The sequence below is a fragment of the Staphylococcus sp. GDX7P312P genome (assembly GCF_008385775.1).
Classification (GTDB): domain Bacteria; phylum Bacillota; class Bacilli; order Staphylococcales; family Staphylococcaceae; genus Staphylococcus; species Staphylococcus haemolyticus.
This window is the reverse complement of sequence record NZ_VUKI01000028.1, coordinates 1-91,470: the sequence shown is the minus strand read 5'-3', so window position 1 is coordinate 91,470 and position 91,470 is coordinate 1. Positions and strand designations below refer to the sequence as shown.

At 32.0% G+C, this 91,470-nt stretch carries 89 protein-coding genes and 3 pseudogenes; 57 read left to right on the top strand and 35 right to left on the bottom strand.

Annotation, left to right across the window (positions count from 1 at the left end):
• Positions 1 to 376: 376 nt before the first annotated feature.
• The 9 genes from ilvA to ilvD form a co-directional block, all read right to left on the bottom strand.
• Positions 377 to 1,645: a threonine ammonia-lyase IlvA gene (gene ilvA / locus F1592_RS09165; protein ID WP_053017509.1), complete on the bottom strand. Its 1,269-nt coding sequence runs from the start codon at positions 1,643 to 1,645 to the stop codon at positions 377 to 379.
• Between the two features lie 6 nt (positions 1,646 to 1,651).
• Entirely contained in the window at positions 1,652 to 2,227 is a 576-nt protein-coding gene (gene leuD / locus F1592_RS09160; RefSeq protein ID WP_053017507.1) for a 3-isopropylmalate dehydratase small subunit, read from the bottom strand.
• 2 nt (positions 2,228 to 2,229) lie between these two features.
• A complete protein-coding gene (gene leuC, locus F1592_RS09155; protein ID WP_149809728.1) occupies positions 2,230 to 3,600 on the bottom strand; it encodes a 3-isopropylmalate dehydratase large subunit in 1,371 nt (456 codons plus the stop codon).
• Positions 3,601 to 3,617: 17 nt separating this feature from the next.
• A complete protein-coding gene (gene leuB, locus F1592_RS09150) occupies positions 3,618 to 4,658 on the bottom strand; it encodes a 3-isopropylmalate dehydrogenase (protein ID WP_149809727.1) in 1,041 nt (346 codons plus the stop codon).
• Positions 4,658 to 6,190 (bottom strand): 2-isopropylmalate synthase, encoded by a 1,533-nt coding sequence (locus tag F1592_RS09145; protein WP_053018823.1) that lies wholly within the window; start codon positions 6,188 to 6,190, stop codon positions 4,658 to 4,660. The genes leuB and F1592_RS09145 overlap by 1 nt, the downstream gene beginning before the upstream one ends.
• A gap of 20 nt (positions 6,191 to 6,210) precedes the next feature.
• Positions 6,211 to 7,215 carry a ketol-acid reductoisomerase gene (gene ilvC, locus F1592_RS09140; protein ID WP_149809726.1) on the bottom strand — a complete coding sequence of 335 codons (1,005 nt, stop codon included), beginning with the start codon at positions 7,213 to 7,215 and terminating at the stop codon, positions 6,211 to 6,213.
• A 135-nt stretch (positions 7,216 to 7,350) separates the two neighbouring features.
• Entirely contained in the window at positions 7,351 to 7,593 is a 243-nt protein-coding gene (locus tag F1592_RS09135) for an ACT domain-containing protein (RefSeq protein WP_037538958.1), read from the bottom strand.
• Positions 7,590 to 9,323, bottom strand: coding sequence for a biosynthetic-type acetolactate synthase large subunit (ilvB, locus tag F1592_RS09130; protein WP_223197233.1), 1,734 nt, complete (start codon positions 9,321 to 9,323; stop codon positions 7,590 to 7,592). The genes F1592_RS09135 and ilvB overlap by 4 nt, the downstream gene beginning before the upstream one ends.
• Positions 9,324 to 9,383: 60 nt before the next feature.
• Entirely contained in the window at positions 9,384 to 11,072 is a 1,689-nt protein-coding gene (ilvD, locus tag F1592_RS09125) for a dihydroxy-acid dehydratase (protein ID WP_037538963.1), read from the bottom strand.
• Positions 11,073 to 11,568: 496 nt separating this feature from the next.
• Between ilvD and tsaE the strand changes: the two genes are divergently transcribed.
• From tsaE to tsaD, 4 genes are read left to right on the top strand one after another with little or no spacing between them, the layout of a single operon-like run.
• Positions 11,569 to 12,030: a tRNA (adenosine(37)-N6)-threonylcarbamoyltransferase complex ATPase subunit type 1 TsaE gene (gene tsaE / locus F1592_RS09120; protein ID WP_053017493.1), complete on the top strand. Its 462-nt coding sequence runs from the start codon at positions 11,569 to 11,571 to the stop codon at positions 12,028 to 12,030.
• The gene (gene tsaB / locus F1592_RS09115; RefSeq protein ID WP_053017491.1) at positions 12,011 to 12,676 is read left to right on the top strand and encodes a tRNA (adenosine(37)-N6)-threonylcarbamoyltransferase complex dimerization subunit type 1 TsaB; all 666 of its coding nucleotides are present in this window, start codon (positions 12,011 to 12,013) and stop codon (positions 12,674 to 12,676) included. Before tsaE ends, tsaB begins: the two co-directional genes overlap by 20 nt.
• Positions 12,649 to 13,113 (top strand): ribosomal protein S18-alanine N-acetyltransferase, encoded by a 465-nt coding sequence (rimI, locus tag F1592_RS09110; RefSeq protein WP_053017489.1) that lies wholly within the window; start codon positions 12,649 to 12,651, stop codon positions 13,111 to 13,113. Before tsaB ends, rimI begins: the two co-directional genes overlap by 28 nt.
• Positions 13,106 to 14,134 (top strand): tRNA (adenosine(37)-N6)-threonylcarbamoyltransferase complex transferase subunit TsaD, encoded by a 1,029-nt coding sequence (gene tsaD, locus F1592_RS09105; RefSeq protein WP_053017486.1) that lies wholly within the window; start codon positions 13,106 to 13,108, stop codon positions 14,132 to 14,134. The genes rimI and tsaD overlap by 8 nt, the downstream gene beginning before the upstream one ends.
• Positions 14,135 to 14,516: 382 nt before the next feature.
• Here tsaD and F1592_RS09100 read toward each other — a convergent pair whose 3' ends face one another.
• On the bottom strand, positions 14,517 to 16,460 hold the full coding sequence (locus F1592_RS09100) for an ABC-F family ATP-binding cassette domain-containing protein (protein ID WP_107609972.1): 1,944 nt from the start codon (positions 16,458 to 16,460) through the stop codon (positions 14,517 to 14,519).
• A gap of 240 nt (positions 16,461 to 16,700) precedes the next feature.
• Between F1592_RS09100 and F1592_RS09095 the strand changes: the two genes are divergently transcribed.
• From F1592_RS09095 to F1592_RS09065, 7 genes are all read left to right on the top strand, one after another.
• On the top strand, positions 16,701 to 17,339 hold the full coding sequence (locus F1592_RS09095; RefSeq protein ID WP_037538047.1) for a redox-sensing transcriptional repressor Rex: 639 nt from the start codon (positions 16,701 to 16,703) through the stop codon (positions 17,337 to 17,339).
• A 196-nt stretch (positions 17,340 to 17,535) separates the two neighbouring features.
• Positions 17,536 to 18,633: a YeeE/YedE family protein gene (locus F1592_RS09090; RefSeq protein WP_037538045.1), complete on the top strand. Its 1,098-nt coding sequence runs from the start codon at positions 17,536 to 17,538 to the stop codon at positions 18,631 to 18,633.
• 19 nt (positions 18,634 to 18,652) lie between these two features.
• Entirely contained in the window at positions 18,653 to 18,877 is a 225-nt protein-coding gene (locus F1592_RS09085) for a sulfurtransferase TusA family protein (RefSeq protein WP_037538043.1), read from the top strand.
• A 120-nt stretch (positions 18,878 to 18,997) separates the two neighbouring features.
• On the top strand, positions 18,998 to 20,242 hold the full coding sequence (locus tag F1592_RS09080; RefSeq protein ID WP_053017481.1) for an ammonium transporter: 1,245 nt from the start codon (positions 18,998 to 19,000) through the stop codon (positions 20,240 to 20,242).
• Positions 20,243 to 20,342: 100 nt separating this feature from the next.
• Entirely contained in the window at positions 20,343 to 21,302 is a 960-nt protein-coding gene (locus F1592_RS09075; protein WP_053017480.1) for a LacI family DNA-binding transcriptional regulator, read from the top strand.
• Between the two features lie 84 nt (positions 21,303 to 21,386).
• Positions 21,387 to 22,871 (top strand): sucrose-6-phosphate hydrolase, encoded by a 1,485-nt coding sequence (locus tag F1592_RS09070; protein ID WP_149809724.1) that lies wholly within the window; start codon positions 21,387 to 21,389, stop codon positions 22,869 to 22,871.
• 3 nt (positions 22,872 to 22,874) lie between these two features.
• Positions 22,875 to 23,837, top strand: coding sequence for a carbohydrate kinase family protein (locus tag F1592_RS09065; RefSeq protein ID WP_053018832.1), 963 nt, complete (start codon positions 22,875 to 22,877; stop codon positions 23,835 to 23,837).
• A 120-nt stretch (positions 23,838 to 23,957) separates the two neighbouring features.
• Here F1592_RS09065 and agrA read toward each other — a convergent pair whose 3' ends face one another.
• The 6 genes from agrA to F1592_RS09035 form a co-directional block, all read right to left on the bottom strand.
• Entirely contained in the window at positions 23,958 to 24,674 is a 717-nt protein-coding gene (agrA, locus tag F1592_RS09060; protein ID WP_037538035.1) for a quorum-sensing response regulator AgrA, read from the bottom strand.
• Positions 24,675 to 24,692: 18 nt separating this feature from the next.
• The gene (gene agrC, locus F1592_RS09055; protein ID WP_053017475.1) at positions 24,693 to 25,976 is read right to left on the bottom strand and encodes a quorum-sensing sensor histidine kinase AgrC; all 1,284 of its coding nucleotides are present in this window, start codon (positions 25,974 to 25,976) and stop codon (positions 24,693 to 24,695) included.
• A 26-nt stretch (positions 25,977 to 26,002) separates the two neighbouring features.
• Positions 26,003 to 26,143, bottom strand: coding sequence for a cyclic lactone autoinducer peptide AgrD (gene agrD, locus F1592_RS09050; protein WP_053017473.1), 141 nt, complete (start codon positions 26,141 to 26,143; stop codon positions 26,003 to 26,005).
• Between the two features lie 2 nt (positions 26,144 to 26,145).
• A complete protein-coding gene (locus F1592_RS09045) occupies positions 26,146 to 26,712 on the bottom strand; it encodes an accessory gene regulator AgrB (protein ID WP_033079903.1) in 567 nt (188 codons plus the stop codon).
• Between the two features lie 729 nt (positions 26,713 to 27,441).
• Positions 27,442 to 28,227, bottom strand: a complete 786-nt coding sequence (locus tag F1592_RS09040; protein WP_053017471.1) for a carbon-nitrogen family hydrolase — start codon at positions 28,225 to 28,227, stop codon at positions 27,442 to 27,444.
• Positions 28,228 to 28,419: 192 nt separating this feature from the next.
• Positions 28,420 to 29,043 (bottom strand): nitroreductase family protein, encoded by a 624-nt coding sequence (locus F1592_RS09035; RefSeq protein ID WP_011275306.1) that lies wholly within the window; start codon positions 29,041 to 29,043, stop codon positions 28,420 to 28,422.
• Positions 29,044 to 29,228: 185 nt separating this feature from the next.
• Between F1592_RS09035 and F1592_RS09030 the strand changes: the two genes are divergently transcribed.
• Positions 29,229 to 31,085 (top strand): SdrH family protein, encoded by a 1,857-nt coding sequence (locus F1592_RS09030; protein ID WP_149809723.1) that lies wholly within the window; start codon positions 29,229 to 29,231, stop codon positions 31,083 to 31,085.
• A 61-nt stretch (positions 31,086 to 31,146) separates the two neighbouring features.
• Here the strand turns inward: F1592_RS09030 and mroQ are convergent, their stop codons facing one another.
• Positions 31,147 to 31,887 carry an intramembrane glutamic endopeptidase MroQ gene (gene mroQ / locus F1592_RS09025; protein ID WP_053017468.1) on the bottom strand — a complete coding sequence of 247 codons (741 nt, stop codon included), beginning with the start codon at positions 31,885 to 31,887 and terminating at the stop codon, positions 31,147 to 31,149.
• Positions 31,888 to 32,062: 175 nt separating this feature from the next.
• Between mroQ and groES the strand changes: the two genes are divergently transcribed.
• Entirely contained in the window at positions 32,063 to 32,350 is a 288-nt protein-coding gene (gene groES / locus F1592_RS09020) for a co-chaperone GroES (RefSeq protein ID WP_016931053.1), read from the top strand.
• Positions 32,351 to 32,411: 61 nt separating this feature from the next.
• Positions 32,412 to 34,031 (top strand): chaperonin GroEL, encoded by a 1,620-nt coding sequence (gene groL / locus F1592_RS09015; protein ID WP_011275310.1) that lies wholly within the window; start codon positions 32,412 to 32,414, stop codon positions 34,029 to 34,031.
• Between the two features lie 358 nt (positions 34,032 to 34,389).
• On the opposite strand, the gene F1592_RS09000 is transcribed toward groL, so the two are convergent.
• The gene (locus F1592_RS09000; protein ID WP_053017466.1) at positions 34,390 to 34,815 is read right to left on the bottom strand and encodes a DUF1433 domain-containing protein; all 426 of its coding nucleotides are present in this window, start codon (positions 34,813 to 34,815) and stop codon (positions 34,390 to 34,392) included.
• A 118-nt stretch (positions 34,816 to 34,933) separates the two neighbouring features.
• Between F1592_RS09000 and F1592_RS13790 the strand changes: the two genes are divergently transcribed.
• The 3 genes and pseudogenes from F1592_RS13790 (at position 34,934) to F1592_RS08985 (ending at position 36,773) form a co-directional block, all read left to right on the top strand.
• Positions 34,934 to 35,074, top strand: coding sequence for a hypothetical protein (locus tag F1592_RS13790; protein ID WP_223197232.1), 141 nt, complete (start codon positions 34,934 to 34,936; stop codon positions 35,072 to 35,074).
• A 516-nt stretch (positions 35,075 to 35,590) separates the two neighbouring features.
• Positions 35,591 to 35,919, top strand: a pseudogene (locus F1592_RS08990) (DUF2992 family protein).
• 341 nt (positions 35,920 to 36,260) lie between these two features.
• On the top strand, positions 36,261 to 36,773 hold the full coding sequence (locus F1592_RS08985) for a ClbS/DfsB family four-helix bundle protein (RefSeq protein WP_037538026.1): 513 nt from the start codon (positions 36,261 to 36,263) through the stop codon (positions 36,771 to 36,773).
• A 398-nt stretch (positions 36,774 to 37,171) separates the two neighbouring features.
• On the opposite strand, the gene F1592_RS08980 is transcribed toward F1592_RS08985, so the two are convergent.
• Positions 37,172 to 38,458 carry an aminotransferase class I/II-fold pyridoxal phosphate-dependent enzyme gene (locus F1592_RS08980; RefSeq protein ID WP_011275324.1) on the bottom strand — a complete coding sequence of 429 codons (1,287 nt, stop codon included), beginning with the start codon at positions 38,456 to 38,458 and terminating at the stop codon, positions 37,172 to 37,174.
• Positions 38,459 to 38,651: 193 nt separating this feature from the next.
• Here F1592_RS08980 and F1592_RS13785 point away from each other — a divergent pair, with 193 nt between their 5' ends.
• From F1592_RS13785 to pmtD, 7 genes are all read left to right on the top strand, one after another.
• Positions 38,652 to 38,747, top strand: a complete 96-nt coding sequence (locus F1592_RS13785) for a Trp-rich small protein (protein ID WP_011275325.1) — start codon at positions 38,652 to 38,654, stop codon at positions 38,745 to 38,747.
• Positions 38,748 to 38,922: 175 nt separating this feature from the next.
• Positions 38,923 to 39,099: an SE1626 family protein gene (locus F1592_RS08975; RefSeq protein WP_029376652.1), complete on the top strand. Its 177-nt coding sequence runs from the start codon at positions 38,923 to 38,925 to the stop codon at positions 39,097 to 39,099.
• Positions 39,100 to 39,287: 188 nt separating this feature from the next.
• Positions 39,288 to 39,668 carry a PSM export ABC transporter transcriptional regulator PmtR gene (gene pmtR / locus F1592_RS08970; protein ID WP_011275327.1) on the top strand — a complete coding sequence of 127 codons (381 nt, stop codon included), beginning with the start codon at positions 39,288 to 39,290 and terminating at the stop codon, positions 39,666 to 39,668.
• Complete coding sequence (pmtA, locus tag F1592_RS08965) at positions 39,665 to 40,564, top strand: phenol-soluble modulin export ABC transporter ATP-binding protein PmtA (protein WP_053017465.1); 900 nt, start codon at positions 39,665 to 39,667, stop codon at positions 40,562 to 40,564. Before pmtR ends, pmtA begins: the two co-directional genes overlap by 4 nt.
• Positions 40,561 to 41,244 (top strand): phenol-soluble modulin export ABC transporter permease subunit PmtB, encoded by a 684-nt coding sequence (gene pmtB, locus F1592_RS08960; protein WP_011275329.1) that lies wholly within the window; start codon positions 40,561 to 40,563, stop codon positions 41,242 to 41,244. The genes pmtA and pmtB overlap by 4 nt, the downstream gene beginning before the upstream one ends.
• Complete coding sequence (pmtC, locus tag F1592_RS08955; RefSeq protein WP_053017463.1) at positions 41,241 to 42,113, top strand: phenol-soluble modulin export ABC transporter ATP-binding protein PmtC; 873 nt, start codon at positions 41,241 to 41,243, stop codon at positions 42,111 to 42,113. The genes pmtB and pmtC overlap by 4 nt, the downstream gene beginning before the upstream one ends.
• Positions 42,114 to 42,842: a phenol-soluble modulin export ABC transporter permease subunit PmtD gene (gene pmtD, locus F1592_RS08950; RefSeq protein WP_149809722.1), complete on the top strand. Its 729-nt coding sequence runs from the start codon at positions 42,114 to 42,116 to the stop codon at positions 42,840 to 42,842.
• A gap of 79 nt (positions 42,843 to 42,921) precedes the next feature.
• Here pmtD and F1592_RS08945 read toward each other — a convergent pair whose 3' ends face one another.
• Entirely contained in the window at positions 42,922 to 43,482 is a 561-nt protein-coding gene (locus tag F1592_RS08945) for a thioredoxin family protein (RefSeq protein WP_053017462.1), read from the bottom strand.
• Positions 43,483 to 43,693: 211 nt separating this feature from the next.
• On the opposite strand from F1592_RS08945, the gene F1592_RS08940 reads away from it, so the two are divergent.
• The 3 genes from F1592_RS08940 to F1592_RS08930 all read left to right on the top strand — a co-directional run bounded on the left by F1592_RS08940 (position 43,694) and on the right by F1592_RS08930 (position 45,660).
• The gene (locus F1592_RS08940; protein ID WP_053017461.1) at positions 43,694 to 44,179 is read left to right on the top strand and encodes a hypothetical protein; all 486 of its coding nucleotides are present in this window, start codon (positions 43,694 to 43,696) and stop codon (positions 44,177 to 44,179) included.
• Between the two features lie 84 nt (positions 44,180 to 44,263).
• Entirely contained in the window at positions 44,264 to 44,821 is a 558-nt protein-coding gene (locus tag F1592_RS08935; protein WP_149809721.1) for an HAAS signaling domain-containing protein, read from the top strand.
• On the top strand, positions 44,818 to 45,660 hold the full coding sequence (locus F1592_RS08930; protein ID WP_149809720.1) for a DUF4097 family beta strand repeat-containing protein: 843 nt from the start codon (positions 44,818 to 44,820) through the stop codon (positions 45,658 to 45,660). Before F1592_RS08935 ends, F1592_RS08930 begins: the two co-directional genes overlap by 4 nt.
• 71 nt (positions 45,661 to 45,731) lie before the next feature.
• Here the strand turns inward: F1592_RS08930 and F1592_RS08925 are convergent, their stop codons facing one another.
• Positions 45,732 to 46,772 (bottom strand): C45 family autoproteolytic acyltransferase/hydrolase, encoded by a 1,041-nt coding sequence (locus F1592_RS08925; RefSeq protein ID WP_053017459.1) that lies wholly within the window; start codon positions 46,770 to 46,772, stop codon positions 45,732 to 45,734.
• Between the two features lie 336 nt (positions 46,773 to 47,108).
• Here F1592_RS08925 and F1592_RS08920 point away from each other — a divergent pair, with 336 nt between their 5' ends.
• Positions 47,109 to 47,282, top strand: coding sequence for a hypothetical protein (locus tag F1592_RS08920; RefSeq protein WP_011275337.1), 174 nt, complete (start codon positions 47,109 to 47,111; stop codon positions 47,280 to 47,282).
• A 141-nt stretch (positions 47,283 to 47,423) separates the two neighbouring features.
• Positions 47,424 to 48,458, top strand: a complete 1,035-nt coding sequence (pglS, locus tag F1592_RS08915) for a 6-phosphogluconolactonase (protein ID WP_037538012.1) — start codon at positions 47,424 to 47,426, stop codon at positions 48,456 to 48,458.
• A gap of 53 nt (positions 48,459 to 48,511) precedes the next feature.
• On the opposite strand, the gene F1592_RS08910 is transcribed toward pglS, so the two are convergent.
• From F1592_RS08910 to F1592_RS08900, 3 genes are all read right to left on the bottom strand, one after another.
• Positions 48,512 to 49,894, bottom strand: coding sequence for an aldehyde dehydrogenase (locus F1592_RS08910; RefSeq protein WP_053017458.1), 1,383 nt, complete (start codon positions 49,892 to 49,894; stop codon positions 48,512 to 48,514).
• Positions 49,895 to 50,060: 166 nt separating this feature from the next.
• A complete protein-coding gene (locus F1592_RS08905; RefSeq protein WP_037538005.1) occupies positions 50,061 to 50,990 on the bottom strand; it encodes a manganese-dependent inorganic pyrophosphatase in 930 nt (309 codons plus the stop codon).
• Positions 50,991 to 51,040: 50 nt separating this feature from the next.
• Positions 51,041 to 51,601: a cysteine hydrolase family protein gene (locus tag F1592_RS08900; protein ID WP_053017456.1), complete on the bottom strand. Its 561-nt coding sequence runs from the start codon at positions 51,599 to 51,601 to the stop codon at positions 51,041 to 51,043.
• A 168-nt stretch (positions 51,602 to 51,769) separates the two neighbouring features.
• Between F1592_RS08900 and F1592_RS08895 the strand changes: the two genes are divergently transcribed.
• A complete protein-coding gene (locus F1592_RS08895) occupies positions 51,770 to 52,852 on the top strand; it encodes a glycosyl hydrolase family 28-related protein (RefSeq protein ID WP_107609925.1) in 1,083 nt (360 codons plus the stop codon).
• Positions 52,853 to 53,006: 154 nt separating this feature from the next.
• On the opposite strand, the gene F1592_RS08890 is transcribed toward F1592_RS08895, so the two are convergent.
• Entirely contained in the window at positions 53,007 to 53,807 is an 801-nt protein-coding gene (locus F1592_RS08890) for a prephenate dehydratase (protein ID WP_149809719.1), read from the bottom strand.
• A gap of 29 nt (positions 53,808 to 53,836) precedes the next feature.
• Positions 53,837 to 54,904, bottom strand: coding sequence for a nitric oxide synthase oxygenase (locus F1592_RS08885; protein ID WP_107609926.1), 1,068 nt, complete (start codon positions 54,902 to 54,904; stop codon positions 53,837 to 53,839).
• A 179-nt stretch (positions 54,905 to 55,083) separates the two neighbouring features.
• On the opposite strand from F1592_RS08885, the gene F1592_RS08880 reads away from it, so the two are divergent.
• The 10 genes from F1592_RS08880 (at position 55,084) to F1592_RS08835 (ending at position 66,569) form a co-directional block, all read left to right on the top strand.
• Positions 55,084 to 56,553 (top strand): nicotinate phosphoribosyltransferase, encoded by a 1,470-nt coding sequence (locus F1592_RS08880; protein ID WP_149809718.1) that lies wholly within the window; start codon positions 55,084 to 55,086, stop codon positions 56,551 to 56,553.
• A complete protein-coding gene (gene nadE, locus F1592_RS08875; protein WP_149809717.1) occupies positions 56,546 to 57,367 on the top strand; it encodes an ammonia-dependent NAD(+) synthetase in 822 nt (273 codons plus the stop codon). The genes F1592_RS08880 and nadE overlap by 8 nt, the downstream gene beginning before the upstream one ends.
• An 84-nt stretch (positions 57,368 to 57,451) precedes the next feature.
• Complete coding sequence (locus F1592_RS08870) at positions 57,452 to 58,060, top strand: DUF2179 domain-containing protein (RefSeq protein ID WP_011275347.1); 609 nt, start codon at positions 57,452 to 57,454, stop codon at positions 58,058 to 58,060.
• Positions 58,041 to 58,211: an NETI motif-containing protein gene (locus F1592_RS08865; RefSeq protein ID WP_011275348.1), complete on the top strand. Its 171-nt coding sequence runs from the start codon at positions 58,041 to 58,043 to the stop codon at positions 58,209 to 58,211. Before F1592_RS08870 ends, F1592_RS08865 begins: the two co-directional genes overlap by 20 nt.
• Positions 58,212 to 58,487: 276 nt before the next feature.
• Entirely contained in the window at positions 58,488 to 59,783 is a 1,296-nt protein-coding gene (gene purB / locus F1592_RS08860; protein WP_149809716.1) for an adenylosuccinate lyase, read from the top strand.
• Positions 59,784 to 59,877: 94 nt separating this feature from the next.
• Positions 59,878 to 60,180 (top strand): YerC/YecD family TrpR-related protein, encoded by a 303-nt coding sequence (locus tag F1592_RS08855; RefSeq protein ID WP_011275350.1) that lies wholly within the window; start codon positions 59,878 to 59,880, stop codon positions 60,178 to 60,180.
• A gap of 276 nt (positions 60,181 to 60,456) precedes the next feature.
• Positions 60,457 to 61,152, top strand: coding sequence for a heptaprenylglyceryl phosphate synthase (gene pcrB / locus F1592_RS08850; RefSeq protein WP_037537998.1), 696 nt, complete (start codon positions 60,457 to 60,459; stop codon positions 61,150 to 61,152).
• A complete protein-coding gene (gene pcrA / locus F1592_RS08845) occupies positions 61,149 to 63,344 on the top strand; it encodes a DNA helicase PcrA (RefSeq protein WP_037537997.1) in 2,196 nt (731 codons plus the stop codon). The genes pcrB and pcrA overlap by 4 nt, the downstream gene beginning before the upstream one ends.
• A 3-nt stretch (positions 63,345 to 63,347) precedes the next feature.
• Complete coding sequence (gene ligA / locus F1592_RS08840; protein ID WP_149809715.1) at positions 63,348 to 65,351, top strand: NAD-dependent DNA ligase LigA; 2,004 nt, start codon at positions 63,348 to 63,350, stop codon at positions 65,349 to 65,351.
• A 12-nt stretch (positions 65,352 to 65,363) separates the two neighbouring features.
• Positions 65,364 to 66,569 carry a CamS family sex pheromone protein gene (locus F1592_RS08835; RefSeq protein WP_053017443.1) on the top strand — a complete coding sequence of 402 codons (1,206 nt, stop codon included), beginning with the start codon at positions 65,364 to 65,366 and terminating at the stop codon, positions 66,567 to 66,569.
• 59 nt (positions 66,570 to 66,628) lie between these two features.
• Here F1592_RS08835 and putP read toward each other — a convergent pair whose 3' ends face one another.
• Positions 66,629 to 68,167, bottom strand: coding sequence for a sodium/proline symporter PutP (gene putP, locus F1592_RS08830; RefSeq protein WP_053017441.1), 1,539 nt, complete (start codon positions 68,165 to 68,167; stop codon positions 66,629 to 66,631).
• A gap of 465 nt (positions 68,168 to 68,632) precedes the next feature.
• On the opposite strand from putP, the gene gatC reads away from it, so the two are divergent.
• From gatC to dinB, 7 genes are all read left to right on the top strand, one after another.
• The gene (gene gatC, locus F1592_RS08825; RefSeq protein WP_011275356.1) at positions 68,633 to 68,935 is read left to right on the top strand and encodes an Asp-tRNA(Asn)/Glu-tRNA(Gln) amidotransferase subunit GatC; all 303 of its coding nucleotides are present in this window, start codon (positions 68,633 to 68,635) and stop codon (positions 68,933 to 68,935) included.
• Between the two features lies 1 nt (position 68,936).
• Positions 68,937 to 70,394: an Asp-tRNA(Asn)/Glu-tRNA(Gln) amidotransferase subunit GatA gene (gatA, locus tag F1592_RS08820; RefSeq protein WP_011275357.1), complete on the top strand. Its 1,458-nt coding sequence runs from the start codon at positions 68,937 to 68,939 to the stop codon at positions 70,392 to 70,394.
• 12 nt (positions 70,395 to 70,406) lie between these two features.
• Positions 70,407 to 71,834 (top strand): Asp-tRNA(Asn)/Glu-tRNA(Gln) amidotransferase subunit GatB, encoded by a 1,428-nt coding sequence (gene gatB / locus F1592_RS08815; RefSeq protein WP_053017439.1) that lies wholly within the window; start codon positions 70,407 to 70,409, stop codon positions 71,832 to 71,834.
• Positions 71,835 to 72,082: 248 nt separating this feature from the next.
• Positions 72,083 to 73,075 carry a diacylglycerol kinase gene (locus F1592_RS08810; protein ID WP_037537988.1) on the top strand — a complete coding sequence of 331 codons (993 nt, stop codon included), beginning with the start codon at positions 72,083 to 72,085 and terminating at the stop codon, positions 73,073 to 73,075.
• Positions 73,076 to 73,176: 101 nt separating this feature from the next.
• On the top strand, positions 73,177 to 74,541 hold the full coding sequence (gene rlmD / locus F1592_RS08805) for a 23S rRNA (uracil(1939)-C(5))-methyltransferase RlmD (protein WP_053017437.1): 1,365 nt from the start codon (positions 73,177 to 73,179) through the stop codon (positions 74,539 to 74,541).
• 127 nt (positions 74,542 to 74,668) lie between these two features.
• A complete protein-coding gene (locus F1592_RS08800) occupies positions 74,669 to 75,217 on the top strand; it encodes a DUF3267 domain-containing protein (RefSeq protein WP_053017435.1) in 549 nt (182 codons plus the stop codon).
• A gap of 114 nt (positions 75,218 to 75,331) precedes the next feature.
• Positions 75,332 to 76,408 carry a DNA polymerase IV gene (dinB, locus tag F1592_RS08795; protein WP_037537982.1) on the top strand — a complete coding sequence of 359 codons (1,077 nt, stop codon included), beginning with the start codon at positions 75,332 to 75,334 and terminating at the stop codon, positions 76,406 to 76,408.
• A gap of 55 nt (positions 76,409 to 76,463) precedes the next feature.
• On the opposite strand, the gene F1592_RS08790 is transcribed toward dinB, so the two are convergent.
• Together F1592_RS08790 and ftnA are read right to left on the bottom strand one after the other, a co-directional pair.
• Positions 76,464 to 77,015, bottom strand: a complete 552-nt coding sequence (locus F1592_RS08790; RefSeq protein WP_037537979.1) for a 3'-5' exonuclease — start codon at positions 77,013 to 77,015, stop codon at positions 76,464 to 76,466.
• A gap of 254 nt (positions 77,016 to 77,269) precedes the next feature.
• Positions 77,270 to 77,770: an H-type ferritin FtnA gene (ftnA, locus tag F1592_RS08785; RefSeq protein ID WP_011275365.1), complete on the bottom strand. Its 501-nt coding sequence runs from the start codon at positions 77,768 to 77,770 to the stop codon at positions 77,270 to 77,272.
• Between the two features lie 195 nt (positions 77,771 to 77,965).
• Here ftnA and murT point away from each other — a divergent pair, with 195 nt between their 5' ends.
• Both murT and gatD read left to right on the top strand, forming a co-directional pair.
• The gene (gene murT / locus F1592_RS08780) at positions 77,966 to 79,276 is read left to right on the top strand and encodes a lipid II isoglutaminyl synthase subunit MurT (protein ID WP_107609900.1); all 1,311 of its coding nucleotides are present in this window, start codon (positions 77,966 to 77,968) and stop codon (positions 79,274 to 79,276) included.
• Positions 79,277 to 79,278: 2 nt separating this feature from the next.
• Positions 79,279 to 79,995, top strand: coding sequence for a lipid II isoglutaminyl synthase subunit GatD (gene gatD, locus F1592_RS08775; RefSeq protein WP_037537973.1), 717 nt, complete (start codon positions 79,279 to 79,281; stop codon positions 79,993 to 79,995).
• A gap of 64 nt (positions 79,996 to 80,059) precedes the next feature.
• On the opposite strand, the gene F1592_RS08770 is transcribed toward gatD, so the two are convergent.
• Entirely contained in the window at positions 80,060 to 81,049 is a 990-nt protein-coding gene (locus F1592_RS08770) for an FUSC family protein (protein ID WP_053017429.1), read from the bottom strand.
• A gap of 151 nt (positions 81,050 to 81,200) precedes the next feature.
• Here F1592_RS08770 and map point away from each other — a divergent pair, with 151 nt between their 5' ends.
• Positions 81,201 to 81,953 carry a type I methionyl aminopeptidase gene (gene map, locus F1592_RS08765; protein ID WP_011275369.1) on the top strand — a complete coding sequence of 251 codons (753 nt, stop codon included), beginning with the start codon at positions 81,201 to 81,203 and terminating at the stop codon, positions 81,951 to 81,953.
• A 114-nt stretch (positions 81,954 to 82,067) separates the two neighbouring features.
• Here the strand turns inward: map and F1592_RS08760 are convergent, their stop codons facing one another.
• Both F1592_RS08760 and F1592_RS08755 read right to left on the bottom strand, forming a co-directional pair.
• Entirely contained in the window at positions 82,068 to 82,925 is an 858-nt protein-coding gene (locus tag F1592_RS08760) for an SDR family oxidoreductase (protein ID WP_149809714.1), read from the bottom strand.
• A gap of 68 nt (positions 82,926 to 82,993) precedes the next feature.
• Positions 82,994 to 84,001, bottom strand: a pseudogene (locus tag F1592_RS08755) (HoxN/HupN/NixA family nickel/cobalt transporter).
• 212 nt (positions 84,002 to 84,213) lie between these two features.
• Between F1592_RS08755 and F1592_RS08750 the strand changes: the two are divergent.
• Genes F1592_RS08750 through vraR form a run of 4 tightly spaced genes read left to right on the top strand, consistent with a single transcriptional unit; the run spans position 84,214 to position 86,988 of the window.
• A complete protein-coding gene (locus F1592_RS08750) occupies positions 84,214 to 84,600 on the top strand; it encodes a hypothetical protein (RefSeq protein ID WP_037537962.1) in 387 nt (128 codons plus the stop codon).
• A 24-nt stretch (positions 84,601 to 84,624) separates the two neighbouring features.
• Positions 84,625 to 85,326, top strand: coding sequence for a cell wall-active antibiotics response protein VraT (vraT, locus tag F1592_RS08745; RefSeq protein ID WP_011275374.1), 702 nt, complete (start codon positions 84,625 to 84,627; stop codon positions 85,324 to 85,326).
• Positions 85,323 to 86,369, top strand: coding sequence for a sensor histidine kinase VraS (gene vraS, locus F1592_RS08740; protein WP_053017422.1), 1,047 nt, complete (start codon positions 85,323 to 85,325; stop codon positions 86,367 to 86,369). Before vraT ends, vraS begins: the two co-directional genes overlap by 4 nt.
• Positions 86,359 to 86,988, top strand: a complete 630-nt coding sequence (gene vraR / locus F1592_RS08735; RefSeq protein WP_037551137.1) for a response regulator transcription factor VraR — start codon at positions 86,359 to 86,361, stop codon at positions 86,986 to 86,988. Before vraS ends, vraR begins: the two co-directional genes overlap by 11 nt.
• Positions 86,989 to 87,050: 62 nt before the next feature.
• Here vraR and F1592_RS08730 read toward each other — a convergent pair whose 3' ends face one another.
• From F1592_RS08730 to F1592_RS08720, 3 genes and pseudogenes are all read right to left on the bottom strand, one after another.
• The gene (locus tag F1592_RS08730) at positions 87,051 to 88,262 is read right to left on the bottom strand and encodes a YihY/virulence factor BrkB family protein (RefSeq protein WP_149809713.1); all 1,212 of its coding nucleotides are present in this window, start codon (positions 88,260 to 88,262) and stop codon (positions 87,051 to 87,053) included.
• Positions 88,263 to 88,462: 200 nt separating this feature from the next.
• Complete coding sequence (locus F1592_RS08725; protein WP_011275378.1) at positions 88,463 to 88,747, bottom strand: YtxH domain-containing protein; 285 nt, start codon at positions 88,745 to 88,747, stop codon at positions 88,463 to 88,465.
• 9 nt (positions 88,748 to 88,756) lie between these two features.
• Positions 88,757 to 89,218, bottom strand: a pseudogene (locus tag F1592_RS08720) (low molecular weight protein-tyrosine-phosphatase); the annotation flags it as partial.
• 141 nt (positions 89,219 to 89,359) lie between these two features.
• Between F1592_RS08720 and F1592_RS08715 the strand changes: the two are divergent.
• Genes F1592_RS08715 through F1592_RS08705 form a run of 3 tightly spaced genes read left to right on the top strand, consistent with a single transcriptional unit; the run spans position 89,360 to position 91,396 of the window.
• Positions 89,360 to 89,569 (top strand): DUF1128 domain-containing protein, encoded by a 210-nt coding sequence (locus F1592_RS08715; protein WP_080290985.1) that lies wholly within the window; start codon positions 89,360 to 89,362, stop codon positions 89,567 to 89,569.
• 13 nt (positions 89,570 to 89,582) lie between these two features.
• Positions 89,583 to 90,830, top strand: coding sequence for an aminopeptidase (locus tag F1592_RS08710; protein WP_149809712.1), 1,248 nt, complete (start codon positions 89,583 to 89,585; stop codon positions 90,828 to 90,830).
• A 32-nt stretch (positions 90,831 to 90,862) separates the two neighbouring features.
• Entirely contained in the window at positions 90,863 to 91,396 is a 534-nt protein-coding gene (locus F1592_RS08705) for an acyl-CoA thioesterase (protein WP_011275382.1), read from the top strand.
• The last annotated feature ends 74 nt before the right edge of the window (positions 91,397 to 91,470 follow it).

Sequence of the window (91,470 nt, the reverse complement as noted above, 5' to 3'; positions counted from 1 at the left end):
TTTACGTTCCGCTAGAGTAGGACGTTGCCAGGCAAATCGTTTGGATGCGATGAGCCGATATTGAGACCGAAAGGTCTCTTTTTTTATGCACAAAAATAAAACCGAAGGTTTAATAAGATATCAACAAATGAAAGTGTAATAGCTTTACGAGGAGAAAGCGTTTGAAGCCGAGGAATTGAGAAAATTGAGAAGCGATTTTAGTTGAGCTAAAAGAGCAAGTAATTTTAGAAAATGAGGAAGGATGCGAGCGCTTGACTCGAAGTAAAGTAAGTTTCTTAGCGCCGTTGGTAGCAGATTTACGTTCCGCTAGAGTAGGACGTTGCCAAGAAAATTAATGAAAAACACTCCCATATCAAGGAATGGGAGTGTTTAATATTCAAATTAAAAGTGAGTATAACATCTTATTCTCATTAATATAAATATTTGATGGATCAAAATCATGAACATTAATTTTTAGTTGGTTAAGGTCATCATGATTCTTAAGTTGAATACCGATAATGACAGTACCAGTGTTTTGAGAAGTTTTCTTTAAATATTCAAACTTAGTAATATCATCCTGAGGTCCTAATACATCGTTAACAAATTCCTTTAATGCACCAGGACGTTGAGGAAAGTTAAGAATAAAGTAATGTTTCATCTCCTCGTAAAGTAATGAACGTTCTTCAATTTCTTTCATTCGATTAATATCGTTATTACCACCACTAACTACACATACTACTGTCTTACCTTTAATCTTTTCCTTATAGTGCTCTAATGCTGAAACACTTAATGCACCTGCTGGTTCAGCAACAATGGCTTGTTTAGAGTACATATCTAAAATAGTTGAACAAACAGCACCTTCATCTACTTGAATATAATCGTCTACAAATTTCTTAGCTATATCATAAGTGATATCACCAACTCGTGCCACAGAAGCACCATCTACAAATTTGTCAATATGATCAAGTGTCACTATTTTGTTTTGGACAACAACTGATTCGTACATGCTACTAGCGCCAGAGGGTTCGACACCAATAATTTTAGTTTGTGGACTATATTGATTCATATAAGTACTAATACCTGAAATCAAACCTCCACCACCAATAGCAGCAAATAGATAATCGAACGTAATTGAATCATTACTTGATTGATTCAAAATTTCTTTTGCTAATGTTCCTTGTCCAGCTATTGTATCTACATTATTAAAAGGGTCGATAAAAGTCATGTGATTTTGTTCAGTATAAATTAAAGCTTCTTTTAAGCAATCATCAAAAGTATCGCCAGTTAATATGATTTTAACGTTTTTAGAACCAAAAAATTTAACTTGATTAACCTTTTGAAGAGGTGTGGTAACAGGCATGAAAATCACAGCTTTTAAATTTAATGCTTTAGCAGTATAAGCAACACCTTGAGCATGATTTCCAGCACTTGCGCATGTAATACCTTTTTCTTTAGCTTCACTTGTTAGAACAGAAATTGCATTATATGCACCTCTAAGTTTGAAAGAGCGAACCCATTGTAAGTCTTCTCTTTTTAAATACACATTACAGTCATATTTTTGAGAAAGATAGAGATCGAATTGTAAAGGTGTCTCTTTAACAACATCTTTTATTCTTAAGTATGCATTTTCTACATCTTTAGCATTTAAAGTTGTCTTCACAGTCATTTTATCTCAACCTTTATTCTTATTTTCATATTGTTCTATTAAATCTTCATATTCTAATGTTATGGCTATATCATCTAAACCATTAACTAATTTATGTTTCCATGTTTCATCAATTTGAAAGTTGAATGATTTATCATTAGCTGAAACAGTTTGATTTGGTAAATCAATGGTAATTTCTTTTTGAGAAGCTAAATATTTTCTTTCGTTTTCACCTAAAGTAATAGGTAACATGCCATTTTTTGTACAATTCATAAAGAATATGTCACTAAAGCTACCAGCTATAATAATATTGAATCCATAATCTTTTAAAGCCCATGCAGCATGTTCACGACTTGAACCACAACCAAAATTGTCACCAGTGATCAAAATAGTAGCACCAGAGTATTCAGGTTTATTCGGATTAAAATCTGGATTATTTGTACCATCAGGAAGGTATCTCCATTCGTCAAATGCAAATGGACCGAAACCACTTTTAGTTATTCGCTTAAGATGTACTTTGGGAATAATTTGGTCAGTATCAATATTGTCATTAAACAATGGTACAACTTTTCCTGTATAGGTTGTAATAGGTTGGATATCCATTACTAAACAACCACCTTTCTAACATCTACGAATCTTCCTTCAATAGCCGCTGCAGCAGCCATAGCAGGGGATACTAGATGCGTTCTAGCGCCTTTACCTTGTCTTCCTTCAAAGTTACGATTGCTCGTAGAGGCACAATGTATGCCTTCGGGTACTTGATCAGGATTCATACCTAAACACATTGAACAACCTGGTTCTCTCCATTGAAATCCTGCATCTTTAAATATTTTGTCCAAACCCAATGCTTCAGCTTCTTTTTTAACTGAGCGAGAGCCAGGTACAACGATTGCAGTGATTTTTGGATGAACTTGTTTACCCTTAACGATTCGACTAGCTTCTACTAAGTCTGATAATCTTGCATTGGTACAAGAGCCTAAGAACACATAACCTAAATCGATATCTTCAGCTTTTTGGCCTGGTTTTAAGCCCATATATTGATAAGCGCGTTCATCATTAATATTTTTAATTTTTGGAAAAGGTGTATTAAAACTAACACCCATTTCAGGATTTGTTCCCCATGTAACTTGAGGTTCTAAATTTGTAACATCAAGTTTGATAACTTTATCAAATTTAGCATCGGCATCAGTATATAATTGACGCCAATCATTGATAGAACGGTCAAAATTTCGAGCATATTTTCTGCCTTTGACATAAGCAAATGTCGTTTCATCTGGTTGCATCAATCCATATTTAGCACCAGCTTCAATGGCCATGTTGCAGATAGTCATTCTAGCTTCCATAGACAGAGATCTAATCGTTTCACCTGTAAATTCAATAGCGTACCCAGTACCAAAATCAACACCATATTGACTAATAAGATACAAGATAATATCTTTCGCATAGACGCCTTTTGGTAATTGACCTGTAACGTCTATCTTTAAATTTTTAGGTTTAGTTTGCCAAAGTGTTTGAGTAGCAAATACATGTTCAACTTCACTTGTCCCTATACCAAATGCGATTGCACCAAAGGCCCCATGCGTGGCAGTATGTGAATCACCACAAACGATTGTTTTTCCAGGTTGAGTGAGACCTGTTTCTGGACCTACCATGTGAACAATACCTTGTTCATCAGAACCCATATCAAATAATTGAACACCAAATTCCTTTGCATTCTTTTGAAGTGTAGTAATTTGTTTGTTCGCAATTTCATCTTTAATATTAAAAATATCTATTGTAGGAACATTATGATCTAAAGTTGCAAATGTTAAATCAGGGCGTCTCAATTTACGATTTTGAAGTCTTAAACCTTCGAAAGCTTGTGGGGAAGTCACTTCATGAATTAAGTGTAAATCAATATATAATAATTGAGGTTCACCTTCATTCCCGGTTAAAACATGTTTATTCCAAACTTTATCGAATAACGTTTGTCCCATAAAAGCATTCCCCCTTATTAATAATTCTTTTTTAATTCATTGAATATATCTGATGTAGTATAGTGCCCATTTAAATCTTTAGTTGTTTTACCATCTTTAATAAGTTGATATACAGCCTGTTCTAGTTCAGACGCCGCATCATCAAAGTTAAAACTTTCACGTAAACACATTGCTAATGAGAGTATCATACCAAATGGGTTAGCTAGATTTTGATTTGCAATGTCGGGTGCTGAACCATGTATAGGTTCATAAAGTCTTGGTCCTTCTAAACTAAAACTTGCAGAAGGTGATAAACCTAATGAACCTGGAATGGTAGAAGCTTCATCACTTAAAATATCTCCAAATAGATTTTCAGTAACAATGACATCAAAATTAGTAGGTTGGGAAATTAACTGCATGCTACAAGCATCAACTAGTAAATGATTCACTTTAACATCAGGAAATTCATGACTAATTTCATTAATAGTTTGACGCCAAAGTTTACTTGTAGCTAACACATTTTCTTTATCAACTGACGTTAATTTTTTCTTTCTTTGAGATGCTAATTCAAAAGCTACCCTTGCAATACGTTCAATTTCCTTTTTAGTATAAGTTAGTGAGTCTAGTGCACTCTGATTATCAATATGCCGTGGTTCACCAAAATATAAGCCACTAGTTAATTCTCTCACTATGATAAAATCCGTTCCTTTAACACGTGATTCTCTAATTGGAGAAAAATGACTTGTACCCTCAGTAACTTTAGTAGGTCGTATATTGGCGAACAAGCCTAGAGATTTACGTAATGCTAATAATCCTTGCTCAGGTCTATTATTAGGATCAGTCCATTGAGGACCACCTACAGCACCCAATAAAATTGCGTCAGCATTTTTACAAGCATTTAAAGTATCATCAGGAAGGGGAACACCATGCGAATCTATGGCTGCACCTCCAAAATCAAAAGACGTTAATTGATAATCAAATTTATATTTTTTACTGATTAGTTCTAATAATTCTAACGTACCACTTAAGATTTCTGGTCCTATTCCATCACCAGACAAAGCTACAATATTATAAGTCATTAGTGATTACCTTCCTTTTTGTTAATTTCACTAGCGTATTTAGCATGTGCTTCTACATATGCTTTGCAAGAGGCATATAACACATCATGATCAATACCAATACCATTAACAGGTTGACCTTCAATAGTTAATGAAACATGTACTTCTGCTTGAGCGTCGGTACCTTCAGTGACAGAATCAATACGGTAATCAATGAGTTCACTTTTATGTTTAAAAATGCGATCAACTGCATTATATATAGCCACAATTGACCCAGTTCCTATACTTGAATCTTGATAAATATTACCATTTTTATCTTTTATAACGACAACAGCACTTTGTAAACCATTGGAAACAAACTGCAATTGAAGTGTATCAACTTGATAAATTGCATTTTGCTCATGTTCAGTACCTTGGATAATCGCATGTATATCTCGATCAGTTACACTTTTCTTTTTATCAGCAATGGCTTTGAATTGTTTAAATAATTCAGCCTGATTTTGTGGTTCAATATCGTATCCTAAAGATTTTAATTTTTCAGCAAAAGCGTGTTTACCTGATAGCTTACCTAGAGGTAAATCATTTTTACTTATACCAACAAGTTGTGGCGTCATGATTTCATAAGTTTCTGGATTTTTTAAAACACCATCTTGGTGGATGCCAGACTCATGACTAAAAGCATTTTGACCGACAATGGCTTTATTTCTAGGAACGCGTATACCAGCATAACGAGATATAATATCAGAAGTATTTTTTGTTTCCGATAGTTTCAATCGTGTTTCATTGCCATAGTGATCTTTACGGACAAACAGTGCTAAAGCTAATTCTTCTATAGCAGTATTGCCTGCTCGTTCACCGATGCCATTTACTGTTCCTTCGATTCGTTTAGCACCATTTTCAATAGCAGCCAGACTATTAGCAACTGCCATTCCTAAATCATCATGACAATGTGCACTATAAGTAATGTCTTGTTTAGAGTTAATGTTCTCAATCAAGGTTTTAAAAATTCGACCATATTCATTTGGATAACTATAACCGACTGTATCTGGGATGTTAATGATTGTAGCACCACAGTCTACTGCCATCTGTACACATTTTATTAAGAAATCTGTATCAGTTCTTGTGGCATCCTCAGGTGAAAATTGAACGACATCAAAGTATTGTTTGGCATAACTGACGTGCTCTTTAATTGATTCCAAAACCTGTTGTTGAGTCATTTTGAGTTTATGAGTTAAGTGAATAGGTGAAGTTGCTATAAAAACGTGAATAACTGGTTTTACAGCATCTTTTGTAGCTTCATAAACAGCATCGATATCTGATTTTTTACAGCGAGCTAATCCACATACAGCTGTTTTAGTTAAAGTATTTGATATAGCTTGAACAGACTTAAAGCTACCAGCACTTGAAGCGGGAAAACCTGCTTCAAGTATATCCACACCCCATGTTTCTAACTGTTTGGCAATCTTTAATCGCTCATCAAATGAGAAGTTAACTCCAGGTGTTTGTTCACCGTCTCTTAATGTTGTATCAAAAATTTGAATATGGCTTTCCATCTTTAACAACCCCTTAGCTTTTATTTTTGAATACTTTTAGATTTAATAAATGGCATCATTTTTCTTAATTCACGACCAACTGCTTCAATTTCATGACCGTGTTGTTGTTCACGTAATTTATAGAATTCTTTAAAGCCATTTTCATTGTCTTTAACAAAGCTATTTGCAAAATTACCATTTTGAATATCTTTTAATACTGCTTTCATATTGTCTTTAACATCAGGAGTGATGACTCTAGGTCCTGAAACATAGTCACCATACTCTGCTGTGTTAGAAATTGAGTAACGAACGTTCTCCATACCGCCTTCATACATTAAATCAACAATTAACTTCATTTCATGTAATACTTCGAAATATGCTAATTCTTTTTGATAGCCCGCTTCAACTAAAGTTTCAAAGCCACTTTGGATTAATTTATGAATACCACCACAAAGTACTGCTTGCTCACCGAATAAATCTGTTTCAGTTTCTTCTTTAAATGTTGTTTCAATTACACCTGCACGCGTAGCTCCAATAGCTTTCGCATAACTTAATGAAATATCGCGTGCTTGACCAGTAGCATCTTGTTGTACACCAAATAATGCTGGTACAGCAGTTCCTTCAACAAAGGTACGTCTTACTAAATGACCAGGTCCTTTTGGAGCTACTAAGAAGACATCCACATCTTTAGGTGGTTTGATAACTTCAAAGTGGATATTAAAACCATGTGCAAATGCTAGGGCATTTCCAGTCTCTAAGTTAGGTTCAATTTCATTTTTATAGACATTTCCTTGGATTTCATCTGGCAATAACACCATGATGACATCTGCTTGCTTAACAGCTTCTGCAACTGGATAAACATCGAAGCCATCTTCTTTAGCTTTATCAAAAGAATGACCAGGTCGAATACCAACAATAACGTCATAACCATTGTCTTTAAGGTTTTGTGCATGCGCGTGTCCTTGTGAACCGTAACCGATAATTGCAATTTTTTTACCTTGTAATGCATCTTTCTCAACTGATTGATCGTAATAAACTTTAGTCATAATACATTCCTCCAAAAATTTAAATAACTTAATATTTAGAATATTCTTAAAATTTTAGATAAAGAAATTATCTAAATTATGTGATGTTAGTGGTTATTTATTTAATTATACTAGCGCATCAATGTACAGCTTATCTCAGTTCTGACTAATATCTTGAACTTCGAGTACACTGACTTGTTTTTTTAACTTCGCAATTAAAATTTTAAATATAGCTTCATCTTCAATATCTGCAGTAATTTGCATATCAGAGATACCTTTTTCTTTAGATGGTTTAACTGTTAATTCATTAATATTATATTGTAGTCTAACGAATGCACTTGTAATTCTGTTTAATGTGCTCACTTGATCGGTTACTTTTAAATGTAAAATTCGTTTCATTCTAACCCCTCCATTTCATGGTTCGCTTTGCCACTTGGAATCATAGGATTAACTGGTTCAGTAGGTGAGATTCTCACTTCGATTAGCGCAGGTCCACTATAATTAAATGCTGAATCAAGTGTTTTGGTTAGTTTATTTGGATGATCAACTAAGAAACCTTTAACACCATATGCTTCTGCCATCTTCATGAAGTCAGGTTGATCATTAAATACTGAATGAGAGAATCGATGGTTAAAGAATTTATCTTGCCACTGTTTAACCATACCTAATGTGCCATTATTGATTAGAACGATTTTTACATTGAGTCCGTATTCAGGAAGTAACGCTATTTCCTGATTTGTCATTTGAAAACCACCATCACCAACAAAGCAAATAACTGTTTTATCAGGTTCAGCTAATTGAGCACCGATAGCTGATGGAATACCAAAGCCCATAGTACCTAAACCACCGCTAGTAACCCATTGACCATGATGTTTGAATGGATAAAATTGAGCTGCCCACATTTGATGTTGACCAACATCAGTAGTAACTATAGCTTCACCGTTTGTTATTTTTCCGATATATTCAATAGCTTCTTGAGGTTTGCAAAATGTGTCATCAGCTTTTTTATATTTAAAAGGATGTTTGTGCTTATTCTGAATACAATGGTTAACCCAGTGTTCATGGGAAGTTTTATTTGTAAATCTTTGAGATAAAGCTTCGAGTACTTTTTTGCAGTCAGCAACTATCCCTAGGTCAGTCGAAATCACCTTGTTAATTTCTGATTCATCAATATCCACATGAACTACGGTTGCATGAGGAGCAAATTCATTAGGATTACTTGCTAATCTATCATCAAACCGACTACCTAAATTAATTAATAAATCACATTCAGTTAAAGCCATATTACTTGCATAGGAGCCATGCATACCACCCATACCTAGAAATAGTGGATTGTCATAAGGAATAGCTCCCAGACCTAAAAGTGTAGTAGCTACTGGAATTTGATGTTTGGTTACAAATTGAGTTAATAATTTATTAGATTGTGAATGATTGATGCCAGCGCCTGTTAAGATAAGTGGTTGTTTTGCATTCTCTAAATATTGAATTAATTGACTAATATCTTTATCTTTGGGATTTTCAATGACTTTATATGCCGGTAAGTCCACCTCATTTACAAGTGGTGCAGATGTTTTAAGCACACCCATATCTTTAGGAAAATCTATAACTACAGGGCCTTTGCGTCCAGAATTTGCTAAGTAAAATGCTTCATGAATAATTCTTGGAATATCATTTACATTTTTAACTTGGAAATTAGCTTTTGTAATTGGTGTAGTCATAGAAAGTAAATCTGCTTCTTGAAAAGCGTCTTTACCAATTCCTGGTGTTGCTACTTGTCCAGTGAATACAACTAAGGGGAGGGAATCACAGTACGCATCTGTTATACCGGTAATCGCATTTGTAGCGCCAGGACCACTTGTTACAACCACTACACCAGTTTTGCCAGATACTCTTGCATAACCTTCTGCAGCGTGAGTAGCACCTTGTTCATGTCTTGCTAAGATGTGTTTAATTTTACCATCATAGAAAGTGTCGTATAATGGTAAAACTGCGCCACCAGGATAACCGAATATGAAATCAACATCTTCATGTAATAATGCCTCTACTAAAAGTTCTGAACCGGATCTGAAGTTATTATTTGCGTCTAAATCACTATCTTCTTTTAGACTAGTTTGTTTTGAATAGTCCATAGCACCAGGACTTACTACGCTACTTTCCTTTTTACTTGTCATGTTGAACAACTCCTCTAGTTAGATTAGATTTTCGGGAACTTGCATAATACCACCAGTATTCGCACTAGTGACCAAGGCAGTATATCTTGCCAGATAACCTGATTTCACTTTTGCCTTAAAAGGTTGTAATGCTTCTTTACGATGATTAAGTTCTTCTTCAGTTTGATTAACATCTAAAGTTCGATTGATTAAATCAATAGTAACTTCATCGCCGTCTTTAATGAGTCCAATAGGTCCACCTGAAGCTGCTTCCGGTGAAATGTGGCCGACAGCGATACCTCTCGTTGCACCAGAGAATCTACCATCAGTTATTAATGCGACATCCTTACCTAAACCTCTACCTACAATTGAAGAAGTAGGGGCTAACATTTCAGGCATTCCTGGTCCACCTTTAGGACCTTCATATCGAATAACAACAACGTGACCTTCGCGTACGATTTTATTATCAATTGCTTCAACAGCTTCATCGTGTGAATTGAAACAAATTGCTTTACCAGTAAATGTCTTAATAGAAGGATCAACGCCACCAACTTTAATGACAGCCCCTTTAGGCGCTATATTTCCAAATAATATTGAGAGACCACCTTGCTTATCATAAGGATCATCTAGTGAATGAATGACATCAAAATTCTTAATTTCTTTACCTTCATTATTTTCACGAAGTGTTTTTCCAGTAACTGTGAGTCTATCTGGATGTAATGTTCCTTCTTTTTTCATCAATTCATTGATGATAGCTGGACAACCACCTGCTTCGTGGACATCATGCATAGAATATGAAGAACTTGGCGCAATCTTAGATAAATAAGGCGTCTTTTTAGCAATTTCATTGATACGTTCCAAATCGTAATCAATACCAGCTTCGTTAGCAATGGCTAGCGTATGTAATACCGTGTTAGTTGAACCACCCATCGCCATATCAAGTGCAAATGCATCATCGATAGCTTCTCGAGTTACGATATCAAGTGGTTTGATATCTTTTTTGATATTATCTACTAATTTAAATGCAGCTTCACGAATCATTTCTCTTCTTTGTTCGCTTACTGCTAAAGCTGTACCGTTATATGGTAGTGCCAAGCCTAAGACTTCCATTAAACAATTCATTGAGTTTGCAGTAAACATTCCCGCGCAAGAACCACAAGTAGGGCAGGCGTTTTGTTCCATATCTAAAAATGCTTCTTTGGAGAGTTTACCTTCTTTAAATGCGCCTACCGCTTCAAACATTGATGATAATGTCAAAGCTTTACCTTGCGCTGATAAACCAGCTTTCATAGGCCCACCAGAACAGAATATAGCTGGTACATTGGTTCTAACGGCAGCTAATAACATACCGGGTGTTATTTTGTCGCAATTAGGAATGTAAAATACGCCATCGAACCAGTGCGCATTAATGACGGTCTCTGCAGCATCAGCAATGATTTCTCGAGAGGGTAATGAGTAACGCATTCCAATGTGTCCCATAGCTATACCATCATCAACACCAATGGTATTAAACTCGAAAGGTATAGCGCCTGCCTCACGAATAGCTTCTTTAGCAATGTCAGCTAATTCTCTTAAATGCACATGTCCAGGTACAATATCGATATAAGAGTTACAAATTGCTACAAAAGGTTTGTTCATATCTGTAGGATTTTTTAGTGCGCCCGTGGCGTGTAAAAGACTTCGAGCAGGTGCTTGATGATCACCTTTTTTTATCATGTCACTTCTCATAAATAATTCCCCCATAAAACACAATAAGTTTAAAACATAAAAAGACGCCCCAATTTATGATTGGGACGTCTATAAGTCCCATTCAATGAGAAATAGGACTTAAACATTTAGTAACAGATAATTACTAAAGTTCCAGTCCTTGCGAGTATAATAAAATAATTAAATTGTCAGTCGGGTTATATGTTTGATTTGTCATTTTAATATACTCCTTTCTTGAATGGTTATATTAGAATAGTTAGAATTGTTTAAAAATTCGATAAACTTAATTTACTATATCATTTTTATTAAGTCAATAGCCTTTTTAAGAATTTTCTAACAACTTCATCTCATCATTCTTGTGTTGAGTATAGGGAAATTGTTTAAGGAATTTGTTATAATTAGTAAGTTAAAATTTTTATGACTTAATTTAGTTTGAGAGAATAAAATAAGTTACCATAAGTTCTGAAATGGTCATGAATAATCATTTGATTTAAAAAAATTTGAAAGAGTGGGACTAATGATAAGTATTAATAATTTGGATGAATTAAATCATTTTGCAGACGTGTTAGTTCGACACTTAGAGCCTAGTGATTTAATCCTTTTAAATGGCGACCTAGGGGCAGGTAAAACTACACTAACACAATTTATAGGTAAACATTTAGGAGTTAAGCGTAATATTAATTCACCTACCTTTAACATTATAAAATCATATAAAGGGAGTAATTTAAAATTACATCATATGGACTGTTATCGTTTGGAAGATTCAGATGAAGATCTAGGATTTGATGAATATTTTCAAGATGAAGGCATTACCATAATTGAATGGAGTCAATTTATTCAAGATTTATTACCTAAGGAACATTTAATAATCAATATAGAAACTTTAAGTGAAACAAAAAGAACTATAAAATTAGAAGCCCAAGGAACCCATTATTTAAAAGTAAAGGAGGAAGTTGAAAGTGAATTTATTAATGATTGATACATCTAATCAACCGATGTCAATCGCAATTATGCAAGATGATATCGTCTTGGCAGAAACTACGTCGGAAGATAAAAAAGATCATTCGAGTCAACTTATGCCTGGTATTCAGCACTTATTTGAAGAAGCAAAAATTGAAAAAAATGCTATTGATGGAATTGTTGTTGCTAAGGGACCAGGTTCCTATACTGGAGTTAGAATTGGCGTAACCACCGCTAAAACGTTGGCCTATGCATTAAATACTAAATTATATGGTGTATCATCTTTAGCAGCATTAGCTGCAACAGTGGAGAATGATGATCAAAAATTATTAGTTCCAATCATTGATGCGCGTCGTGAAGCGGTATACACTGGTGTTTATCAAAACGTTGATGGAAATTTAACAACTATTTTAGAAGATCAATATTTACCTATTGAAGAATTAAAAAAGCAATTAACTGATATGAACCAACCATTTCTTTATGTTGGTAGAGATGCTGATAAGTTATCCGAACACCTAGGTGGAGAAATAAAAAATAATTTACCTCATGCTCCAACTATGAAACAACTCATAACTAAAAGTGAACCGGTTCATACATTTGTTCCTAATTATATTAAACTATCAGAGGCTGAAAGAAATTGGCTAAACCAACAGAAGCAGAATTAACAATTAGAGCAATGCAAGTAGATGATGTCCCCAGAGTATTCGATATAGAACGAGATAGTTTCAATGATAGTTCGTGGACAATTGATGCATTTTATCATGAATTGAATGAAAATAACTTTGCTAAATATTTTGTGATTGTTTTTGAAAATGAAATTATCGGATATCTAGGACTATGGATGGTTATTGATCAAGCTCAAATTACAACGATAGCAATTCGTAAAGACTATAGAGGTTATGGACTGGGACAATTATTATTAAAATATGTCATGGATTATGCAAGTCATTCATGTGAAGTGATGAGTTTGGAAGTTAGGGTAGATAATGTAATTGCGCAACATGTTTATACTAATTTGGGGTTTCAATATGGAGGTAAACGTAAAAATTATTATGGAGAAGGCGAGGATGCAATGGTAATGTGGGTGAACTTAAATGAATAAAGAAACATTAATATTAGCAATAGAAACGAGTTGTGATGAAACGAGTGTAAGTGTCATTAAAAATGGAAATTCAATTTTATCTAATATTGTATTAAGTCAAATTGAGAGTCATAAGCGTTTCGGTGGTGTTGTACCTGAAGTTGCAAGTCGACATCACGTTGAAGGGATTACGACAACGATTGATGAAGCATTAACAACTGCAAATATATCAATGAATGACATTGATGCAATAGCAGTGACTCAAGGACCAGGATTAATTGGTGCATTACTTATCGGTATTAATGCAGCGAAAGCACTAGCTTTTGCATATGACAAGCCACTTATTCCTGTGCACCATATTGCTGGTCACATTTATGCTAATCATTTAGAAGAACCATTAACATTTCCATTAATTGCGCTAATTGTGTCAGGGGGCCATACTGAATTAGTATATATGAAATCTCATATGCATTTCGAAGTTATTGGTGAGACAAGAGATGATGCAGTGGGAGAGGCGTATGATAAAGTCGCTCGAACAATTGATTTACCATACCCAGGAGGGCCACAAATTGATAAATTAGCTCAATATGGTAAAGATACTTATGATTTTCCTAGAGTGTGGTTAGAAAAGGAAAGTTATGATTTTAGTTTTAGTGGATTGAAAAGTTCTGTTATAAATAAACTGCATAATTTGCGACAAAAGAATGAAGAAGTTGTAAAAGAAGATGTAGCAACTAGTTTTCAAAATAGTGTTGTAGACGTGTTAAGTACTAAAGCGATTAATGCATGTAAAGCCTATAAAGTTAACAGACTTATTGTTGCTGGAGGTGTTGCTAGTAATAAAGGACTGCGACATCGTTTACAAAAATTATGTGAAGATAATCATATTCATTTATCCATTCCAAGTCCTAAATTATGTACTGATAATGCAGCAATGATTGGTGCTGCAGCATATTACTATTATCAATCAGGAATTACAGCTAAGTTAGATTTGAATGGCGAAAATAATATGGATATAGAAGAAGCTACTATAGACGTTTAAATTTATATTATTTATTTAATCGAATTAATTATTTCAATAATCATAAGGAACCTCTTTTAACGTAAGGATTAAGATCCACTGTTAATAAGAGGTTTTTTATTGAGATAAAAATAATTCAAAAGGTCAATAGGGAACATTTGTACTTATCAACATTAAGTGTATAAGTTGTGGATAAACCGTTCTTAACAATGTGGATATGAATTTAATTTTGTGTAAAAAGTTTGTAAAAGAAATTAAAATAAGTTGTGGATAAGTAGGATAACTATGTGGATAGTTGATAGTATCGTATTTTAGCTGTTTATAACTTTTGTTGAAATTTGTATAAAAAAATTAGCTAGAAAGTTCAATAATACTTTCTAGCTAATAGTAAAATGATGAGTTTTTAGATATTTTCTTGTAAATTTTCCCATTCCAACATAACCTGTTCTAACTTCTGTTCGGTTTCAAGTTTCTGATTCGCTAATAATGAGGCTTTGTCAGGATTATTGAACACGTCAGGCTGAGTGAGTTGTTCATCAATGCGTGCTATTTCATTCTCAAATGTTTCAATTTTGGCTTCACAGTTCTCAATGAGACGTTCTAATTTTCTTTGCTCACGACGTTGTTGCTTTTGAGAATCATAGGTATTTACATTTTCATTAGCTTCATTTTGATTTGAGGTATCCTCTTTACTTAAATCATTTCGTTCATTTTTAAAAGCTTCAAGTGCCGCTGCTTCTTCTGTTTTCTCGATGTAATATTGATAATCTCCCAAATACATTTGGCCACCGTCATTATTTAAGTCGAACACTTTATTTGCTAATTGATTAATAAAGTAACGATCGTGTGACACAAAAAGAATAGTTCCTTTAAAATCTTTTAGCGCTTGTTCTAACATCTCTTTAGAATCTATATCAAGATGGTTTGTTGGTTCATCAAGAATTAATACATTATCTCTTTGAAGCATTAGTAGTGCTAATTGCAAACGAGCTTTTTCTCCACCAGATAAATCATTGATGACTTTCTTTACATCATCTTGCACGAATAAGAAACGTCCCAGTATAGCACGAATATCTTTTTCATTCATTGTTGGATATTGATCCCAAACATAGTCGATAATTGTTTTATTAGATTTAAATTCAGCTTGCTTTTGATCGTAATAACCAATTTGAAGATTTGCACCAAAGGTGATTTCACCTTCTAATTGCTTTTGACGTCGAGCGATGGTCTTGATTAGAGTAGTTTTACCTACGCCATTTGGGCCAATAATAGCAATATGATCCCCCTTACTTACTTCAATATTAATAGGAGATGTTATAGGCGAGTCATAACCAATTTTCAGATTACGAATATGCATAACGTCATTACCTGTATTACGATTAAAGCCAAATTGAATGTTAGCACTTCTTGCGTCCAACATAGGTTTGTCAATACGTTCCATTTTTTCTAGTGTTTTTCGACGACTTTTTGCCATTCCACTAGTTGAAGCACGTGTTATATTTTTCTCTACAAATGTTTCTAATCGTTTAATTTCATCTTGCTGACGTTCATATTCTTGCATTCTGCTTTCGTAATATTTATCACGTTGCTCAATAAATTGTTCATAATTTCCGACGTAACGTTTAACATCGCCAAGTGCAACATCATAAATTTGAGTGACGATTTTATCTAGGAAATATCTATCGTGACTAATAATAACAATGGCACCTTTGAAATATTTTAAATAATCCTCTAACCATTTCGTCGTTTCTAAATCTAAATGGTTTGTAGGTTCGTCTAGTAGTAATAAATCTGGCTCATTCAATAGCATTTGGGCTAAGGATAATCGCGTTTTTTGACCACCACTGAAATCGTTGATTGGTTTATCGAAATCATCTTCATTGAAATTTAAACCATGTAGAACAGTTTTGATTTTACTCTCATACTGATAACCATCAAGTTGTTCGAATTGATTAGTTAAAGATTCATAGCGTTCCATATGTTGTTGATATTCTTCGGAATCGTAGTTAGATGCATGATCAGCTAGCCAGTTCGTTTCTTCTCTAATTAGAAGTTCCATTTTTTTTAAATGTTCAAACGGTTTTGACATTTCTTCGAAGACTGAAGCAGATGAATTAAGTGTCATTTGCTGTGTTAAATAACCCATACGTAAATTTTTGATCTTTGATATATGACCGCTATCATAGTCTTCAACACCGGCAATGATTTTCATTAAAGTCGATTTACCAGCACCGTTTCTGCCTACGACACCAATTCGTTCGCCTGTTTTTACTTCGAAATTCACACGCGTAAAAATATCTTCGCCATCAAATGATTTCGAAATATCGTTTAATTGCAAGAGTATCATTCAGGTTTCACCTTTCTATTTATAAGTTTATTACTCGAAATTAGATTGTATATTACTCTATATTTTACCGTATTACTTAGTTTCTTGAAACTAAGTTATTTATTTTTAAAATATGTTAAGGTATAATATTCCAGTATTCATAATAGGACATAACGACATTTTTAAATTTAAAACGTATAGCACTCAAAATAGTTTGGATACATAGATTATAAAATTCAAACATAAAGGGGGGCATTTTAAATGGCTCATAATAAATCTAAAATTCCACGGGCAACTTTGAAGCGATTACCTTTATATTACAGATTCGTTAACACACTCAAGTCTAAAGGCATTGATAGGGTTAATTCTAAGGCTATTAGTGAGGCACTTAATATTGAATCAGCAACTATCCGAAGAGATTTCTCCTACTTTGGAGAATTAGGCAAAAAAGGTTACGGTTACAATATAGATAGTCTATTAGAATTCTTTAAAACAGCACTAAGTGATAGTGATAATATACACATAGCTTTAGTAGGTGTTGGTAATTTAGGTCGAGCACTTTTGACATATAACTTTTCAATTCATGATGAAATGACAATAACTGAGGCTTTTGATATAGATGAACAGATTGTCGGAACAGAGATTGGTGATGTATCTGTGCATCATATGAACGATTTAAAAAAAGTACTCAATGCTCAAAAAATCAATGTTGTAATATTAACTACACCAGAAGAAGCGGCACAACGCGTTGCAAATCAATTAGTTGAAGCTGATATTCAGGGTATACTAAATTTCACACCAGCTAGAATAGAAGTACCTAATACCGTACAAGTGCATCATATTGACTTGGGCATAGAATTGCAATCATTGCTATTCTTTATGAAAAACTATTCTAATTAAATTTTCATATTTATATTCTTGCATCCTTCTATAAGAGGGATGTTTTTTAATTTGCGTTTAATATTCATTAATTTCATTTAGTATTGAAAACAGCAAATTATTAAATATCAAAAGCGTTTAATTTTAAGATGTTGCCAAATTTAGTACAATTGATTATAATACCTTAGTAAAATAATCGGGAAAGGATGGATTGATAGTGATATGGATGATTATTAGTGGTCTTATAGTAGGTATATTATTAGGGTTTGTGATGCAACGTACACGCTTCTGTTTGGCTGGCGGCTTCAGAGATATGTACGTTCAAAAAAATAATAAAATGTTTTATGCCTTATTAGTTGCTATTACAGTCCAAAGTATTGGACTACTTATATTAACCGGATTAAATGTTATATCTATACCAGATAGTACATTTCCAGTTATAGGTACAATTATTGGTGCTTTTATATTTGGAATCGGTATTGTATTAGCAGGAGGATGTGCTACAGGTACATGGTATCGAGCTGGTGAAGGTTTGATTGGCAGTTGGGTAGCGCTCGTACTATATGCTGTAACTGCCGCTATTACTAAAACTGGTATTTTACTTCCAGTAATGACATGGATTAATAAACCTACAAACATTAATGCAAATATGTCTCAGACTACCGGTATTCCTATGTGGGTGTTTACGTTAGTATTAACGATTATAACTATCATTTTTGTAACTAAAACATTACGTAAACCAAAACCCAAATTTGCAGTTCCAAAGCTTAAACAAAAGTATAGTGGCTTGAGACACTATTTATTTGAAAAACGATACCATCCATTTGTAGCTGGTATTGCAGTAGGGTTAATTGCTTTGATAGCTTGGCCAATGAGTATTTCTACTGGAAGAGATTACGGCTTAGGCATTACTACACCTTCAGCAAACTTAATTACCTTTTTAATTACTGGTGATACTAAGCTAATTGATTGGGGAGTATTATTGATTTTAGGTATATTCTTAGGTTCTTATATTGCTGCTAAAGGATCACGTGAATTTAAATGGCGATTACCTGATAAGAAGACCATTCGCAATAGTGCTATTGGTGGTATTTGTATGGGATTTGGTGCTTCAGTAGCTGGAGGATGTTCAATTGGAAATGGTTTAGTAGAAACTGCTATCATGTCTTGGAAAGGATGGATAGCACTTGGTTCTATGATTTTAGGTGTATGGTTTATGAGTTACTTTATATTTATTAGACCAATGAAAAAATTAGAAAAACAAACATCTAAGTCTCAAGCAACATCAGCGACAAAGCAAGTACAAACAACTTAATTAATTTGGAGGTAATACAATGTTATATGAATTAGGTACTGTAGGTATGGTTTGTCCATTCCCATTAATAGAAGCGCAAAAGAAAATGCAAACACTAGATAGTGGTGATGAACTTAAAATTGATTTTGATTGTACACAAGCAACAGAAGCTATTCCTAATTGGGCAGCCGAGCAAGGTTATCCAGTTACGAATTATGAACAATTAGACGATGCTTCATGGACAATTACAATTCAGAAAGCTTAAAACAAATAGGCATATAAAGTGTCTTTGTTATATTATGTAACATATTGTGTCATTTTATCTTACGTATTTTTGCTATTTCAATTTAGTATCATTATGATATTTTTAAAGGAAGTGGTAATTATGAAGATGGATGACACAATTTTTTTATTTCTTTGCACTTTACTCGTATGGATTATGACACCAGGTCTTAGCTTGTTTTACGGTGGTCTAGTTCAATCAAAGAATGTTTTGAATACAGTAATGCAAAGTATGGCAGCAATGGTTATCGTGACTTTCACATGGGTTGCATTAGGATTTTCATTAAGTTTTGGAACTGGAAATGCTTTGATAGGGAATTTTGATTTAATTGGGCTACAGCATGTTGGCTTTGCAGTTAATGATCAATTAAGTCCGCATATTCCATTTGCATTATTTATGCTATTCCAAATGATGTTTTGTACAATTGCAGTTTCAATACTTTCAGGTTCAATCGCTGAACGTATGAAATTCTTTCCATTTATTATCTTTATCTTTTTATGGGTGATTTTAATATATAGTCCAGTTGCTCATTGGGTGTGGGGCGGAGGTTGGATTCAACAACTTGGTGCGCTTGATTATGCAGGTGGTACAGTTGTACATATCACATCTGGACTCTCAGGACTAATTTTGGCTATTATGATAGGTAATGGTAAAAAAATTGAAAAAATACAGCCACATAATCTTTTAATCACTTTAATTGGCGGTATTTTAGTATGGATAGGTTGGTATGGATTTAACACAGGTAGTGCATATACTTTAAATGATGTCGCATTAACATCATTTGTAAATACGATTATTGCTGCAAGTGGTGGCGCTTTTAGCTGGTTAGTAGTTGAGTACTGTATTACTAAGAAATTAAGTTTACTTGGGTTGTTATCAGGCGTGTTGGCAGGGTTAGTCGCTATTACACCGGCAGCAGGCTACGTTAGTTATTTCAGTGCTTTTATTATTTCATTTGCAGGTGGAATCGTTTGTTATCTTGTTATTAATGTAATTAAAGTGAAGTATAAATATAATGATACACTTGATGCATTTGGTATTCATGGCGCTGGAGGAATTGTTGGTGCCATTCTTACCGGTGTTTTTCAATCACAACATGTTAATAATGATGTATCAAATGGTTTAATCTATACAGGAGATGTACACTCAGTCTTAATTCAAATACTAGCTGTTGTCGTGGTATTGTGTTATACCATTGTTTTAACATGGATTATAGGAAAAATTTTACAGAAAATAATGCCTATCGCTACTACTAAAGAAGAAGATAAAGCAGGTTTAGATCAACTTGTTCATGGTGAGAAAGCCTATTTTTATGGAGAACTAAACAAATTAAATAAGAGATATTGATAATATTATTAGGCTAACACATATTAAAAAAGTTACTTTGAGAGATTATTTCTGTGATAAAATAATCTTTAAATGAAAACTAATTTAGGTGATTAATCTAATGAAAAATATATCAGATATCGCAAAATTAGCGGGAGTATCTAAAAGCACGGTCTCCCGCTTTTTAAATGGTGGCTCAGTAAGCCCTCAAACTAAAGAAAAATTAAGTCGAATTATTGAAGAACATGATTATCAGCCGAATCAGTTTGCTCAAAGTTTAAGAGCTAAGCATACGAATCTTATTGGTGCTATCATTCCAAGGATGAATTCACATGCGGTTGATGAAACTGTGAAAGGAATTGTATCTGTATGCCATCAACATCAATATCAATTATTACTTAACTATACTGGTTTAGATATACGTGCTGAAATCGAGGCCTTGGAGACATTTTCAAGAAGTAAAGTGGATGGCATCATATTAATGGCTACTACATTGACTGATGAACACTTGGAAGTAATTGAAAAATTAAATGTACCGGTAATTCTGGTTGGACAATCCTATCCCAATTTACATAGTATAATTCATGATGATTATCAAGCAGGTTTTATAGTAGGGGAACAGATAGGGCGTAAAAAGCATAAAAATGTTGTATTCTTTGGTGTAAGTGAGGAGGACGTTGCTGTAGGAGTCAAACGTAAACAAGGTATTATTGATGGTTTGAAAAAATACGATGTTTATCCTGAAATTTATTTAACTTCTTTTAAATATGAAGAGGCAAAAAATGATGTTTCTGAGAAGTTGAAAAATGCTAGTGGTATCGATGCGTTAATTGGAGCAACAGATCCTATTGCATTAGCAATTCATAAATTTTATTCTCAACAAAACAATGCTACTAGAAATTATCAAATTTTTGGATTTGGGGGAGACCCAATGACACAACTTGTTACACCCGCTATTACGACAGTTAAATTCAATTATTTTAAAGCTGGCACATATGCCATGAACCAATTGAATGAATTAATTTTTTCTAAAAATGCAGTATCTAAAACTGTCATTCCTGTTGAAATAGAGAATTTTTAAAAATATTTAAAACTATGGAACCGATACCATAATCAATGATAAAATTGTAGTAAATTTAGATTTAAATTATTTTGGAGGAATAATATGGCTGAATGGTCAAGAGAAGAACGTTATCGTCGTATTGAAGACGTTGATAAAAAGTACTTAGAAAATCTCAAGCAACAAGTTAAAACCTCAAGATTTCGTCAAACATTTCATATTCAACCTGAAACTGGTTTGCTAAATGATCCTAATGGATTAATTTATCATAACGGCAAATATTATGTTTCACATCAATGGTTCCCATTAGGAGCAGTGCATGGATTGAAATATTGGTTTAATTATACTAGTGATGATTTAGTGACGTTTGAACCACAAGATACCTTAATTAAACCCGATACATATTATGATAGCCATGGTGTCTACAGTGGTAGTGCTTTTGAGCATAATGGAGATTTATATTACATGTATACAGGCAATCATCGTGATGAACAATGGAACCGATATGCTAGTCAGATTATCGCTAAAGTTCAAAGTAATGGAGAGATTACTAAATTTGATGCACCCGTAATTCCTTCACAACCTGAAGGGTATACAAGTCATTTTAGAGATCCTAAAGTTTTTGAATTAAATGATGAATATTATGCGATTATAGGTGCTCAAACAAACGAGGAACTTGGTTGCTGCCTTATTTATAAAACGAATGATAAGCAACTAAATCAATGGTCATATTGTGGAGAAATTGATACTAAATTAAAAAACTTTGGTTATATGTGGGAATGTCCCGATTATTTTAAATTAGATTCTAAGGATATCTTACTGTTCAGCCCTCAAGGAATAGAACCACAAGGGGATCAGTTTAGAAATATATATCAATCAGGCTATTTAATTGGGGATTTAAATTTTGATTCATTATCCTTTGATCATAGTGAATTTGTAGAACTGGATAATGGTTTTGATTTTTACGCACCCCAAACTTTTTTAGATGAAAATGGCAATCGAGTTTTAATAGGTTGGATGGGCTTACCAGAAATAAATTATCCTACTGATGAAGAAGGATGGGCACATTGTTTAACGATACCTAGAGTACTAACAATAGAGAATAATCAATTACGACAACGCCCGTTTAAAGGTCTTGAAAGATTACGTAAAAACAAAGAAACGGCATTAGGTTATGCAAATAAATTTAACCGAAAATTACATCCATATGAAGGCAAACAATATGAACTAATTATTGACGTTATTGAAAATGACGCTTCAAAAATTTATTTTGAATTACGTACCTCAAAACAAAATAACACCAAAATTATTTACAATACAAGGGAACAAAAAATTACATTAGATCGCTCAGAGAGTGGATTATTGCCTGATAATGTTCAAGATTTAACGAGAAGTACGATATTGGATTCTCCTCTAACACGTTTGCAAATATTTGTTGATACATCTAGTATTGAAATATTCTGTAATGATGGGGAACGTGTTTTAACATCAAGAATATTTCCAAATGAAAATGCTACAGGTATAGAAACTTCAACAGAGACTGGACAAGTATATTTAAAATTCACTAAATATGAACTTAAGGATGAGTAAAAAATGAGAAAATTATATGGGATAGGTGAAGCATTAATAGATTTTATTCCAAATGTTAAGAACTCTGAACTTAAAGATGTTGAACAGTTTAGTAGGCAGGTTGGAGGTGCACCAGCTAATGTTGTGAGTGTTGCTCGAAAAATGGGTGCCTCCACTGAAATGGTCACTCAATTAGGTAATGATGCATTTGGAGACATTATTGTAGAAACTTTAAAAAATATTGGTGTAGGTACTCAATTTATAAAGCGAACAGATGAAGCTAATACTGCACTAGCATTTGTGAGTTTAAAAGAAGATGGACAAAGAGATTTTTCATTTTATCGTAAACCCTCAGCTGATATGCTTTATAAAGCTGAATATCTAAATGAAATTACGATTAATCCAAACGATGTATTACATTTCTGTTCTGTTGATTTAGTTGAAAGTAATATGAAAGAAGCTCACAAAGCTATGGTAAATAAATTTAAGTCAGCAAATGCAACCATTGTTTTTGATCCTAATGTTCGTTTACCTCTTTGGCAAAATGCTGAAGCATGTAAAGAAGCAATACATGAATTTTTACCGAAAGCTAATGTGATTAAAATTTCAGATGAAGAGCTAGAATTTATAACTGGTGAAGCGGATGAAGATAAAGCTATTCAATCATTATTTGAGGGATCTGTAGAAGCGGTTATATATACTCAAGGTGCTGCAGGTGCAAGTATCATTTTAAAAGATGGGACTAAGATATACCATGAAGGATTTAAAGTAAAAGCAATTGATACAACTGGCGCAGGGGATGCATTTATAGGAGCTGCAATAAGTAGAATGCTATTGAGTGACGAATTAAATATTACTAAGTTGCTTAAAGAAGAAGGACAGGACATTCTCAAATTTAGCAATATGGTGGCCGCAAAGGTTACAACTAAATATGGTGCAATAGAGAGTATTCCTACAATTGAAGATGTTACAACTGAATTAAATTAATGATAAAAATTACCAGTAAATGATTTTAGTAGTTCATTTACTGGCTTTTTTATACGTGATATTCTCAATTATTCTTACTTCTGTAATGAAATTTATATTTAAAAAGTTTGATGGAAATAACTATATTTTTTTAACATTACGAACTGAAGCATAACAGTGCTCACCGTTTTTAAAATTGACAATACGTTCTTTTGAATCTATGGATTCAATATTATGTCTATTAACAACGAAGCTGTTGTGACATCTAAAGAACCGCTCATCAAGTTGTGCAAGTTCTTTTAAATTGCCATAAAACTCAATTTGACGATTATCTAAATGTGCGATTAATCGATGTGATTTTGTAGATGATTCGAAAAACATTACGTCATCATATTGAACATAAATTGAATTACTTCCTCGTTTCAATTCAATCGTCTCAACAGTACTTTCTTTAGATAATAATTTTAAGCGAGTGTGTGCAGTTTCTAAGCAATCAATAATTCTTGACTGTAATTGGCTTGGATCATCTTTAAAGATAAAATCCATTGCTGACACTTTGTAAACAAAGGTTAGGTACGTTAACTCACTATGACTTGTAACGAATATGATATTTCCAATAGGGTCATACTTACGAATTTCACTACCTAATTTAATACCGTTGATATCAGCCTCTAATTGAATATCAAGAAAGTAACATCCGACATCATTCATCTCTTTAGATTTTTCAATGACTTCATAAGGATCGTCTGTTGCAAGCGCAATCTCCATAGGTTTTTCTTCAATCATAATGTAATTATTAATAATTGAAACCATATTTTCGCGTTGTTTTACATCATCTTCACAAATGAATATTTTCATGATTACACATCCTTATGACTAATTGTTAATGATTTCTACTTTTTGTATAAAGTAGCCATTTTCTATTGTGGTATCTAGCAATACATTTTCAGTAGAGTCAGTAATTTCTTTCAGAGTACTTAATCCAAGACCTCTATTTTCTCCTTTAGTTGAAAAGCGCTCTTGAAATAGTTCGTGAATACGTGGCATATCTTCTTTACATTTATTCATAACAATAAACATGACGGAAGAATCTGTATTAATAAAAGCGATACGTATTAACGCATCTTCAAGCGTTTCAGATGCTTCGATTGCGTTATCAGTAATAATTCCAATGATACGACTAAGATCAATCGTGTTCATTTCTATATGTTCTACTAACTCAGGTACTTCTATGCTAATTGGAATGTTTTTTTCTTGAGCTTGTAAAATTTTAGTGGTAACTAAGCCTTTAATCGCACGTACTTTTAAATTCTCAGTTCCATTAATTTTAATAGACTTCATTTGAAGATTATCTTTCATAGGTACGATATTTTCATTAAAATATTGTCTTAATCCAGGCATATCATCTTCACGAATATATTCAGACATTGTAGTTAAGATGTTCACGTAATCATGTCTAAACTTACGCATTTCATTGTTAATTGACTCAATTTGTAACGTATATTCGTAGTATGTTTCAATCTCTTCCATGTTACGTTTATAACGAAGTTCTTTAATCATATAGTTAGATATGAAAATAATTAGAACAGTAAAGAAAAGAATAATTCCAATGAAAATTAAACCGTACATTTTTAAAGATGAATTATTTATATTAGGTATTTGAGAATAAACATACAAGATAATAAAAGATAAAACTAATACTAATGAAATGATAGTTAAATAAGTTTTATTGATGGACAAATAAGATTGCATTAGTTTTTTTAATAAAATTTGAACTGAAAAGGCCAAAACTAATGAAATAGCAAAAAATATAACTATGTATGAAAAGGAAATTATTACGTAATTTTGAGTGTGATTTTCAACTAAAACCACAAATAAAAAACCTAAAAAATTACCGAAAAACATAAGAATGGCGCTACTTAATACAGCAATCAACGAATACAGCTTAACCTTTGTATACAAGATTAAGCCACAACCAATTAATAAATATAAAATTGATATACTGCCCAAGTAAATAAATAAAAAGGCTGAAGGGATTATAACCACTAGAATGGCTAAATAATCCCTTTTAGTATAACTTATGTCTAAAATAATTTTAGCGATTAAAAATAAGAGAAACCCTTGAAAAAAAGCCAATGGAACGTTTGATAATACATCCATACTTCTCTCACACTTTCTAACATTTATTATCTATTTAAGTTAGTTAACTCTTCAGGAACTTCTGGCTCATCAAAGTACGTAGCACATGGAGTATAAGATGCTAATGTACCTACAGATTCTAATAAAAATGAGAAAAATTTAATAAACAAATCGAATAATACTGTCATAGTTAATAATCCTCCCTAGGAAAAAAGATTGGTAATAATGTAATGCTCTCAAGTGTAATTCCTAATAAAATTAATTGCTTAAACGGTTCTGGTGCTAAAAATGAAATTATTAATAAAACCATTGTTATGATGATTGATAATAACTTCTTTTTCATTTTTAAGTGACTAGGAATTGGTTGTTTCTTAGTTGCTGAAGGAGCATAGTAAATAATTAAAACAGTCCCAATTGCAACTACAGAATACATAATACCCAGATTCACTTGAAAATATACTAGCAACCAGGGTAATGCTACAAATAAAGCTAAATTTTGAACATGACATAGCAATGATGATTTTGCATGTGCCCCGTGTGCATAACGTCTAACTAAAAAATAACTAACATGTGTAAATAAAGTGTATAGAAATGTATGGAAGATAAGTGCAACACCATATGTCACAATTGTTTTTGCTAGATTGCTTACAACAACTTGTAATCCCAATCTTACTTTCAAAAATTGAATATGATCAAGATTATTTTTGCGTTGCAAATATAATGCGAATTGCTCAATCTTATTATCAATTGCTTTCAATGGTGTGCCACTCTCCTTATATCAATTATACAATTTAGTGCAATGGGTCTGGGTACTTATGCTTAACTGTTCAAAATAAATACTTAACTGTTATATTGAAATTACAAGTAATATTTTAACATATAAAATAATACAGTCATGTATAAAAAAATGCGATTTAAGAAATAATTAATTATTTATTCATAGGTTGTGTTTAAATAGACTCATATCACTTACAAGTGATAAAAACTTAATAATCTTAGTCTTTAAATTTAATAGTTATTGTTTGGTAATTGAGTTAAATAATTTTGTTTGTAGTTGCGAAATTATTGACACCTTTACCATATGTTGTAAGTGTTATTAATGGTTATGAAACCATTGCAATAGTAGTAATGTCCCATTGATCATTATTACTAAAGTGACTTCTTGTTAATATGAAGTTTCTTACTTTGTTTTCTTCGTGTAGTTAAACGAGTTCATTAATAAGCCATCCCAACTTATTAATGACTTAAGTAAAGTTACTGAAGTTTAAACTCAGTGGAAAGTGTTTAACTTAGCTATTGTAAGATATAGAAGTTAAATATTTTCAGGATGTAAGCTATCGTAAAATTTTCATAATTAATAACATCCCCAAAAGATTGAAATAACTGTAAAAACATTCCCTTAATATGAAAGTCGCGAGTTCCTCCCAAGCTCGTGACTTTTTTTGTAAAAAAAACTGTATCCATAAAATTGGATACAGATTAGTAACTATTTATATAGATTTGGTTTTAAATTTTTGAATACAGGAATATTTTCACGTTGAACATCAACTTCATTTAATTCAATATTAAATGCGATTGTGTCCTCATCCTGGCCTAATTCAGCTAATATATCACCATTTGGATTGATAATCATTGAATGACCAGCGTAATCAGTATTACCGTCATTTCCAGTTCCGTTACAAGCAATAACAAACATGTCATTTTCAATTGCACGTGCTTGAAGTAAGACTCTCCAGTGATTCAATCTAGGTGTTGGCCATTGAGCTACAAAAAAAGCTATCTGCGCACCATTACGCGCGGGATATCTTAATAACTCTGGAAATCTTAAATCATAACAAATAATTTGTGTAGCTTGAGTACCTGAAGATAGAGGAAATGGTTCTGGTACCGCTTTGCCATCTTCTAAATATGTCGGCTCATCTAGCATAGGGACTAAGTGAACTTTATCGTACTTATTTATTCTATGTCCGTTTTTAGAAACGGTAAATGCAGTATTATAAACTTTCCCATTTCTAATATTTGATACAGATCCAGCTACGATATCGACGTTATATTGTTTAGCTAAGGATTGGATAAAGGGAAAGCTTCTGCTAAGTTCTCTATCTGCTTTCTCATTTAATTCATCCAATGCATATCCGTTATTCCACATTTCAGGAAGAACAACAACCTCTGTATCTTCCTCCAACTTATTTTCGAACCAATTTTTTATTTTATTTTCATTTTTTTCTACATTGCCGTATGATACATAAAATTGAAATAATTGTATTTTCATTTAAAAATCTCCTCATCCCATGATTATCTCTAATTTACTAAAATAGAATAAGAAAATCAAAATTTGAAAGTGATGATTAAAATGCTTTATTTTTGAAAATAAATATAAAAAGGACTCAATTTCAACAAAGAAATGAATCCTAGAGAAACTGAGTCTTGAATTGTTGATCTAATCGATATCAATGAATGTAGATTATTTTTTAACTATTAATCTATTGTTAGTTGGTTGTATTTCTTTTTCACCAGCTTTTTCACGGATGTCACCAAATGGCATTTGAGCAACAAGTTTCCATGAAGCAGGGATGTCAAATTCTTGTGTAGTGATTTGATCTACTAAAGGATTGTAATGTTGTAATGAAGCGCCAATTCCTTTTGAACTTAATGCAGTCCAAATTGCAAATTGATGCATTGCGTTTGTTTGAACTGACCAATTAGCAAAGTTATCAGCATAATTTGGCATTTGTTCTTGTAAACCTTTAATAACATCTTCGTCTTCGAAATAAAGAATTGTGCCATATGCATGTTTAAATCCGTCGATACGTTGTTCAGTTGGAGTGAAATCACGGTCAGGTCCCATAACATCTTTTAATACTGTTTTAGTATTGTCCCAGAATTTGTGATGTTGGTCATTTAATAACAATACGATTCTAGTAGATTGAGAATTAAAAGCTGAAGGTGTGTATTTAATAATATGTTCTATCATATCTTCTAGTTCTTTATCACTAATTGAAATTGTTGTTTCAGTGCTATAGATAGTACGTCTATCTTCGATTTCTTGTAAAAATGGTTTTGTTTTTGATTTGCTAAATAAGCCCATGTTAAATCTCCTTTGTTTATATAAGTTATATCTCTAGTATAAATATTATACTCAAATATGTAAAATGTTTTTTAACAAAAAATGTCAAATATATTAATATTTTTTATCATTAACCTTATTTCAATGCATTATATGTAAATATTCTTTATACTGTAAGTGTTATAAAACAAGGAGGTGGAAGATTGATGAAAAAGAAAATAGCTCATACAGGTCTCATTTTAGCTATAGGCACATCTATGCTAGGGCATGAGAGCATCGTAAAAGCTGCAGAAAGTAATCAACAAGCTACGAATGTAGTTGATAGTAGTAATGTTAGTTCTGATACGGATACCCAAGAACGTCAAAATAGTAGTAATAACATCAATGAAAATCATCAATCTGATACCCAAGATTCAACTGAATTAGGAAAAAATAATAATAATCAAAATAGCGGTGAAAGCAATTCATCATCAAATAATGAGAATGATGCTAATGAAAATAGTGATAATACTGTGGATCAAAGTGACTCATCTGATAATAGTAACTTAGGCAGTAATACTGATTTAAATAATGGTGATGACACAAATAATTCTGGAGACAACGATACAAGCAATCCGGATAACGGAGAACAACCAGGAGATAATGATTCATCAAGCAATCCAGATGACGGAGAGCAACCAGGAGATAATGATTCATCAAGCAATCCAGATGACGGAGAGCAACCAGGAGACAATGATTCATCAAGCAATCCAGATGACGGAGAACACCCTGGAGATAATGATTCAGGTGATCCGGATGACGGAGAACAGCCAGGAGACAATGATTCAGGCAACCCAGATGATGGAGAACAACCAGGAGACAATGATTCAGGCAACCCAGATGACGGAGAGCAACCAGGAGACAATGATTCATCAAGCAATCCAGATGATGGAGAGCAACCAGGAGACAATGATTCAGGCAACCCAGATGACGGAGAACAACCAGGAGATAATGATTCAGGTAAACCCGACAATGGAAACAATCCAGGGAATAATGACTCAGGCGAGCAAGATGATGGAGGAAATAAGCCAGGAGACAGTGGCAATCATCAGCAACCACCTAAACATGATGGAAATTCTGGTTCAAATCAAGGTGATCATCATTCAAATTCTGGATCAAATGGATCAAATAATGGTTCGCAAAATAATTCCAATAGCAATTCAAATAATAATAGTAACTATCCAGGCAATCATTTAGGTCACTCAAGTACCAATGATACAGTAAAACCTAATAAACCCGTTTTTAATAATAATAATGGTTCAACAAACGGAAACCATTCAACTGGTTCTAATCATCACAACAACAGTGTATCTGATTCAATGATTCATCAAATTTCCCCACACAAGAATAATGGCAACTCGACATCTCATTCTAACAGAAATCAAAATCAATCAATTATGAGTGGGTCTAATACTAATCAATGGCACTATGGCGATAACTTACAACAAAATCATCGACAAAGTCATATTGAAACTTATTCAAATAATGACAATATGCGAAGTGAAGTTCCGTTTTATAGCAAGTCAATGCTATTAAATAGATTAAATAGTTTAGCAACTGGTTCATATAAATACAATCCATATATTATAAATCAGGTAAACCGGTTGGGAAATAATAATGAGTATATCTCGAATCAAGATTTTTACAGGCTTTTCCGAAAACAATCATTTAATAATGAATACTTAGATTATTTACAAAAAGGTTCTAACTATTTTAGATTTGAATATTTTAACCCTTTAAATTCGAAAAAGTATTATAAAAATTTAGATGAGCAAGTATTGGCACTTATAACAGGAGAAATCGGATCTATGCCTGAATTGAAAAAGCCAAGTGATAGAGATAAAAAAGAGGATGCAGACATACAGAGCCATGATAATGATAAAATTATAGATACCAATGAAAAAAGTAAAGAAGCGGAAAATAAAGACAAATATAAAAACATAAACATTGCTTTAATTACATCTATAATTATGATTTTCGTAGGTGTTACAGGTAGGTTTATTTATAGGAAAATTAAAAACTAAAATAGAAAACGCATCTATTATTGTCATTTAAAATGATGAGATTAATAGATGCGTTCATTTATTAAAATAGAAAATGAATTATAAAATTACTTTGTTCTTGTAAATGTTTAACTGTGTCACCAAAGAAAAATTGGACTGCCACTACAAAACCATTTTGTAACATATGAATGATAATTGGAACCGCAATACGTCTAGTTAAAACATAAGCAAGTGAGAATAACATACCCATACCAAAATATATGAAGAAAAACTTAACATCGTTATGTGCTATCGCAAATAAAATTGAACTTACTATTGAAGCGATTAAGAACGCAACAATTCGATTTCCTTTAATTTTATTATAGATTTCACCAAATATAACTTTTCTAAATATGTATTCCTCTAGAATTGGGCCAACTATTGAGATTAATAATATGAAAACTGGAAGCTGTTTTGCAATTGCCATAATTCTCTCAGTATTTGGACTTTGCTGTGGTTGTCCAACTAACCACATAGTGATTAGACTAGCTACCATTTGATAAATCATCACGACAACAAATCCTAATAAAGCCCAAGGTAAAATGTAGCGTTTAGGTTCTTTATAACCTCGCTCCAGTGCTGTTGGATTTTTTATAATACTATTTAACCAAATTATTAATAATGCTGCTATTACAAATAAAATAACTTGAGTGTATACGCCAGCTTTTGCAAGTTCCATCCCTTTTAAATCTTTAAAGAAAGGTAATTGCTGTGCAAGTAAGGGTAAGAACTGTGCTAATGCATAAATAACAATGGTAAGAAATGCTACCCAAATTCTCCTCATACTATTCCTCCAAAAAATTAATCAACATTAGTTAGTTTATCGCAAAATTGTGAGTTATACAAAATATAGATAACCCTTTCGCTTGAAAAATTGACCAAATTTGATTAATATAAAATATAGATTAGCACTCATTATATTTAAGTGCTAAAAAGGAACCTGTTAAGGAGGAACGATCATGCTTAAACCATTAGGAAATCGTGTGATTATTGAACGCAAAGAACAAGAACAAACAACAAAAAGTGGCATTGTACTTACTGACAGTGCAAAAGAAAAGTCTAACGAAGGTATAGTAGTAGCTGTTGGAACTGGACGAGTTTTAGACAATGGTGAAAAGGTTGCTCCAGAGGTTAAAGAAGGAGATCGAGTTGTATTCCAGGAATACGCTGGCTCAGAAGTTAAACGTGGAGATGAAACATACTTAATTTTAAATGTTGAAGATTTACTTGCTATAATTGAAGACTAAAATTTATAAATAATAAACAATAAGTACTATTAAACTATTTTAAACAATGGAGGTATAATCAATGGCTAAAGACCTTAAATTTTCTGAAGATGCAAGACAAGCTATGTTACGTGGTGTCGATAAATTAGCTAACGCCGTTAAAGTTACAATCGGACCTAAAGGGCGTAACGTTGTATTAGATAAAGAATATGTAGCACCATTAATTACAAATGATGGTGTCACAATTGCTAAAGAGATTGAATTAGAAGATCCTTATGAAAATATGGGAGCTAAATTAGTTCAAGAAGTTGCTAATAAAACAAACGAAATTGCTGGTGATGGTACAACAACTGCAACTGTATTAGCACAAGCAATGATTCAAGAAGGATTGAAAAATGTAACAAGTGGTGCTAACCCAGTAGGATTACGTGAGGGTATTGATAAAGCAGTAAGAGTAGCTGTTCAAGCTCTACATGATATTTCTCAAAAAGTTGAAAATAAAAATGAAATTGCACAAGTAGGTGCTATTTCTGCAGCTGATGAAGAAATCGGTAAATACATTTCTGAAGCAATGGATAAAGTAGGTAATGATGGTGTCATTACTATTGAAGAATCAAATGGACTTGATACAGAATTAGAAGTGGTTGAAGGTATGCAATTTGATAGAGGGTATCAATCACCATACATGGTTACAGATTCAGATAAAATGATTGCTGAGTTAGAAAGACCATATATTTTAGTAACAGATAAAAAAATCTCTTCATTCCAAGATATCTTACCTTTATTAGAACAAGTTGTTCAATCTAGTCGTCCAATCTTAATTGTAGCAGACGAAGTTGAAGGAGACGCTTTAACAAATATCGTATTAAACCGTATGCGTGGAACATTTACTGCAGTTGCAGTAAAAGCACCTGGATTCGGTGATAGACGTAAAGCAATGTTAGAAGACTTAGCTATTTTAACTGGAGCTACAGTTATTACAGATGATTTAGGTTTAGAATTAAAAGATGCTTCAATTGATATGTTAGGTAGTGCTAATAAAGTTGAAGTAACAAAAGATAATACTACAGTTGTCGATGGTGATGGAGATGACAATAGTATTGATGCTCGTGTGAGTCAAATTAAAGCACAAATTGAAGAAACTGATTCTGACTTTGACAGAGAGAAATTGCAAGAACGTTTAGCTAAATTAGCTGGTGGCGTTGCAGTCATTAAAGTAGGTGCTGCATCTGAAACTGAATTGAAAGAACGTAAATTACGTATTGAAGATGCCTTAAACTCTACACGTGCTGCAGTTGAAGAAGGTATTGTTGCTGGCGGTGGTACTGCATTAGTAAATATTTATAATAAAGTAGATGAAATCGAAGCTGAAGGTGACGTTGCAACAGGTGTTAATATCGTACTTAAAGCTTTATCTGCTCCTGTACGTCAAATCGCTGAAAATGCTGGGCTAGAAGGTTCAGTTATTGTTGAAAGATTAAAACATGCAGATGCAGGTGTTGGATTTAACGCTGCGACAAATGAATGGGTAAACATGCTTGAAGAAGGTATTGTAGACCCAACTAAAGTTACACGTTCAGCTTTACAACATGCGGCAAGTGTTGCTGCGATGTTCTTAACTACAGAAGCAGTAGTTGCAACTATCCCTGAACCAGATAATAATGATAATCCAGGTATGGGTGGCATGCCCGGTATGATGTAAAACGACCAATAAAGGTTGAATTAAAGGTGTTTTATAATTCTGAATGACATAATAATGACATAAAAAAACCAAAAAATACAATAGGCTTAGTTCACTTGAACGAAACCTATTAAAATAATTCTTTACTGACGTTTTCCATGAGTTGACTAAACTTATGGGAAGCGTCTTTTTTAGGCTTTGAAATATGGAAAAAGGGCTTTGACGAAAGTGTATTAAGTGCTAACGAGTTAATACAATTATTAACAAATTCAGCAGTTGGTGATGAAGAGTTAGTTAAGAAAATAAAATAAGCAACTAACTAGTACAAATGAAAATCACTAACTATTTATTCGGTTGAGTAGTTAGTGATTTTCTAATGTTAAAAACCCCAAATTAGAGGTGGGTCTGCTTCATAGTCTTTTTTATTTAAATTTTCTTTCTTAATAATATCATTAGGTGTTAATTTATCCTTAGCATTTTTTTCTTTAAAAAGTTTACCTACACCATCTGGGTCATATCCTACATCCCCAGTAAACTGGTGATCATCTGCACTTGATACATGGGCCTCAAACTCTAAGCTTTTATCATCATTAATATAACCATCAATAAAGTATCCTTTCATAGGACTCTTTTTGAAGTTGTTAATTTTCATGGTTTGATAATTTTTTAGATTATGTTTGAAGTATAAATCTATACGCTTTTCTTGTGTCATAATGAAATTCTCTTTTTTATTTTTGCTCAAAGTGTAGCCTCCTAATCCAATAAGTGACAATATCAATATAAGAATTATAATTTTTACTTTCATCGTCCACCTCTTATTTTTATAATATTAAGGAGTATTTTATTATGAAATTTTCTAATAAATTGTCATTTAAAGTTGCTGATGAGTCTTATAAAGATTTGAAAAAGGTCGTGAATATGACTTGAATGGTCAGAATTTTAAGGTCATTGAAAAACGAGACGATAAACAAAATGGTTTGAAAGCCTATGCACTTGCGTCAGTTGTCAATGGTAAAGTCGACACTAACCATTTTTATATGGGCTATGCTGGAACATATTTTTAAAGTATATGAGATTTGCTTACAAATTTACAACTTCCTTTTTATAATAACACTCCTAACCATATAATTAATAAAAAATAAAATGATTTAGATAATACCACTATAAATGAAAAGTATAATGATTATTCAGATAAAAGTGATTTTTTTAAAGGTGTACCTAATCAAATAGAGGAAAATGATGTATTTGGATTATTTAGTTAGGGCTGGCATAAATGGGTTCGAAAGATGCAGAAAAGAAGCAAAAAGAATTGGCAAGCCTAGAATAATTAAAAACTATATTCTTTGATTACTCTGTTGGAATTTTTATGATTTATTTTAAAATATATATAGAAATGTAAAAAACACAATTGGGTTGGTAGTCCCAATGCAGATAATTTATATGTCAGTAACCTTCCTCCTCAGGTCGTCTATCATTTCTGAATAAATAAGAGGAGGGATAGCATGTAGCTATCTAAATTTCACGACGGACAATTCTATGTTGGATTAGTTGAATACAAAGTAGGAAGTAAATCTAAATTCATTAAATATATCTTGGTACAGAACCAGATGATGGAGAAGTCTTTTATTTTTTAGAGAATTATCTATTAATAATGATCGATAATACAAAGACTAGTATTAGAACTAAAAGAAAAAAACGAAAAATCAATCCTAAAAGATTGAAAAGACAAGTAGCAAAAGAGCAAAAAAGCCCAAAAAATTTTACTAAAGCACAAATAGCTATAAAAGAAGAACAAGAGAAAACTAAAAAAACTATCTAAGAAAAAAATAAGGCAAATAGAGAATGGATTAAAGAAAGAAAAAGACAAATTAAGAAAAATAAAGCTAAAGAAAAACATAAAGGACATTAACTTTTAAGAGAAATAAAAGTATGAATACTATAAATCCAATGACATAATTATGACATAACAGAATAAAATAACTAAAAATAATAGAAAAATTCAAAATTGAAAACATTGATATTATAGGATTTTTACTCTCTATTTATATCTATTTTAAATGATACTTAATGCCATGTATGATGTAAGTCATACAAACTTAACTAAATTAAATAATTTAGGCGCTTTTCGAAAAATAATCACATTCGAAAAGCGTCTTTTTTAATGGGAAATCTTAATATAAATGTTTATTTAAACTGATTAAATGTGCATTACAATATATAATAAATATATAAATGCTAGGCGGTGATAAGATGCAGACTTATTCAAATAAAGATGATTTAATATTTGAAATTAGTAAGAGGGCTGAACTTTTTATTAATGAATTTAGTGATGTATCAGAATCAGATAAGGATGTATATAAAATTGGTGTCGATAGAACACCTGCACAGATGATCGCATACCAGCTTGGATGGTTGAATTTAATTCAATCGTGGGAGAATGATAATAAAAATAATATACCAGTTGTAACTCCCAGTCCTGACTATAAGTGGAATAATTTAGGAGGATTATATCAAGAATTCTATAAAACGTACTCAAACTACACATTAGAACAACTTATTAATCAGTTCAATAAGGAAGTAGATAGCATTATTGATTTAATTAAAAGTTTAGATAATGAAACATTATTTGAGAGTGGAAAAAGGCAATGGGCTTCATCAACGCCTTCCAAATGGCCAGTTTGGAAATGGATTCACATTAACACCGTAGCACCATTTAAGTCATTTAGAACTAAAATTAGAAAATGGAAGAAAACAGAAATATAAAGATAATTTAACTTTCGAAAGATGATAACAATATGAAAAACCATATTATCTAAAAATAAAAACGAGTCTAGGAATTATATCCAAGACTCGTCTTTTAATTAAGAACTATAATCCGAAAATTTATAATAAATCTAATAACCATGCTCCAAATAAGATAAATAGAATGAGTGATCCTATGAACAAATATAAATTTTTGGATACATGTCCTTTCGAAGTAAAAGCGTAAAGATACAAATAATATGACGTGGAGATTAATGTAATAATAAGTAATATTGAAAAAATAATTACCATTTAGATCACAGCTTTCGAGTTATTTTTAGTTTCGATAGAATGAATAAATCGAATATCAATACTTCTTCAATGTCATCATAATTACTCTTTTTATTTATATCAATCGTTTACTTTAAATCATCGATTGCTTTTGCGATTGATTCAAAAACATGTGGAATGTCATCTTTTTCAATGCAACTAAAAGCAATACGGATATCTGAGTCATTTAACGCTATAATACCGATTGAATATTCGTTAATTAAATGGGTACGTAGTTCTTCAGGATTTACGCCATTGACTTTGACTGCCATAAAATAACCAGAATTAAAATCATAGGCTTGCCAATGATTTTTATATTTATCGTCATAAACAACAGATTTTGTAACTTCATATCTTTCTTGTAATGTATCTATATTTTGTTGAATTTCTTTATCAAATTCATCATGATTTTCTAAAACGTATTTAATAGCACTTTGAGAAGGCATTGGTCCACTTGAAATATTACTTCTTATTAAACCTTTAACTTTCGCTTCTAACACTTCTTTAGCAACATTATTATTTAATCCAAATGTAAGGAAACCAACACGTAGCCCCCACGCAAAGAATTCTTTAGTAGCACCATCTAAACGAATTGGTAAAATATTGCTAGATTCAATTTGATTTAGTGCAGTAAAAATAGACTGACGATAAACATCTTCATAGAATAAACCATAATATGCATCGTCTACTACAGCTATCACTTTTGTTCCTTTTTCAGCTAGTGAACGAACCGCTGAAACTATAGTTGTAACTTCATCGTTGTTCGGTGTATAGCCGGTAGGATTGTTTGGATAATTTAAAATTAAAATGACTTTGTCTTGATTGAAATTTTCTAAAGTAGTAACTAAATCATTTGTTGTGTAATGTCCTTCTTGGTTAAAGATTGAATATGTCTCAATATTTGCAGAATGACGTGTTTCATAAATTAGTTTGTAGTTACCCCAATTATGTGTTGGTACTAAAACAGTATCTCCACTCTCTACAAATAAATCAGCTATTAAAGATAACCCGTGAGTTAACGCATTAGTGACAATAGGTCTAGTAATTGTCTCTTTCGATAAATCAGGGTTTTCTTTTAGCATTTTGTCTTGCCATAAATCCCTTAAAGCTTCTAATCCTTGAGGTGGGGCGTATGGAAAGACTTCATCTGGAGATAAATGATTATAGACATCAAATAAAGTATCAGCATACATTTTCCCGTTTTTATTAGTAGCCATTCCAATTGTAGCGTTATATTTAGTTTTTTTAGCATCAGCAGATTGAGATAAAATGCCTTTTGGATAATACATTGATTGACCTAGATTTGATAGCATACTTAATATTTCTGGACAATGATCAACAAGTTGATTATTTAAATTTTGTGCTAATGGGTTCATTTATTTAACCTCACTTTATTTTAGTGTTTAATAATATATTATCTTTAAATGCCTTAAAGATAAAGTGTTCCTATAAGGATTACAAAGAATTGATAATTAGGTTTATAAAAAGCGAACATTTGTTCGCTTTTTATGTTAGAATAATGTCAGGTCATCATAAGATATGACACTTTTCATTTGGAGGTGTAGTGTAATGTCGTGGCTATTAGATGGTATGGTGACATTAATTTCGGGTGGTATACTCGTTATATTTCGTGTTTGGTTAGAATCTAAGTGGAAAGATAAATAGATGACCATACACAAAAGCCCCTAACTTGCCGTCACAAGTTAGGGGTTGTGTAATGTAATTCGTGGATACAATTAAATTGTAACACATGGATTAATATTTTCAATTTTAAATGTATTTAGTAAGCAAATTTATAATTTTAATTTGTTATAATACATGTATTGAGGTGTTGATTATGATGAAACATTTAACTAAGATTTTCGTTAGTTTGGCAATTATCTTATTTGTTATTGGATATTATTTACAGGCTACAGGACACGAGAATCAAGGTGTTAAATTATTATTAGCAGCAATTATGTTTATCATATGTGCTTTTATTAATCGTAATAATGATAGAAAGAAAAACAGAAAATAACATTTTAGACTCTATATTAGCGTTTGACGTTAGATATAGAGTTTTATTTTTTAAATAGAATTGTATCTATAATGTATATACAGTTTGTAGCTTTAATACCAACAAATACAAGTATTTGCAAAATTACCTTTACAAAAGTATGTATAGTGTGTATACTATTTATATACAGTTATTAAAGGGGGACATCAATGAAAATTATATTGAAGAACACCAGTGAACAACCCATTTATGAACAAATCAAACAACAAATAAAAGAGAATATTTTAAAGGGGTATGTTGAAGCTGGTAGCCACTTACCTTCGATGCGTGAGCTTGCAAAAGATTTACAGGTGAGTTTAATTACAACTAAAAGAGCTTATGAAGATCTTGAGAAAGAGGGATTCGTAACAACTGTCCGAGGAAAAGGTACATTTGTTAAAGAACAAGATAGTTCCATATTAAAAGAAAAGCAATTCTTTGTAATTGAAAATCTTGCTCGATTAATGATTAAAGAAGCTAAAACAATAGATATGCCTCTCAAGGAATTAAAAGAAATACTAGCTTTAATTTATGAGGAGGAAGAAGAATGAATGTCATTGAAGTAAAAGATGTGTCGTTTCAAAGTAGTGCATTTTCAATAAACAATCTTTCATTCAGTATTCCTCAAGGATTTGTAACTGGATTCATTGGGGCTAATGGAGCAGGGAAAACAACGATAATTCGTATGATAATGGATATTATAGAACCTAATCATGGTCATATATCAATATTTGGTGAACCAATAGCAAATAAACCGAAATGGATAAAAAATAAAATAGGTTTTGTTTATTCAGAAGTTTATTTTAACCAACAATGGACTGCAAAAAAACTTGAAAAAATGGTTTCACCATTTTATACCGATTGGGACTCACAAGCATTTAAAAATTATTTAAAAAAATTCAATTTACCTTTCGATGAAAAAATAAAACATTTTTCTACAGGTATGAAAATGAAATTGTCTTTAGCACTAGCTTTGAGTCACCATGCTGAATTGTTTATATTAGACGAACCAACTGCGGGGTTAGACCCTATTGTTCGTAATGAAGTGTTAGAAATTTTACAAAGTGAATTACTCGACGAACATAAGACTTTATTTATTTCAACCCATATTATTTCGGATTTAGAGAAAATTGCTGACTATCTTGTACATATAAAAGATGGAGAAGTTATTATGCAAGGTTTTCGTCATCAACTTCAAGAACAATACTCAATTGTACAAGGTGATAATCAAGATTTAGACGAGGAATTAAATCGCTTGTTCCTTTATAAAGAAGTGAAGTCGACAGGTTTTGTTGGTTTTACTAAACAGGCCCAAGTGTTTAAAGAATTGTTCGGAAAAAAAGTTAATATTAAACAACCTACGATTGAAGAACTTATGATTTACATTGAAAAGTCTAAAAGTAATGACAATCAACAAGATTTTCAGCAAAGTAGGTTGATAAAATGAAGCAATTACTAATTAGAAATTTTAAATGTAGGAGTATAACGATTGCCATTTATATCTTATTACTTCTATTAAATCCGTTATATGCTTTCGTATTTTCTAAAACAGAACTTTATTTTTTATTCTATGCACCGATTGCAATCACATTAATGGCGGTTAGCATATTAGACTCTGGACACTTGTTTAGACTACATAGAAGATTAGGAGGTAAAAGTTCATATTTGTTTTACGAAAGTTTACCTGTCTCTAAAAAAGACATGCTTAATGCGAATTACATTACCTGTATCGTATTAACACTTTTTGGTGGTTTTATTATCGCTTTGTACAATTTTCAATCTTCTAATATTGATTTTGGGGATTTAAGATACTCAACTGCGATTGCTTTTATATTTGTAAACTTTTTAAGTATTCCAATTGCATTTAGTAGGAATACTGAAAAGAAACGCGAAGGGATATCATATGCACCTTATATCTTGATAATGATGTTAGTTATTCCATTTGCTATTACAATAGTTTTTACACTAATTAATGCATTCGTTTTTCATCATCATATTTCTTATAATATCTTTGGCATATATTACAATTATGGTTTATTAAGCTTAAGTATTGTTTGGATGATTTTAAATTATTTGATTCAATTAAAACGTATAATTCAGCGTGAAAATAAAGGAGGGCCTATATGAAATTAGAAAATATTACAAAAACATATGGAGATAACAATGTTTTAGATAATATCAATTTTGATTTTGGAAATAGTAAAATTGTAGGTTTAATTGGTAAAAATGGTGTTGGTAAAACAACATTAATGAAAGTCATGAATGGCAATATTATTAATTTTAAAGGAAAAGTTCAATTAAATGATAACGAGAACGTTGGCTATCTTATTGAACATCCGAAATTATATGATAATAAAACAGGATTAAATAACTTGAAATTATTTGCTCAAGTTCTAGGCAAAGGTTTCGACAAGGAATATACAGATAAAATCATAGACGCATTTGGCATGAGACCTTACATTAAGAAAAAAGTGAAAAAGTATTCAATGGGTATGAAACAAAAACTTGCGATTGCAGTTTCATTAATGAACAAACCCAAATATCTAATTCTTGATGAACCGACAAACGGTATGGATCCAGATGGCTCAATTGATGTATTAGAGACAATTCAATCATTAGTGAATGATTTAGAAATGAAAATTCTAATTTCAAGTCATAAATTGGAAGATATTGAATTGATTTGTGATAGAGCTGTCTTTCTACGTGATGGAAACTTTGTACAAGATGTCAATATGAAAGATGGTAGTGCGCAAGATCATACATCGATTAAATTTGAAGTTAGTGAATTTAATACAGCACTAGATTATTTAACAGAACATTTTAACGTGCTTCAATCACAGAAAGATAGTGGAGAAATAATGATTAAAGCACAAAAAGATTATAAACAATTACTCAAATCTTTAGCACAAAAAGATTTATATCCTAAGTATATTGAAACAAGAAAAAGTTCGCTTCGTGATACGTACTTTAATATTAATCAAAGAGGTGACAAATAAATGAGAAGTTTACAATTAGTTAAATATGATATATTGAGTTTTTGTAAAAGCTATTTAACATATATAGCACTAATTTTAATCTGGTTAGTATTAGGATTAATAACGTTCTTAATGGCACAAAATAATGATCAAGTAAATTATTCATCTATTTTATCTATGGCAAATTGGATGTTCTTATTCTTTGGCTTGTTAGTAGTGATTAAGACAATTACACGCGATTATTCACAAGGTACGATTCAACTTTATATGAATAAAGTGAAAAATAGAATTGGGTATATTATTGCTAAAACAATTTCAATTATTTTATTTTCATTCATTTTTGCATTCATCACATATATCACATTAATGTTAGTACAAGCATTTACAGACGGAAAAAATTTAGACGGAGATAAGTTCTTAACGAACATTTGGTTCTATCTTATCTTCTTACTATTCTTCGGTTTACTATTATTCTTAGTTACATTAATTGTTCAAAAACCGGCAGTAATTTTTACACTAGGTATATTCTTAGTATTTATAGTTCCATTTATTCAACCTTTTATTGGTTTAATTCCTGACTGGGGAGAAAAAATTCAAAAATCATTAAAGTATATTCCGTTTAGTTACTTAACTGAGAAATCTCAAACGGATAGTATTAAATTTTCAAATTGGCAATGGTTTATTTCTTTAGCATCAATTGTTATTTTATTCATTGCAAATATTGCTTATGCAGCTAAAAGGGATATATAATTTATGACAATAAATTGATATACAAAAAAGAGGGTAGTAAAACAAATTTTGTTTTATTACCCTCTTACTTTATATACTTTTATAGCATTAACTTACTGATTATAGAGTCATAAACTTGATTCCATAAGTCAGTATCTGATTTATATTTAGAAGTGATTTCATGATGTACTTCTTTTTCTTTATCCTCATAATTGTGTGCATCTTTAGGTGGTAGTTTTTCAGCTCTAAGTTGAGTTACAAATTCTTGAGCTTCACGAGCTCTAGGGCCCCAAACACTCACCTGTTCAAATTGATTATTCATAAAGATAAAGATTGGAATCGAGCGTGCTGTACCATTTGTTAAATATTGATCAATGAGATTTGTGTCTTCATCTCTATGGAATACGCGTACTTCTAGCTGTAGTGATTCACTTATACGCTTTAATATAGGTAAGTTCATCATAGCGTCGCCGCACCAATCTTCACTTATAACCAAGACTTTAGAATAAGAACTATCTTTAAGTTGATTGATTCTATCGTCAGACGAAGGTAGTGTGAATGCATTGTAAATTGTTAGTACATTATCTTTATTCACAGTCATGCTATCGATATATTCATCAAGTGGCTGACTATTATTAAAATATGTTTCTAAATTAGCCATAAATAAAACCTCCCCGTTAAATTTATATTATTATAACAATTTTTACTAAGAATGAATAATTATAAAACTTAAAATATATTAGTTTTATCACAATTATAAGAACGTTAAAACAACGTTACAATTCTGTAAGAAATGATTGTAGTGGTTTAGATGTTTCTCAGTAAGTGGTTATGATATATTTAAGTTAATAAGAATAGAAGTGGTGGTACGGTTGCGCATTCAAAATCGATGGATAATCTTTAGTATTTTTGCAATAATAGCTTTTATAGTGGTTACGTGTCTTACAATCTATAAAAATGAAAAAACAATTAATCTTACTGAAGTGAAGATAAATGATATTCAATTAAATGAACCATTTAATGAAAATGATTATGAGATAAATCATCACATAAAGTTGGATAGATACAAATTCTATAACGATAAAAAACATAAAGATTTAACTGTAAAAGTAAAAAATAAACACCAAACAGTAAAAGGGATCGTATTGATTAATGATCATGATGTAACAACCAACTTCGGTGTTAAAATTGGAGATAGAGTGGATCATGCAATCAATTATTTAGGTGATAATTATCGTAAAGATAAAGTAGGTAAGGGATATGATGCGTTAATTTATGTTGATAAAGAGCACCATATGAAGCTATCCATTTTATATAAGGATAATGTGGTTAAACGAATTGAATTTTTTAGTCGTTAAAAAGTGATACTTTTATAATGCACTTCAAAATAAGCTACTTTTCGATAAGATAGAGATAATTCAATTAAGAAAGTAAGTGAAATAATGGATAAGATTACCTTTTTAAATGAACTTGAATTAGAACTTGATGAATTACCAAGAGAAGAAAAAGATAAACTCATGGATGATTATGAAAATCATTTCTATGAACAAGAATCGAAAGGGAAATCAGAAAAAGATATTATATCGGATTTAAGAGAACCACATGATATAGGTAAAGAAGTTAAAGCCAAAGAAGCAATATCCTATGCTAAAGTAACCCCTAACCTACGGAATATTATTAGGGCTATAATGGCTTCACTAAGTCTTGGCGTGCTTTCTTTTTTCTTCATCATCATCCCTATTGTAATATTTATAGCGTTATTGATTGTTGTGTTTATATTCTCTGTTTTTTTAATTTCTCTTCCATTAATAATAATATCAATGAGTATCATTAAAGGGATTGTTGATTCGTTTAGCAATTTCTTATTTAGCATTTCATATGCCGGATTAGGTATCGTCTTATTTGTAGTTACCATGAAAATTACACAAAATTTATATCGACTTGTATTAAAATATTTAATTTGGTATATCCAAACGGTTAAAGGAAGAATTAAACAATGAAGAAGGCAATGATAACAGGCATAGTAATATTTGTAGGATTTTTCTTAGCAGCAACTTTAGTCTGGTTTGTGCATGATAAAGATCAATATAAAAAGCTAAAATATGATAGAGCATACAGTAATGTGAAAATGAATAATTTAAATATTGATAGCTATAATTCAGAACTCACAATTAAGCAAGGAGAACATTGTGGTGTTAAATATTATGGTGATAATGATGTTAAGGTATATCGCACAAAAGATACATTAAATATAAAAGAGCATAAATCTGATAAGAGGGGTTATAGCGTTAATACTAATCCTTTTAATCAAAGTAAATCAAAAATTGAAGTTACACTTCCAAATAAAAACATTAATAATTTAGATGTATATTCAGGATTTGGAAATGTGAATCTTGATGGCATTAACGCGAAGAAAGGTTCGATTTATCAAGACAATAAATATTTAAAAATTCAAAATTCAAAATTTGATAATCTTTCCTTCAAGAGCGATGCTGGTGGAGTAAAAATTAAAAACAGTGATATCTTTAATAGTGAATTTAAGACAGGGGTAGGTAACGTCGAAGTAAATAATTCAAAGATAAAAAAATCGTTATTTGTAAGTGAACTTGGTTATCTTAATTTCACAAACATGAATAGTGAAACAGATGTAAAAGGCTCAAGTAAGCTTGATTATATTCATTTGGACTATAAAGATGAACCTAAAAATACTTTATTAAAATTACACCCAGGTACAGGAGAGGCAAAAGTTGAAAATAAAGCTTTTAATAAAGGTAAGGTAGGAAATAGTAATAATGTAATTGAATTTTATACAGTAAAAGAAGATATCACAATAAAGTAAAATGATTGCCTACACAATAAGAGGCAATCACTTATATAAGTTGACGAACGATTTTAAAGTTCGTCGATTTTTTAATAATTTGCGAATGTTAAATCGGTATCAATTAGACCATTAAATTGTTGGATAGTTAACTCATTTCCATCTAACCAGGATTGAAAATTTATTGATGTGGGTGATTGATTTTCACCTAGTGTCATCCAAGCGGTTAAGTTTTGCGGTTCATACATTGAAGTGTGTATCGTACCTGACCAACTTTTAAATAATTTGCTATATATTTCGAATTTTGGATCATTAAATAATTTAAAAGCTGTATGTTTATCTAAGCTTTGTGAAGTTTGTGAGACAGTACGTTCTAGACGTTCACGTGATTCTTTTGTGTAATTTCGGTTTTCATGCGTTAAGATTTCGAAATGATTTGTACATACTTTATCATATCTGACATCAAAAGAACGTGGTGTAACCTCAACGATTGCGTGATTAAGCTTTCTATCCATTAAAATATAACTGAAAGAGCTTCTATGAGGGAGTTCTTTCAAGAATCTAACGGCTTCATCAACGTCTTTACAATATTCTAAAACAAGACGACCAATCATATAACATACAAAGCCATTAGCAGGGTGTTTACGATGCATAAAGTTATAGCCCATCGTCAAACCAGCTTCATTCATACCATCCATACGACCTGTTACTCTAGACGTAGGCCCAATTTGCGCTAGCCCTCCGTCATTAGGTTGGAATAATAAATATCTCCCATCGTATGTGGCAGGATGATAATCATAATTGCGCACCATAAAATCCTTACCTTGAAATACAGTACATCCACTTTCTTTTAAATCTGTGAAACGATAATGTGCAAAATTTAATATCATTTGTTTTGTAGGTAAGTTCAGTACTTCTTGCATACCCATTAACTCTTCCCATATTTCTGGCGCGTATGTTTGAAATACTTGATACGTTTCGTTAACATCTATATCAAATCGGGGCATACGTTTTTTCCATTCACGTTCACGATTTTGCAATAAGGGTGTTTGTTTTAGCCATTGTGCTGTACTGACTCCTAAATCAAAATGTGATCCTCTAAACGTCATTATATCTGATTTCACTTGTTGCATGAGAAGGCCTCCTGAAAATTCTAAATATTGTAAAATAGCATTAATTGAAAACTAATATAATTATTATTATACTGAACATAATAGCAAGAAAAATTTAAAAAACAAGGAGGGGTACTATGTTTCAAGACGCTTATTTAAAAGTATATAACAAAGTAAAAGCTTGGTGGTTGTATTAAACTAATTTACAATTGAAAATTTATGAAGTTTTTGAATTTTGAAATTTATTTTATAGTTATTATTATAAGACGAAAAAAGGTATCTATTTAACCATAACAGTAAGTATGATAATATATAATATTGTAAACATACTTATATCTATTTAGAGGTGAAACATACATGTGGGATTTAATTAAAGGTTTATTCAAATTCTTATTAAGCTTAGTAGTTATTACATCAGTAGTAGTTGGTGTAGGTGTAGTAGCATTTGCTTACATCTTCAAGAAAGACTTTGAAGATATCGAAAGAAAAACTAAAGAAATCGTTTCAGATATCGAAAGTAATAACGCGTAATAATATTAATTTAACCAGTGACTTCAGTTTTGAAGTTACTGGTTTTTTATTTCAATAAATTCAAACAATGATTAAGAATAATTGTCATAGACACCAATCTTTTAATAAAATAAAGGTAATTAGACAATAGGAGGTATTCTGATGACGACGAAGGGTTATATTGGTTCATACACAAAAAAAGAAGGTAAAGGTATTTACTTATTCGAATTAAATGAAGATAGTGGACAAATTAGTTCTGTTAATACTGGTTATGAGATTGAAGCATCTACTTATCTTGCTCAAACAGATGATTATTTATACGCAATCACTAAAGAAGGCGCACACTGCGGGGTAGCTGCTTTTAAAAAAGAAGCTTCTGGTTCGTTAACATTAATTAATAAATGCTTAGAATCTGAAGAGGGTACAGGTTGCTATATATCGGTATCATCAGACCACAATTTTTTATTTGAAGCGGTATACGGCGCCGGTATCGCTAGAATATATCAATTGAATAAAGATACAGGTGAGATCATTAAGTTAATTCAAGAATTAAATCACGACTATCCACTTGGAAGTCATGAGCGTCAAGAGCATTCACATGTCCACTATATAAATGAAACACCCGATTGCAAATATGTTGTAGCTACTGATTTAGGTACAGACAGAGTTGTAACTTATGAATTCAGTAATGAAGGTCTTAAAGAATACAAAGTTTCTAAATTTAAAGATCAAGATGGTCCAAGACATATTGCATTTCACAATAATGGTGAATATGCCTACATTGTTCATGAATTATCTAATTATGTTAGCGTAGCTAAATATAAAGATGGTCAATTTGAAGAACTAGAACGTCATTTAACTGTTCCTGAAGATTTTAATGATGACACTAAATTAGCGGCTGTTCGCTTATCGCATGATCAACAAACTTTATATATTAGTAACCGTGGTCATGATAGTATTGCGGTATTCACGATTACAGAGAATGGCGCGGGACTAAACCCTGTAGAAATCGTTAAAAGTGGGGACCAATTCCCAAGAGATTTTAATATTACTGAATCAGATGACTATCTAGTTTGTGCCCATCAAGAGGGTAATTATGAAATTACAGTTTTTAAAAGAGACACAAATACTGGTAAATTAACGCCAACAGATAATCAACAAATTGCACCTGAAGGTGTACATGTTAGTTTTATTTAAGTAAAAATACAAAGCCACGGCAGTGTAAAATGTCGTGGCTTTTTTGCAAATTTTTATAAGTTTTTAAAAAATGTTCTAATATATTTAAATTTACCTTTATAAGGCGGATACATAACACTTGAATCTAATCGCGTAGACTTAAAGATGTATGACTTGCTATGGCTAAAGGTTTGGAAAGTATATTTACCATGATATTGTCCAATGCCAGACATTCCGACACCACCAAATGGTAAATTAGGATTAGCAAGATGCATTAAAGTATCATTAATTGCACCGCCACCGAAAGATAATTCGTTTAATACACGGTGTGTAGTATTCTCATCTTCACTAAATAAATATAAACTTAACGGTTTAGCTTTACTCTGAATAATATCTACTGCCTCATTAAAATCATCATAAGTAATAATAGGTAATATAGGTCCAAAGATTTCTTCTTGCATGATTTTAGAACTTGACGTAATACCATCTAAAATAGTTGGTTCTATATAGCGTGTTGTAGCATTTGCATTACCACCGAAAATAACATGGTTTTGGTGCACGTTAAGTAATTCATTTAAGCGATTAAAGTGTTTATCATTAACTATACGACCAAAATCTGGACTTTCCTCTATGTTAGTACCGTAAAATTCTTGAATACTTTGTTTAAGTGCTTCAATCAATTCGTTTTTGACCTTCTTATTAACTAATATATAATCCGGAGCCACACATGTTTGTCCTGCATTAGTAAATTTACCGAAACTAATACGATCACTTGCAACTTTAATATTAGCGGTATCATCTACAATAACTGGAGATTTGCCGCCTAATTCAAGGGTAACAGGAACTAAATTTTTGCTTGCTGCTTCATACACGATTTGACCAACCTTGTCACTACCTGTAAAGAATATGTAGTCAAATGGCAGATTAATTAATGTTTGTGTTTCTTCTATACCACCCTCGATAACACCTATATAATCCGTAGTAAATACGTCTTCAATAATTTGACGAATGACCGTGGCAACGTGAGGTGTTAATTCAGATGGTTTTATAATAGCAGTATTTCCAGCTGCAATAGCCCCAATTAGAGGTTCAAATAGTAACTGTACAGGATAATTAAATGGACCAATGATTAATACTGTGCCATATGGTTCTTGCTTGATATAACTTTTTGCAGGAAACATAAATAGAGGTGTATCAACTTGTTTTGTTTTAGACCAATTTTTAAGTTCTTTTCTCGCAGTTTTAATACTTTTTAGTGTGATACCAATTTCTGTGGCATATGCTTCAACAGGACTTTTTCCCAAATCAGTCTTTAGAGCATCTAGTAAATCATTTTCATGATTTTTAATACTTTTACTTAGAAGTTTTAATTGATGTTTTCGAAATTTTAAATCTTTCGTTTTATGTGTTTTGAAAAAAGCTTTACTTTCTTCAAATTGTTGCTCAATGCTTGGCAATGTGTGATACCTCCTAAATAGTAAAATCTATATTAAAGAATTAAATTAAAATAAATGATGTAATTCATCATATCTATACCCTAAATATTTTTCAATAAAAAACAGTTGAATGAAAAGATTCATTCAACTGCGTATATAAAGGCGATAACTAAATTGCCAATATGTTTTATTTAGTTAGAACATCTGTGATTTGAGGTACCACTTGTTTTTTACGTGATACAACGCCTGATAAGAATGCCATGCCATCATCTAATTGAACTTTAAATGCCTCGCCGACTTTATCTTTTTCAGCACCTACTACTAAGATTTTAGAATCACTATTAATAATGTCAGTAACTACTAATACAAATAAATCATACTTTTCATTAGCACTTGTTTCTAACATTGCTTTTTCAAGATCTTCTTTACGATTTAATACTTCATCAATGTCGACAGTATTTACTTGGGCAATGCGTGTAACATAGTCGCCCATATTAAATGATTTAGCATCCATGTCTAATAATTCCTCTGCAGATTTATCAGTAGTTGATGCACCAGCTTTTAACATTTCTAAGCCATATTCATCTAAATCAACATTTGCTAAATCTTTTAAATCTTTAGCAGCATTAACATCTTCATCAGTACAAGTAGGAGATTTGAATAATAAGCTATCAGAAATAATTGCTGAAATCATCAAACCTGCGATATGCGGTTTAATTTCAAAGCCACGTTCTTTGTACATTTTGTAAAGAATAGTAGCAGTACAACCAACTGGTTCTGCGCGGTACCAAAGCGGTGAAGCAGTTTCGAAATTAGCGATTCTATGATGATCCACAACGTGTTTAATCTCTGCGTCAGAAATTGTTTCAGCACTTTGTTGGAACTCATTGTGATCGACTAAGATTACTTCTTGACCATCTAAATTATCACTTAATAATTCTGGTGCTTTAACTTCAAAATGATCTAAAGCAAATTTAGTTTCAGGATTAATATCTCCTAAACGATATGGCGTCGCTTCAGAGTTACCAGTTAATTGTTCAAAATCAGCCATGATGATAGCTGATGCTATTGCATCTGTGTCTGGATTTTGATGTCCAAAAATATAAGTTTTTGCCATTGTTATTATCCACCCTTATCATTTAATTTTTCATCTTATTTTATCATGTTTCATTTAGCTACATCTACCTCTGCGCCTAATGAGTTTACAAAATGTCCTAAAGCCCATTTATGTCCACTCTCATTGAATGAAGCAACACCATCTTTAGGAATAGTAATGTTATACCCCAAATTATAGGCCGAAACAGCAGTGTGTAAAATACAAATATCTGTACAAACACCCACAATTTCAATATCTTTTATATTTCTCTCTCTCAATAAACTATCTAGAGGTGTACCATAGAATGAATCATAACGGCGCTTATTTAAATAATGAATATTACTGTTTCCACTAATGTTATTATAAAAGGCTTTAATCTTACCATATAATTCACGTCCTGTTGTGCCCTCAATATTGTGAGGAGGGAATAATTGTGTCTCAGGATGGAACATATCGTTCTCATAATGTAAATCCATCATAAAGAAAATATCTTGGCCTTCAGACTGATATGTCTCTAAACGTTTCAGTATAAAAGATTCAATATCTTGCCCAGGTTTACCACATGTTAATCGACCATCATTTGCAATGAAGTCATAAGAATAATCTACTACTATTAGTGCTTTTCTAGTCATGATCAATCTTCCTCTCTATTAAATGTTTGAGCTATTTAAAAATTGTATAATTATATAGAAACGATTAAATTATTACCTCATTAATCATTATATATATTATAGCTAATCCCATTCTAAAATGGTATATAGCAATAAAATAGGTTTGAAAGTTTAGATAGGGGATACGTTATGTTAATAAATGCTCAAGATTATGGATTAAAAGGATGTAATAAACGCAAAGACACTAAAGCAATACAACGAGCACTGAATAAAGCAAGATATGGTGAACACACTGTACTTATACCTAGCGGTACATATTATATTTCGAAAGCACTCATTATTTATGACTCAACAACTTTATTACTAGAAGATGATACGACATTACTAAGATGTGGTAAGGATGCACTTTTAAAAAATGGCCATCGTTTTGGTTTTTATAAAGGATATCAAGGTAATAGTCATATTTATATTAAAGGTGGAACGTTTGATATGAATGGCTCTAAATATCCCTACAATAATACTGCGATGTCAATTGGACATGCCGAAGATATTCAATTAATAGGTGTAACAGTATTAAACGTAGTTGGCGGACACGCTCTAGACGCTTGTGGTATCAATGGTTTGTATATCAAGAATTGCAATTTTAAAGGTTTTAATGATTTTGATGGAGATCGTTCATTTTCTGAAGCAATTCAATTAGACATTCAAGTACCTGGTGCGTTTCCTAAATTTGGGACGACAGACGGAACCATCACTAAGAATGTAGTCATTGAGAATTGTTATTTTGGGAATTCAGATGACCATCAAATGCGTCCATGGAATAGAGCAATTGGCTCACATGCAAGCAGGTATAATAAGTTCTACGAAAATGTGCATATAAAAGATAATTGTTTTGAGGGGACTCAAGACTATGCACTAACACCCTTAAAAGCTAAAAATATGATTATTTCACGCAATAAATTCAAAAATTGTAAAGGTGGTATTCGATTTTTAGGGGTAAAAGATGGAAAAAATGCTGCTGACCCTGTTACTGGCAAAGTCATGGAATCTCAAGCTGGTGAGAATTTCAGTGTTATTGGTAATCACTTTATTGGAGAAATGAAAAAAGATGCCATTCACATTAGAAGTTATAATAATATAAAACATCAGCAAGTGTTTATCGCCGGAAATACTTTTGATAAATCATCACAAACAATACATTTAGAAGATATAGAAGATTTAACCCTAAACCAGGGTGAAGATGTTACTATTAAAAAAATTAATGTAGACTGAGTAGAGATAATGTTTTCGAACACAACCCAACAATAAATAGCCAGTAAATACGTTTTGAAGACGCATTTACTGGCTATTTATTTTCGATACATCAGTGTTAAATAAGGGCAAGACAACATTTTTAGATTTCGTCATAATGCCTTACGATATTTATCTAATGGCGATTAAATGCACCTATAATTTTAACTTCAAAATCTAAAGTCTGTAATATTGTGATAACCTTATTGAGTTTTTCATTTTTCCCAATATCGGTTTGAACAAAAAAACTGTACATACCTAACTGCGTCTTGAGAGGTCTAGACTCAATCCATGATAAGTTAATGTCAAATAATGCAAATGTGTTAAGTATACTAGCTAATAATCCAGCTTTATCATGTTTAGGTGTTATCAGTAATAGTGTACTAGAAGCAGATTCATTGTAGTGCTCGTTACTTTTTACTACTAAAAAACGAGTGACATTATGTGGATAGTCTTGTATATGTGAGTCTATCGGTTCGAAACCATATGACTCTCCGCTTCCTAATGGTGCAATAGCAGCGACATGTGTGTCAATTTTCTCTAAACTTTGAATCGTACTATCAACATAATCATATAAGAAATGATGTCGATGGATATATTGACTCGTTTGACTTATTGCAGGTGCAATGGAATAGACCTTTTCAATATCATCCAGTGAAGTACCTTTATTAGCGTATAAACCAAAGTTAATATCTAAATGGATTTCGCCATGAGCGTATATATCTTCTTGTGCAAGTGCATCCGCAACAATATTAATAGTACCTTCAATTGAGTTCTCAATAGGTACGATACCAACAGCATCACTATGACTATTAACGGCTTTAATTACTTCATAAAGATTTGATTTAGGTGAATATGTAACTTCTTCCTCAGATAAATAAGTTTTTGCAGCTAAATAAGAAAATGTTCCCTTAGGGCCTAAATAATATAAACGCATCTTTATTCGTCACCTCGTATTATCGAACACTAGTGAAATGGACATTTCATTGACTGTTTCTTTTTATAATGAAAATTAGGATCCTTGATTTCATTATTATAGCCATGATGATAATTTGAAGTTAGGGTCGGTGAAAGTGGTGGGGCTAACCACGACCATTTACCAGTGACATCACGGTTATTTGCTAGTTCCTTTTCTTCAAATAATTGAAATTGTTTTGATGCAGTTAGGTGATCAACAATAGAAACACCTTGAGATTTAAATGAATGGTATACCGCATAATTAAGTTCAACGAGTGTTCGATCTTTATTAAAAGAATTATTTTTTAGTGTACCAAATTCAAACGCTTCTGCAATACTTTCCAATAAATTATAGCGGTATGAGTCAGTGAAATTGCGTACTGCAATTTCTGTTACCATATACCATCCATTAAACGGGGCAGTTGGATAAGTAATGCCACCAATTTTCAAATCCATATTAGAAATGATTGGAACACCATACCATTTTAAATTTAAATCTTTTAATTTTGGATAATGTTCATGTTCTATTTCAACTTCTTTTATTAATTCATTGGGTAACTCATACCATTTTATAGAATCATTAGGTAATTGATAAATGAGTGGTAGTACATCGAAATCAGTACCTTTACCTTTCCAACCTAAATGCTCCGCTAATTGTGTGATTTCACGTTCAGATGGATCACCGGCATGTTCATAACCAGCATATCTAATAAGTTGATTATTATAGATACGAGGTGCTTGATTAGGTGAAAAAATCGTTATATAAGGCTTGATCTTACCATTATTCGTCGCATGTTTAAGATGATGATTGATTGTATCTATAAAATCACGCTCATTATCAACGTTCCTAGCGTCTTCCACATATAAAGAATCCCAAAATAAGCGCCCAATACAGCGATTAGAATTACGCCAAGCAAGTTTAGCACCATACGTCAACTCTTCCAAAGTATGCGTATATGTACCAGTAAGTTCAATTTCTTTCTCTATCTCTTTTATTCTTTTATCAAAAATTGATGGATTGTAATTAAGTTCACGATACATCGTTTCGATAAAACTTCTTGCTTCTTCCAATAACATATAACCACCTCGGTTCATATTATAATCTAGACAATGAATTAACTCATTCAATTACATAGATTGTCACGAATTTGTCTTATTGGTACTTATTTAAATTTTAATTGTATCAATAGGATGTGAATACGCACTTCTACTGAATTATGATAAAATGTACTAAAACATCGTTAGGAGAGATTGTGGTGTATCGTTACGAAGATGACAGTTTAATGTTACATAATGACTTATACCAAATTAACATGGCAGAGAGCTATTGGAATGATGGTATTCATGAACGAAATGCAGTATTTGATTTGTATTTTAGAAGTATGCCATTTGAGAGTGGATATGCAGTTTTTAATGGTTTAAAAAGAGTAATTCAATTTATTGAACATTTTCATTTTAGTGATTCTGATATTAAATATTTACAGTCAATAGGTTATAAAAATGATTTCTTAAACTATTTAAAAAATTTAAAGTTCACTGGTAATATTCGCTCAATGCAAGAAGGTGAATTGTGTTTTGGAAATGAACCATTACTTAGAGTGGAGGCACCATTAATTCAAGCGCAACTTATAGAAACCGTATTACTTAATATAATCAACTTCCATACATTAATTTCGACTAAAGCAAGTAGAATTCGTCAAGTAGCACCTGATGATACATTAATGGAATTTGGAACTCGCCGTGCACAAGAGTTAGATGCTGCGCTATGGGGGGCTAGAGCTGCTTATATCGGTGGTTTTGATTCTAGTAGTAATGTGCGTTCCGGTAAATTATTTGGTATACCCGTTTCTGGTACGCATGCACACGCTTTAGTTCAAACATATGGTGATGAATATAAAGCTTTTAAAATTTATGCAGAACGCCATAAAAATTGTGTGTTCTTAGTTGATACGTTCCACACGCTTAAATCAGGTGTTCCTACAGCTATTAAAGTAGCGAAAGAACTAGGGGATAAAATCAATTTCATTGGTATCCGTTTAGATTCTGGAGATATTGCTTATTTATCTAAAGAAGCACGCAGAATGTTAGATGAAGCGGGATTCAAAGATGCTAAAATCATCGCATCTAATGACTTAGATGAACAAACGATAATGAGTTTGAAATCTCAAGGAGCTAAAGTTGACTCATGGGGTGTAGGTACGAAATTAATTACTGGTTATGACCAACCAGCACTTGGTGCAGTATATAAACTAGTAGCAGTTGAAGATGACAACGGTCGATATGTTGATAGAATTAAACTGTCCAACAATGCAGAAAAAGTGACAACACCTGGTAAGAAGAAAGTGTATCGCATTATAAATACTAAAACAGGTAAAGCAGAAGGCGACTATATTACTCTAGAACATGAGAATCCTAATAATGAAAAACCTCTAAAAATGTTCCATCCAGTTCACACGTATAAAATGAAACATATCAAACACTTTGAAGCGATTGACTTGCATCATTCAATCTTTGAAAATGGGAAACTTGTTTACCAATTACCGAGTGAAAAAGAGGCACAAGAATACTCTAAAAAGGCATTATCTAAATTATGGGATGAAAATAAACGTTATTTAAATCCTCAAGAATACCCTGTAGATTTAAGTACAGCTTGTTGGGACAACAAACATAAGCGTATTTTCGAAGTTGCAGAACACGTAAAAGAGATGGAGGAAGACAATGACTAATTTACAAGATATTGTAGTCAATGAAATGAAAGTGAAGAAACATATTGATAGTGAACAAGAGTCACGTGAAATTATTCAATTTATTAAAAGCTATGTGCAATCACATTCATTTATTAAATCTTTAGTGTTAGGTATTTCTGGTGGTCAAGATTCTACTTTGACTGGTAAATTAGCTCAGCTAGCAGTTGAAGAATTACGTAATGAAGGGCGAGATTGTCAATTTATTGCTGTGAAATTACCATATGGTGTGCAGAAAGATGCAGAAGAAGTTGAAGACGCATTAAACTTTATTCATCCCGATGAAATCATTACTGTCAATATTAAACCTGCTGTTGATCAAAGTGTTAAATCTTTAAACGAGGCTGGTATTGAATTAACAGATTTTCAACGTGGTAACGAAAAAGCACGTGAACGTATGAAGGTTCAATTTTCAATCGCATCAAATCGTAGTGGTATTGTTATTGGTACGGATCATTCTGCAGAGAATATTACAGGATTTTATACTAAGTACGGTGATGGTGCTGCTGATATCGCACCTATCTTTGGTCTAAATAAAAGACAAGGAAGACAGCTACTTAAATATTTGAACGCACCAAAGCATTTATACGAAAAAGTTCCCACAGCAGATTTAGAGGATGATAAACCACAATTACCTGATGAAGAAGCTTTGGGTGTTACTTATGATCTAATTGATGACTATTTAGAAGGTAAACACATATCTAGTGAAGCCCGTGATACGATTGAAAATCACTATGTCAAAAATGCACATAAACGTGAATTAGCCTATACGCGTTATACTTGGCCTAAAAATTAAAAAAAGATTTTCTAGTGACAAAATAAAAATTCACTGATAAAATTATTTCGATTTTAGATATCCATGTAAGAAAAGGGGATTAGTATGTCAGTGATAACTTCAAATCCATGGTCAATGGTATTAGCGATATTCGTCATCAACGTTTTTTATGTTACATTTTTAACAATGCGTACAATATTAACGTTAAAAGGTTATCGTTATATGGCGGCTGCAGTAAGTTTCCTTGAAGTGTTAGTATATGTAGTTGGTCTTGGTATGGTAATGTCTAGTTTAGACCAAATTCAAAATATCTTTGCTTATGCGTTTGGTTTTTCGATTGGGATTTTAGTAGGTATGAAAATTGAAGAAAAACTCGCATTAGGTTATACAGTCGTAAATGTAACCTCATCAGAGTATGAAATTGATTTACCAAATGAGTTAAGAAATTTAGGTTATGGTGTTACACACTATGCAGCACATGGTCGCGATGGTAGTCGAATGGTAATGCAGATTTTAACGCCAAGACGTTATGAACGTAAATTAATGGAGACAGTACGAAATTTAGATGAGAAAGCGTTTATTATAGCGTATGAGCCAAGAGCGATTCACGGCGGTTTCTGGACTAAAGGCGTTCGAACTCGAAAAGTAAAAGCATACGAAGTAGAAGAAATAGAAAGTGTTGTGGAGCATGACGATGAAGTTCAAAGTAAATGAAAATGAAACAATCTCAGAATGTTTAACACGTATGCGTGAAGAAGGCTATATGCCAGTTAAACGAATTGAAAAACCTATATACACTGAAGATGAAAAAGGTAATGTAGTAGTATTAAGACAGGATATTCAATTTGTTGGTAAAAAGCTTTGATTTAATAATATAAATTAAAACTTAAATTAATTTTATTAAGAGTGAAAAGAAGCTAAAGTACAACTTCTTTTTACTCTTTTTATTATCGGATTATTGTTAGATAAGTGTATTATTTAGATAAAATCCATTATACTAAGTTTGTAAAAAAAGATTTATACATTTGATTAATTATTTGTTAAACTAAAAATGAAGTTTTAAAAACGAACTTTTCCCAATAATTTACGTTTAATGTACAGTTTTGAATTATAAATTTATACATAGAATAGGAGATTAGAAATGATTGATCGTTATTCAAGAGAAGAAATGGCAAGTATTTGGACTGATCAAAATAGATATGAAGCTTGGTTAGAGGTTGAAATCTTGGCCTGTGAAGCTTGGAGTGAATTAGGCCACATTCCTAAAGAAGATGTAAAAAAAATAAGACAGAACGCTAAAGTAGATGTGAAACGTGCTCAAGAAATCGAACAAGAAACAAGACACGATGTTGTGGCATTTACTAGACAAGTATCGGAAACGTTAGGTGACGAACGTAAATGGGTTCATTATGGCTTAACTTCTACAGATGTAGTTGATACAGCGCTAAGTTATGTTATAAAGCAGGCCAACGAAATTATTGAGAAAGATATTGAACGTTTCATAAAAGTTTTAGAAGAGAAAGCTAAAAATTATAAATACACATTGATGATGGGGCGTACACATGGTGTACATGCTGAACCGACTACATTTGGTGTTAAAATGGCATTATGGTATACAGAAATGAAACGTAATCTAAAGCGTTTCAAAGAGGTACGTAAAGAAATAGAAGTTGGTAAAATGAGTGGTGCAGTTGGTACATTTGCTAACATTCCTCCTGAAATAGAACAATATGTATGTGACCATTTAGGCATTGATACTGCACCCGTTTCTACTCAAACATTACAACGTGACCGTCATGCATACTATATCGCTACACTAGCACTAGTAGCTACATCTCTTGAAAAATTTGCGGTAGAGATACGTAATTTACAAAAAACAGAAACACGTGAAGTTGAAGAAGCATTTGCAAAAGGTCAAAAAGGGTCATCAGCTATGCCTCATAAAAGAAATCCTATTGGTTCAGAAAATATAACAGGTATTTCAAGAGTGATTCGAGGTTACATTACAACGGCTTATGAAAATGTGCCTTTATGGCACGAACGTGATATTTCTCACTCTTCAGCTGAACGTATCATGTTACCAGATGTTACAATTGCTTTAGATTATGCTTTAAATAGATTCACTAATATTGTTGATAGACTAACTGTTTTTGAAGACAACATGAGAAATAATATCGATAAAACATTTGGACTAATCTTCTCACAACGTGTATTACTAGCGTTAATTAATAAAGGCATGGTTCGTGAAGAAGCATATGATAGAGTGCAGCCTAAAGCAATGGAATCTTGGGAAACTAAAACACCATTCCGTCAATTAATAGAAAAGGATGAGTCTATCACTAATGTGCTTTCTAAAGAAGAATTAGATGAATGTTTCAACCCTGAACATCATTTAAATCAAGTTGATACAATCTTTAAACGTGTAGGTTTAGAGTAATAAGTTAACGGTTTTCAATAAAAATACTACACTTTAACTATTTAATGCGTTAAAATGAGATTATATTGAAAACGGATTATAGGGGTTGTTTGAGATGCAAATAGAGAAATTACGAGGACAAGCGTTAGATGAACTTTTTGATGCGATTCTTACACTTGAAAATAGAGAAGAATGTTATCAATTCTTTGATGATTTATGCACTGTCAATGAATTACAATCATTATCTCAAAGATTACAAGTTGCTAAGATGATTAAACAAGGGTATACTTACGCAACAATCGAAAAAGAATCTGGTGCTTCTACAGCAACAATATCGAGAGTAAAACGATCATTACAATGGGGTAATGACGCATATACAATGATATTAGAACGATTAAATATAGAAACAAAAAAATAATATTACGTTTAACATATATTTATAAATTGAAATGCTCCCTTCAAAATTGACAATAATTTGGATATTTTGATGGGAGCGTTCTGTTTTATATTGAATTTATACAGGCTAATAGTAAGTAAACAACTTTTAATTTACTTAATTTTTAACAAATAAACTTATTAGATATTAGGTCTTTCGTTCTTTAATAGACAGTATAGATTCTAATGATTCTGTTTAGAATTGGTACACTAAAAATGATATAATTTAGTGTATGTTAAAAAAAGGAGTTAAAGGATTATGTATGACATTAAAGCGTGGCAACATGTGTTTAAATTAGATCCCGCCAAAGAAATAAGTGATAATGATTTAGATGCACTATGTATGTCAGATACTGATGCTATCATGATTGGTGGCACAGATAATGTTACCGAAGATAATGTCATTCATTTGATGAGTAGAGTAAGAAGATATCCATTACCATTAGTCCTCGAAATATCTAATATTGAGAGTATTATTCCTGGTTTCGATTTTTATTTTGTACCAACAGTTCTAAATAGTCAGGATACTACATATCATAATGGAATGATGCATAAAGCTCTAAAGCAATTCGGATTCATGGTTAATTTTGATGAAGTCGTGTTAGAAGGATATTTAGTTTTAAATCCTGATAGTAAAGTAGCACAATTAACGCAATCAAATACTAATATAGATATTGAAGATGTAGAGGCATATGCGCAAATGGTTAATGAGATGTACAAACTACCGTTGATGTACTTAGAATATAGTGGTCAGTATGGCGATGTTGAAAAAGTGGAAGCCGCATCCAGATTATTAACGAATACACAATTGTTTTATGGCGGTGGCATTACATCTATAGAACAAGCCAGAGAGATGGCACAATATGCTGACACTATTGTAGTAGGTAATATTATTTATGACGATATTAAAAAGGCTATTAAAACAGTAAAAATAAAAAAGGAGTCTAATAAATGAATTCATTAGTTAATAATATGAATAAAGAGCAAAGTGAAGCGGTAAGAACTACAGAAGGTCCATTACTAATTATGGCCGGCGCTGGTTCAGGTAAAACGAGAGTATTAACACATCGTATCGCCTATTTATTAGATGAAAAAGACGTTTCTCCTTACAATATATTAGCAATTACTTTTACAAATAAAGCAGCTAAAGAAATGAAAGAACGTGTTGAACAATTAGTAGGGGAAGAAGCACAAGTGATTTGGATGTCTACATTCCACTCTATGTGCGTAAGAATATTAAGACGTGATGCAGATAGAATAGGCATTGAACGAAATTTTACTATTATTGACCCTACTGACCAAAAATCTGTCATAAAAGACGTTCTAAAAAATGAAAATATTGACAGTAAACGCTTTGAACCAAGAATGTTTATTGGGGCGATTAGCAACTTAAAAAATGAACTTAAAACACCAGAAGATGCAATTAATGAGGCTAATGACTTCCATTCGCAAATGGTAGCTACTGTTTATAGTGGATACCAACGTCAATTGACTCGAAATGAAGCACTTGATTTTGACGATTTAATTATGAAAACAATTCAGTTGTTCGAACGCATTCCAGATGCACTTGAATATTATCAAAACAAATTCCAATATATTCACGTAGACGAATATCAAGATACAAATAAAGCACAATATACATTAGTAAAGTTGTTAGCTAGTAAATTTAAAAATCTTTGTGTAGTTGGTGACTCAGATCAGTCAATTTATGGTTGGAGGGGTGCAGATATTCAAAATATCCTATCTTTTGAAGAAGATTACCCTGATGCTAAAACGATATTTTTAGAACAAAATTATCGTTCTACAAAGACCATCCTAACTGCTGCAAATGAAGTCATTAAACATAACTCTGAAAGAAAGCCTAAAGGCCTGTGGACTGCAAATACAGGTGGCGAAAAAATTAAATATTATGAAGCTATGACTGAGCGTGATGAAGCTGAGTATGTGGTTAGAGAAATAATGAAACACCGTAAAGCTGGAAAAGATTATAGTGATATGGCAATACTTTATAGAACCAATGCACAGTCACGTGTTTTAGAAGAAACATTTATGAAATCCAATCTTCCTTATACGATGGTTGGTGGCCAAAAATTCTATGACAGAAAAGAAATTAAAGACTTATTAAGTTATTTGAGAGTAGTAGCTAATAGTAATGATGAAATTAGTTTACAACGCATTATCAATGTTCCAAAACGAGGTATAGGACCTTCATCAGTTGAGAAAATTCAACGCTATGCGAATGATAACAATATAAGTATGTTTGATGCATTGGCAGAAGTAGATTTTATTGGTCTTTCAAAAAAAGTAACTCAAGAGTGCATTAAATTTTATGAACTAATTCAAAACTTAATTAAAGAACAGGAATTTTTAGAAGTAAGTGAAATTGTTGTTGAAATTTTAGATAAATCTGGGTATAGAGATATGCTTGAACGTGAACAAACACTGGAATCTCGTAGTAGACTTGAAAATATAGATGAATTTATGTCTGTGCCTAAAGATTATGAAGAGAATACACCATTAGAAGAACAATCCTTGATTAACTTTTTAACGGATTTATCACTAGTAGCAGACATTGATGAAGCTCAAATTGAAAGTGGCGTAACCCTTATGACAATGCACTCGGCGAAAGGTTTAGAATTTCCAATAGTGTTCCTCATGGGAATGGAAGAATCACTATTTCCACATATTCGTGCAATTAAGAGTGATGATGACCACGAAATGGAAGAAGAACGTCGGATTTGTTATGTAGCAATAACAAGAGCTGAAGAAGTTCTATATATTACGCACGCGACGTCTAGAATGTTATATGGACGCTCACAATCTAATATGCCTTCAAGATTTTTACGTGAAATCCCGGAAGATCTATTAGAGACACCATCTAAGCAACAGCGTCAAACGATTACCCCAAAAACATCATCCAAACAACCTAAGCGTGGATTTAGCAAACGTACAACGTCTTCTAAAAAACAAGTCTCTGCTTCTGATTGGAAAATAGGAGATAAAGTTACGCATAAATCATGGGGTGAAGGCATGGTAAGTAACGTTAATGAGAAAAATGGCTCAGTTGAATTAGATATTATATTTAAATCAGAAGGACCAAAGCGCCTGTTAGCTCAATTTGCTCCAATCGAGAAAAAGGAGGATTAATTTATGGACAATATCCAAAGTCGTGTGAATGAATTACATGATTTATTAAATCAATATGGTTATGAATATTATGTGCAAGATAATCCTTCAGTGCCAGATAGTGAATACGATAAATTATTAAGAGAATTAATAGATATAGAAGAGGCACATCCTGAATTTAAGTCACCTGATTCTCCTACTGTACGTGTAGGAGGAGAGGTGCAATCTTCTTTCGAAAAAGTCAATCATGATACACCAATGTTAAGTTTAGGTAATGCTTTCAATGAACAAGAATTACGTCGTTTTGATCAACGTATTCGTGAACAAGTCGGTAGTGTTGAATATATGTGTGAATTGAAAATTGATGGATTAGCTGTGTCCCTTAAATATGTAGAAGGTCGCTTCGTTCAAGGTTTAACTCGAGGGGATGGTACTACAGGTGAAGATATCACTGAAAATTTACGCACCATTCATGCTATTCCATTAAAGATTAATGAACCATTAAGTTTTGAAGTGCGTGGCGAAGCTTACATGCCTCGTAGTTCTTTTATAAGACTAAATGAAGAAAAAGAAAAGAATGAAGAACAACCATTCGCTAATCCACGAAACGCAGCAGCGGGATCGTTAAGGCAACTTGATCCCAAATTGGCAGCTAAACGTAAATTAAGTGTATTCTTATATAGTGTTAATGATTTCACAGATTTTGATGCAACTACTCAGAGTGGTGCGTTGGATGAATTAGATCGTTTAGGATTTAAGACAAATCATGAACGTATGCGCGTGGGTGATATTGAAGGTGTATTAGAATATATTGAGAAATGGACAAAACAGCGTGAACAATTATCCTATGATATTGATGGCATCGTTATAAAAGTGAATGACATTGAACAACAAGATGAAATGGGATACACTCAGAAATCTCCAAGATGGGCGATTGCATATAAGTTTCCTGCCGAAGAAGTGGTAACAACATTACAAGATATTGAGTTAAGTATTGGTAGAACAGGTGTTGTAACACCAACTGCGATTCTTGATCCTGTAAGAGTTGCTGGGACAACTGTATCTAGAGCATCTTTACATAATGAAGATTTAATACATGAGAGAGATATCAGAATTGGGGATAGTGTAGTAGTTAAAAAAGCTGGCGATATAATACCAGAAGTAGTGAAAAGTATTACGGAACGCCGACCTGAAGGTACATTACCATATTCAATGCCAACACATTGTCCGAGTTGTGACCATGAGTTGGTAATAATTGAAGGGGAGGTTGCATTACGTTGTATAAATCCAAAGTGTCAGGCTCAACTTGTAGAGGGACTGATTCACTTTGTATCACGTCAAGCCATGAATATTGATGGCTTAGGAACTAAAATTATACAACAACTCTATCATCACAATGTGATTAAAGATGTGGCAGACATCTTCTACCTAACTGAAGACGATTTATTACCTTTAGAGCGTATGGGTTCTAAGAAAGTTGAAAATCTACTAAAAGCGATTGAAGATGCTAAAGCCAATTCTCTAGAGCATCTATTATTTGGTTTAGGAATACGTCATCTAGGAGTTAAAGCAAGTCAAGTTCTAGCTGAAAAATACGAAACAATGGATAGACTACTTGAAGTAACAGAAGAAGAACTTATTAGTATTCATGATATTGGAGATAAGTTAGCTCAATCTGTTGTGACATATCTAGAAAATGAAGATATTAAAGCATTAATTGAAAAATTAAAATATAAAAATGTCAATATGGTTTATAATGGAATTAAAACTTCTGATATAGAAGGGCACCCTGATTTTAAAGATAAAACAATTGTTTTAACAGGTAAATTACAACAATTGACACGAAAAGAAGCAACTGCCTGGTTAGAATTACAAGGCGCAAAAGTTACAAGTAGTGTAACTAAAAAAACAGATTTAGTAATTGCTGGTGAAGATGCAGGTTCTAAATTAACTAAGGCAGAAAAGTTTGGTACTGAAATTTGGACAGAAGAGCAATTCGTGGCTAAACAAAATGAAATATCAAGTTAGAGGAGAACGGCAATGAAGCGGACCCTATTCTTAATTATAACGTCGATTGTGTTGTTAACAGCATGTGGCAATAACAATGATAATAAAAATAACCAATCTGTGAATAAACAAGAAACTAAAACTTACTCAAATAGTGTGAAAACAATAGCAACAGATAAAAACGTACAAGGTGATAATTACCGCACGATTTTGCCATTCAAAGAAAGTAAGGCCCGTGGTGTATTACAAGATAATATGGCAAATAGTTACAATGGTGACGATTTCGAAAGTGGTTTATTGACGCTAAGTAAAGATGTATTTCCAACTGATGATTACCTTTATCAAGACGGCCAATATCTAGATAAAGATACTCTTAATAGTTATTTAAATCCCAAATACTCTAAAAAAGAAATAGATAAAATGAGTGAAAAAGAGAAAGAATCCAATAAAGCGAGTGAAAATTTAGGATTAAATCCATCACACAAAGGTGAGGACGATCCAGAAAAAATCGCAGAACAATCTCCAGCTTATTTATCTAATATTCTTGAACAAGATTTTTACGATAGTGGGGATACAAAAGGAAAAAATATTAAAGGTATGACAATTGGCTTAGCCATGAATAGTGTATATTATTATCAAAAAGAGAAAGATGGAGAGACTTATAGCAAAGAACTTGATGATAAGGAAATTGAAAAACAAGGTAAACAAATGGCTTCAGAAATCTTAACAAGATTAAGAGCCAATGATGATTTAAAAGATATTCCTATTCATTTTGCGATTTATAAACAATCCGATCAAAATTCAATTACACCTGGAGAATTTATTGCTAATACTACAGTTGATGATGATCAAACTAAAATTAATAAATGGAAAAAAATTGATCAAGTTTCAGCATTATTACCATCTTCAACAGCAAAAAAATACAATGAAAATTTGAATAATAATTTTAAACAATTCAACGACAACCTACAATCTTACTTTACTAACTTCACTCAAGCAGTAGGTAAAGTTAAATTTGACGGTAAAAAACCAACACAATTAACTATAGATTTACCTATTGATTATTATAGTCAAGCCGAAACGATTGGTATTACCCAATATGTTACAGAACAAGCTAGAAAATATTTTGACAATATCGATAGCTATGAAATTCGAATTAAAGACGGTAATACACCAAGAGCTTTAATTAGTAAATCTAAAGAAGATAAAGAGCCTCAAGTTCATATTTATAATAATTAACATAAAAACTACGGATAACGCCTACAAGTTGGGTTATCCGTAGTTTTTGTTTAATATTATTATTTTTCACGAATAATAGATTTAACTTTTTCAATATCTCTTTCAACAAAGTCACCTGGATGTTGAGTCAATAAACTCACTACATATGTAACGATGACACTAACGATGAATCCTGGAATAATTTCATACATTCCGAAAATTTCATTTATACTCGCTAAAGGTTTAATCCAAGCAATCCATATAATTACCACAAGGGCACCTGCTACCATACCGCTGATAGCACCAGCTCGTGTTAGCTTTTTCCAATAAAGTGAGAATAATACTAATGGACTGAAAGAAGCTCCAAAGCCGGCCCATGCGTTACCAACTAAGTTAAGAATTGTATCATTAGGAGACCAAGCAATCGCAATTGCTACAATTGCCACAACTAATACCGACAATCTACCAACTAACACGAATTCTTTTTGATGTGTTTTCGCACGCTCTTCACCACGTATTAATTTATAAAAGTCTTCAGTTAAAGAACTTGATGTTACTAATAGTTGTGATGAGATTGTGCTCATGATAGCTGCAAGAATGGCAGCCAATAAGAACCCGCCTACTAAAGGATGAAATAGAATTTGACTCATAATGATGAATAGTGTCTCAGGATCATCCATCTTAATATGATTATCTGGAATAAATGCGATACCAGTTAATCCTACGCCTACAGCACCAAGTAAACCTACAGTCATCCAACTTATACCTAAACGGCGAGCTTTAGGTAGCATTTTATGTGACTTTATAGACATAAATCTAACGATGATATGAGGTTGTCCAAAATAACCTAGACCCCATGCAAATAATGAAACAATGCCCAGGAAAGTTGTCCCTCTAAATAAATCCATATTTGTTGGCTTCATTTCAGCAACTCGAGAAAACGTATCCCATCCATTAAGTTGTAACATTGCAACAATAGGGACCATAACCATTGCAATTAACATGATTACACCTTGGAAGAAATCAGTTATAGATACAGCTAAATATCCTCCGAAGAAAGTATAAGCGATAACGATAACTGCAACTAAAACTAATCCAAAATGATAATTTAGTCCAAAGGCACTTTCAAATAGTTTACCACCTGATACAAACCCAGAGTGCGTATATAGAGTAAAGAATATAACTATTATTAAACCAGAAATGATTTTAATAATATTTTCTTTATCATTAAGTCGATTTTTGAAGAAATCAGGAAGGGTGATTGCATCACCTGCCACTTCAGTATAAACTCTCAACCTTGGTGCAACGACTAAATAGTTAACATATGCACCTAATGTGAGACCAATTGTTATCCATATTGCTGATAAACCAGTACTATAGACTGAACCTGGTAGACCCATTATCATCCAGCCACTCATATCTGATGCACCTGCAGATAAAGCTGTGATATATGGTCCGATACTACGTCCACCAAGCATATATTCACTTAAATTACCTGTAGCTTGTTTGTAGCCATAATATCCAATGATAAGTAAAATAATAAAATAAATCGCAATCATTATGTATGTTTGCCAATTGGTATTAACTTGACTAGGCAAGCTTGCTCCTAAAATAAGCATAAAAAAATACCCCCTTTTTTTATATGATGTAAAGACTTAGATGACTTATAAACTTTGGTAAATTTCAATTACATGAGTATGTAACTTTTTTAAATAATTTAGTTACATGTAATATTATACAATGTAGTGAATGGTTTAGAGAAGTATAAATTTTAATTTTTGAAATAAAAAACACTTTCAAAGCACAATAGTAAGCGTTTTCAAAATGTAAAAAATTTTATTGATTTTATTATACGTAATATGCATATTAAAGATTATAAATATTTTTGATATATGATTTAGGTCAGTATTTTCGTTAAATTAATAATTGAGTTACATTATTTATAAAGCATTTATTAATTACTTACCTATGAATTAATCATCAATAATGTCATGAAGTTATGTTGTCTCAATAAATATTTAGATTTTTAAGTGAAAATTTGATACAATTTTATGATGAATGAGTAATAAGGAGGCTTTTAATAAATGACTAAAGTTACACGTGAAGAGGTTGAACATATAGCACATTTAGCAAGACTTCAAATTTCTGAAGAAGAAACTGAAGAAATGGCTAATACACTTGAAAGTATCTTAGATTTTGCTAAACAAAATGACACAGCAGATACAGAAGGTATTGAACCAACTTATCATGTATTAGATTTACAGAATGTGTTACGTGATGATGAAGCAATCGAGGGCATTCCTCAAGAACTTGCATTAAAAAATGCTAAAGAGACAGAAAATGGTCAATTTAAAGTACCAGCTATCATGAATGAGGAGGAAGCTTAAGATGAGTATTCGTTATGAATCAGTTGAAAAATTATCAGAAATGATTAAAAACAATGAGATTAAGCCTTCAGAAGTTGTCAAAGACATCTATGATGCAATTGAAGAAACGGATCCTACTATTAAATCATTTTTAGCACTAGATAAAGATAATGCTATTAAAAAAGCAAAAGAATTAGATGAATTACAAGCAAAAGGTCAAATGGAAGGTAAATTGTTTGGTATTCCTATGGGAATCAAGGACAACATCATTACTAAAGATGTGGAAACAACATGTGCTAGTAAGATGTTAGAAGGTTTTGTTCCAATCTATGAATCTACTGTAATGAACAAACTACATGATGAAAATGCGATTCTAATCGGTAAACTAAACATGGATGAATTTGCTATGGGTGGTTCTACTGAAACATCATATTTCAAACAAACTGTTAACCCATTTGATCATACAGCTGTACCAGGTGGTTCGTCAGGTGGCTCAGCAGCAGCAGTTGCTGCAGGTTTAGTACCATTCAGTCTAGGTTCAGATACTGGTGGTTCAATTCGACAACCAGCAGCATATTGTGGTGTAGTGGGTATGAAACCAACTTACGGACGTGTATCACGTTTCGGTTTAGTTGCTTTTGCATCTTCATTAGACCAAATTGGTCCAATCACTAGAAATGTTAAAGATAACGCTATCGTTCTAGAGACAATTTCAGGCGTTGATAGAAATGATTCTACAAGTGCACCAGTTGAAGATGTTGACTTTACTTCAGAAATTGGTAAAGACATTAAAGGCTTAAAAGTTGCTTTACCAAAAGAATATTTAGGTGAAGGTATCAATGAAGATGTTAAAGAAGCTGTTAAGAATGCAGTTGAAACACTTAAATCTCTAGGTGCAGAAGTTGATGAAGTATCACTTCCAAATACGAAATATGGTATTCCATCATATTATGTTATCGCGTCATCAGAAGCATCAGCGAACTTAGCTCGCTTTGATGGTATTCGCTATGGCTACCATTCAAAAGAAGCGCAATCATTAGAAGAATTATATAAAATGTCTAGATCAGAAGGATTTGGTGCTGAAGTTAAGCGTCGTATCTTCCTAGGTACATTTGCATTAAGTTCTGGTTATTATGATGCTTACTATAAAAAATCACAAAAAGTTAGAACATTAATCAAAAATGACTTTGATAAAGTTTTTGAAAACTATGATGTTGTTGTAGGTCCAACTGCACCAACTACTGCGTTTAACTTAGGTGATGAAATCGATGATCCTTTAACTATGTATGCTAATGACTTATTAACTACACCTGTTAACTTAGCTGGTTTACCAGGTATTTCTGTTCCTTGTGGGCAATCAAACGGTAGACCAATTGGCTTACAATTTATCGGTAAACCTTTTGATGAAAAGACGTTATATCGTGTGGCATATCAATATGAAACACAATTCAATTTACATGACGCATATGAAAAATTATAAGGAGTGGAAATAATGCATTTTGAAACAGTTATCGGACTTGAAGTTCACGTTGAGCTAAAAACAGACTCAAAAATGTTCTCTCCATCACCAGCACATTTTGGAGCTGAACCTAACTCAAATACAAATGTTATTGATTTAGCATATCCTGGTGTATTACCGGTTGTTAATAGACGTGCTGTAGACTGGGCTATGCGTGCATCAATGGCTTTAAATATGGATATCGCTACAAATTCTAAATTTGACCGTAAAAACTATTTCTATCCAGATAATCCTAAAGCTTATCAAATTTCTCAATTTGATCAACCAATTGGGGAAAATGGTTATATTGATATTGAAGTAGATGGTGAAACAAAACGTATCGGAATTACACGTCTTCACATGGAAGAAGATGCTGGTAAATCAACACATAAAGATGGATACTCTTTAGTAGACTTAAACCGTCAAGGTACACCATTAATTGAAATTGTATCTGAACCAGATATTAGATCTCCTAAAGAAGCTTATGCTTACTTAGAAAAATTACGTTCAATTATTCAATATACAGGTGTATCAGACTGTAAAATGGAAGAAGGCTCATTACGTTGTGATGCCAACATTTCATTACGTCCTTATGGGCAAGAAGAATTTGGTACAAAAACTGAATTGAAAAACCTAAATTCATTTAACTATGTTAGAAAAGGTTTAGAGTACGAAGAAAAACGCCAAGAAGAAGAATTATTAAACGGTGGTACAATTGGACAAGAGACACGTCGCTTTGATGAATCAACTGGTAAAACAATTCTTATGCGTGTTAAAGAAGGCTCAGATGACTATCGTTACTTCCCTGAACCTGACATTGTACCTTTATACGTAGATGAAGAATGGAAAGAGCGTGTACGTCAAACAATCCCTGAATTACCAGATGAGCGTAAAGCTAAATATGTAAATGATTTAGGTTTACCTGAATACGATGCGCACGTATTAACACTTACAAAAGAAATGTCTGATTTCTTTGAAGGTGCTATTGAAAAAGGTGCAGACGTTAAGTTAACTTCAAACTGGTTAATGGGTGGCGTTAATGAATATTTAAATAAAAACCAAGTTGAGTTACAAGATACTAAATTAACACCAGAAAACCTTGCTGGTATGATTAAACTTATTGAAGATGGTACGATGAGTAGTAAAATTGCTAAAAAAGTTTTCCCAGAATTAGCTGAAAATGGTGGCGATGCTAAACAAATTATGGAAGATAAAGGTTTAGTTCAAATTTCTGATGAAGCTACTTTAACTAAATTCGTCACTGAAGCTTTAGATAATAATCCTCAATCTGTTGAAGATTATAAAAATGGTAAAGGGAAAGCAATGGGCTTCTTAGTTGGTCAAATTATGAAAGCATCTAAAGGCCAAGCTAATCCTCAAAAAGTAAACCAAATATTAAAACAAGAATTAGATAAACGTTAATTAAAGATTTAAACATAATGAATTAAAGCATCATTTAAGGTTTGTTTCCTATCATGGTTAGGGAACAAACCTTTTAATTTTGGTGTTTGGTGTTTTTAGTTCAATTAATTTTAATGTTATAACTGCTATGATTATTTAATTGTAAATAGTGTAATAAATGTATTTTAAAGATTATTGATTTAAATACTTCCAACTCTCCTATAAATCATTTAATATAAGAATATGTATAAAAAGATGAGGGATAATTTATGAGAAAACGTGCAAGAATCATTTATAATCCAACTTCTGGAAAGGAACTTTTTAAAAGAACTTTACCAGATGTTTTAATTAAATTAGAACGTGCCGGTTATGAGACAAGTGCTTATGCAACTGAGCGTGAAGGCGATGCAACGCTTGAAGCTGAACGTGCACTTAAAAGAGATTATGATATTATTATAGCAGCTGGTGGAGATGGCACACTTAATGAAGTTGTTAATGGCATAGCTGAACAACCCAATCGCCCTAAATTAGGTATAATCCCTATGGGGACAGTGAATGATTTTGGTAGAGCCTTACATTTACCAAGTGATATTATGGGTGCTGTTGATGTTATTATTGATGATCACACGACTAAAGTGGATATAGGAAAAATGAATAATCGTTATTTCATCAATTTAGCAGCTGGTGGTCAATTAACTCAAGTTTCTTATGAGACGCCAAGTCGATTAAAATCAATTGTAGGTCCCTTTGCGTATTACATTAAAGGATTTGAAATGTTACCTCAGATGAAAGCTGTAGATTTGCGTATAGAATATGATAATCAAGTTTTTCAAGGAGAGGCATTATTATTCTTATTGGGACTGACAAACTCAATGGCAGGATTTGAGAAATTGGTTCCAGATGCTAAGTTAGACGACGGGCATTTCACATTAATTATTGTAGAAAAGGCTAACCTTGCTGAACTAGGGCACATCATGACCTTAGCATCTCGTGGAGAACACATTAAACATCCAAAAGTTATTTATGAGAAAGCTAAATCAATTAATATCTCATCCTTTACTGAAATGCAACTGAATGTAGATGGTGAATATGGTGGTAAATTACCAGCTAATTTCTTGAATTTAAAAAGACATATCGAAGTATGTACGCCAAAAGATATATACAATGAGGAATTAACTGAAGATCAACAAGTTGAAGATGGCATTATTGAAGAGAAGCCATCGAATGAAGAAATTATAAAAAACAATGAAATATCAGAATAAATTATACAGTTGAAGAGGTTGAGCAATAGTTTTGATGTCTTAGGTATGAAAACAAAACCAAGATTAAACTACTCTAACCTCTTTTTATGTGGGGTGAAATAATGGAAACCATAAATAAAAATGAAATAAAACAAGGTAACGTTGTTGATTTAACACATGAAGGGCATGGAGTCATTAAAATCGACCGTTATCCGATATTTGTGCCAAATGCGTTAATTGGTGAAATGATTAAATATAAAATTATAAAAGTGAAGAAAAATTTTGCTATTGGTAAACTTCTTCAAGTTATTAAATCAAGTGAGCAACGCGTGGAACCGCCATGTAAATACTATTGGAAGTGTGGTGGTTGTCAATTGCAACACATGACGTATGATGCCCAATTGGCTATGAAGCAGTCACAAGTTACCAACTTATTCCATAGAAAAGCACAATTTAGCAATACAATCATTAACAAAACTATCGGTATGGATCATCCTTGGCATTACAGAAATAAATCACAGTTGCCAATTGGTAAAGATAGAGAAGGAAAAGCAATTATGGGATATTATCGACAAAGAAGTCACGATATTATCGATATGGATAGTTGCTTAATCCAAGATGATATACACCAAGATATTATGAACCACGTCAAACAATATATTATTGATTACGATATTAGTGTTTATAATGAGAGTACAAAAAAAGGACTTTTAAGACATTTAGTTATTCGCACAGGCTATTATTCTGATGATATGATGGTCGTTTTTGTAACAAATGGTAAAAATTTCCAGCAAGCTTCAATTTTAGTTGAAAAACTGAAAGAAACTTTTCCTAACATAACTAGCATTAAACAAAATATTAATAATAGTCATTCCAATGTTATTATGGGGGAACAGTCTGTAACGCTATATGGCAAAGATAAGATTGCTGATCAACTTAGTGATACTACATTTAAAATAAGTGATCAATCATTCTATCAAATAAATTCTTCTCAAACTGAAAAATTATATCAGAAAGCTATAGAGTATGCGCAATCGACAGGTGAAGAAACAGTTCTTGATACATATTGCGGTATTGGTACGATAGGTTTATATATGGCGCCAGTAGCGAAACATGTTTATGGTGTTGAGATCGTGCCGTCAGCGATTAAAGATGCACAACAAAATGCGACTTTAAATGGATTTGAAAATACAACTTTTGTCTGTGGAAAAGCAGAAGAAGTCATTATAAAATGGAAACAACAAGGTATCAAACCAGATGTTGTTATGGTAGATCCCCCGAGAAAAGGGTGCGATGAAACTTTCTTACAAACGTTGCTCAAACTAAATCCTAAGCGTATTGTCTACATTTCTTGTAATCCATCTACGCAACAAAGAGATGCTCAGATATTAGATTCACAATATGAATTGCAAGAAATTACACCAGTCGATATGTTTCCTCAAACAACACATGTAGAGACAGTTGCATTATTTGAAAGAAAATCTTAAACGTGAAATTTTAATACAAATATTAAGAAATGGTTACAGAGCATTAAATCTTATAAAAAAGTTTTTTTTCTCAACATCGACTGTGTATACTATGGTTGAAAATTAACAGAGATTGGAGGTCATTATTGTGCAGAAAATTGATTTTTCTCCAAATAGAATCAACTTACCTAAATTTATGGCAACTCAATTAGTAGTGATTTTATTTATGATAGTGTTTACTTATAAATGGGCATTTATGTTTACAACCATTCATGAACAAACATTTTTAGCTAACTTATTATATGGTATTTTAGGTTTTATAGTTATTTTAGAACTACATGAACTGATTCATAGAATTTCATTTTTTATCTGTTCAAAAGGAGAACAGCCTCATTTTAAATATAAAAAAGGTTTTTTATTAGTACATATTTCCAAAAAATATTTTAATAAATGGCAATTTTGCACAATAATGCTAGCTCCAATGTTTATATTAACAGGAGTATTAATGTTTATTTTCAGTATTTACGCATACTCCTCAATTATTATTATGTTAAGTATACATTTTGGATATTGCTTAATTGATTTATATTTAGTAGGTATTACATTTACTAATAAATTTGAATATGTACATCCATCAGATGAAGGTTTAATTATGTATCATCAACGACCTATACAAGCTAATAACGAATTTGAATAAATAGTGAGTCTCAATATAATTATTTATGTGCACATTTCATGAGTTTTGTTGCTAGTCACATTATAATTATATTGAGGCTTATTTTATTTAGTTTATTTTAAAAGAGGTGAGACGATGGCCGAAAGAAGGATTATTCATATAGATATGGATTACTTTTTTGCACAAGTAGAAATGCGAGATAACCCTAAATTAAAAGGTAAACCTGTAATTGTAGGTGGTAAGGCAAGTACTCGTGGTGTGGTTTCTACTGCTTCTTACGAGGCTAGAAAATATGGGGTTCATTCTGCAATGCCAATGTCTCAAGCGCATAAATTATGTCCTAATGGATATTATGTAAGAGCAAGATTTGACGCTTATAGAGAAGCCTCTGCCGTGATTATGTCTATATTTAAAAGTTATACAGATATTGTAGAACCAATGTCATTGGATGAAGCGTATTTAGATATTACTCACCTTGTTAGACCTGACTTGTCTGCATCTAAAATCGCAACGTTTATTCGACGCGACATATTTGAACAAACTGGTTTAACTTCTTCGGCAGGTGTATCTTATAATAAATTTTTAGCAAAATTAGCAAGTGGTATGAATAAGCCTAATGGCATGAAGGTTATCGATTATAATAATGTAAACGATATTTTAATGAATCTTGATATTGGTGACTTTCCAGGTGTGGGTAAAGCATCGAAAAAAGTCATGCATAACCATGATATATATACAGGTAAAGATTTGTATGATAAAACTGAATTTGAATTAATACGTTGGTTCGGAAAAAGAGGTCGTGGATTATATCTTAAAGCGCGAGGAATTGATCATAGTGAAGTAAAAGCAACGAGAGTACGTAAATCCGTGGGTACTGAACGAACATTTTCAACTGATGTGAATGATGATGAAGAAATTTTACAAAAAATATGGGAACTATCTGGCAAGACAGCAGAACGTTTATCCAAGTTACAAAAATCAGGTAGTACCGTAACAGTTAAATTAAAAACTTATCAATATGAAACATTTTCTAAACAAAGAAGTTTGAGAGAGGCAGTAAGTAGAGATATTGATATATATAATGTAGCTTATGATTTATATAATGATTTGAAGGATCCTGATGTTCCAATAAGGTTAATCGGTGTAACGGTTGGCAATTTAGAACAGTCAACATATGAGAATATGACGATTTATGATTTTATAGAAAGATAAAGGTTCTTGATGATATTAGCAATTAAACTAAACCAGTAATTGCAATTCATGTGGGTTAACCTTTATCTTTTAAATTTTTGCCATAAATTTGGAGCATACTTTGTAAATTGTCATAGTGTTTTAATAATCTAAACGTAATCATTGCACATGCTTTAGCATCGTTGAGTGCATCATGATGACCGTGAAAATCTAGTTTATAATGTTTCATTAAATGTTTTAGTCCGTAACGATATGCATCAATTGTACGTTTAGCAAGTTGATATGAACAGAAGTAAATCATGGAGGGTGTTTCTATATTTAACTGTTTTAAACTTTGATGTAGTACATTCATATCAAAAGCAGCATTATGAGCAACAACAGGTAAATTATCAATAAATTGCATCATATAGGGGAATACATATTCAAAACTAGGAGCATCATTTACGTCTTCAGGTGTAATACCGTGAACCTCAATATTTGTCTGAGAGAAATAATCAAAAGGGTTAACTAAAGTATAAAAAGATTCCACAATCTCATTGTTAACTACTTTGACCATACCTACAGAGCAAATACTTGTACGTTTACCGTTTGCAGTTTCGAAGTCTAATGCAATAAAGGCATTTTCCATTCTGAACACTGTCCTTTCAAGTATTGATTCTTTTATTTTAGCTAAAAATATAAATATATTTCCAGAATGTTGCATTCTTAAAATAAAAAAGAGTGGAAATGAATTCATTTCGAATTCATTATCCACTCCAGTAATATTTATGAGTCTTATGAATAACTAGCATTATACCTTTTTGTGCATGTTAGTTACTTACATGTACTAGGCAAGTACTAAAAATCATTTGTCTCAATCATAATTAAACCATGAGATAAAAGTTATTCTTCATCAAATGAACGAGCTGCTAATTCTTTTTCATATAAATATAAAGTATTGCAGTCATCGCCAATACGGTTTAAATAATCAATATGTGTTTCAAATGTTGATTCTTCTTCAACTTGCTCATCTAAGAACCAGTTTAAGAAAGAAATCGTAGCATAGTCTTTATCTTTTTGAGCTATTTCAGATAAATTGTAAAAACGACGAGTAACATCTTGTTCCTGTGCTAATCCATCTTTAAATGTTTCAAGGATAGATTTAAATTCAGTTTTAGGCGCTGGTATTGATTTAAATTCAGCATGTTCACCACGATCGTTGATATAATCATAGATTTTTTTACCGTGGAAACGTTCTTCTTTAGCTTGTTGGATATAGAAGTTAGCGAAACCTTCATATGAAGCATCATCGCAATAAGCTGCCATTGCCATATAAGCATGAGCTGCGAAATATTCATGGTTCATTTGATCATTAAGTGCTTCTAATAAGTCTTTACTTAGCATAATTAAGTCACCTCTATTTAAGATTTTGTAATTGATTTTGTCTTTGTTCATTAAGAGTATAACAAATCTATTCTCATTAGTAAATAATAATTATTATAATCTAGAATGTAACTTGTTATTTTTAATTGAGAATGTTTTTTGTTATACCCTTTACGTGTTATAATTATTCAAGTGATTTATATGAGGAGGAAGCACATGAGACAATGGACTGCAACGCACTTAGCGAAATTGGCTCGTAAGGCTAGTATCGCTGCTGGGAAGAAAGGTACAGATTTACCTGGACAAGTTGCCCGCAAAGTGGATCAAAATATATTAAGAAAATTAGCTGCACAAGTAGATGACATCGTTTTTATTAGTGGGACTAATGGTAAAACGACTACATCTAATCTTATAGGACATACATTAAAAGCAAATCATATTGAAATTATACATAATAATGAAGGTGCTAATATGGCAGCAGGTATCACATCTGCCTTTATCATGCAGAGCACTAAAAATACTAAAGTAGCGGTTATTGAAATCGATGAAGGATCTATTCCTCGAGTTTTAAAAGAAGTCACTCCATCAATGATGATATTTACTAATTTCTTCCGTGATCAAATGGATCGCTTTGGCGAAATAGATATAATGGTAAATAATATAGCTAAGTCAATTAGTAATAAAGGAATTAAATTGTTACTCAATGCAGATGATCCTTTTGTAAGTCGACTTAAAATAGCTAGTGACTCTATCGTTTATTATGGTATGAAAGCACACGCGCATGAGTTTGAGCAAAGTACTATGAATGAGAGTAAGTATTGCCCAAATTGTGGCAAATTATTAGCATACGATTACATTCATTATAATCAAATCGGTCATTACCATTGTTCATGTGGATTCAAACGTGAATTACCTAAATATGAAGTTTCATCATTCACAGTATCTCCGTTCTTAGCATTAAATATAAATGAAACAACATTTAACATGAAAATTGCCGGAGACTTCAACGCTTATAATGCATTAGCTGCCTATACTGTGTTGAGAGAATTAGGGCTCAATGATGAGTCTATTCGAATTGGTTTCGAATCATATACTTCAGATAATGGCCGTATGCAATATTTCAAACTTAATCATAAAGAAGCTATGATTAATTTAGCTAAGAATCCTGCAGGTATGAATGCTAGTTTATCAGTAGGAGAACAGTTAGAAGGTAAAAAAGTATATGTCATTAGTCTAAATGATAATGCTGCTGATGGTCGTGATACTTCTTGGATTTATGATGCCGATTTCGAGAAATTAAGCGAACAAAATATTGAAACGATCATTGTTACAGGGACTCGAGCTGAAGAATTACAATTACGTCTGAAATTAGCCGAAGTAAATGTTCCAATTATACTTGAAAAAGATATTTATAAAGCAACTGCAATGACAATGAATTATGAAGGTTTCACGGTAGCTATTCCTAACTACACATCTTTATCTCCAATGTTAGAACAACTTAATCGTTCATTTAAAGGAGGGCAATAAATATGAATGAATTAACCGTTTATCATTTTATGTCAGATAAATTAAATTTATATAGTGATATAGGAAATATTATTGCGCTCAAACAAAGAGCAAAGAAACGTGGTATTCAATTAAATGTAGTAGAAGTTAACCAAACTGAAGGTGTGACGCTTGATAATTGTGATATCTTCTTTATCGGCGGTGGCAGTGATAGAGAACAAAGTATTGCTACTAAGGAATTAAGTAAGATAAAGACTACACTTAAAGATGCTATTGAGGATGGTATGCCAGGATTAACGATTTGTGGTGGTTATCAATTTTTAGGAACAAAATATATTACGCCTGATGGAACTGAACTTGAAGGTTTAGGTATCTTAGATTTCTATACTGAATCACGAACTGAACGATTAACGGGTGATATAGTAATCGAGAGTGACACATTTGGAACGATAGTTGGCTTCGAGAATCATGGTGGTCGAACACATCATAATTTTGGTACGTTAGGACACGTTACGGTTGGTTACGGTAATAATGATGATGATAAACAAGAAGGTATTCACTATAAAAATTTATTAGGAACATATTTACATGGACCTATCCTTCCAAAGAATCATGAACTGACTGATTATTTATTAGAAAAAGCCTGCGAACGTAAAGGTATACCTTTTGAACCTAAACAATTAGATAACACTGAAGAAGAAGCGGCTAAACGAGTTATTATAGAAAGATCAAAAAAATAACAAATATAATAAACAATTAAAAATGACGTACCGGATCTATAGAAATTTTCCAGTACGTCATTTTTTATTTGTCATTATATCTACTATCTAATAATTTATAGATTAGAAGTATTTCATAAATGACATGACTTTTGATTTGATTCTGATCAAATTCTTCTAAGCGTTTGACAGAAGATTTAAGTGTTGATGCAGATGAACGGTGAGGCTCAAAATGATTGCTTTTGATAATATTATTGACGCTATTACTAATTTTAATAATAGCTATTTTTTCCTCAGGCGTAAAAACTAAATGTATGTGCTTAGGTAAATATATAATATTTGATAGGTGAGTAGCCAGTAATCTATCGATATAGGAACGGTTCGAAATATTTTTTAATCGTTTCCATTCATCTTCTTTGTTTTTATGATAACGTAATTCGTCTTTTTGATAGCCGGTTAAAGTTTCAGTCTTGTTTATTACACCCATCAACTTATTTAAAAGATCATTACTATGATCAGAATCAAATTTTCCTAATAATAATTCGTTACATCTTGAAGAGAACAACTCATACATTTTATATTCGGATTGCGTTAAATTATCTTCAATTTGCTGATAATATTTAGGAGGCAGAACTATAAAATTGACCAATCCTGCTGTAACCAAACCGATTAATGCAGTTAATAATCTTGAAAAAAAGTTGAATAAATAGGCGTCGTGTATGCCAGGTATCATGGCAACCGATGTTAACACCGCAACGGTAGTACCAACTTGTAAGTTTAATTTAGTGCAAACTAAGATAGTAAAAAGTGCACTGAACGTATACGTTAAAGCCGATTGGTCACCAAAAATAAAAGTAAAAAGTACAGCAAATAATGCACCAATTACTGTTGCGGGCAATCTTCTATAACCTTTTTTTAATGATGCCTTTGCAGTAGGTTCGATAGTTACAATAGCAGTTAATATAGCGAAGATTGGAGTGAGATCAAGCATCAAACAAAATAGCGATGTTAAAAAGGTTGCTAAACCAGTTTTGATTGTTCTCGCTCCTATAATTTTCTTGTACCATTTATCCATATGATAAATCCTCTCGTTGTACGAAAATAACAATTATAATTTTATCTTTTAAACAGAAATTATTTTGCGCTTCATTTTTTGTATGTTTAGTATATCAAAATTTTTTTGGTATAATAAGATGTAATCACAATTTAAAAAGGAACGGGATATTATGATTGTAAAAACAGAAGAAGAATTACAAGCCTTAAAAGAGATAGGTTACATTTGTGCTAAGGTTAGAGATACTATGCAAGAAGCTACTAAACCAGGTATTACAACTAAAGAATTAGACAATATAGCTAAAGATTTATTTGAAGAACATGGTGCTATTTCAGCACCTATTCATGATGAGAATTTCCCTGGACAAACATGTATAAGTGTTAATGAAGAAGTAGCGCATGGTATTCCTGGCAAACGAATCATTCGTGAAGGAGATTTAGTTAATATTGATGTATCAGCCTTAAAAAATGGTTATTACGCTGATACAGGTATTTCTTTTGTTGTGGGCGAAGCAAGTGACCCACTTAAACAAAAAGTATGTGATGTTGCACTAATGGCATTTGAAAATGCAATGGCAAAAGTTAAACCAGGAACTAAATTAAGTAATATCGGTAAAGCAGTACATGCAACAGCACGTCAAAATGATTTAACTGTCATTAAAAATCTAACTGGGCATGGTGTAGGTCAATCACTACATGAGGCGCCTAACCATGTTATGAACTATTATGACCCTAAAGATAAAACTTTACTTAAAGAAGGGGTTGTAATTGCAGTAGAGCCATTTATTTCTTCTAAAGCAACTTTTGTAACAGAAGGTAAAAACGAATGGGCCTTCGAAACTAGAGATAAGAGTTTTGTCGCTCAAATCGAACATACGGTTATCGTTACTAAAGATGGACCATTATTAACTACAAAAATTGATTAATTTCATATTTAATTACTTTTAATTAAAAATTCGATATATATAAATTAACCAGTAAATGAGATGACAACGCTCATTTACTGGTTTTTTAAGTTTATATTAGTTAGTTTTATAAAGTTATTTACCTAATAATTTATAGACTTGTTGCTGCTGTTGTTTGCCATCTGGGTCTAGTTTGGTTTTAATTTTTGTGAAAGTTTCAGACCAACCAGACGTACGCGTTCTAATAGGTGGTTCTTTCATTTCAATAGTTTTTAAAATGACTTGCGCAACTTCATGTGAACTCTGAGAAGCATCATGCCCATAATTTTCTTTAATACCACTGATATATGAATTGTATAAGTGCGTATATTCATCTTCTTGTATGCCACCAGTTTGTGTTAGGTGGTTCATAATGTTGGGCATAAATTCAGATTGTATGCCACCGGGTTCAATAATAGTAAATTTAATATTGAATTCAGGTTGAATATAACTTGCTAAAGATTCTGTATAACCTTCAACACCAAACTTAGCGGCACAATATATTTCGTTAAAAGGTTGTCCAACTATGCCTCCAACTGACGAAATATTGATAACACGACCTTCTCTTTGTGATCTCATGATTGGTAATACAGCTTTGGTCATTCGAATTACACCCATTAAATTTAAATTAAGTTGCCAATTTATTTCCTCATCGGTTGCTTGTTCTGTAGTTTTATTAAAGCCGGCGCCAGCATTGTTAATCAAAATGTCTATACGACCTTCTTCTTGTATAATGAATTCAACAGCAGATTTAATACTATCTAATTTGGTTACATCCAATTCTAAAATGGTTAGGTCTACATTTCTTTTAGTCGCTTCATTTTTTAAATTCATTTGTTTTTCTAAATTACGCATCGTGGCATATACTTGAAATCCTTTTTCAGCAAGCATGAGCGATGTTTCAAATCCTAGTCCTGATGAAGCACCAGTAACTAGAGCAATAGTTTTATTCATATCATAATCTCCTTTGTGAAAGTCACTAAAGTATTAACTATTCTACGAATAATGTCAAAGAAATGAATCTATGAAGACCATCGTTGTTCAACTTTGCCAAATTTCCAAATTAAAGTGGAAATGAGCCAACTGATAATAAATAAAATCACTAAAATATAACCTATATTATCAAATTGTATGTTTTCAATAAATTCCCAAAAAGAACCTTTTAATTGAAGCTTATCAACTAGTATTTGTAGTAATTCAACAGTGCCAATTAATAGCGCAGCGATAACAGATATAGCAGTAATTGTAATATTGTAATAAATTTTCCGAATAGGATTGAAGAATGCCCAATTATAAGCAGAAGTCATCAGTATACCGTCTAATGTATCTAGCAAACTCATTCCGGCAGCAAATAATATAGGTAAAGATAATATACCTACGAATGAAATTGCTTGCTGTGACGCACCTGAAGATAAAGCTAGCAATGAGATTTCACTAGCAGTATCAAATCCTAAACCGAATAGAAAGCCTAGTGGCAAGACATGCCAACTATGACTAATGAATTTAAAGTATGGTCCGGCCATACGAGAAACAAAGCCGCGTGTATCTAATAAATCATTTAACTTCTCATCATTAATTTTGTCTTTGCGAAACTTTAAAAATAAAGTTATTAAAGAAATTAATATCATTAGATTTAATATACCTATGAGAATTAAAAATGTTCCTGAAACGAGAGTGCCAATAATTCCTCCAATTTCTTGAAAGTGGGGTAATGCATCTTTAGCCCATTTAATTGAAATGCCTAAAAAGACAGCCATAAAAAAGACTACTGTAGAATGCCCAATTGAGAAGTAGAAACCTACACCTACTGGATTACGTTATTGTTGGATTAATTTACGCACTGTATTATCAATAGCAGCTATATGGTCTGCATCAAAAGCGTGTCGAAGTCCTAATGTATATGCAAGTAATCCCATACCTAGTAGTAGATGATTAGTATTTGCTAAATAGAGGAAGCCAAAACCCAGAATGTGAAGTGAAATCACAATAAGTACATAAGGAAGCCAATTAAGACGATGTGTGTTAATCATTGATGTTACCTTCTTTCAAAAATAAATATAATTAATCATACACCTGTTTAAGTTGAAAATAAAATTTGAGGTATAACTTACATGAATTTATATAAATTCTATAGAAATAATTAACATCGTACTAAAGTATGAGAGTAAGATGGTCCTAGAGCCTATATGAGTTTAAGTCACTTTAAACTATAATTGAGCTTAATCAAGGACGAGGTGGTTCTATGAATTATATGGACTTATATTTACAACACTTTCTTAAAGTAGTTATTAAACGAAACATTAATGATTACAAGATCAGTTTAGATCAAAAATTAAAGAGCATTGAAAATTACATTGAATATTTAAAAGAAAAGAAAACGCAAATGAATAAGTTGATTGACAGTTTAACTGCAACATTAGAAAATAAATATATTGATATTACTAATACGTATAATATTAAACATGCACAAGAAATTAATAATTATGAAATTGAAGGTCTTAAAAGACAGCTTGATCTATTTGAAGCCTATTGTGCAAGAATTGAAGCGGATATTCATCGTTGCTCTAAAGAAAAGATCACAACACAAGGCCAATGTGACATAATTGAACAAATGAGTGTAGTAGCTTAATTGAAGGGAATAGGAGGCGACACATTGACTCGAAAATATATATCGACAGAGTTATTAATCATATTTACGGCATTAATGATTATTGCCAATTTTTATTACATCTTTTTTGAGAAAATAGGCTACCTATTTGTATTACTTTTAGGATGTATATTAGTTTATGTAGGCTACCTTTACTTTCATAAAGTAAGGGGTCTCTTAGCGTTTTGGATAGGTGCATTGCTTATAGCATTTACTTTATTGTCGAATAAATATACCATCATAATATTATTTGTCTTTCTAGTTATCGTAATCATTAGATATCTCATTTTTAAGTTTAAACCTTTAAAAGTGATTGCTTCAGAAGATGAAGTTACATCACCTCAATTTATTAAACAAAAGTGGTTTGGAGAGCAACGTACACCAGTGTATGTTTATAAATGGGAAGATGTACAAATTCAACATGGTGTTGGTGATATACACATTGATATGACAAAAGCTGCAAATATTAAAGAGAATAATACGATAGTAGTAAGACATATTTTAGGGAAAATTCAGTTAGTGGTACCATTGAATTATAATATTAATTTACACATGGCTGCTCTATATGGAAATGCTTATTTAAATGGCCAATCGTATAAAGTTGAAAATAATCATATACAAGTTGAAGAGAAGCCTAAAGAAGAGAATTATAATGTCAATGTTTATGTTTCAACATTCATAGGAGATGTTGAGGTGATTTATCGATGAACCACTACTTAAGAGCTATCGGTTCAATGCTTATACTAGTTTATAGCATGTTAACCGCGTTCTTATTTATAGATAAAGTATTTGTTAATATTATCTATTTCCAAGGTATGTTTTATACTCAAATTTTTGGGATACCTGTTTTTCTATTTTTAAATTTAGTCATCATTTTACTTTGTATTATAGTAGGTTCAATTCTCGCATATAAAATTAATCAACAAAATCAGTGGATTAAGTCGCAAATCGAGCATGCCATTGAAGGAGAAACAGTAGGTATTAATGATCAAAACATTGAGCTCTATAACGAAACCATAGATATTTATCAAACATTAGTTCCGTTGAATCAAGAGTTGCACCGTTTACGAATGAAAACGCAAAACTTAACTAATGAGAATTATAATATGAATGATGTTAAAGTTAAGAAAATCATTGAGGATGAACGACAGAGATTAGCTCGTGAGTTACACGACTCTGTAAGTCAACAACTTTTTGCAGCAAGCATGATGTTATCTGCAATAAAAGAAACAAAATTAGAGGCACCGCTTGATCAACAAATACCAGTATTAGAGAAAATGGTACAGGAATCTCAACTTGAAATGCGCGCATTGTTACTTCATTTAAGACCTTTAGGACTAAAAGATAAATCTCTAGGTGAAGGTATCAAAGATTTAGTTATTGATTTGCAAAAGAAAGTGCCTATGAAAGTCATACACGATATTCAAGATTTTAAGGTGCCTAAAGGTATAGAAGATCATTTATTTAGAATTACACAAGAGGCTATATCAAATACGTTAAGACATTCTAATGGAACTAAAGTTACTGTGGAATTATTTAACCAACAAGATTATCTATTACTTCGAATTCAAGATAATGGTAAAGGATTCAATGTTGACGAGAAATTAGAACAAAGTTATGGATTAAAAAATATGAGGGAACGTGCATTAGAAATTGGTGCGACATTCCATATTGTTTCGTTACCGGATTCTGGAACGAGAATAGAAGTTAAAGCACCGTTAAATAGGGAGGATGATAATAATGACGATTAAAGTTTTGTTCGTTGATGACCATGAAATGGTTAGAATTGGGATATCAAGTTATCTATCAACACAATCTGACATTGAGATAGTTGGAGAAGGGGAATCTGGTAAAGATGCCATTGCAAAAGCTCATGAATTAAAACCTGATTTAATTCTTATGGATTTATTAATGGATGACATGGATGGCGTTGAAGCAACTACTCAAATCAAAAAAGATTTGCCGCATATTAAAGTTGTAATGTTAACTAGTTTTATTGAAGATAAAGAAGTATATAGAGCATTAGATGCTGGTGTAGATAGCTATATTTTAAAAACGACTAGTGCTAGTGATATAGCCGACGCAGTACGCAAAACTTATAATGGAGAATCGGTATTTGAACCTGAAGTTTTAGTTAAGATGCGTAACAGAATGAAGAAACGTGCAGAATTATATGAAATGCTGACTGAGCGTGAAATGGAAATTTTATTATTAATTGCAAAAGGGTATTCAAATCAAGAAATAGCGAGTGCTTCTCATATTACAATTAAAACCGTTAAAACTCATGTAAGTAATATATTGAGTAAATTAGAAGTACAAGATAGAACACAAGCCGTAATTTATGCATTCCAACATAATTTGATTCAATAAAAAAGGTTGAGGCGATAAACCGTTGCCTCAACCTTTTATTAATTTAATTAGTAATTAAACACTTATTTTTTATTATCATCATCATTATTAGTAAATTTATCTTTAATTTTCTCAGTCAATGAAGCATCTTCTTCATGTTTATCTTCTGGATCTTTATCGACTTTATAGTCTTCATCTTTGCCAGTAGCTGTATGTTTATATTCATAAGTAGTATCTTCATTATAGTGGTTCTGGTTATTATCATCATGGTCGAGCGCTGCTTCTTCAGGAGTTTGTCCTTTAATAACATGTTTTTGATGGATGATTGCATTAATTTCAGCACCAATAATAATGATAAAACTTGTTAAATATAACCAAATTAATAAGATAATAATACCTGCGATACTGCCATAAGTCTTAGAGTAGTTTCCAAAATTTGAAATATAGAAACCAAATGCGAAAGACCCAAGTAACCAGATAACTGATGTAAATATAGCTCCTGGTAATACTGATTTTAGTTTAGTTTTAACGTTTGGAGCTACAGAGTATAGAATTGTAAATAGAATCAAAATAATAATTAATGGTAATACAACTCTAATTAAACTAAAGATCCATTTAACTTGACTATCTAATCCAAGAGGACCGAATAAGAAATGAGCAATAACTGACCCCATAGTAGGTAATGCCATCGCAACTAAAAATACGACACCTAACACAATCGTGAAAATAACACTTAGTATCTTTAAAAGAATACCATTTCTATTATCTTCAACATCATAAGCTACATTGAATGAATTCATAATTGCAGTCATACCATTTGAAGCTGACCAAATTGCTAAGATTAACCCGATAGAAAGTAAACCGCCACTAGAATTTTTTGTGACATCGCTAATTACACCTTTAATAAGACTCGATGTGTCAGCAGGTGCATTACTTAATAAACCGGTGATTTGGCTTTGGTCTAAGTTAAATAATGGTAACAATGTTAATAAGAAAATTAACATTGGGAACATAGCTAATACAAAATGATAGGTCATTTGTGCTGCTAAGCCTGAAGCGTCATCTTTGCCTATTCGATAAATTAAATAAGAAAGAAAATTAGATTTTTTTGTATACTTAGCTGGTTTGTTTAATCTTGAAACAAAAAAGACTTGATTGTCTTTTTTTGGTTCTTTAGATTGAAATTCTTGAGGCTCTACATATGTACGATCAACATTAATTTTATCTTGATTCTTCTCTTGCTCGTCTTTAATAGAGTTAAGATACTTCGAGTTTGATTTATTTTCTTTTGACATAACAATCTCCTTTGCTTTAACCACATACATTAATTTAAATAGTAAAATAAGCGGGACAGAAACCTGTTATATAATAAAGATTTCATTGTCCCGCCTTACTATGAGTGAAAAACAAAAATAATATTTTACTTTTCACTTTCAGTTAGTTTTTATTTTAACTAAAGTTATAAAAAAGAGATTTAGCTAAAATAAACAATCAATTATTGACCAATGCGGTTATTCTTACGTTCAACGAAAGTATCTTTAGCATCTTTAATTGATTTTTCTAATTCTGGGTTATTGCGACGAATTTCTTCAATTGTATCTTTCCAATATAAAACTTCGTCTTTAATAGAATTGAATTTAGAAGGTTTACGTGAACGATTACCTTCTTTAACATCTTTTACAGATTGAACTAGAGCGTTACGTGTTGATTTGTCAGCTAAAGTAGCAGCACCACCAACAATAGCGCCAATTAAAATACCAGGAATTAATTTGTTTTCCATTTTATTTACCCCTCTTTCAAATTTTGAATCTTTGACGATGAAATCAATTAGATTGTCACAAGATGATTGTACCATTTCATATACACCTTCAAAATTATTAGTGTAATAAGGATCTGGCACATCACTCTCTTCCATGTTACTAAATTCGAGCAATTTGAACAATTTTCCTTTTATATTAGGATTGATGTTTTGGATATTATCAACATTGCTCTGATCCATAGCAATAATATAATCAAAATCATCACTTGATTCAAATAACTCACTAATCATACCATCAAAAGGTATATTATGGCGATTAAGAATATCTTGAGTACCTTCATGAGGAGGTTCTCCAAGGTTCCATTTACCTGTTCCTCTTGAGTAAACGTTAACGTCTGAAATGTTTCTATCAATCAAACGTTGACGCATGATTGCTTCAGCCATAGGAGAGCGACATATGTTTCCTAGACATACAAATGCTACATCTACCATATTCTATTCCCCCTAATTAATCTTATATAAACCATTTTATAGTTATTTTAAAATTTTATAAAGACATAATAATACTATATCCGATAAAAGTTTGTTAAATTATCATACTTTGATAGAATATTGTATTAAAGAGGTGATAACGTGAGTCAAAATAAAAATGAAACAATGATTGCAGATATTAGAAAAAAATTAAATATTGTTAATCAAGGGTTGTTAAATCCAGATAAATTTAAAAATGCCAATCAGCAAGATATAGAAGAAATTCATAATTTTGTTATGTCTAAAGATTCTTTTTCACCAAGCGAAGTTACAGCAATTGCTGATGAGTTGGGAAACTTACGTCAAGATTAGGGAGGATGATGATATGACTTCATTAAGTTATAACGAGAAATTACAACAGTATGCAGAATTATTAGTTAAAATAGGTATGAATGTACAACCTAAACAACCTGTTTTTATTAGATCTTCAGTTGATGCCATCGATTTAACACGTTTAATTGTTGAAGAATCATATAAAGCTGGAGCATCAGACGTAAAAGTAAATTATTCAGATTCTAAATTAAATAGACTTAAATTTGAGTATGAATCAGTAGATTACTTTGAAAATCAGGCAGTTAAATCGTATGAAGTAGATGAACGAATGGATTATGCTAATCGTGGCGCTGCAAATTTAGCTTTACTTAGTGGTGATCCAAACTTGCTAAATGGTATAGACCCTGAAAAACTCAAAGCTAATCAAATGAGTTATAGTCAAGCATTCAAAGGATATATGGAAGGAAGTCAGAAGAATCAGTTTCCATGGGTTGTTGCTGCTTTTCCTTCTAAAGATTGGGCTAGACGTGTTTATCCAGATTTAGATGAAGAAATTGCATTAGAGAAGTTTATTGATGAAGTGTTTGATATCGTTAGAATTGACGGGAACGATCCTATTGAAAATTGGAAAAAACATATAGAAAACTTAAGTGTACATGCTAAATTGATGCAAGAAAAAAATTATAAAGCCTTACATTATCAATCCGAAGGAACAGACTTAGTTGTAGGACTTCCTAAAGGACATATTTGGGAAGATGCTACGAGCTATGTTAATGGCAATCAACAAGCTTTTATAGCTAATTTACCAACTGAAGAAGTTTTTACAGCTCCTGATCGTAACAACATTAATGGATATATAACAAATAAATTACCATTAAGTTATAATGGTACAATCATTGATGGCTTTACATTAACGTTTAAAGATGGACAAATCGTAGATTTCAAAGCAGATAAAGGCGAAGATGTGCTTAGAGATTTGATCAATACTGATGAGGGTTCTAAGCGACTAGGAGAAGTCGCTTTAGTACCTGATGATTCTCCAATTTCAAATCGTAATACTATTTTCTACAACACGTTATTTGATGAAAATGCATCATGTCATTTAGCCATTGGTTCGGCATATGGCTTTAATGTTGAAGGTGGTACTGAAATGACGACTGAAGAAAAAATTGCCAGTGGTCTTAATGATTCAAATGTCCATGTTGACTTCATGATAGGAAGTGCAGATTTAACGATTTATGGAATTAAACAGGATGACACTAAAGAATTAGTGTTTAAAAACGGCAATTGGGCTCAATAAAAATAGAAATTAAAATAAAAGGGGTATAACGCATGTCAAATTCTCAAGGTATTCGTAAATCAATGTCTGAATCAAAAAGTTATAAAGCTAAACAAGTATTTCCTCAAGACACCAATCATCACCACACAATGTTTGGTGGTTCATTGATGGCTAACATAGATGAAATTGCAGCCATTACTGCAATGAAACATGCTAATGCCCAAGTAGTTACAGCATCAACTGATTCTGTAGATTTTTTAAGACCAATTAAAACAGGTGATATTACTTCTTATGAAGCGATGGTTAGTTATGCAGGTACAAGTTCAATGGAAGTTTGTGTTCAAATAATTATTGAGGATGTATTAAATAAAGAAAGACATTTAGCAGCCTTAAGTTTCTTAACTTTTGTTGCATTAGATGATAATGGTAAGCCAGTCCAAGTACCAGATGTTTATCCGGAATCAAAAGTTGAAAAATGGTTCTATGAAAGTGCGCCTAAGCGTGTACAGCGTAGAAAAGATAGAAGAGAAGAAAGTAAAAATACGATTGAATTTTTATCAAATGCACAACATATTGAAGAATTATAAATCACGGACAAGTTAAACGCTGAAACTAATATATTATAATTTTCATAAAACAGAACTAAGCACCACATAAAGTA

Excerpts from the sequence above, each read along its gene's own strand:
- ilvA (WP_053017509.1), bottom strand. The coding sequence starts at position 1,645 with ATGACTGTGAAGACAACTTTAAATGCTAAAGATGTAGAAAATGCATAC.
- leuD (WP_053017507.1), bottom strand. The coding sequence starts at position 2,227 with ATGGATATCCAACCTATTACAACCTATACAGGAAAAGTTGTACCATTG.
- leuC (WP_149809728.1), bottom strand. The coding sequence starts at position 3,600 with ATGGGACAAACGTTATTCGATAAAGTTTGGAATAAACATGTTTTAACC.
- leuB (WP_149809727.1), bottom strand. The coding sequence starts at position 4,658 with ATGACTTATAATATTGTAGCTTTGTCTGGTGATGGAATAGGACCAGAA.
- F1592_RS09145 (WP_053018823.1), bottom strand. The coding sequence starts at position 6,190 with ATGGAAAGCCATATTCAAATTTTTGATACAACATTAAGAGACGGTGAA.
- ilvC (WP_149809726.1), bottom strand. The coding sequence starts at position 7,215 with ATGACTAAAGTTTATTACGATCAATCAGTTGAGAAAGATGCATTACAA.
- F1592_RS09135 (WP_037538958.1), bottom strand. The coding sequence starts at position 7,593 with ATGAAACGAATTTTACATTTAAAAGTAACCGATCAAGTGAGCACATTA.
- ilvB (WP_223197233.1), bottom strand. The coding sequence starts at position 9,323 with ATGGACTATTCAAAACAAACTAGTCTAAAAGAAGATAGTGATTTAGAC.
- ilvD (WP_037538963.1), bottom strand. The coding sequence starts at position 11,072 with ATGAGAAGTGACATGATAAAAAAAGGTGATCATCAAGCACCTGCTCGA.
- tsaE (WP_053017493.1), top strand. The coding sequence starts at position 11,569 with ATGATAAGTATTAATAATTTGGATGAATTAAATCATTTTGCAGACGTG.
- tsaD (WP_053017486.1), top strand. The coding sequence starts at position 13,106 with ATGAATAAAGAAACATTAATATTAGCAATAGAAACGAGTTGTGATGAA.
- F1592_RS09100 (WP_107609972.1), bottom strand. The coding sequence starts at position 16,460 with ATGATACTCTTGCAATTAAACGATATTTCGAAATCATTTGATGGCGAA.
- F1592_RS09095 (WP_037538047.1), top strand. The coding sequence starts at position 16,701 with ATGGCTCATAATAAATCTAAAATTCCACGGGCAACTTTGAAGCGATTA.
- F1592_RS09085 (WP_037538043.1), top strand. The coding sequence starts at position 18,653 with ATGTTATATGAATTAGGTACTGTAGGTATGGTTTGTCCATTCCCATTA.
- F1592_RS09080 (WP_053017481.1), top strand. The coding sequence starts at position 18,998 with ATGAAGATGGATGACACAATTTTTTTATTTCTTTGCACTTTACTCGTA.
- F1592_RS09075 (WP_053017480.1), top strand. The coding sequence starts at position 20,343 with ATGAAAAATATATCAGATATCGCAAAATTAGCGGGAGTATCTAAAAGC.
- F1592_RS09070 (WP_149809724.1), top strand. The coding sequence starts at position 21,387 with ATGGCTGAATGGTCAAGAGAAGAACGTTATCGTCGTATTGAAGACGTT.
- F1592_RS09065 (WP_053018832.1), top strand. The coding sequence starts at position 22,875 with ATGAGAAAATTATATGGGATAGGTGAAGCATTAATAGATTTTATTCCA.
- agrA (WP_037538035.1), bottom strand. The coding sequence starts at position 24,674 with ATGAAAATATTCATTTGTGAAGATGATGTAAAACAACGCGAAAATATG.
- agrC (WP_053017475.1), bottom strand. The coding sequence starts at position 25,976 with ATGGATGTATTATCAAACGTTCCATTGGCTTTTTTTCAAGGGTTTCTC.
- agrD (WP_053017473.1), bottom strand. The coding sequence starts at position 26,143 with ATGACAGTATTATTCGATTTGTTTATTAAATTTTTCTCATTTTTATTA.
- F1592_RS09040 (WP_053017471.1), bottom strand. The coding sequence starts at position 28,227 with ATGAAAATACAATTATTTCAATTTTATGTATCATACGGCAATGTAGAA.
- F1592_RS09035 (WP_011275306.1), bottom strand. The coding sequence starts at position 29,043 with ATGGGCTTATTTAGCAAATCAAAAACAAAACCATTTTTACAAGAAATC.
- F1592_RS09030 (WP_149809723.1), top strand. The coding sequence starts at position 29,229 with ATGAAAAAGAAAATAGCTCATACAGGTCTCATTTTAGCTATAGGCACA.
- mroQ (WP_053017468.1), bottom strand. The coding sequence starts at position 31,887 with ATGAGGAGAATTTGGGTAGCATTTCTTACCATTGTTATTTATGCATTA.
- groES (WP_016931053.1), top strand. The coding sequence starts at position 32,063 with ATGCTTAAACCATTAGGAAATCGTGTGATTATTGAACGCAAAGAACAA.
- groL (WP_011275310.1), top strand. The coding sequence starts at position 32,412 with ATGGCTAAAGACCTTAAATTTTCTGAAGATGCAAGACAAGCTATGTTA.
- F1592_RS09000 (WP_053017466.1), bottom strand. The coding sequence starts at position 34,815 with ATGAAAGTAAAAATTATAATTCTTATATTGATATTGTCACTTATTGGA.
- F1592_RS08985 (WP_037538026.1), top strand. The coding sequence starts at position 36,261 with ATGCAGACTTATTCAAATAAAGATGATTTAATATTTGAAATTAGTAAG.
- F1592_RS08980 (WP_011275324.1), bottom strand. The coding sequence starts at position 38,458 with ATGAACCCATTAGCACAAAATTTAAATAATCAACTTGTTGATCATTGT.
- F1592_RS13785 (WP_011275325.1), top strand. The coding sequence starts at position 38,652 with ATGTCGTGGCTATTAGATGGTATGGTGACATTAATTTCGGGTGGTATA.
- F1592_RS08975 (WP_029376652.1), top strand. The coding sequence starts at position 38,923 with ATGAAACATTTAACTAAGATTTTCGTTAGTTTGGCAATTATCTTATTT.
- pmtR (WP_011275327.1), top strand. The coding sequence starts at position 39,288 with ATGAAAATTATATTGAAGAACACCAGTGAACAACCCATTTATGAACAA.
- pmtA (WP_053017465.1), top strand. The coding sequence starts at position 39,665 with ATGAATGTCATTGAAGTAAAAGATGTGTCGTTTCAAAGTAGTGCATTT.
- pmtB (WP_011275329.1), top strand. The coding sequence starts at position 40,561 with ATGAAGCAATTACTAATTAGAAATTTTAAATGTAGGAGTATAACGATT.
- pmtC (WP_053017463.1), top strand. The coding sequence starts at position 41,241 with ATGAAATTAGAAAATATTACAAAAACATATGGAGATAACAATGTTTTA.
- pmtD (WP_149809722.1), top strand. The coding sequence starts at position 42,114 with ATGAGAAGTTTACAATTAGTTAAATATGATATATTGAGTTTTTGTAAA.
- F1592_RS08945 (WP_053017462.1), bottom strand. The coding sequence starts at position 43,482 with ATGGCTAATTTAGAAACATATTTTAATAATAGTCAGCCACTTGATGAA.
- F1592_RS08935 (WP_149809721.1), top strand. The coding sequence starts at position 44,264 with ATGGATAAGATTACCTTTTTAAATGAACTTGAATTAGAACTTGATGAA.
- F1592_RS08930 (WP_149809720.1), top strand. The coding sequence starts at position 44,818 with ATGAAGAAGGCAATGATAACAGGCATAGTAATATTTGTAGGATTTTTC.
- F1592_RS08925 (WP_053017459.1), bottom strand. The coding sequence starts at position 46,772 with ATGCAACAAGTGAAATCAGATATAATGACGTTTAGAGGATCACATTTT.
- F1592_RS08920 (WP_011275337.1), top strand. The coding sequence starts at position 47,109 with ATGTGGGATTTAATTAAAGGTTTATTCAAATTCTTATTAAGCTTAGTA.
- pglS (WP_037538012.1), top strand. The coding sequence starts at position 47,424 with ATGACGACGAAGGGTTATATTGGTTCATACACAAAAAAAGAAGGTAAA.
- F1592_RS08905 (WP_037538005.1), bottom strand. The coding sequence starts at position 50,990 with ATGGCAAAAACTTATATTTTTGGACATCAAAATCCAGACACAGATGCA.
- F1592_RS08900 (WP_053017456.1), bottom strand. The coding sequence starts at position 51,601 with ATGACTAGAAAAGCACTAATAGTAGTAGATTATTCTTATGACTTCATT.
- F1592_RS08895 (WP_107609925.1), top strand. The coding sequence starts at position 51,770 with ATGTTAATAAATGCTCAAGATTATGGATTAAAAGGATGTAATAAACGC.
- F1592_RS08890 (WP_149809719.1), bottom strand. The coding sequence starts at position 53,807 with ATGCGTTTATATTATTTAGGCCCTAAGGGAACATTTTCTTATTTAGCT.
- F1592_RS08885 (WP_107609926.1), bottom strand. The coding sequence starts at position 54,904 with ATGTTATTGGAAGAAGCAAGAAGTTTTATCGAAACGATGTATCGTGAA.
- nadE (WP_149809717.1), top strand. The coding sequence starts at position 56,546 with ATGACTAATTTACAAGATATTGTAGTCAATGAAATGAAAGTGAAGAAA.
- F1592_RS08870 (WP_011275347.1), top strand. The coding sequence starts at position 57,452 with ATGTCAGTGATAACTTCAAATCCATGGTCAATGGTATTAGCGATATTC.
- F1592_RS08865 (WP_011275348.1), top strand. The coding sequence starts at position 58,041 with ATGAAGTTCAAAGTAAATGAAAATGAAACAATCTCAGAATGTTTAACA.
- purB (WP_149809716.1), top strand. The coding sequence starts at position 58,488 with ATGATTGATCGTTATTCAAGAGAAGAAATGGCAAGTATTTGGACTGAT.
- F1592_RS08855 (WP_011275350.1), top strand. The coding sequence starts at position 59,878 with ATGCAAATAGAGAAATTACGAGGACAAGCGTTAGATGAACTTTTTGAT.
- pcrB (WP_037537998.1), top strand. The coding sequence starts at position 60,457 with ATGTATGACATTAAAGCGTGGCAACATGTGTTTAAATTAGATCCCGCC.
- pcrA (WP_037537997.1), top strand. The coding sequence starts at position 61,149 with ATGAATTCATTAGTTAATAATATGAATAAAGAGCAAAGTGAAGCGGTA.
- ligA (WP_149809715.1), top strand. The coding sequence starts at position 63,348 with ATGGACAATATCCAAAGTCGTGTGAATGAATTACATGATTTATTAAAT.
- F1592_RS08835 (WP_053017443.1), top strand. The coding sequence starts at position 65,364 with ATGAAGCGGACCCTATTCTTAATTATAACGTCGATTGTGTTGTTAACA.
- putP (WP_053017441.1), bottom strand. The coding sequence starts at position 68,167 with ATGCTTATTTTAGGAGCAAGCTTGCCTAGTCAAGTTAATACCAATTGG.
- gatC (WP_011275356.1), top strand. The coding sequence starts at position 68,633 with ATGACTAAAGTTACACGTGAAGAGGTTGAACATATAGCACATTTAGCA.
- gatA (WP_011275357.1), top strand. The coding sequence starts at position 68,937 with ATGAGTATTCGTTATGAATCAGTTGAAAAATTATCAGAAATGATTAAA.
- gatB (WP_053017439.1), top strand. The coding sequence starts at position 70,407 with ATGCATTTTGAAACAGTTATCGGACTTGAAGTTCACGTTGAGCTAAAA.
- F1592_RS08810 (WP_037537988.1), top strand. The coding sequence starts at position 72,083 with ATGAGAAAACGTGCAAGAATCATTTATAATCCAACTTCTGGAAAGGAA.
- rlmD (WP_053017437.1), top strand. The coding sequence starts at position 73,177 with ATGGAAACCATAAATAAAAATGAAATAAAACAAGGTAACGTTGTTGAT.
- dinB (WP_037537982.1), top strand. The coding sequence starts at position 75,332 with ATGGCCGAAAGAAGGATTATTCATATAGATATGGATTACTTTTTTGCA.
- F1592_RS08790 (WP_037537979.1), bottom strand. The coding sequence starts at position 77,015 with ATGGAAAATGCCTTTATTGCATTAGACTTCGAAACTGCAAACGGTAAA.
- ftnA (WP_011275365.1), bottom strand. The coding sequence starts at position 77,770 with ATGCTAAGTAAAGACTTATTAGAAGCACTTAATGATCAAATGAACCAT.
- murT (WP_107609900.1), top strand. The coding sequence starts at position 77,966 with ATGAGACAATGGACTGCAACGCACTTAGCGAAATTGGCTCGTAAGGCT.
- gatD (WP_037537973.1), top strand. The coding sequence starts at position 79,279 with ATGAATGAATTAACCGTTTATCATTTTATGTCAGATAAATTAAATTTA.
- F1592_RS08770 (WP_053017429.1), bottom strand. The coding sequence starts at position 81,049 with ATGGATAAATGGTACAAGAAAATTATAGGAGCGAGAACAATCAAAACT.
- map (WP_011275369.1), top strand. The coding sequence starts at position 81,201 with ATGATTGTAAAAACAGAAGAAGAATTACAAGCCTTAAAAGAGATAGGT.
- F1592_RS08760 (WP_149809714.1), bottom strand. The coding sequence starts at position 82,925 with ATGAATAAAACTATTGCTCTAGTTACTGGTGCTTCATCAGGACTAGGA.
- F1592_RS08750 (WP_037537962.1), top strand. The coding sequence starts at position 84,214 with ATGAATTATATGGACTTATATTTACAACACTTTCTTAAAGTAGTTATT.
- vraS (WP_053017422.1), top strand. The coding sequence starts at position 85,323 with ATGAACCACTACTTAAGAGCTATCGGTTCAATGCTTATACTAGTTTAT.
- vraR (WP_037551137.1), top strand. The coding sequence starts at position 86,359 with ATGACGATTAAAGTTTTGTTCGTTGATGACCATGAAATGGTTAGAATT.
- F1592_RS08730 (WP_149809713.1), bottom strand. The coding sequence starts at position 88,262 with ATGTCAAAAGAAAATAAATCAAACTCGAAGTATCTTAACTCTATTAAA.
- F1592_RS08725 (WP_011275378.1), bottom strand. The coding sequence starts at position 88,747 with ATGGAAAACAAATTAATTCCTGGTATTTTAATTGGCGCTATTGTTGGT.
- F1592_RS08710 (WP_149809712.1), top strand. The coding sequence starts at position 89,583 with ATGACTTCATTAAGTTATAACGAGAAATTACAACAGTATGCAGAATTA.
- F1592_RS08705 (WP_011275382.1), top strand. The coding sequence starts at position 90,863 with ATGTCAAATTCTCAAGGTATTCGTAAATCAATGTCTGAATCAAAAAGT.